88 protein-coding genes, 1 pseudogene and 1 riboswitch are annotated in these 91,950 nt (G+C 30.9%); of the genes and pseudogenes, 19 read left to right on the top strand and 70 right to left on the bottom strand.

Annotated features, from left to right (window positions below; translation table 11 throughout):
- Positions 1–200: 200 nt before the first annotated feature.
- The 12 genes from ABV008_RS14635 to mnmA (ABV008_RS14580) form a co-directional block, all read right to left on the bottom strand.
- Positions 201–1,037: an HAD family hydrolase gene (locus tag ABV008_RS14635; protein WP_352420577.1), complete on the bottom strand. Its 837-nt coding sequence runs from the start codon at positions 1,035–1,037 to the stop codon at positions 201–203.
- Between the two features lie 58 nt (positions 1,038–1,095).
- Positions 1,096–2,517, bottom strand: a complete 1,422-nt coding sequence (locus ABV008_RS14630; RefSeq protein WP_352420576.1) for an MBOAT family O-acyltransferase — start codon at positions 2,515–2,517, stop codon at positions 1,096–1,098.
- 28 nt (positions 2,518–2,545) lie between these two features.
- The gene (locus tag ABV008_RS14625; protein WP_352420575.1) at positions 2,546–3,181 is read right to left on the bottom strand and encodes a RecX family transcriptional regulator; all 636 of its coding nucleotides are present in this window, start codon (positions 3,179–3,181) and stop codon (positions 2,546–2,548) included.
- Between the two features lie 38 nt (positions 3,182–3,219).
- Positions 3,220–4,413: an alginate O-acetyltransferase AlgX-related protein gene (locus tag ABV008_RS14620; protein WP_352420574.1), complete on the bottom strand. Its 1,194-nt coding sequence runs from the start codon at positions 4,411–4,413 to the stop codon at positions 3,220–3,222.
- A 245-nt stretch (positions 4,414–4,658) separates the two neighbouring features.
- On the bottom strand, positions 4,659–5,960 hold the full coding sequence (locus tag ABV008_RS14615) for a M18 family aminopeptidase (RefSeq protein ID WP_352420573.1): 1,302 nt from the start codon (positions 5,958–5,960) through the stop codon (positions 4,659–4,661).
- Between the two features lie 293 nt (positions 5,961–6,253).
- Entirely contained in the window at positions 6,254–6,619 is a 366-nt protein-coding gene (locus tag ABV008_RS14610) for a DUF1292 domain-containing protein (protein ID WP_352420572.1), read from the bottom strand.
- A 122-nt stretch (positions 6,620–6,741) separates the two neighbouring features.
- A complete protein-coding gene (locus ABV008_RS14605; protein WP_352420571.1) occupies positions 6,742–8,199 on the bottom strand; it encodes an aminoacyl-histidine dipeptidase in 1,458 nt (485 codons plus the stop codon).
- 113 nt (positions 8,200–8,312) lie between these two features.
- Positions 8,313–9,416 (bottom strand): tRNA 2-thiouridine(34) synthase MnmA, encoded by a 1,104-nt coding sequence (gene mnmA / locus ABV008_RS14600; RefSeq protein ID WP_352420570.1) that lies wholly within the window; start codon positions 9,414–9,416, stop codon positions 8,313–8,315.
- Between the two features lie 33 nt (positions 9,417–9,449).
- Positions 9,450–10,322: an L-serine ammonia-lyase, iron-sulfur-dependent, subunit alpha gene (sdaAA, locus tag ABV008_RS14595; protein WP_352420569.1), complete on the bottom strand. Its 873-nt coding sequence runs from the start codon at positions 10,320–10,322 to the stop codon at positions 9,450–9,452.
- Between the two features lie 4 nt (positions 10,323–10,326).
- A complete protein-coding gene (gene sdaAB / locus ABV008_RS14590; protein WP_352420568.1) occupies positions 10,327–11,004 on the bottom strand; it encodes an L-serine ammonia-lyase, iron-sulfur-dependent subunit beta in 678 nt (225 codons plus the stop codon).
- Positions 11,005–11,163: 159 nt separating this feature from the next.
- Complete coding sequence (locus ABV008_RS14585) at positions 11,164–13,434, bottom strand: ATP-dependent Clp protease ATP-binding subunit (protein WP_352420567.1); 2,271 nt, start codon at positions 13,432–13,434, stop codon at positions 11,164–11,166.
- Between the two features lie 91 nt (positions 13,435–13,525).
- Positions 13,526–14,614 (bottom strand): tRNA 2-thiouridine(34) synthase MnmA, encoded by a 1,089-nt coding sequence (gene mnmA, locus ABV008_RS14580; RefSeq protein ID WP_352420566.1) that lies wholly within the window; start codon positions 14,612–14,614, stop codon positions 13,526–13,528.
- A 247-nt stretch (positions 14,615–14,861) separates the two neighbouring features.
- Between mnmA (ABV008_RS14580) and ABV008_RS14575 the strand changes: the two genes are divergently transcribed.
- Positions 14,862–16,475 carry a DEAD/DEAH box helicase gene (locus tag ABV008_RS14575; protein ID WP_352420565.1) on the top strand — a complete coding sequence of 538 codons (1,614 nt, stop codon included), beginning with the start codon at positions 14,862–14,864 and terminating at the stop codon, positions 16,473–16,475.
- A 31-nt stretch (positions 16,476–16,506) separates the two neighbouring features.
- Here the strand turns inward: ABV008_RS14575 and msrC are convergent, their stop codons facing one another.
- Entirely contained in the window at positions 16,507–17,004 is a 498-nt protein-coding gene (msrC, locus tag ABV008_RS14570) for a free L-methionine (R)-S-oxide reductase MsrC (protein ID WP_352420564.1), read from the bottom strand.
- A 203-nt stretch (positions 17,005–17,207) separates the two neighbouring features.
- On the opposite strand from msrC, the gene ABV008_RS14565 reads away from it, so the two are divergent.
- Positions 17,208–17,819 (top strand): DNA-3-methyladenine glycosylase, encoded by a 612-nt coding sequence (locus ABV008_RS14565; protein WP_352420563.1) that lies wholly within the window; start codon positions 17,208–17,210, stop codon positions 17,817–17,819.
- Positions 17,820–17,889: 70 nt separating this feature from the next.
- Here ABV008_RS14565 and ABV008_RS14560 read toward each other — a convergent pair whose 3' ends face one another.
- From ABV008_RS14560 to ABV008_RS14545, 4 genes are all read right to left on the bottom strand, one after another.
- Entirely contained in the window at positions 17,890–19,077 is a 1,188-nt protein-coding gene (locus ABV008_RS14560; RefSeq protein WP_352420562.1) for a coenzyme F420-0:L-glutamate ligase, read from the bottom strand.
- Positions 19,078–19,350: 273 nt separating this feature from the next.
- Positions 19,351–20,268, bottom strand: a complete 918-nt coding sequence (locus ABV008_RS14555; RefSeq protein WP_352420561.1) for a DMT family transporter — start codon at positions 20,266–20,268, stop codon at positions 19,351–19,353.
- 226 nt (positions 20,269–20,494) lie between these two features.
- Positions 20,495–21,091, bottom strand: coding sequence for a GNAT family N-acetyltransferase (locus ABV008_RS14550; RefSeq protein ID WP_352420560.1), 597 nt, complete (start codon positions 21,089–21,091; stop codon positions 20,495–20,497).
- 191 nt (positions 21,092–21,282) lie between these two features.
- Complete coding sequence (locus tag ABV008_RS14545) at positions 21,283–22,575, bottom strand: dicarboxylate/amino acid:cation symporter (protein WP_352420559.1); 1,293 nt, start codon at positions 22,573–22,575, stop codon at positions 21,283–21,285.
- 163 nt (positions 22,576–22,738) lie between these two features.
- Here ABV008_RS14545 and ABV008_RS14540 point away from each other — a divergent pair, with 163 nt between their 5' ends.
- From ABV008_RS14540 to ABV008_RS14525, 4 genes are all read left to right on the top strand, one after another.
- A complete protein-coding gene (locus tag ABV008_RS14540; RefSeq protein WP_502929793.1) occupies positions 22,739–23,638 on the top strand; it encodes an AraC family transcriptional regulator in 900 nt (299 codons plus the stop codon).
- Positions 23,639–23,903: 265 nt separating this feature from the next.
- Positions 23,904–25,706: a glycosyltransferase family protein gene (locus ABV008_RS14535; RefSeq protein WP_352420557.1), complete on the top strand. Its 1,803-nt coding sequence runs from the start codon at positions 23,904–23,906 to the stop codon at positions 25,704–25,706.
- Between the two features lie 24 nt (positions 25,707–25,730).
- Entirely contained in the window at positions 25,731–27,002 is a 1,272-nt protein-coding gene (locus ABV008_RS14530) for a nucleotide sugar dehydrogenase (protein ID WP_352420556.1), read from the top strand.
- A gap of 53 nt (positions 27,003–27,055) precedes the next feature.
- Positions 27,056–28,564, top strand: coding sequence for a hypothetical protein (locus ABV008_RS14525; protein ID WP_352420555.1), 1,509 nt, complete (start codon positions 27,056–27,058; stop codon positions 28,562–28,564).
- 63 nt (positions 28,565–28,627) lie between these two features.
- Here ABV008_RS14525 and ABV008_RS14520 read toward each other — a convergent pair whose 3' ends face one another.
- From ABV008_RS14520 to ABV008_RS14440, 17 genes are all read right to left on the bottom strand, one after another.
- Positions 28,628–29,314, bottom strand: a complete 687-nt coding sequence (locus tag ABV008_RS14520) for an acyltransferase (RefSeq protein ID WP_352420554.1) — start codon at positions 29,312–29,314, stop codon at positions 28,628–28,630.
- 39 nt (positions 29,315–29,353) lie between these two features.
- Complete coding sequence (locus tag ABV008_RS14515; protein WP_352420553.1) at positions 29,354–30,145, bottom strand: polysaccharide deacetylase WbmS family protein; 792 nt, start codon at positions 30,143–30,145, stop codon at positions 29,354–29,356.
- Between the two features lie 509 nt (positions 30,146–30,654).
- A complete protein-coding gene (locus ABV008_RS14510) occupies positions 30,655–32,253 on the bottom strand; it encodes a permease-like membrane multi-spanning protein (protein ID WP_352420552.1) in 1,599 nt (532 codons plus the stop codon).
- Entirely contained in the window at positions 32,246–32,959 is a 714-nt protein-coding gene (locus ABV008_RS14505; protein WP_352420551.1) for an ABC transporter ATP-binding protein, read from the bottom strand. Before ABV008_RS14505 ends, ABV008_RS14510 begins: the two co-directional genes overlap by 8 nt.
- Positions 32,960–33,196: 237 nt before the next feature.
- Positions 33,197–33,505 (bottom strand): DUF5345 family protein, encoded by a 309-nt coding sequence (locus ABV008_RS14500; RefSeq protein ID WP_352420550.1) that lies wholly within the window; start codon positions 33,503–33,505, stop codon positions 33,197–33,199.
- The gene (locus tag ABV008_RS14495) at positions 33,498–34,028 is read right to left on the bottom strand and encodes a sigma-70 family RNA polymerase sigma factor (protein WP_352420549.1); all 531 of its coding nucleotides are present in this window, start codon (positions 34,026–34,028) and stop codon (positions 33,498–33,500) included. The genes ABV008_RS14500 and ABV008_RS14495 overlap by 8 nt, the downstream gene beginning before the upstream one ends.
- A gap of 180 nt (positions 34,029–34,208) precedes the next feature.
- The gene (locus ABV008_RS14490; protein ID WP_352420548.1) at positions 34,209–34,892 is read right to left on the bottom strand and encodes a hypothetical protein; all 684 of its coding nucleotides are present in this window, start codon (positions 34,890–34,892) and stop codon (positions 34,209–34,211) included.
- An 86-nt stretch (positions 34,893–34,978) separates the two neighbouring features.
- Positions 34,979–35,545, bottom strand: a complete 567-nt coding sequence (locus ABV008_RS14485) for a TetR/AcrR family transcriptional regulator (RefSeq protein ID WP_352420547.1) — start codon at positions 35,543–35,545, stop codon at positions 34,979–34,981.
- Between the two features lie 180 nt (positions 35,546–35,725).
- Positions 35,726–37,423 (bottom strand): M3 family oligoendopeptidase, encoded by a 1,698-nt coding sequence (locus ABV008_RS14480; RefSeq protein ID WP_352420546.1) that lies wholly within the window; start codon positions 37,421–37,423, stop codon positions 35,726–35,728.
- A 72-nt stretch (positions 37,424–37,495) separates the two neighbouring features.
- Complete coding sequence (locus tag ABV008_RS14475) at positions 37,496–39,493, bottom strand: S9 family peptidase (protein WP_352420545.1); 1,998 nt, start codon at positions 39,491–39,493, stop codon at positions 37,496–37,498.
- Between the two features lie 209 nt (positions 39,494–39,702).
- Complete coding sequence (locus ABV008_RS14470) at positions 39,703–40,626, bottom strand: ABC transporter ATP-binding protein (protein ID WP_352420544.1); 924 nt, start codon at positions 40,624–40,626, stop codon at positions 39,703–39,705.
- Positions 40,616–41,665 (bottom strand): ABC transporter ATP-binding protein, encoded by a 1,050-nt coding sequence (locus ABV008_RS14465; protein WP_352420543.1) that lies wholly within the window; start codon positions 41,663–41,665, stop codon positions 40,616–40,618. Before ABV008_RS14465 ends, ABV008_RS14470 begins: the two co-directional genes overlap by 11 nt.
- 18 nt (positions 41,666–41,683) lie before the next feature.
- Entirely contained in the window at positions 41,684–42,697 is a 1,014-nt protein-coding gene (opp3C, locus tag ABV008_RS14460; RefSeq protein WP_352420542.1) for an oligopeptide ABC transporter permease, read from the bottom strand.
- On the bottom strand, positions 42,697–43,635 hold the full coding sequence (locus tag ABV008_RS14455; RefSeq protein WP_352420541.1) for an ABC transporter permease: 939 nt from the start codon (positions 43,633–43,635) through the stop codon (positions 42,697–42,699). The genes opp3C and ABV008_RS14455 overlap by 1 nt, the downstream gene beginning before the upstream one ends.
- 145 nt (positions 43,636–43,780) lie before the next feature.
- Entirely contained in the window at positions 43,781–45,418 is a 1,638-nt protein-coding gene (locus ABV008_RS14450; RefSeq protein WP_352420540.1) for a peptide ABC transporter substrate-binding protein, read from the bottom strand.
- 588 nt (positions 45,419–46,006) lie between these two features.
- Positions 46,007–46,309: a hypothetical protein gene (locus tag ABV008_RS14445; protein WP_352420539.1), complete on the bottom strand. Its 303-nt coding sequence runs from the start codon at positions 46,307–46,309 to the stop codon at positions 46,007–46,009.
- A 118-nt stretch (positions 46,310–46,427) separates the two neighbouring features.
- On the bottom strand, positions 46,428–47,522 hold the full coding sequence (locus ABV008_RS14440) for a DUF3810 domain-containing protein (RefSeq protein WP_352420538.1): 1,095 nt from the start codon (positions 47,520–47,522) through the stop codon (positions 46,428–46,430).
- A gap of 209 nt (positions 47,523–47,731) precedes the next feature.
- Between ABV008_RS14440 and ABV008_RS14435 the strand changes: the two genes are divergently transcribed.
- From ABV008_RS14435 to ABV008_RS14425, 3 genes are all read left to right on the top strand, one after another.
- Positions 47,732–47,956, top strand: a complete 225-nt coding sequence (locus ABV008_RS14435; protein WP_352420537.1) for a YuzB family protein — start codon at positions 47,732–47,734, stop codon at positions 47,954–47,956.
- Between the two features lie 183 nt (positions 47,957–48,139).
- Entirely contained in the window at positions 48,140–48,511 is a 372-nt protein-coding gene (locus ABV008_RS14430; RefSeq protein ID WP_502929792.1) for a 2Fe-2S iron-sulfur cluster-binding protein, read from the top strand.
- Positions 48,489–48,653 carry a molybdopterin dinucleotide binding domain-containing protein gene (locus ABV008_RS14425; RefSeq protein WP_502929791.1) on the top strand — a complete coding sequence of 55 codons (165 nt, stop codon included), beginning with the start codon at positions 48,489–48,491 and terminating at the stop codon, positions 48,651–48,653. The genes ABV008_RS14430 and ABV008_RS14425 overlap by 23 nt, the downstream gene beginning before the upstream one ends.
- 98 nt (positions 48,654–48,751) lie before the next feature.
- Here ABV008_RS14425 and ABV008_RS14420 read toward each other — a convergent pair whose 3' ends face one another.
- From ABV008_RS14420 to ABV008_RS14380, 9 genes are all read right to left on the bottom strand, one after another.
- Positions 48,752–48,961, bottom strand: coding sequence for a DUF1657 domain-containing protein (locus tag ABV008_RS14420; protein ID WP_352420536.1), 210 nt, complete (start codon positions 48,959–48,961; stop codon positions 48,752–48,754).
- 58 nt (positions 48,962–49,019) lie between these two features.
- The gene (locus tag ABV008_RS14415) at positions 49,020–49,712 is read right to left on the bottom strand and encodes a DUF421 domain-containing protein (RefSeq protein ID WP_352420535.1); all 693 of its coding nucleotides are present in this window, start codon (positions 49,710–49,712) and stop codon (positions 49,020–49,022) included.
- A gap of 10 nt (positions 49,713–49,722) precedes the next feature.
- Positions 49,723–50,091 carry a hypothetical protein gene (locus ABV008_RS14410; RefSeq protein WP_352420534.1) on the bottom strand — a complete coding sequence of 123 codons (369 nt, stop codon included), beginning with the start codon at positions 50,089–50,091 and terminating at the stop codon, positions 49,723–49,725.
- 152 nt (positions 50,092–50,243) lie between these two features.
- Positions 50,244–51,131, bottom strand: a complete 888-nt coding sequence (locus tag ABV008_RS14405) for a cell division protein FtsX (protein ID WP_352420533.1) — start codon at positions 51,129–51,131, stop codon at positions 50,244–50,246.
- Positions 51,115–51,798 carry a cell division ATP-binding protein FtsE gene (locus tag ABV008_RS14400; protein WP_352420532.1) on the bottom strand — a complete coding sequence of 228 codons (684 nt, stop codon included), beginning with the start codon at positions 51,796–51,798 and terminating at the stop codon, positions 51,115–51,117. The genes ABV008_RS14405 and ABV008_RS14400 overlap by 17 nt, the downstream gene beginning before the upstream one ends.
- A gap of 23 nt (positions 51,799–51,821) precedes the next feature.
- On the bottom strand, positions 51,822–52,958 hold the full coding sequence (locus ABV008_RS14395) for a coiled-coil domain-containing protein (protein ID WP_352420531.1): 1,137 nt from the start codon (positions 52,956–52,958) through the stop codon (positions 51,822–51,824).
- Positions 52,959–53,089: 131 nt separating this feature from the next.
- A complete protein-coding gene (locus tag ABV008_RS14390) occupies positions 53,090–53,563 on the bottom strand; it encodes a spore coat protein (protein ID WP_352420530.1) in 474 nt (157 codons plus the stop codon).
- 198 nt (positions 53,564–53,761) lie between these two features.
- Positions 53,762–55,033, bottom strand: coding sequence for a D-serine ammonia-lyase (gene dsdA / locus ABV008_RS14385; RefSeq protein ID WP_352420529.1), 1,272 nt, complete (start codon positions 55,031–55,033; stop codon positions 53,762–53,764).
- Positions 55,034–55,139: 106 nt separating this feature from the next.
- Positions 55,140–55,316 carry a pyroglutamyl-peptidase I family protein gene (locus ABV008_RS14380; protein WP_502929794.1) on the bottom strand — a complete coding sequence of 59 codons (177 nt, stop codon included), beginning with the start codon at positions 55,314–55,316 and terminating at the stop codon, positions 55,140–55,142.
- Positions 55,317–55,902: 586 nt separating this feature from the next.
- On the opposite strand from ABV008_RS14380, the gene ABV008_RS14375 reads away from it, so the two are divergent.
- Positions 55,903–57,027: a hypothetical protein gene (locus ABV008_RS14375; protein WP_352420528.1), complete on the top strand. Its 1,125-nt coding sequence runs from the start codon at positions 55,903–55,905 to the stop codon at positions 57,025–57,027.
- A gap of 113 nt (positions 57,028–57,140) precedes the next feature.
- Positions 57,141–58,232 carry an FAD:protein FMN transferase gene (locus tag ABV008_RS14370; protein ID WP_352420527.1) on the top strand — a complete coding sequence of 364 codons (1,092 nt, stop codon included), beginning with the start codon at positions 57,141–57,143 and terminating at the stop codon, positions 58,230–58,232.
- 61 nt (positions 58,233–58,293) lie between these two features.
- Here the strand turns inward: ABV008_RS14370 and ric are convergent, their stop codons facing one another.
- The gene (ric, locus tag ABV008_RS14365) at positions 58,294–59,019 is read right to left on the bottom strand and encodes an iron-sulfur cluster repair di-iron protein (protein WP_352420526.1); all 726 of its coding nucleotides are present in this window, start codon (positions 59,017–59,019) and stop codon (positions 58,294–58,296) included.
- Between the two features lie 478 nt (positions 59,020–59,497).
- Between ric and ABV008_RS14360 the strand changes: the two genes are divergently transcribed.
- On the top strand, positions 59,498–60,304 hold the full coding sequence (locus ABV008_RS14360) for a hypothetical protein (protein ID WP_352420525.1): 807 nt from the start codon (positions 59,498–59,500) through the stop codon (positions 60,302–60,304).
- Positions 60,301–61,065, top strand: a complete 765-nt coding sequence (locus tag ABV008_RS14355) for a protein-glutamine gamma-glutamyltransferase (protein WP_352420524.1) — start codon at positions 60,301–60,303, stop codon at positions 61,063–61,065. Before ABV008_RS14360 ends, ABV008_RS14355 begins: the two co-directional genes overlap by 4 nt.
- A 166-nt stretch (positions 61,066–61,231) precedes the next feature.
- Here ABV008_RS14355 and ABV008_RS14350 read toward each other — a convergent pair whose 3' ends face one another.
- The 26 genes and pseudogenes from ABV008_RS14350 to ABV008_RS14225 all read right to left on the bottom strand — a co-directional run bounded on the left by ABV008_RS14350 (position 61,232) and on the right by ABV008_RS14225 (position 87,412).
- Positions 61,232–62,266, bottom strand: coding sequence for a DNA polymerase IV (locus ABV008_RS14350; protein WP_352420579.1), 1,035 nt, complete (start codon positions 62,264–62,266; stop codon positions 61,232–61,234).
- Between the two features lie 185 nt (positions 62,267–62,451).
- The gene (locus ABV008_RS14345; protein WP_352420523.1) at positions 62,452–63,837 is read right to left on the bottom strand and encodes a lipopolysaccharide biosynthesis protein; all 1,386 of its coding nucleotides are present in this window, start codon (positions 63,835–63,837) and stop codon (positions 62,452–62,454) included.
- 322 nt (positions 63,838–64,159) lie between these two features.
- Complete coding sequence (locus ABV008_RS14340) at positions 64,160–64,618, bottom strand: peroxiredoxin (RefSeq protein WP_352420522.1); 459 nt, start codon at positions 64,616–64,618, stop codon at positions 64,160–64,162.
- Positions 64,619–64,765: 147 nt separating this feature from the next.
- A complete protein-coding gene (locus ABV008_RS14335) occupies positions 64,766–65,548 on the bottom strand; it encodes a GTP pyrophosphokinase (RefSeq protein WP_352420521.1) in 783 nt (260 codons plus the stop codon).
- A gap of 128 nt (positions 65,549–65,676) precedes the next feature.
- On the bottom strand, positions 65,677–67,479 hold the full coding sequence (gene ftsH / locus ABV008_RS14330; RefSeq protein ID WP_352420520.1) for an ATP-dependent zinc metalloprotease FtsH: 1,803 nt from the start codon (positions 67,477–67,479) through the stop codon (positions 65,677–65,679).
- A 31-nt stretch (positions 67,480–67,510) separates the two neighbouring features.
- Entirely contained in the window at positions 67,511–67,963 is a 453-nt protein-coding gene (locus ABV008_RS14325; RefSeq protein ID WP_352420519.1) for a MarR family winged helix-turn-helix transcriptional regulator, read from the bottom strand.
- Positions 67,964–68,161: 198 nt separating this feature from the next.
- Entirely contained in the window at positions 68,162–69,010 is an 849-nt protein-coding gene (locus tag ABV008_RS14320) for an undecaprenyl-diphosphate phosphatase (RefSeq protein WP_352420518.1), read from the bottom strand.
- Positions 69,011–69,515: 505 nt separating this feature from the next.
- Positions 69,516–72,176 (bottom strand): cation-translocating P-type ATPase, encoded by a 2,661-nt coding sequence (locus ABV008_RS14315; RefSeq protein ID WP_352420517.1) that lies wholly within the window; start codon positions 72,174–72,176, stop codon positions 69,516–69,518.
- 510 nt (positions 72,177–72,686) lie between these two features.
- A complete protein-coding gene (locus tag ABV008_RS14310; RefSeq protein WP_352420516.1) occupies positions 72,687–73,136 on the bottom strand; it encodes a hypothetical protein in 450 nt (149 codons plus the stop codon).
- Complete coding sequence (locus ABV008_RS14305; protein WP_352420515.1) at positions 73,105–74,595, bottom strand: 4Fe-4S binding protein; 1,491 nt, start codon at positions 74,593–74,595, stop codon at positions 73,105–73,107. Before ABV008_RS14305 ends, ABV008_RS14310 begins: the two co-directional genes overlap by 32 nt.
- Positions 74,596–75,026: 431 nt before the next feature.
- Positions 75,027–75,761, bottom strand: coding sequence for an amino acid ABC transporter ATP-binding protein (locus tag ABV008_RS14300; RefSeq protein WP_352420514.1), 735 nt, complete (start codon positions 75,759–75,761; stop codon positions 75,027–75,029).
- A gap of 27 nt (positions 75,762–75,788) precedes the next feature.
- A complete protein-coding gene (locus tag ABV008_RS14295) occupies positions 75,789–76,559 on the bottom strand; it encodes an amino acid ABC transporter permease (protein ID WP_352420513.1) in 771 nt (256 codons plus the stop codon).
- A 64-nt stretch (positions 76,560–76,623) separates the two neighbouring features.
- Positions 76,624–77,472, bottom strand: a complete 849-nt coding sequence (locus ABV008_RS14290; protein ID WP_352420512.1) for a transporter substrate-binding domain-containing protein — start codon at positions 77,470–77,472, stop codon at positions 76,624–76,626.
- Between the two features lie 167 nt (positions 77,473–77,639).
- Positions 77,640–77,823, bottom strand: a riboswitch (Lysine riboswitch).
- Between the two features lie 130 nt (positions 77,824–77,953).
- Positions 77,954–79,129, bottom strand: a complete 1,176-nt coding sequence (locus tag ABV008_RS14285) for a cation diffusion facilitator family transporter (RefSeq protein ID WP_352420511.1) — start codon at positions 79,127–79,129, stop codon at positions 77,954–77,956.
- Between the two features lie 60 nt (positions 79,130–79,189).
- Complete coding sequence (locus ABV008_RS14280; RefSeq protein ID WP_352420510.1) at positions 79,190–79,828, bottom strand: TetR/AcrR family transcriptional regulator; 639 nt, start codon at positions 79,826–79,828, stop codon at positions 79,190–79,192.
- Between the two features lie 29 nt (positions 79,829–79,857).
- Positions 79,858–81,090, bottom strand: coding sequence for an efflux RND transporter periplasmic adaptor subunit (locus tag ABV008_RS14275; RefSeq protein ID WP_352420509.1), 1,233 nt, complete (start codon positions 81,088–81,090; stop codon positions 79,858–79,860).
- Between the two features lie 12 nt (positions 81,091–81,102).
- Positions 81,103–83,451, bottom strand: coding sequence for an ABC transporter permease (locus ABV008_RS14270; RefSeq protein ID WP_352420508.1), 2,349 nt, complete (start codon positions 83,449–83,451; stop codon positions 81,103–81,105).
- Positions 83,451–84,161 carry an ABC transporter ATP-binding protein gene (locus ABV008_RS14265; protein ID WP_352420507.1) on the bottom strand — a complete coding sequence of 237 codons (711 nt, stop codon included), beginning with the start codon at positions 84,159–84,161 and terminating at the stop codon, positions 83,451–83,453. The genes ABV008_RS14270 and ABV008_RS14265 overlap by 1 nt, the downstream gene beginning before the upstream one ends.
- A gap of 492 nt (positions 84,162–84,653) precedes the next feature.
- Positions 84,654–84,833: a hypothetical protein gene (locus tag ABV008_RS14260; protein ID WP_352420506.1), complete on the bottom strand. Its 180-nt coding sequence runs from the start codon at positions 84,831–84,833 to the stop codon at positions 84,654–84,656.
- Positions 84,834–84,913: 80 nt separating this feature from the next.
- Entirely contained in the window at positions 84,914–85,081 is a 168-nt protein-coding gene (locus tag ABV008_RS14255) for a hypothetical protein (protein WP_352420505.1), read from the bottom strand.
- Between the two features lie 83 nt (positions 85,082–85,164).
- Positions 85,165–85,461: pseudogene (locus ABV008_RS14250) on the bottom strand (ATP-binding cassette domain-containing protein); the annotation flags it as partial.
- A gap of 61 nt (positions 85,462–85,522) precedes the next feature.
- On the bottom strand, positions 85,523–86,302 hold the full coding sequence (locus ABV008_RS14245) for a carbohydrate ABC transporter permease (protein WP_502929790.1): 780 nt from the start codon (positions 86,300–86,302) through the stop codon (positions 85,523–85,525).
- Complete coding sequence (locus tag ABV008_RS14240) at positions 86,274–86,489, bottom strand: carbohydrate ABC transporter permease (RefSeq protein ID WP_352420504.1); 216 nt, start codon at positions 86,487–86,489, stop codon at positions 86,274–86,276. The genes ABV008_RS14245 and ABV008_RS14240 overlap by 29 nt, the downstream gene beginning before the upstream one ends.
- Positions 86,490–86,768: 279 nt before the next feature.
- Positions 86,769–87,029, bottom strand: a complete 261-nt coding sequence (locus ABV008_RS14235) for a hypothetical protein (protein WP_352420503.1) — start codon at positions 87,027–87,029, stop codon at positions 86,769–86,771.
- Positions 87,011–87,211, bottom strand: coding sequence for a hypothetical protein (locus tag ABV008_RS14230; RefSeq protein ID WP_352420502.1), 201 nt, complete (start codon positions 87,209–87,211; stop codon positions 87,011–87,013). The genes ABV008_RS14235 and ABV008_RS14230 overlap by 19 nt, the downstream gene beginning before the upstream one ends.
- 6 nt (positions 87,212–87,217) lie before the next feature.
- Positions 87,218–87,412 carry a hypothetical protein gene (locus ABV008_RS14225; protein ID WP_352420501.1) on the bottom strand — a complete coding sequence of 65 codons (195 nt, stop codon included), beginning with the start codon at positions 87,410–87,412 and terminating at the stop codon, positions 87,218–87,220.
- Between the two features lie 251 nt (positions 87,413–87,663).
- Between ABV008_RS14225 and ABV008_RS14220 the strand changes: the two genes are divergently transcribed.
- The 6 genes from ABV008_RS14220 to ABV008_RS14195 form a co-directional block, all read left to right on the top strand.
- Positions 87,664–87,972, top strand: a complete 309-nt coding sequence (locus ABV008_RS14220; protein ID WP_352420500.1) for a PadR family transcriptional regulator — start codon at positions 87,664–87,666, stop codon at positions 87,970–87,972.
- A gap of 18 nt (positions 87,973–87,990) precedes the next feature.
- Positions 87,991–88,629: an ABC transporter ATP-binding protein gene (locus ABV008_RS14215; RefSeq protein ID WP_352420499.1), complete on the top strand. Its 639-nt coding sequence runs from the start codon at positions 87,991–87,993 to the stop codon at positions 88,627–88,629.
- 3 nt (positions 88,630–88,632) lie between these two features.
- Positions 88,633–89,421, top strand: coding sequence for an ABC transporter permease (locus ABV008_RS14210; protein ID WP_352420498.1), 789 nt, complete (start codon positions 88,633–88,635; stop codon positions 89,419–89,421).
- Positions 89,422–89,617: 196 nt separating this feature from the next.
- Positions 89,618–90,559: an AAA family ATPase gene (locus tag ABV008_RS14205; protein WP_352420497.1), complete on the top strand. Its 942-nt coding sequence runs from the start codon at positions 89,618–89,620 to the stop codon at positions 90,557–90,559.
- Positions 90,552–91,757 carry a DUF58 domain-containing protein gene (locus tag ABV008_RS14200; protein ID WP_352420496.1) on the top strand — a complete coding sequence of 402 codons (1,206 nt, stop codon included), beginning with the start codon at positions 90,552–90,554 and terminating at the stop codon, positions 91,755–91,757. Before ABV008_RS14205 ends, ABV008_RS14200 begins: the two co-directional genes overlap by 8 nt.
- Positions 91,750–91,950: hypothetical protein (locus tag ABV008_RS14195; protein ID WP_352420495.1), on the top strand; the 201-nt coding region annotated here is incomplete at its 3' end. The genes ABV008_RS14200 and ABV008_RS14195, both read left to right, overlap by 8 nt.

Genomic DNA, 91,950 nt, shown 5'->3' with positions numbered 1-91,950 from the left:
TTTGAGTTCCCTTCGCCCTTGTTAATTTTTCTTTAGCATTTTCTTATTTTTGTCAAGGGTGGCGGGAGAACCTACTAGAAATTTGCTTTAGATGCACTATTTTTTGACTCTTATTTTTTCATAGAACTTTTTACATTACCGTTTTTTCTTTAGTAAAATATATTAGCTTATTCACATAATTATTCAGATATTCGTAAATATTATAAGTTAAAAACTCTAGTTAATATATGCGCTACTCCACATTCATTATTTGTCTTTTCTGTTATTATGTCTGCTACTTTTTTTACACCTTCCGATGCGTTTTTCATACCTATCCCAAGACCTGCATTTTTTATCATTTCTATATCATTGTCATCATCACCAATGGCTATTATTTCATTTTGTTTTATACCTTTCTCTTTAGCATAATCTAATAGAGTTTTCCATTTTGAGCCTAAAGGTCCCATAATTTCTAATATTGGTCCTACCTTTGTTAGGCTGGTTAATATATGAGAATTATATTTTTGGATATAACAAGTATTAAGTGTATCAAAGAATTCTTCAAGTACATTCATGCTTCCTGGAAATACAACCGATAACACTCTAGGGTTTTCATAGAGAAGTAAGTCTTCTGTTATTCTATATCTATCAGGTATGTCATATAAATATGATGAATATTTTTCATTTTCTTTTTCTAGCTCTATAATTATGTCATATCCTTCATCAAAATGGTCTACATGAATAATTGGATGTAGATCTCTTTTTCTACCTTCTTTTACTAATGAATAAAAATCATCCTTGTCTAAATACTTATTTAATATTGCACTATCATTATTCATATTCCTTAAAATAGTACCATTGTTTGCAATAACCATTAAATCCATATCAACTTCTCTCATGAAATTCCTAGCAGACCAATATCTTCTTCCAGTTGCAATTATTATCTCTATACCCCTATCTAACAGTATCTTCAGCACATCTGCATTTTTAGAAGGTATCTTTTTTTCTTCAGTAAGTAATGTTCCATCCAAATCAATAGCCACAAGTCTATAATCCACAACAACACCTCTTAATTAATTATTTTTTAGTCTTTCATCTCCAATTATAAATAATTTTTTAAAACCTAAAATATATAAATGGATTAAATGTAGAATTAATTAAATACATTACACATGCTAGTAACAAACCAATTAGTACAAGAGACCTAGCAAAATAAGCAATAAAATTTTTAACCCATCCAAATGAAATATCCTCTATTTTATTTTTAATTAAAGGATATAATGGAAAGGAAGCAAAAAAGGCTACTAATAATTCAGTCTTATATTCAAATAAATAATAATATGTTGTAGAATCCAATAGAGATTGTCCACCTATTCCAATCATTACATAAAAATACTGTATTGCATAACTTAATGTTTCTGACCTAAATAGTAACCAGCCTAACATTACAAAAAACATTGTGTATATGTGCTGAAATGGTCTCCATATTTTTTGAATATATTTTCCTATAAATACCTTCTCTATGATTAATAACAATCCATAATACAATCCCCATGCTATAAAGTTCCATGCAGCGCCATGCCATAGCCCTGTTAGAAACCATACAACAAGAATATTTCTAAAAAATTTATAATTACTAACTCTATTTCCTCCTAAAGGAATATATACATAGTCTCTAAACCAGGAGCTTAAAGAAATATGCCAGCGTCTCCAAAATTCAGTTATTGATTTAGAAATATACGGATAATTAAAGTTTTCCAAAAATTCAAAACCAAACATACGTCCTAATCCTATTGCCATATCAGAATATCCAGAAAAATCAAAATATATTTGAGCAGTATATGCTAAAATGCCTATCCATGCTAATATGACTGACAAATCAGATATTTGAGTTCCAAAAACTTCATCTGCTATAAGGCCTACACTATTTGCTATAAGTATCTTTTTACTTAATCCTATGATAAATCTCTCAATTCCATAAGAAAAACCCTCTAGACTTTCATGTCTATTATTTATTTGCTCTGCTACAGTTTCATATCTAACAATAGGTCCTGCAATTAGCTGTGGAAAAAGAGAGATATATAGTGCAACATTTAAAGGATTTTTTTGAAGCTTCCCATGCCCACGGTAAATATCTATAACATAGCTTAATCCTTGAAAGGTAAAAAAAGAAATTCCAATGGGCATAACTATTTTCATGAATGGATAAGATGTATTAAAAATCATGTTAATATTTTGTATCAAAAAATTAGTATATTTATAATATCCTATAACAGATAAATTAATAATTACTGCTATGGCTAATAATATCTTCGCCTTCATTTCTTCATTTCTATATTTATCTACTAACAATCCCATTAAATAATTTGCAATAATAGAAACTATCATAATCAACAAATACTTTGGTTCTCCATAAGCATAGAAAAACAAACTGAATACAAGAAGTATCAGATTTCTTAGTTTTTTCCCTGAAATATAATATAATGTAATCACAGAAGGTAAGAAAACAAATAAAAATACTAAACTACTAAATAACATATTTCCTCCATTAATCCACTTTATAGTCTTATTGTTGCTTTAAAACCTTATTGAGTACTTTAATAATAATATCAAAAGAATATCCTTTTCTCTGCAAGAATCCACCTAGTTTCCTGTATGCAGCTTGAGGGTCATCATTTTTATAGGATGTACTCCTTTTTCTTTCTGCTAATTCCAATGCCCTTTCATACTCATCTTCTTTGTTGAAAACTTCATTTAATGTATCCTCAATAACTGTATTGTCTATATTTTTCTGGTATAGTTCTCTCTTTACACGATTATATCCTAATTTTTTAATATTCACTCTATCCTTTATATAGCATTTTGCATACTCTTCATCATTTATATATTTATATTCTTTTAAGTATCTGATTGCTTCTTGAACAGATTTTTCATTATAACCCTTCTTAAGCATTTTGTCCTTAATCTCATATTCACTTCTAGCTCTTTGCCCCAAAAGCTTTAATCCATAGTTTTTGCATAAATTCATATCCTCTAGCTCTAATATCTGTTCCAATTCCTTTTTGTCAATTATCATTCCTTTTGCTAATCTATGCTTTATAAGAGTATCCTCACTAACTGAAAAAGAATATTCTTCATCTAAAAATATGGAATATCTACGAATGTTCTTCTTCTGTTTCTCTATTTTTGTAATCAAAGCCATTTTTATCACCTTCCTATACTTAAAGGATATTAACATTATTAATATCCATCGAATTTTCCATTTCCTTGTAGGTTCCCATAATTTAAATCATCTCTAATCATAAGGACAACATCAGGCTTATATTTTTCAATATAATCATATAAACTCATTTGTTTGAAATGTCTTAAATCTAGAATACGTGTTTCATTAAAATGATAGTATAACAATGGTTCTAATGCATTTGTAAAAGAGTCTCCAAAAATTAAAAGATTGGGCAGCTCATTTCTATTTGTCTTAATAATCGTCTCAGCTTGATCTCCTCCCATATATACACCATAAGAGGGTCTCTCATAAGGATTTTCGCTAATATAGTAAAATTTAGGATCAACTTCTCCATTTGTAGTTTTTTCATAAGATATTTTCTCATTGGGAAAGGAAATCTTAACTTTTTCATCTGTTGGATAGAGAAAATAAATTTGTCTATTTCTACTTCCTAAAATAGGATTTGGTAAAGTATTTATTGTCATATCAGTTTCTGTTAAAGGCAATCTAAGTTTAAAATTAAAGTCTTCTATAAGCTTATTGATTATTTCTTTATAAGTTTGATAAGCTCCTGTAAAACTATAATGATGATCTGTTTTTAGATAAAAATCATTATTAGCTGTATTGTTAAATTTTTCATTCATATTTATATAGCTTATTTCTTTTCTACTAAGCTCACTAAACATATATCTTTCATTTTCCATAAAGTATTCATCATTATTACTAAAATAACTAGGATACCTTTCTCTAAAAAATGATGATTGTCCCGGTACTCCAACAAAGCAAAACTTTCCTCCATACTCTTTAATACTACTGTTAAGTTTTTTTATATTGTCAGTCATCTTGGGGATATTTGACAGATACATCTGTAAATCTTGATTTAGTTCATCTGTGTAAAATGGTAATAGGGTTCCTTCTTCTCCTATAACAATATTGTTTATCTTATTTTTATCTAATAAGAACATATTCAAAAATGTATATGATTTTATCCAATAATCTCTTGCATAAATATGGTCAGATAAGTAATTTTCCCATTCTCTAAAGTACTCACCACTAAATAATACTTCTTTACTAAAAACTGGAGCTGTAGCTAATGTTCTATTCTCAATTTGTGAAATACTAGTGTTTCTATATATAAAAGTCAGTGTAGGAATTGTAAAAATAACTGCTAGAAATAAGATAATAAGATTATACCGAAGTAACTTTTTCATCCTTTCACCTCTAATTTGCGTAATCTTTTCTTATAATAATATACTAATAGTAAATATTGTATCATATTTTCCTTAAAAAGTGCAGTTTCTGTGCTCTACATAGGTAAATAAATAGATCCTTCTTTTCAGTCAGAGTGATAAACGTTTGCCCTGAATGAGATGAAGGATCAATGTTTTGAAATTGAAAATGGCAAATAAATAGGTGTATGCCATCAAATGAGTATTGTATTATCTTGAACGTATTTTTACAATTTATAAAATTCATCAAAGGATTTTTTTATATAATAATGATCTAATACTCCTCCTAATTCTCTTATTGAATGCATTGAAAGCATAGGATTTCCTATATCTATTGAACGAATATCAAGATGAGTAGATGATATTGGCCCGATAGTAGAGCCACCTCTTAAATCAGAACGATTAACAAATTTTTGAACTGGTACTCCAGCCTTCTTACATATCATTTCATATACTGCATATGAGTCACTGTCTGTTGTGTATGACTGATTTGCATTGATTTTAATTACAGGTCCTTTATTTATTATAGGCTTATTTGTAGGATCATGCTTGTCTGTATAATTTGGATGTAACGCATGAGCCATGTCTGCTGATATAATAAACGAACTATATAATGCCCTAAAAAAGTCTTCTTTGTCTTTTCCCAATCCATAAACTACTCTTTCTAGTACAGTTCTAAGCATTGGAGAGTCTGCTCCCTGTTTAGTACTACTTCCAACTTCTTCATTATCAAAGCATACCATAACATTAGTAGCTTTAGGATTATTGCATTCTGACAATGCTTCTACTCCAGCATGTACCATGGCTAAATCATCTAGTCTTCCACATGAAATGAATTCATTATTTAATCCAATAATGCTTCCTTTTTCGAATTCATATAAAAATAAATCAAAATCTATTATTTCATCTACACCCACTTTTAATTCTTCAGCTATAAGTTTAGACAAATAGTTATCTTTTGAAAATTCTTCGTTGATTAGAGATAGTAATGGTAGCATATCCTTTTGTTTATTAAGTTCCACACCCTCATTTACATTTCTATTCATGTGTATAGCAAGATTAGGTATTATCAAAACAGGTCGATTAATATTTAAAAATCTTATATTTGGATATAATGGATTATCAGATTTTAAGCTAACTCTTCCTGCCAGTCCAAGTGGCCTGTCTAGCCAAGTGGATAAAATAGGTCCGCCGTAAGTTTCTACATTTAATTTTAAATAATTATTTTCAACAACTATTTCCGGATTTGGCTTAATCCTAAATGTTGGAGCATCTGTATGTGCTCCTATAATTCTAAACCCATCTTCTTCTATTTCACCTTGCCCAACTACGAAGCCTATCAAAGCTGTACCATTCTTTTCTATATAGTATTTACTTCCTTTTTCTATGTTCCATTTCTCTCTAACATCAAGTTTTTTAAAGCCCTTTCCATCTAATATAGCCTCTAAGTTTTTCACTACATGAAAATTGCTTGGACTTTTGTGTATAAAATCAATGAGCTTCTGAGCAAAATCTAACTCTTTTTTCACATCTTCCCCTCCCTTAAACTTGGATAAAATTGTTTCACAGTCTCGCAACACAAATTTATTCACTCCATTCTAGTCGTGCAAATTTGACCTTAACAGATACACCGGACATAACCTTAAAATAGGATTGGTGCTTGTTGCGTTTAACCTACCAACGATTTAGTACACATGCTTGCACTGTAAGAGCTAATTTAGTATTGTCCGTAAAGCCATTCATAAATCAAGTCATGTCATAAATGTCTAACTAAATATAAGTACTTCAGCAAATATGCACGAAGTACTTATATTTAGTGTATCTATTCTTCTTCTTCCTCTTCATAATCATCATAGTCGTCTTCGTCATCACCGAATAATTCATAGAATGCTTCAACAACAAGGTCATACTCGCTGTCGTCTTCAATATTTTGTAATTCTATGCCTTCTTCAGTTTCACTATATTCATATAGTAAAACACTTTCTTCGCCTAATGGAAGTAAAGCTATGTATTCCTTATCTTCTACTCCGAATACTCCTAAAACATGGCATTCCATATCCGTACCATCGTCTAAAGTTAAAGTCATTATTTCCATCTCTTCATGATCATGTCCACAATTGCATCCTTCATGTTCATGTTCATGATCATGTCCACAGCAGCATCCATCTTTATGGTTATTATCTGTCATATTTTCATTCTCCTTTATTATTTATTTCATACTCTAGTTCAAGTATGTATATTCTATATAATATATCATTTGCTAATATTAGTATATAGATTATTCACAAAAATTACTAAAATAATTTAGTACTATTTAATTGACTTTAGTACTTTCAAAATATACTCCCAAACTCTCTTTGTAGAAGAAATACTTACATGCTCATTTGGAGTATGTACATCGTACATATTTGGTCCTAGTGAAATCATATCTAAATCATCAAATTTTTCATCAAATAAACCACACTCAAGTCCTGCATGTATAGCAGTTATGATTGGTCCTTTTCCATAAATTTTCTTATAACAATCAACAAATACTTCTCTTATATAAGAATCCTTTCTATACTCCCATGCAGGATAATCTCCTTCGCTTTCTGAGTTTGCACCAATTAAATTGGCTAATACTCCCATTTTCCTAACAATATCTAATTTTAAAGTTTTTACTGAGCTTCTTATGGCACATTCAAGTAGTACTGACTCTTCCGTAGTAGTTAGGACTCCGAGATTTGTCGAGCTCTGTACTAAGCCTTCAATTTCCACACTCATAGTCTGCACTCCATTAGGTATCAAAGTAAGTGCAACTAAAAGTTTTCTCATAGTTTCTTTAGAAAATGTTTTTTCATATTTGCCATTAGACTGTTCAAATTCTATTCTAAAATCTGAGTCTGCAGTTTTTAATTCATTTCCAATTATCTTATTCCATTCTCTTATTTCTTCTTCTATCTTAGTCTTATCCTTACTATTTACTAATAAAGTAGCATCACTTTCTCTTGGTATGGCATTCATCTTTGCCCCACCACTAATCTTGGCCAAATACAAATCATTGTTAATGGATATTCCTTGAAGAATTCTACCTAAAATAATGTTAGAATTTCCTCTTTCTTTATTGATTTCCATACCAGAATGTCCGCCTTTTAATCCTCTAATTCTTAATTCATATGTCAATAAATCTCCTGATGGATTATCCCACTCAATAGGTATACTAATTATGTTTCTAATACCTCCAGCACAGCTTACCAATAAAGTTCCTTCTTCTTCTGAGTCAATATTTATAAGTATCTTACCTTTTAAATTATCATGATCTAAGTTATTTGCTCCTCCCATTCCAGTTTCTTCTTCAGCAGTTATAAGAACTTCTAGTGGAGGGTGAGGGATTTCATCTGAATCAAGTATAGCTAAGGCATATGCTACTGCGATTCCATTATCAGCGCCTAATGTAGTTCCTGTTGCCTTAATCATGTCATCTTCTATTCGAAGCTTTAGTGGTTCAAAAGAAAAGTCATGATCTGTATCTTTATTTTTCTCACAGACCATATCCATGTGACCTTGTAAAATTACTGTTGGAGCATTTTCATATCCTTTTGTTCCAGGCTTCTTAATAATCACATTTAAGGCTTTATCTTGTATTACTTCTAAGCTACGCTTTTTAGCAAATTCAACTAGATAATCACTTATCTTTTTTTCATTGCCAGAACATCTAGGTATCTGTGTCAAATCTTCAAAGAAACTAAAAACAGATTTTGGTTCAAGATTTTCTAACACTTTACTCAACTTATCCACTCCTTATATTATATTTGATTAACAATAAATAAACAGTAATTAAACTATTTTTAAACTATCGTTCAACCATCGTTATGATTCTCAATTCCCAATTTTTAATTGACCTACTGCTCATCTCTTATTATTTTATCAATTATTCCTCCACCTAAGCACTCTTCTCCATCATAGAAAACCACTGCTTGACCAGGAGTCACAGCTTTTTGTGGTTTTTTGAACATTACTTTACACTTATCTTCACCAGTCAAATAAACACTTACTTCATTGTCAGGTTGTCTATATCTGAACTTTGCTGTACAATCAAAACTTTCTGCTTTAGGTCTATCACTTACCCAGCTAAGATCGCTTGCCATAAGTCCACTTGAGTATAACATAGGGTGTTTATCTCCTTGAACTACATAAAGAATATTTTTCTTTAAATCTTTATCTACAACAAACCAAGGTTCTCCAGTTCCAATTCCACCAATTCCAAGACCTTTCCTTTGACCTAGCGTATAGTGCATTAAACCAGAATGTTTGCCTACAATTTTACCGTCTAATGTCATGATATCTCCTGATTGAGCAGGAAGATAGTTATCTAAAAACTTATCAAAGTCTCTTTCTCCAATAAAACATATTCCTGTACTGTCTTTTTTATCTGCTGTTATTAATCCTTCTCTTTCTGCTATATTCCTTACTTCAGATTTTCTTAGATGACCAATTGGAAACATACTTTTAGAAAGTTGATACTGACCTAGAGTACACAAAAAATAAGTTTGATCCTTATTATTATCTACACCTCTTAAAAGTTTGTATTCACCATCTTTATAATCTACTCTTGCATAATGACCAGTTGCAATGTAGTCAGCTCCAAGCTTTATAGCATGATCTAAAAAAGCTTTGAATTTTATTTCTTTATTACACATTACATCAGGGTTTGGTGTTCTACCTTTCTTATATTCATCAAGAAAGTAGGAAAACACTCTTTCCCAATATTCTTTTGTAAAGTTAACTGTATAGTAGGATATGCCCAACTGGGTAGATACTCTTCTTACATCTTCATAATCTGCTTCAGCAGTACATACCCCCGCCTCGTCTTTCTCATCCCAATTTTTCATGAATATACCTATAACATCATATCCCTGTTCCTTCAAAAGGTATGCAGTTACAGAAGAATCTACTCCTCCAGACATACCAACTACAACTTTTATGTCTTTGTTATTCTTTGTCATTAACATCATTCCTTACAATTAATTGTATCACTGTTACTCTCCAAAAATTCTCTTATTTATTGCTTTTCCTGTTTCAGTAGTAGCTAGACCTCCTAAAGCAGTTTCTCTTAATTCCATAGGAAGTGATTTTCCTACTCTATACATAGCATCTACAACTTCATCAAAAGGAACTATGCTCTTAACTCCAGCTAAGGCCAAGTCCGCTGATATCATTGCATTAGCCACACCAGAAGCATTTCTCTTTGCACAAGGCGCTTCTACAAGACCAGCTATTGGATCACATATTAAGCCTAGTATGTTCTTTAAAGCAATTGCAGCTGCATGAAGAGACATTTCAGGGGTTCCACCTGCCATTTCTACTATTGCAGCTGCAGCCATTGCAGCAGCTGAACCACATTCTGCTTGACAACCCCCTTCTGCTCCCGATACAGTAGCATTTTGTGCAATTATAGTTCCTACTCCCGCCGATGTAAACATAGCATCTATCATATCAGCTTCCCCTAAACCAAGCTCTTCTGCAACTGTTATAATTGCTGCAGGAATTATTCCACTTGAACCTGCTGTAGGTGAAGCACATATTCTTCCCATGGCAGCATTTACTTCAGAGGTAGAGAATGCTCTAGCCATAGCTTTGTTTATTGTGTTTCCACAAATTGTTTTCCCATTTTTCCTATATGATTCCACTCTTTTTGCGTCTCCACCTATGATCCCACCTACTGACTTTACTTCCTCTTCAATGCTTTTTTTAGCTGAGTTAATCATAACATCTAAGACAGTTCCCATATTTTTTCTTAATTCTGATTCTGATAGTCCTGTAAGCTCACTTTCTCTTTTTATTACTATCTCAGATATTTTAGCATTATATTCCTTAGCCAATTCTAATAGTTCGTATCCATGGTTATACATATGCTCACCTCTTCTTAACTGGATTTATTACTTTTACTTCTAGAACATTTTCAGTGTTTTTAAGTTGCTCTATTACATCGTCAGTGATATCATCATCTGTTTCTATAATCATGTAAGCCTCTACACCTTTTTTCTTTCTCTTAACTTTCATGACTCCTATGTTTATATTGTTCTGTGAAAGAACAGCAGTAACACTACTAATAACTCCCTTTTTGTCGTTCTGAGTAACAATTAAAGTAGGATGATCTCCCGTCATCTTAACATTATAACCATCTACATTTGTAATTATTATGTTCCCACCACCAATAGATGATCCAATTACTTCGGTTTTACTTCCATCATTTTTGTTGAAAACAATTTTTACAGTATTTTCATGCTGATTACCTAAATCTGTTTCCACAAATGAAACCTTTATACCTTTATCTTCAGCTATATTCAAAGAATTTCTTAATCTTTCATCATATGGCTCCATCCCAAGAATTCCTGCCACTAAAGCTTTATCAGTACCATGCCCCTTATAAGTTTTGGCAAAAGATCCATGAAGATAGAATGTAACAGAATTAAAATCATCGCCAGAAATATATTTTGCAACTTTTCCTATTCTAGCAGCACCTGCAGTATGAGAACTGGAGGGACCAACCATGATTGGTCCTAGTATATCAAATACACTGTATTCTTTCATAGATTTTCATAATCTCCTTATTTGAGTTTTATTATTTCAGAGAGTAAAAACTCCACTAAATAAGTCTTAGTTTATTTTCTCGAATTCTACCATAAAATATTTACTCTTTCAATAGTATTTATCATGTTTCAAAAGAAAACTGCTGAATTTTTCAGCAGCCTATTTAACAACTATATTTTCATTTTCCACGTTCACATTAATGGTATAACCACTTCTAAACTCATCTTTTAAATATAATTCTGCTATCTCGTCCTCGATATATTTTTGAATAGCTCTTCTCAAAGGACGAGCTCCATATTTCTGATCGTATCCTTTTTCTACTAAAAAGTCTTTTGCTTTATCTGATACATGAATATTCATTTCTTTTTCTCTCACGTCTTCTACTACTTCTTTGAGCATTAGGTCAACAATTTGACGAAGCTCTTCTGTAGATAAATGTGTAAATACTATAGTCTCATCGACTCTATTAAGAAATTCCGGCCTAAAAGTTTGCTTCAATGCATCCTTTACTCTATTTTCTATGTCTATATATCCTTCTCTTGCAAATCCAAATGTATTTACATTAAAGCTAGTACCTGCATTAGATGTCATTATAATAACAGTATTCTCAAAGAAAACAGTTCTTCCTTGACTGTCAGTAAGTCTTCCATCTTCTAATATCTGTAGAAGCATATTAAATACATCTGGGTGAGCCTTTTCTATTTCATCAAGTAGGATAACTGAATATGGTCTTCTTCTAACTTTTTCAGTTAGCTGTCCTCCCTCATCATATCCTACATATCCAGGAGGTGCTCCTATAAGCTTTGAGACTGTATGTTTTTCCATAAACTCTGACATATCTACACGTATCATAGCTTCTTCGCTACCAAATAATTCGCAGGCAAGTGCTTTGGCTAGTTCAGTCTTTCCTACTCCTGTAGGCCCCACGAATATAAAAGATGCAGGTTTTTTCTTTCTTCTAAAACCTGAACGGTTCCTTCTAATCGCTTTAGATAAGCTAACTATAGCTTCATGTTGCCCAATAACTCTTTTGTGCAAAATCTTTTCAAGATTTAGAAGTTTAGCAGCTTCTTCGCTAGTAATTCTCTGAACAGGTATTTTAGTCCATGCTTCTATTACATAAGCTACATCATCGACAGTAACTTGTACTTCAGAGCATGATTTCTCTAGTTTTTTAATCTTATCATCTATATTAAACTCTTCCATTTTATATTCTGCTGCTTTCTCATAATTATCAGATGTAGCAGCTGCCTCTTTCAATTCCTGTACCCTCTTTAGTTCTGCTCTCAATGTTTCAAGTTCAATAAAACCTTGATTCTTAAGATTTACTCTTGAGCCAGCTTCATCAATAACATCAATAGCCTTATCTGGTAGAAATCTGTCAGTTATATATCTTTCAGAAAGCCTTACTGCAGCTTCTATTACTTCATCAGATATTTGAACTTTATGATATTCCTCGTAATATCCTTTTATTCCTTTTAAAATCTCAATACTTTCTTCAACAGTTGGTTCTTCAACTAGAACAGGTTGAAATCTTCTTTCTAATGCAGAATCCTTCTCTATATGTCTCCTATATTCTTCTAATGTTGTAGTACCAACAACCTGAATTTCTCCTTTTGCAAGGGATGGTTTAAGAATGTTTGCAGCATTCATAACTCCACCATGGACTTCTCCTGCGCCCATAATATTATGGATTTCATCAATAACTAGAATTATATCACCAAGATTCTTTGCCTCATCGATAATAGCTTTCATGCGTCCTTCAAATTGCCCTCTAAATTGTGTGCCTGCTACAATAGCAGTTAAATCAAGAAGATATACTTCTGCGTCATATAATTTTGCAGGAACTTGCTTTTCAGCTATTTTAACTGCCAAACCTTCTGCTATTGCAGTCTTCCCAACTCCAGGTTCACCAATAAGCACAGGATTATTTTTTGTTCTTCTATTTAATATTTGAATTACCCTATCTATTTCTCGATTTCGTCCTATAATTCTATCTATCTGCTTGTCTATTGCTTTGTCTGTTAGATTTGTCCCATAAGTATCTAGATACTTCTTTTTCTTTTTACGGGACTTTTTTTCATTCTTTAGTGTAGATTCAGTTTCTTTTATTTCCGAATCTACATTCTTCGCTTTTGACTCAAAATCTTGTTCTTTATCTGATATCATATCACCTAATAAACTCGCAAGTGGGTTCTCTGTATCCACTTTTTCTATATCAATATCTTGAAAAACATTATTCATTTGGTTAGTTATATTTTCTAGGTCCTCAGGCTTCATATTCATCTGCTGCATAAGCTGATCCATTACAGGTAGTCCCAATTTTTTTGCACACTCCATACATATACCTGTGACCTCAGTTTTCCCATTTTCTATTTTTGTAGTTAGCATAACAGCAATATTTTTCTTACAAATAGAACACAACTTCACCTTTACCACCTCTACTTTCTAATGGAAATACAATATTCTTTTAGTATATCATATTTTATACCCTTATTTGAACAAGTTAATTAGTATTTAATCAATTCTTTATTACAGATTCTATCTTGGCTCCTCCGATAATCTCGTTTCCTTTAAAAAGCACTACAGATTGACCAGGTGCAATAGCTCTTTCTTTTTTATGAAAAGATACTTTTATCTTTCCATTTCCTAGCCCTATAATAGTTGCTGGTAAAAGCCAACCCCATTGACATACCTTGACTCCAGCTTGAATTTCTCCATTTAGCTCATCAAAAAGAGTAAAATTTGCATCCTTACCAATCAAACCTTTTGAATACGTGTCCTCGTCATCTCCAAGGACAACTACATTTTTTTTAGCATCTATTTCTATTACAAACATAGGTTTGTTGAAATATTCCCCCAATCCTCTGCGTTGTCCTATTGTATAATTTACAATGCCTTTATGTTCACCAATAATATTTCCATTAATATCTACGAATTTCCCTTTTTTGACTAATTGAGGCTTCTCTTTTGAAATATATTTTCCATAATCTCCATCTGGAATAAAGCATACTCCCATACTATCAGATTTGCTCGAAATTCTTTCATCTATCTTGCTTGCTATTTCCCTTACTTCTATCTTAGACTTAAATAAACCTAAAGGTAATATTACGTGTTTAAGTTGATTTTGAGTAAGAGAATAGAGTACGTATGATTGGTCTTTTCTATTTGCTTTGCCAGTAAATATGCGATATCTTTTTAGTTCTTTATCATATGTTATATTTGCAAAATGTCCTGTCGCTATATAGTAAGCACCTAAATCATTGGCAGCTTCAAGTAGCTTTCCATACTTAATTTTTTTATTGCATGTAATACAAGGATTAGGAGTTCTTCCATTGAGATATTCATTAATAAACTCATTTTTAACTGTAGTTTCAAATTCTTGTCTTAAATCTAATACGTAATGGGGAATACCCAAAAGCTTTGCTATATTTTTAGCATCTTTTATAAATTGAGGCTCTTTTATTTTTCCTTTTTCATCGAGCTCATTAAAAAGATGCATAGTTATTCCAATAACTTCGTAACCTTGTTTTTTTAATAAATAGGCAGCAACAGTGCTATCAACTCCACCACTTAAGCCTACTGCTACTTTATCTTGGCTAATCTTCATTTAACCACCCTTCTATATATATTTAAGCATTTCTTAACTTTATTATAACATACACATATGTTGAATATATGAAATGTTTGAAGGGTAAAATATAAATATAATAATTTTAGTTGCTATTGTAAATGAAATCACTTATAATTAATATGGTTTAAACAGGAAATTTTATGAATTTATGAGTTTTACTTATTATTAAATTATTTTTGTTTATACTAGTATTTAAAAAATATATAGAGAAGGAAAAAGAATTATGAAAAACTTAGAATTTACAGAATTAAATCTATCTCCAGAGATAGAAAAAGCAGTTGCTGAAATGGGTTTTGAAGAAGCAACACCAATACAGTCTCAATCCATTCCTTACATAATGGATGGAAAGGATATTATCGGTCAAGCTCAAACTGGTACAGGTAAAACATGTGCCTTTGGAATCCCTGCCATTGAAATGGTAGATCCAAAAAATGAGAGCATACAAGCACTAATCTTAAGTCCTACAAGAGAACTTGCTATACAAATATCAGAAGAGTTGAAAAATGTGTCCAAATATAAAAAAGGTATTAAGATTCTTCCGGTTTATGGTGGTCAACCAATAGAACGTCAAATAGCTGCTCTAAAAAAACGTCCTCAGATTATTATAGGAACACCAGGAAGATTAATGGACCACATGAGAAGACGCACAATTAAGTTAACAGAACTAAAAATGGTAGTGTTAGACGAAGCTGATGAAATGCTAAACATGGGTTTCAGAGAAGACATTGATGCAATTCTTGAAAAAATACCAGTAGATAGACAGACTGTTCTTTTTTCAGCAACTATGTCTAAAGAAATCATGGATTTAACTTCGAAGTATCAGAAAAATGCTGTTCTAGTCAAAGCAATTCATAAAGAGCTTACTGTGCCAAGAATTGAACAATACTACTTAGAGGTTAGAGAATCAGCAAAGCTTGATGTTCTTTCAAGGATTATTGATAAAGAAGGTATCAAACTAGCGCTTGTTTTCTGCAACACTAAAAAGCGAGTTGATGAGCTAACATCTGGCCTTCAATCTAGTGGATATATGGCAGAGGCTCTACACGGAGATATGAAGCAATCACAACGTGACAGGGTAATGTCAAGGTTTAGAAGCGGAGCAATTGAAATTTTAGTCGCAACTGACGTTGCAGCTCGTGGGATTGACGTAGATGATGTTGAAGCAGTTTTCAACTATGATATTCCAAATGACGAAGAGTATTATGTCCATAGAATAGGCAGAACCGGTAGAGCTGGTAAAACAGGTAGGGCTTTTACATTTGTATCTGGTAGAGAGTTTTATAGACTGAAAGACATACAAAGGTATACAAAGTCAAAAATTAATCTTATGACTCCTCCATCCTTATCTGATATTGAAGAAAGTAAAGTCAACAATGTCATTAATGATCTAAAAGCTATGTTGATAAAAAATAACCTGTCTAAATATGTAAGTTATATTAATAGGGTTCTTGAAGAAGTTAATGTAGACAATCACAATAACTATATAACTACAGTAGATGTAGCTGCTGCACTCCTTAAATCAATAATTACCGAAAACGGTAAAACTGATTTCGCTGATAAAGATAATTTGGACTATAAAGAAACTGGTGCAGAAAAAGGAATGGCAAGACTATTTATTAACATGGGAAGTAAAGATAGAATACAGCCTAGGCACATAGTAGAAGCCATTGCTTCAAGAACTAGCCTTCCTGGTAAGAAAATCGGTGCTATTGATATATTTGACAAGTTTTCTTTTGTAGATATACCTTTAGAATATGTACAAGAGGTATTGGCGCCATCGAAAAGCTTTAGAATAAAAGGTAAAAAAGTTACTATAGAAAAAGCTAATAGGAAGTAAATATTTTAAAAGCCCTCTAAAATGGAGGGTTTTATATTTCTTCCCAATCAATATACAAATTAAGCTTTTCAACAAATCTCTCAAAATATGTTGCTTCAAGCTCTGTAAACCTTTCAAGTTCCGGACTATCTAAGTCAAGTACTCCGTATACCTTACTATTCTTCACTATTGGTATCACAAGCTCGGAATTTGATGCAGAATCACAAGCAATGTGTCCTGGAAAGTTATGTACATTGGGCACAAGCTGAGTTTCTTTAGTTGTAGCGGCTGTTCCACATACTCCAGCATTGAGCTTTATTCTGTTGCATGCTGGAAGACCTTGGAAAGGACCAAGAACTAGTTCATCTCCTCGCATAAAATAAAAGCCTGCCCAATTTAGTCTATCTACTATTGCATATATTAAAGCAGTTGCATTGGAAATATTGGCTAATACATCTATTTCAGAGCTTAATTGCCCTTCAAGAGCAAGAAGTAAATATTCAAGTCTCTGTTTATCATTCATTCTTTCAACACCTTCAAGCTTAATCATAAATTTTCCTCCATTCATTGATTAATATAGTATAATAGTATAAGTTATCTTCACTTAACTTTCATTATATCATCTAGTACATATGTTAACTAATATTTTATATATTAGAATGCCATAATAGCTATATAATATAAATATTATTTTTAGCTATATTTTTTATAAATCTTTAATATTTCAAATAACTTATCAGAGAGGAATAGTTTATGGATAAATTAGAAAGAAGTTTTTATAGAAAAAGTGCTTTGGTTCTAGCAAAGGATTTGTTAGGCAAGTACTTAATATTTAATACCAATAACGAAAAACTAGTTGGTAAGATAGTTGAGACAGAAGCTTATATGGGGTTCAATGATAAAGCTGCTCATACCTATAATGGTAAAAGAACTCCGAGAGTAGAAGCTATGTATGGAGAAGAAGGACATGCATATGTATATATAATTTATGGTATGTATAATTGCTTTAATGTGGTGGCAGCAGAAAAGGAAATAGCCCAAGCAGTCCTTGTAAGAGCTTTAGAGCCAATAGAAGGCATGGAAACAATGGCAATAAATAGATTTAAAAAGTCTTTTAACCAATTAAAAAAATCCCAGATCATAGGCTTAACTAATGGTCCTGGAAAGCTATGTCAAGCCCTTGGGATAACAAAGGAAATGAATGATGAGGATTTAACCGGAAATAAATTGTATATATGTTCTGGAATACAAGAAGATTTTCATATAGTTGAAACTAAAAGAATAGGTATAGATTATGCTGAAGAAGCAAAAGATTTTCCCTGGAGATTCTATATAAAGAACAATAAATTTGTTAGTATGCCATAAAATTAAAAAAGCAATAGAAATTTGTAATCATGAAAAATTAAAGCCAAAAATTCCTATTGCTTTTTTCTTACTATTCTACTGCATAGCTATCAAAATATCCTTGAATATGTATTATTGGGGTACCTTTATCCCCACTACCACTAGTAAGGTCACATAAACTGCCTAATAGGTCTGTTAGTTGTCTCGGTGTTGTTCCTAAAGTCTCAGCTTTTCCTATTAGATTTGCTCCTTTTTCTCTTATCTTTTTCTTCATAGCTTCAATCCTTTCATTTCCTTTAAGTCCTCCAAGTTCATTGTCAGCAATATATTTTAGCTTAATTTCATTTGGCGTTCCTTTAAGCCCATCAGTATATCCTGGTGACACTATTGGATCTGCCAGCTCCCATATTTTCCCGACTGGATCTTTAAAAGCTCCATCACCATATACCATTACCTCTACACGCTTTCCGATTCTTTGCTTTATTGCTTTTTGGACTTTATACACAAAATCTTGAGAATCTCTTGGAAATAACTTTATTTTTTCTTCTGTAGCTTTGTTTGAACCAAGCAACCCATATTCAGCATTGAAACCACTACCATTTATAGGTTCATTTAAAATATCATCTAATCCATAAACAATGTCTGCTCCAGCTTCCTTTAAAATTCTCTTGTTTCTTTTTCTTTCGTGAATATTAGCAACTAATATTTCTTTAGAATATTTTAATGCTACTCTTGGGTCATTAGCTAGAATTACTTCTATATTATTATTTGAAGCAAGTTGTTTATAATAATTTACATAATCAATTCCAGTAAAAGGATGTATTACTTGTGGACCAAAAAGTTCTCTATAATTTGCTTCACTTAGAACATCTGTATAAGGATTAACCCCTAATTCATCCATTACATCTACATCAATAAGATGATTTCCTACTTCATCCGATGGATAGTTTAAAAGCAAATAAATCTTTCTTCCACTCATTGCTATACCTTTTAAAATAAGTGAAAACCTATTTCTACTCAATATAGGAAAAAGAACTGCTACATCGCCTTCAAACTTTTGATTTATGTCACATGCTATATCTTTGACTGTTGCATAGTTTCCCTGTGCCCTTGCTACTAAAGACTCAGTTATACCTATGACATCTCTGTCATTGATATGAAAAATTTCTGATTCCATTGCTTCTAGAATAGAATCTACCACTATATTTACTAGGTCATCTCCCTCCTTAATAATAGGTGCCCTAATTCCCCTTACTGTTGTACCCACTCTTCTTCCCATAATAAAACCTCCTCTTAAGAATCTATACAAAGAAGCATATAAACTATTATTTTTGAAATTAGTTACACTTATATTCTTACCATAATACTTTGTTTGCATTACAATATTATTATATTTCCGAAAACAAAGCTTCGTTATAAAAAAAGTGAATCTATCATTGTTTTCATAAAGATAGATTCACATATTATTTGCTCTTTTTTGATAAAAATCCTTTGTATAAGCTGTTCTTATCTAAGTAAATTCCATATTTCTAATTATGTCAATAAAAGCTTCTTATTCTTTATTTATCAATATTATTCCTGAGGAAACAAAAATAACTCCTAATATAACATTTATGCCTAGAAGTCTTTCTCCTAGAAAAATATATGAAAGAAATACACCAAATAAAGGTACAGAGAATTTATATATAGAAACCTTTCCTACACCATTATATTTCAATAAAATCGTCCACAGAGAAAAAGCCGCTGCTGATATAAAACCTAAATATAGAAGCAATATTGAACCTTTTAAAGTAAAGTTTAATCCGTTCCCTCCACCTAAAGATCCTGCAAGCATTAATACTACTGAACCAATAAACAGTTGATAGCTTGAAATCATAAAGGGTGATATGTTTTTTGCAATTTTTTTTGTATATATACCTGCAAGTGCACCTACTAAACTAGAAATAATTATAAATCCTTCTCCTGTAAGTTTAAAACCGCCTTGAAAAGCACCGCCTTTTAGATTAACAACAGCTACTCCAATAAATCCTAATATTACTCCAACTATTCTCTTAATGCTCAACTTATCTTCTGCATAGAAAAAATGGGCAAGAATAACACTAAAGAATGTAGTAGTAGCAGCAAGTATTGAACCTTTTGTTCCACTAGTATTTGAAAGCCCTATATAGAAAAATACATATTGTAATGCTGTTTGTATAAGGCCTAAAAATCCAACTTTATAAGTATCTTCTTTTTGTATTTTTAATGACCTTCCTGTAATTATACAGAAAACAAATATCATTATTGAAGATAGAAAAAACCTATAGCCTGCAAAAACTATTTTTTCAAAAGTGTCATTAGCTCCAATACCAAAAAGCTGATAACCTATCTTTACAGAAGGAAAAGCACTCCCCCATAAAAAACAACTTATCAACCCTAATATCATAACCATATATGTTTTGGTAAAAATCGCTTCATTTTTATCTCTCAATTACATCTCTCCTTTTGTTATTAAGTACCCATTATCTGTTTTATTAATTGTTACATTTAATAAACAAAACCTACAATTTCTTATTATACTATATTTACAAAAATAAAACAGCCTATTCAAAATTCAAATAGGCTGTAAACTCCCAATCATATTGATATTTGGCTTTTATAATTGTTTGTTTTTGATGTAAAATTGTGAATTTCAAAGAGAATCAACTCAGGTATTATTAACTTGCTTCTTCTCTATAATAAAAATCAGTTTCTCCAATTCTCTTAAATCCCACGGACTCATAAAACCTTATGAGTCTTTGCTTTAGAAAAACCATCTCTTTATCTTTTGGATTCATTATATATTCAACTTCTCCATTAATTCTTTCTAAAGGTCCAGGCATTAAATATATACATGATATAGGCTCTGCAATATTTCTATCTAAAAACTTAGGCAATTGCTCAAATATTTTTCTACCTATTCCATTACCTCTATATTCCTTTTCAATAAAAAGCTCTGTAATATAAAATGCACTATCTTTACAATTTTCCTTTGATAATACTTGAATATAGAAGGTCTTAATTTCCTCCTCCTCTTCCTTGTCTGTAAATTCAAGAACTTTCAAGACTTCATCTGATTTTAGTTCCTTGAAAATATTGTCTACGTTCAATAGAACTCCTTTAATATAGCCAATTTCTCCATATTCATTAGCAATATTAATCATAATCTCCTTTTTATAATGTGATAGCCTTAAAATTGACTTATTATAATGGGAATCGCTATCACTATTATTTTCACTTTCACTATCTTCATCATCTGAACTTTTTGAGTTCATAAAAAACACCTCTAACATAATTTATTTAATATAGTATACTCTAATATTATACATATTATTGGAAAAACTCAAACCTGATTTTTCTAGTTTAATTCTTATTTAACTGCTTTTCTTATTACTATTACAATATATTACTATTTATATTAATTAAATCTGAGTTAATCTTTTATTTAGTACTATATACAGAGTTATTACCTTCTGCTTTCTATTATTTGTGTATCTAAGCTATCATTTGATTCAAGCATATCTAAAATCCATTTTTTTCCTTCTACTAGTCTGGTTACTAGCATAGCACATACTGCATTTCCTGTTGAATTAAGCAAAGTTGCTGGAGCATCTATTATTGTACTTATTACAGCTATTATAGCCAAAGATTCTGGTGGAAAGCCATAAACACTTATTATTAATACTTCACCTATCATTCCTCCACCTGGAATAGCTCCCATAACAGCACCTACCAAATATGATACGAATATTATCCCAACTACTGCTTTAAAGCTAGTTACATCTCTTCCAAATAAACCCAGTAAAAAAACTATTTTTAAAACCCCTCCAATTACAGAACCATCCTTATGTGTATTAGCTCCAAGTGGAATTATTGTTTCTGCAATATCATCTGTGACACCCATCTTTTTTGTGCTTTTCAAATTAACTGGAATACATGCTGCACTGGAACAGGTAGCCAAAGCTGTCGCTGACGGTTCCAAAGCATTTCTCCAAAATAATTTAACTCCAGCATTACCACCTGCGATAAAAGCATATAGGGTAAACATTCCAAAATAATAAATTCCTGTTATTGTCAGATATAGGATAAATACTCTTAAATATCCCTCTAATATTTGAGCTCCCAGTTGTCCAATAACCGAAGCAAAATAGCATCCAAGACCTATTGGAGCAAAATGCATTATTATATTCACCATTTTAATAAATATTTCAGCACCTGAATCCAAAAACTTAACAAAAGGTTCGGCTTTTTTTCCTACTGCAACTATGGAAGTTCCAAAAATTATGGAAAATACAATGAGTTGAAGCATATTTTTCTTTGAAAATAATAATACGAAGTCTGATACTGTAAAAGTGTTAACTAGTTGTTGTAATGGTCCAACATGTTCACTAATAGATAATTCACCACTTGCCTGCGCTATCATTTTTTGTATAATTCCACTATCTATACCTTTAGTGGGGTTTATTATTAAAGCTCCCACAAGGCCTATTACAGCAGCTATGAATGCTGTACATGTAAATACTATGAATATGTTTATCAAAATTTTTCCCAATCTCTTCATGTTTGTCATGTTTGCAATAGCGGATGTTACACTAAAAAATACTAAGGGGACAATTATAGTAAAAATTAGATTTAAAAACAAATTACCAAAAGGCTCAAGTATAGATGCTTTGGAACCCATTACAGCTCCCACAATTCCCCCGATTAACACAAAAACAATCATTACAATGGAAGATTTATAAGTCTTCAATAATTCCATTTACCCCTCTCCTTTTCTTTAATATTTGATTCTTAAAATGTTATGTATTTAACTTTATTATATATTTATTTTTTGCTATATATATTGCTAATAATGCTTGAAACATTGCAAAAGTTGCTATATTATATAAGAAAGAATAGAAAAAAACAGGGAGATGATAGTTTTGAAGGATAGCAATGTGGAACTAAAAATAAGCCGAGGATATCTCAATGAAGATTTTGAGTACTTTCATTTGAAGGATAAAAAAAACATGGAGTTCGAATTTCATTATCATGATTTTAATAAAATAGTCATTTTTATTTCTGGAAATGTGACTTATCTCATAGAAGGGAAGGCCTATAAGCTTAAGCCATGGGACATACTTTTTGTAAATAGCAATGACGTTCATAAAGCAATAATAAGTCCCTATGAAACCTATGAAAGAATAATAATATGGGTCAACTCAAGATTTTTAGAGATGCATAATAGAGATGATAATAATCTGCTTAGCTGTTTCGAGCTATCATCAAAGCACAACATAAGCCTTATGCGTTTAAATCCTAATAATATTGGTAGTGTTAAGCATACCTTGGTTTTACTTGAAGATGCCTCTAAAGATACTACTTTTGGTAGCAAAATATTAAAAAATTCTTTATTTCTTCAACTTATGATTTATCTTAATAGATTTTTTCTCGGACAAAACGTTAATGCCAGAGAAGAAGATATCGAATTTGATGAAAGAATAGAAAACATATTAGGATATATAAATGAAAATCTTAATGGTGATTTGTCCATAGAAAATATTTCTTCGAAATTCTATATTAGTAAATATTATCTTATGCACAAATTCAAAACTCAAACTGGCTACACTATCCACAGTTATATACAACAAAAAAGGATGATTTTGGCCAAGTCTCTTATAAAAAAAGGAAAACAAATGTCAGACATTGCAATAGGATGTGGTTTTGGCGACTATTCCAGTTTTGTAAGAGCTTTTAAAAAAACATTTGGACTTTCCCCAAAAAACTACTCAAAGGTTATATTAGAACTCGATAATTCTTATAATTCCAATAGGCATTCTTAATTTTGATTTATTCTAACTCTTTAATTTTATAAATTTCATAAAAACCTAGTATTCACTGTAACATCAATAACTTACATACATATATTAAATTAGGTTAAATCTGAAAATGTCTCCTTAATTGTTGAGTACAATCTCATATATATGGTTTTTTCTCCCTTTAATTAATTATACTACTGTAGTAATTCTAATGTTTTATTCTCAATTAGTTTAAATCTTGAATTATAGGGTGATTCCTCAAATTAATACTCTTAAATGGGGTGATATGATGAAAAGTAAACCCATAAGCAAAGCATATTTAGTTTTTTTTAAAAGACTTTTTCAAGACAAAAAATTTTATAACAAGTTAAATAAAAAAATAAATTTTAACTCGAAAAAGATTTATGAAAATATAAAATCTATAAAAATAGCTACAATATTAGACAATTTTTCTTACCAATGTTTTAGACATGAATTTATTATTATCCCTTTAATATATGAAAGCTGGTTAAAACAATTAAAGGAACAGAAACCAGATTTGTTATTAGTTGAATCTGCATGGTATGGCAACAAAGGTTCATGGAAAGGTAAAATCACAAATCTTGGCACTTCAAAAGATAAATCCCTAGAAAAATTAATTAAATGGTGTAACCATAACAATATTCCTACTGTGTTTTGGAATAAGGAAGATCCAGGTAACTTCAACTTTTTTAAAAATACTGCAAAGCTTTTTGATTTTGTCTTTACTACTGATATAAACTGTGTAGAAAAATATAGGGAAATTTTAGGCCATGATAATGTATACCCTCTTCTTTTTGCTGCTCAACCTAAAATACACAATCCGATAAATAGAAATCAAGATAAATTAGGTAAAGTTGCTTTTGCGGGAACATGGCGTGATATAGGTCATGGAAATAGATCTCACCATACAGATATGTTATTAAAGCCTGCCATTAAATATGGTTTGCATATATATGATAGAGCATTTAATAATCAAAGTAAAAGTCTTAAATTCCCAGATAAATATGCTCCATATATTATAGGAGATTTACCATATGAGGAAATGGTAAATACTTATAAAAAATATGATGTTTTTTTGAATGTTAATTCCTGTGAGGATAGTCCTACTATGTTTTCCAGAAGAGTCTTTGAGTTGTTAGGTTGTGGAACCAATGTAATAAGTAGTTATTCATCTGGCATTGAAAAAATGTTTCCAAACATTGTTAAAATCTGCAAAAGTCAAGAAGAAGTAGATTTTTATATAAATATGTTATTAGAAAATGATAATCTCCGAGACAGATTGTCTCTATTAGGCCAAAGAGAAATCTTTTCCAATCACACGTACAAACACAGAATTGAAGAAATTCTTAGCAAAGTATATCCAGATTTTCAGAAATCAGATGATCCTAGTGTCTCAATAGTCACTTGCACAAATCGATATAACTGTATTGATAATATTTTTAATAATTATGACACTCAAAATTACAAAAATAAAGAACTTATAATAGTTTTAAATAATAATGAATTGGATATTTCAGTTTATAAGAAAAAAGCGAATAGATATAAGAACATTCAAATATATCAGCTTGACGAAAAAAAGACTTTAGGAGAATGCTTAAACTATGCAATTGAAAAATCTAATTCTGACTATATTGCTAAATTTGACGACGATGATTATTACGGTTCTAATTATCTCTTAGATTCAATGAATGTTTTTAAATATGTTGATGCAGATGTTGTTGGTAAATTAGCATCATACATTTATTTTAAGTCATCTAAAATACTTGCAATTAGGTTCTCAGGAATGGAAAACCGTTACGTTAAGTATGTTACTGGACCCACTATGGTTATAAATAGAAAAATATTCAATAAATTTGGATTTTCACACAAAAATCAAGGTGAAGATACACAGTTTCTAAAAGATTGTGCTGCAAATGGATTTAAAGTTTATGCTACGGATAGATTTAATCACACTTATTTAAGGCATTCTCAGAACAACCAAAACACATGGCAATTTGATGAAAAAAAGTATCTAAAAAATTGTGTTCTTATAGCTCAAACAGAAGATTATAAAGATTTTGTAACAGTCTAAGTATAGATTGACGGGGGAGGTATTATGAAAAAAATTTGTGTATTAGGGCTTGGCTATATAGGGCTACCAACTTCAGTAATGCTAGCATTAAATGGTTATAAAGTAATTGGAGTAGATATAAACGAAGATATTTTAGATTCAATTAAAAAAGGAAAATTAAATATAAAAGAGCCATATCTTGCTGATATGTTAAGTGAATTAATTTCTACTAAATCTCTTATATTAAAAAACAGTCCTGTAGAATGTAACGGGTTCATAATATGTGTACCAACACCAATGCAAAATGACAATACCTGTGATTTATCCTACGTGCTTTCTGCTATTAATTCAATAACTCCATATATAAAAAAAGGTAACATAATTATAATAGAATCTACTATGCCACCAACTACAACTAGAAAAGTTATTAAGCCACTAATAGAAAAAAATGGTCTAACAGTAGGAAAAGATGTGTATTTAGCTTTTTGCCCGGAAAGAGTGTTGCCAGGAAATATTATTAATGAAATTATACACAACAATAGAATCATAGGAGGAATTACCCCTAGATGTGAAAAAAAAGCTTTACAAATTTATTCTAGTTTTGTAAAAGGAGAAATTGTAACAACTGACACTGATACTGCAGAAATGACAAAGCTAGTAGAGAATGTTTACAGAGATGTAAATATTGCACTTGCTAATGAACTAGCCAAAATATGCAATAAGCTTGGCATAGATGTATTACAAGTAATAAAATTTGCAAATAATCATCCACGCGTTTATCTTCACAATCCAGGGCCAGGTGTAGGCGGGCATTGTATACCAATAGATCCCTATTTTCTTATAGAAAAGTCTCCTGAACTGGCCAATATTATTTCTATGGCAAGAGAAATAAATCTTAGTATGCCAAATTTTATAGTGTCTAAAGTTAATGCTCTCTTAAAAAATATACACAATCCTAAAATTGCAGTTTGGGGAATTTCATATAAGGGAAATACAGATGACATTAGGGAAAGTCCAGCATTAAAAATAATTGAGCTTTTAAATAAAAAAGGCTATAACATATCTATTTTTGAACCTTTGGCTAAAGGCAAGTCTATGCAAACTTGTACAATTGAAGAGTCAATACTAGAAGCTGATTTGATTTTAATATTAGCTGATCACCAAGAGTTTAAAGACATTGCTTATGACAAGATAGCAAAACAGATGAAAACGCCTATAATCTTTGATACAAAGAATATCATAGATAAAAATATATATGATAGAGAAACTATGCTTATTATTAACTTTGGCAATATGTATAAATTTAATAGTGTATAGTTGTTCGATTTTTTAAGTTAGAAATATAACCATCCTATAAGGAGGTATATAGAATGATGATTTTAAAAATTGGAAACCCTGAGATATTAAATGATACTGTTATATTTCAGTGGAATTCCAATAAACATATTCCCGTATTTAATAAAAATACCTTCCATATTAAATATCAAGGACTAAATATTGAAGATTTACCCATAGACGTTTTCTGGAGTGTGTTTCTATCTCTTATGGTTCCAATAGTTAATTCCATAGATGAAGAAAGTTTATTTTTGTTTCCTAAAAGTATTCCTAAACATGTTGCAGAAACTTGGATAAACTTTCATGAGGCAAGTAAAATAACCATATACCCTATTTCAGAAAAATCTTATAAAGAGTCATTACTCTCAAAAGTTAAGAAGAAGGTTTCTACAAGCAAAAGCTACGAAGCTGCAGTTCTTTTTGGTGGGGGAAAAGACTCTACTTATGCCTATTCACTCCTTGCTGAAATACTGGGTATAAATAATGTGCTTCTGATTTCCTATGTTTATAGCTGGAGCCAAGATGCAATGTCGAAAGTAGATAAAAGAAGAGATAATTTTATGCTAACTCCTCTAAAAAGAGACTTGAATACTAAAATACAAAAAATCATCTCTGATTTTGCAGCAATATTAACTGATTTCACTAAAATACAAATTCCAAATGTTTCATTATTCACAGGTCCTGCCCTTCCTGTCATTATAAAATATGATGTTCAATTATTGACACATACAAATGAATTTTCATCTTATAGAATATCTGACAACGAAACTAATGATCCAGATTTTAATTTTAAACGCTCAAGGCCAGAGTATGACTACTATCTATCAGAAAGAACAAATGATTATTATAATACAAGTTTTTCAATTAATAATTTAAGTTATTTCTTATCTGGTCCAGCAGCCTTTAAAATAATTACTGAACGCTATCCACACATGACAAAATATATTTCAATGTGTGAGTCTATTGGAAATCCAAATAGAAGATGGTGTCAAAATTGTCGTAAATGTGCAGAATATGTATTGTACAGCTTATGCTACAAAAATGATCAAAAATATATTAATGTTAATTATTTCTTTTCTGAAGGTCAATATATTAGAAACTTGTTGGAAAATAGTAGAAATCTTATACCACTAACTGAGAAACATGAAAACTATCCTTGGGTTAGTTCATTTAGTGCTTCTGTACACTTCGAGTCCGTATGTCATGCTATCGCATCTATCGATCCTGGGTATGTGAGAAATAGAACTTCTGATAAAGCTTTCAATAATTTTATGCTACTAAAATCAAGATATGGAAACAAAAAGTTTCCTTTACATGAAAGTTTTATAGGACCTGCTTTTAATCAACTTAACCTTCCATATGCTGATATAATAAAGAAAATTGTCACCCATCACTTAAGCGTATTTAAGGAATCTCTAATATATTATTATAAAGGCAATGATGTATGTAAAGTGGATTATAATGTAAAATGTGAAATTCCAAATATATTTAGCAAAAATCATGGAAATTTTAATTTAAGCAAATTAGAAAACATCAATAAATAAATACGTAATAAATAAAATGACGATATTATTGACTTCTTCCTTGAAATCAATAATATCGTTGTATTATTTTTCTACTATTCTAGCGGGGATACCCATTACTAACTCCCCATCGGGTACATCCTTAGTAACTACTGCACCAGCCCCTACAATTGCATTCGCTCCGACTATTACACCTGGTAAAAATACAGCATTTGCTCCTACTTTACATCCTTTTTTAAGATGTGGTCCTGATTCTTTTCCTAATTGTTCTCCTATCAGTCTCATACTATTATCATTTGTAAATATTACACCTGGTCCAATAAAAACTTCATCTTCAACAGTAACATATGAACCTAAAATTGCCTTGTCGATAATTTTTGTTCTTTTACCTATAGTTACACTATGATTTACTGTAACATGCCTTCCTAGGACAGCGTAATTTTTAATTTTGCACTCTTCCCTAACGCAGCAATACTCGCTTAATAGTACATTATCTCCTAGTTCAGTACCAATATATATTACAGAACCAACTCCAATTATGCAATTTTTTCCTATAATTAGATTAGGGTACTTATTCTTTAATTTATGGACTAAGTTGCCAGCACTCTTTGGTGGTCTTCCCAATACTACGTTATCAAAAATCTCAGTATTATCTCCAATGACTGTATTGTCATATATTGTTACATTGTTATGAATAATTACGTTTTCACCAATAATGCAATTTTCTCCTATTGACACATTTAATCCCCTCTTAACAGTTTCACTTATCATATCTATCCTACTTTCTCATATTTCTAATCATCATTCAGACTAAACATTAGCTCTTCCTACCCTTTTATATAATTCATGTAGAGTATATGTTTTGAATTGATTTTCCTTTACAAAGTCAAGTAAATTAATAATATAATCTCTAATTCCTAGTCCTTTAAAATTAAGCCCATAAAAGTCATTATAATTCAATGAATTCCACTTTTGTCTTGAAAGACTATCCTTAACAGTTCTAGAGTATTGGAAATTAGGTGTATTCATTACCAAATGCATAGGATGGACATTTATTACCATTAACCCACTTGAAGAAAAAAGCTCTGTCTTAACTTCATTGAAAAGTAAATTCTGCTTATGCAATAAATAGGCTCCATCCTCAAAATATACTGGGAATCTTATTATTCCCGACCTATGAACAAATGGATTTACCTTATCTAAAAAAGTACATAAATTTGAATCATATCTAATTCCTAGATTATAAAAAGCTTCTGTTACATCATTTACATCATAATATCTATGACATCGAAAACATTCAACCTTTGGTAATAACTTCATAGAGTAGTTAATTACTTCCTCTATGGAGTTACCATGATTACTTCCTTTAATAAAATTTGGATGTATTCCTGCTCCAATCTTACCTTTCTCTATTTTCTCAGTTAGAAATTTGCTTGAATGAGTTAAAAAAAACGTAACAGGAATCTGATACTTTTCAAATAATCTATAGCAAAACTTGATTGCATCTTCCGAGGCCCAATCTACATCAATAGTAAATGAAAATACTGGCTCATTAATCCACAACTTTCTTAGATTGACTACAGCCTTATGCATCATATTCATCTTTTTTCACCACTTTGTCAATTTAAAATCTACTCTTACCATTATTACTATATATTTTATGGATAAACAAGCTTTGCGTTACATTATACAATCAAAAAAAGTTGATTAATCATATAAATGCATAGCATATTCAACAATAGTTTGATATAAATCTGATGTATCTTTTTCGTAGAAAAGAGGACAAGGGTCATTGCAATGTCCATTCCTAGCTCACCTATTTCTCCATAATTATCTCTCCTTGTAAACCAAAAGCTATCGGTATTATTTATTTCAATATATTATATTCTTAAGCTGTGTAAATGTCATAGCTTATAAAATATAAAAAAGGTAAGAACTAGTTCTTACCCTCTAAACAAGAATATGCAGTTGAGACAAATAAAATAAATATCACAATGCTTATTATTATATTTAATACTGATGTGCTAAAGGCACCGTATAATACAGATAAAAAGTAGGTATGTACTCATACTATACTAAAATATAGTTTTCTTAAATAGGACATTTCCTACTTACAGCTTTTCAAATATTTGTATTCCCTTAGTTCTTATTGTTGTCCACAATAATATATTTATAGTTGTTAGGCACAGTATTATAATAGTTGAAAATAGATTAAAATCTGTTGGTTTAATATAAACAAATAATAAAATAGGAATAAACACTGATATTGCGCCTGCTAACATTGAAATAATAACACTTGCACTTTGCTTTACAACTACCATATGAGATTTCCATTCAAGCTTTGGCAAATATAGGTTTATCATTATTCCTGCCATTGAGATTAAAAAAGCGTATAGAGTTGTTGTAACTAAAAATAGTATATAAGATAATAAAGTCATTTTAAATGATATTGCCAAAATTAGAGTATTAATAAATAAAGCTGGAAGTATAATTGTTAAATTCATTAATATCTTGCCTTTAAATACTTCTATTGGCTTTATAGGTAATGATTTTAATATCCATAGATTATTTCCCTCAAGAGATATTGAAGAAGCCGTTGTACATGTTAAGCATATACTTAAGGACAAAATCGCTGTAGTTGCAGGAACTAAGAATTGACTTATCATAGGTAAGTCTAATATTTGAGACACCTTTTCTCCACCAAATACAGCTATACCTATAGTAAAAATAGTCATCATTACAACACCCATTGCAGTATTTAGAACATATATATATGATGAAAAGTAGAAGTTGATTTCTTTTTTATAGAGTGCTTGAAGTACCGATGACACTTTTAGTGATGTCATCTTATAATTGGCTACTTTATAGCTCTCATTCATCTTAGAGTTAATAGTTTTAAAACTCTTTGCAAATATCAAAACAAATAGTACAAGAGGAATTATTGCACTAAACATGAATACTAGCAAGGAAACAATATCAATGTTAACCAATGCATTAGTATAAAATTTAATTGGGAAATATACCTTTGATATACTGTCCATCAATTCAGTAATATTTTGTATGAATTCAGCTGATATATTATTTATTAAATTAGAGCCTATCATTAATAATATAATCAAAATAAATGAACCTAATATCATAACTATATTTGTTGACCTAAATCTTGTAGATATTTTACCCAAAGCAAAAGAAAATGTAGCTCCGATTATCATTGGAATAAATGATATAAAAACCATAGCCATAAGCGCAAAAACATAATACATAGGTCCGCTAGACGACCTTCTCCCATAAACCAACAATGAAGGAAATCCCATAATAATAGAAGCAGTTAAGTTTGTACCATATAACAACAACAGCTTACTCATGAGTACTTCTGATGTTTTTACAGGTAATGACATAAGTAAATCATAGTCATTAAATGAAAATAAAAAGCCTGATGCTTTATAAATACTCATAAATAATGATACAAGGCTTACATTAATAAAAGAGATGACTAAAAGTATAGATAAAGCATCAAGCTGTATTAGGGCATCTGAAATCATATAGAAATAAGCGATGCTAGATGCAAATACAGCTACAACTGCCCATAAAATTGCGACCCCTATAAAAATCATTTTTGTTTTTTCTGATTTAGAGGATTCTTTTAAAAATCTATTTAATCCAAAGGAATTAATAAGACTAGTCTTAATAAGTAATATAGTATTATTCATTTTCAGTCACCTCTAAAAATAATTGTTCAAGTGAACTATCACCTATAACCATCTGGGTTTCTCCACTAGCAATTAACTTTCCAGATTTAATGATTGCAATCTTATTACAAAGCTTTTCTGCAACTTCCAAGACATGAGTAGAGAAAAATATTGCACTGCCTTTTTCACACATTTCCTTCATATACTCCTTCAAAATATGAGCTGCCTTAGGATCAAGTCCTACAAAAGGCTCATCTAAAATAAGAATCTTTGGATCGTGTATTAGTGCAGAAATAATTGCAAGCTTTTGTTTCATTCCGTGAGAATATGATGATATTAAATCTCCTAGGTTTTTTGTAAGCTCAAATGCATTAGAATAACTTTCAATGTTTCTTTCTCTAACTGTTTTGGAAATACTAAATATATCTGAAATAAAGCTTAAATATTGTATTCCTGTCATATTCTCATATAGATCTGGATTATCTGGAATATATGCCATAATCTTTTTACATCCTATTGGATTTTCTTTTACGGACATTCCGTCAATAAATATATCTCCTTCATTAAAATCTAAGATTCCTGTAATACATTTAATTGTTGTAGTCTTTCCAGCACCATTATGACCTATAAATCCATAAATATCTCCTTTATCAATATTTAAACTTAAGTTATCTACTGCTTTCTTACCACCTTTATATGATTTTGAAAGTTTATCTATTTTAAGCATCTTACATCTTCCTTTCTTTATGCCTCAATTTATTTTTTCTTACAACAAAAAAGTAATAAAATACTAAAGGCGTTGGAAATTGCAATAACCCCCAAAAGCCCCAAAGCCATGGAAAAATCCCACGTTTTTGTGCGTTTCTAAAAAGCCACAAGGCTTGACTAAACATTATTAAAGCTAATAAGGATAGCAAAATAACTGAAGCCCATACAGGATAACCCTTAAAAAAACCTGAATGTGTCATAGGATTCTGGCCTCCTTTGATACTATCTTTGTTACTATAAATACTATAATAGGAACTATTAATGATATAGCTTGCATAATTACAAAGGCAGAAAAAAGAAAATTGTATAATGAGAATAAAAAAGTAATAACAACTGCTGCTAAAGCACAGAAAATAGACAATTGTTTGTTTTGCTTCTTGGCTATTTTAAGTTGTTCGTCTGAAACTAGATCAGCAAACCAGTTTAAATCAGGTTCTTTTATATCAATAGAATCAATCTTTTCTATTGCTTCCTTTATCCCTTTTTCTATAGAATTATTATTCATAAGATTTCAACTCCTTCCTAATAGCTTTCACTCCATTTGAAATCCTTGATTTCACAGTCCCTATAGGAATTTTCATGTAGTTAGCAATTTCCTCATAAGAAAAATCAAATCCATATTTTAATATTATAGGTGCTTTAAGTTTAGGTGAAAGTTTGTTAATGGAAGAAATGATTTCATCATTTTCTAAAAATTCATCTAAAGATGTGTATAGCTGTCCAGCATACAAATTTTCAAGCTTATATTTTTCAAAACGCTTTCGTTTTCTAGTACTATCTATAAAAATATTTTTGGCTATTGTAATCATCCATGTAGTGAATGAAGACTTATTATGATTATATGAGTTTATTCTTTCTATTGCTTTCACCATGGTATCCTGAGTAATATCTTGTGCTTCATGTTCATCTAGTGTCAATTTAAGAAGGTATTTATAGACAGTTGAATAGCTTTCATGAAGCAATTGTGCAAAAGCATATCTGTTGCCACTTTGAGCAGATTTTACTAATTCAATTGTCTTTTCATTCAACTGCATCACCTCTTTAAAGTCTTTACATCTGTTATACGATTTAGTTTAATGTTTTGTTCACTTAGTAATAAAATATCCTCAAAATTAAAACGCTTCTAAGTTAATATAAATATTAACTTAGAAGCATTTATTAAACAAGCTAAAATTCAGTTTAGAAAAATCTTAAATTGTGATATTAATTTAACTCTTATACTGTTCTTTATTTAAATTAGCCCTAAACTCTTTGAATCCCATAATTACTATCCAAACGTATGCTAGAGTTTTTGGTATCATCAATATTCCAATCCATCTTATTGTAGTAGCCCATAGCACAACGGGCATATATAGAGCAAAGGATAACACAATTGCAAGCCACATAAATCTGAAATTCTCATCAGTATGTTTTTTAACTTCAGAATAAAAAATACAAATAATGATGATACCCATTATAGCAAAAGGAAGATTCCTATATATTCCCCAAGAAACAGGTGCATTATAGTTTAACCAGTCATTTTGAGGGAAAAAGCACAATGCTATTCTTATAATACTTAAAGCATAAATTGATAATGTAAGTCCTTTTCGTCCTTCAATATTATAACGCTGTCTCCATATATGATATAGTATGACATAAAATATTGTCATAGTAATAGATGTTATAAATTTTCCAATTCCAAGTGCAGCAGCATTTGCTTCTAAGCCTGTTGTAAGTAAAGCATATGACCTAGGTATTAGATGAAATGCATCACCTGCTCCAAGTAAAACCGCCATCAAACCAAATAGCTTAAACTGCTTATTTCCTTTAGCTTTAGTTACCATTATTATCCCTACAGTTATAACACCAATCAAATAAACTGCATCAAATAAAGTTTCCATAATTGCTTGCATATTAATCACCTCTTAATTAAATTTTATTAAAGCATGTGAACAATGTTCATTTTTGTTTAAATTAAAAATCATATTATATATGACTTTTAATCGGACATTATTTTATTTAAAATCGCTATAAAAAAACTAATATCAGTTTCACCTTTTCTAAGCATTATTAGCATGTTTTCGAAAATAAATTCTGACATTTTTTCTTTTGATACAATCTCAGTCCATTGATACTGTTTTAGTTTTTCATCCATGTTCATTAAAGCTATAATTCTACTACAGATTTTTTGAAAATATTCATTTTGTCTTTGCCTACCAAGCTTTTTTTCTTGTGCTTTTAGAAGAGCAAGCTGATCTAGCCAGTTTTCCTTAAATTTATTTAAATAAGTACATAATATATTGTAAATCTTCTCTAGATTATCATAAAAATTGTTACGTGAAAAACTCTCCCAATCTATATTTTTAAAAGCATCTTCCCAAAAATCCTCGATAACTGCTACTAATAAATCTCCTTTTGAAGGAAAGTAATTATATACAGTTCCAATAGCAATACCGCTGGTTTTTGCAACAGAACGAATATTTATTTTTGTAATTCCTTGCTTTGTAGCGATATCTTTGGCAGCTGATAAAATAACATCTTTAAAATTGTTGTTGTTGTTCTCCACTTTGTACCACCTCATGAACAATGTTCATATTAATTGTACAACAAATAGGTCTACTTTGTCAAAGAATTTATTTTTGTACTTACACCTTGATATCTGATTCCTGTATGCAGAACAGACTGTAACTCTCGTTACAGTCTGATTTAATAATAGTTCTTATAATCTAATTATAATTAATATTGTTTAGAATTTTTTATCATCTATTTTATCTAACCATTCTTTTATAGGACCAACTACTTTTTTAATTGTGCCATCTACAAATGGATTTTCTAAGTTCGCTAGTTCTACTAATTCTAGGAAAGGCTTGCTTCCTCCTGCTTTACATAGTCTAATGTAGTCTTCCCAAGCTTTTTCTTTATCTTGGTTAATTTTAATCCAAAATTGGAAAGCACAAACTTGAGCTAGTGTGTAGTCTATATAATAGAATGGACTTGCAAATATATGACCTTGTCTAAACCAGTAACCTCCACGATTTAACAAATCATTATCTTCATAGTCCCTAAATGGTAAGTACTTACGCTCTATTTCTCTCCATTTAGCTTTTCTTTCCTTTGGAGTCGCTTCTGGTCTTTCATAAACAAAATGTTGAAATTCGTCTACAGTAACTCCATAAGGTATAAAGTTTACTGCTCCACTTAAATGGCTAAATTTATATTTATCTACCTCATCTTCGAAGAATAATTCCATCCAAGGCCATGTAATAAATTCCATGCTCATAGAGTGAATTTCACATGCTTCTAATGTAGGAAAGCTGTACTCTGGAACTTCATAATCTCTACTTAAATAAGATTGAAAAGCGTGACCTGCTTCATGAGTAAGCACATCTACGTCTCCACTTGTTCCATTAAAATTTGAGAATATAAATGGAGATTTATATTCAGGAATATAAGTACAGTAACCTCCACTCATCTTTCCTTTTTTACTTACTAAGTCTAGTAATTCTCTCTCTACCATAAAAGTAAAGAATTCGTCTGTTTCTTTTGATAATTCTTTATACATTTTCTTGCCATTTTCTATAATCCACTTAGGTTCACCCTTAGGTGTAGCATTACCTGTAGTGTACTCTAATGGTTCATCATAGTATTTAAATTCATCTAGACATAGTCTTTTTCTTTGTCTATCCTTCAATTCAATTACAACAGGAACTAAATCTTCATATACTTGTTTCCTATAGTTTGCTACCATTTCAGCGTTATAATCAGACCTAGACATACGAGCATAACCCATATCTACATAATTTTCATAACCTAGTTTTTTAGCCATTGTAGTCCTTACTTTAACTAGATTATCATAGATTTTATCAAATTTAGATTCATTTTCCTTAAAGAAATTAATATAAGTTTCATAGGCTTTTTTTCTCATAGCTCTGTCTTTCGATTGCATAAACGGTGCCATTTGGCTTAGATTTCTTTCTTCACCTTCAAAGTCTATTTTAGCTGATGCAATAAGCTTATCGTACTCGGTTACAAGTTTATTTTCTTTTACTAAATCCTCTATGATTTCTTCTGAAAAAGTTCTTAATTGCATTTCAGCTAATGTAAATATTTGTTTTCCCCAAGCCTTTTCTAGTTCTTTCCTAAATTTTGAGCTAACTAAAGCCTTATAAAATTTAGATACTATATTTTGATATTTAGGCATGTTCTCATCTAAAAAGTCCTGTTCTTTTGCATAAAATTCATCTTCTGTATTGATTGAGTGCCTAATATAGACTAAGTTCTCCATAGTTTCTACATTAGAACGAATCTTGTTTATTTCAGCCATTATTTGATTTTGTTCTTCAAAGGATTCTGCGCCGCTAAACCTTAACAATAGGCCTTCAAATTGTTCCCCAATTCTACTTAAATCAGGTCTTATATATTCATAATCTTTAAACTTAATCATCAAAACTCCTCCTTAACATATAATCAGTATAATATTACCACATTATGGAGAAAAAAACTATATCTTTGGTTTTTATTTTAAATGTTCATTAAACCAATTTGTAATCTCTTCTAGTCTTTTTATTCTATGCTTTGGCTTGCCTGACCTACTTAGCTCATGACTTTCTCCTTTAAACATACAAAGTCTAGACTCAACTCCATGATACTTTAATGAAGTAAACATTTGAATGCCTTCTGGTAACCAGCAACGATAATCCTCTTCAGAGTGTATAAATAGTGTTGGTGTAGTTACTTTATCTGCATATTTCATTGGGGAATGGAACCATAACTTTTCATAGCTTGACCAAGGTGTAGCAGAATTTTGGTCATCCACAAAATAATAGCCTATATCAGTAGTAGCAAATTTGGAAATCCAGTTTGATATACTTCTTTGAGAAGCCGCTGCCTTAAATCTGTTTGTATGTCCTATAATCCAATTTGTCATAAATCCTCCATATGAGCCACCAGTTACACCAACTCTGTCCTTATCTATGCAAGGATATTTTTCTAATACTATATCAGTAAATTTCATTAAATCATCATAATCTATAGTGCCATACTTTCCACGAATATCTGCAAATTGGTTGCCTCTGCCATCGCTTCCTCTTGGATTACAGAAGAAAACTACATAGCCTTCATTAGCCCAATACTGCATCTCATGAAAAAAAACTTCACCATAAGCTGTTTTAGGACCACCATGAATATCAAATATTGCAGGATATTTTTCACTTTCTTTATAATCAACAGGCTTCAATACCCATCCCTCAATAATTATATTATCTTCTACTGTAAATGATAATCTCTCAGGAATTGATACCTTCTTTTCTTCTAATACCCAATCATTGAAATGTGTTAATTGCTTTTCCTCTCCATTATCTAGTGAATATAGCTCTTGTAATTTAAGGCCCCTTAGTCCTATAAAATGAATATTATTATCTAGTACATCAAATCCATCAATAGAACCTTTCCCATTGGATACCTTTTCTATCTTTCCATTGATGTCAATTCTATTAATAAATGTACTATTCCATTCAGTAGTTACGAAGTACAAATATTGACCATCGATCTTCATTGACTGACTTCCGCCATATCTACAATCAGAGCCTACCGAGTTCCAAATGCTAAAATCAAAATCTTTAGATATTTTTTTAACATTTGAACCATCTATGTTTATTGTATAGAAATTGGGATTTTCATTAATACCGTAGGATTTACTATCATGTCCAGTAAATATAATTTTATCTCCTAGAAAATTTGCAGAGGAATACATAAATTGAGTTTCCATAGATATATTTTTCAAATTATTATTTGCTATATCATAAATATATATATCTGATTTTTTTTCCATTTTATCTGTATAAGTCGATGCGATTATAACTGCCTTAGTCTTTTCTTTATTAAGCTTATAACTACTTACATCTGAATATTCATCAGTTATAGCTACAGTCTTATTTTCTTTTATGTCGTAAATATATAATCTGTTTCTCTTTTTATTTATAAAGCCTTGTCCATTTAACCAAAATGGTATCTCATCTAATATTTCATAGTCCTTGTTCTCTTTAACTTTCTTAAGAGCTTTTTCCTTTTCTTCATTAGTCAAACCATCTAGATTAGGATAATTATGGTCATATACAGCTGTTAACAATAAACGTTGCTCATCTAAAATATCTAGATTAGTAACGTTAAGAGGAACTTCATAAGCTTTATTAGCTTCCCCACCTTTTAAGCATATTTCATAATATGTAGTAAATGCTTCTCCTCTTTCTTTTCTTTCCTTGTCTTTTTTATTACGTATTGAAGGAAATAAAAGTGTGTTTTCATCCTTCCACATAAATGACCTTTCTTCGTCTAAAGAAGTTAATTTAATAGGAATCTTATTTTTCAAATCATAGATATAGATATTGGAAAGATACTTATTTTCCTCTACATCCATTTGATGAAGGACGAAGCCTATATATTGTCCTAAAGGCGAAGCTTTAATGCCGGATAAAAACTTGTACCTAGTAAAATCATCTAGTCTTAGATTTTCCATAATCATACCTCCGATTAATTATTTTGAGTCCCTAAATATATTATACATTATTTTATAAAAAAGGATATAGTTTATGACTCAAGAAATAATTATATTTATTTAGATTAAAAATATTAATATCTAAAATCAAACAATTTAAAAGGCCATAGAATCTTTGTAAATAAATCAAAGAAACTGCGGCCTTTCGTATACAAAATTCTTGAATATAATCAAAATGTCCATTGTTTTATTTCTTCCTTAGTTCCTAGAACAAAATGCCCCTTATCTATTTCGATAAGCTCTCCTTTATCATAGTCAATATTCGATTTATCATAATGAATCCTTTTTCTAGTTCTCTCTAAAATAGGGTTTGGATGAGGAATTGCCGATAACAGGGATTTAGTATAAGGATGCGTAGCTCTGTTATATATGGCGTCTGCTGGACCTAGTTCAACCATTTTACCTAGATGCATGACTCCAATTTTGTCACTAATATATTTTACCATTGAAAGATCGTGGGCAATAAATATATATGTTAAGTTCCTTTCTTTTTGCAGTTTCTTTAGCAAGTTTATAACCTGCGCCTGAATAGAAACATCCAAAGCACTTATTGCTTCATCTGCAATTACAAAATCAGGTTCCATAACCAAAGCTCTTGCTATACCTATTCTTTGTCTTTGCCCTCCACTAAATTCATGTGGATATCTGTGAGCATGTTCTCTAGATAATCCTACAGTTTCTAGAATGTTATATACCTTTTCTGTCCTTTCTTCCTTAGACTTATAAAGTTTATGAATATCTAATCCTTGAGCAACTATATCTAAAACTGTTTTTCTAGGATTCAAAGAAGCCATAGGATCTTGGAATATCATTTGCATTTTTGTTCTTAGCATCTTCTCAGTAGCTCTATCAATGTCTCCAGATATCCTTTTCCCACAAAATGTCATCTCGCCTGCAGTTGGGTTATAAAGTCTTATTATACTTCTACCTGTTGTAGATTTTCCCGATCCACTTTCACCTACAAGACCAAAGGTTTCACCTTTATTTACAGTAAAAGACACATCATCTACCGCTTTCAAAACATTTTTTCTATCAAGTCTAAAATGTTGCTTTAAGTTTTTTATATCCAATATAATTTCTTTATTAACAGACATTTGATGTCGCCTCCTTTTTCATTGCTTCAATCCTCTCTTTTAACATGCTAGGCATTTGAACCTTAGGCGCCTTTTCATGTAAAAGCCATGTTGCAGCATAATGAGTATCAGATATTTTGAAAAAAGGAGGCTCTTTTTCAAAATCAATTTTAAGCGCAAAATCACTTCTTAAAGCAAAAGCATCTCCTATAGGTGGATAAAGCATATTTGGTGGTGTCCCTGGTATGGCATATAATTCATTTTGCTGGTTTTCCATGTCAGGTACAGAAGCCAATAGCCCCCATGTATATGGATGACGTGGATCAAAAAATATTTCTTCTGAAGTCCCATACTCTACTATTTTACCAGCATACATTATAGCAACTCTATCGGCAATATTTGCAACTACTCCTAGATCGTGTGTAATAAAAATAATAGAAAGTCCTATTTTACTTTGCAATTCTTTTATTAAATCTAATATTTGCGCCTGTATAGTAACATCAAGAGCAGTAGTAGGTTCGTCAGCAATTAATATCTTTGGATTACACGCAAGTGCTATAGCTATCACAATCCTTTGTCTCATACCTCCGCTTAACTGATGGGGATACTGCTTATATCTCTTTTCAGGCTCAGTTATTCCTACAAGCTGAATTAGCTCTATAGCTTTTTCCTTTGCATCAGATTTGCTAAGTTTCTGATGCTCTATTACACTTTCAGCAATCTGATACCCTACAGTCATTGTTGGATTTAATGATGTCATAGGATCTTGAAATATCATCGCTATTTCTTTTCCTCTTATAGAAACCATTTCATTTTTTTGCAGTTTCGTTAGGTCTTTATCTTTATACAATACTTCTCCACTTTCAATAATTCCATTTTTAGCGAGAATGCCCATTAGTACTTTAGTTGTTACTGATTTTCCTGAACCGCTCTCTCCTACAATTGCTAAGGTCTCTCCTTTGTATAAATCAAAACTAGCACCTCTAATCGCTTTGATTTCACCATTATGTGTCTTAAAGGATACATGAAGGTCTTTAACTTCTAGTATTTTTTCTTTCATGATTCCACCCTCTTTCGTCTAATTTGCTTTCATCTTTGGATCTAATGCATCTCTTAAACCATCAGCTAATAAGTTGAAACTTAGCATTAGCACTGCTAAAACAATAACTGGAGCTACAATTATATGTGGATATATCAATATAGACTTGTATCCATCATTGATTAGCACACCTAGTGAAGCCATTGGTGGCTGTATACCTAGTCCAATGAAAGCTAAGAATGATTCATAAAAAATAGAACTAGGAATCGAAAACATGCTCATAACAATAACTTGTCCAAAAATATTAGGAAACAAATCTTTTCTAATTATTTCTAAGGTACTTGATCCTAGTGTTCTTGATGCCAAGATAAAGTCTAATTCCTTTAGCTTTAAAACTTGTGAACGTACAACCCTGCTCATTCCTATCCAGCCTGTTATAACTAGTGCTAAAGAGATTGACAATATCCCCGGATTTAATACCATAACAAACAAGGTAACTACTACAAGATTTGGAATACCGCTTAAGATTTCAATAAATCTTTGCATAAATATATCCACATATCCACCTATATAACCTGAAATAAGTCCATAGCTCATTCCTATAACCATATCTATTGCTAGTGCTAAAAAAGCTATATATAAGGATACTTGAGTTCCAACCCAAACTCTTGTCCAAATATCTCTACCTAAATTGTCAGTACCAAACCAATAATACACTTCGTCAAATCCATTTTCTTTATACACATTTACTCCATTAATTTCTCCATCGAATATACCAAGCTTTTCAATTACTGGTATTCTAGGTGGCAGGTTCATATGTTCTGTTTTTATACTTTTATAAGTATGAGGATTCATTTGTGGTCCTAAAAAGGCTAATGCAATAATTATTGATATTAGTATTAATCCTATTAATGCACCCTTATTTTGGCTGAACCTTAAACTAACGTCTTTCCAAAAACTTACTCCCTCGTAAACAACATCAGTTTGTATCTTTTCATCTCTAAAAACTCTTTCAAAGGAGCTGTTATGAAAATATGTTCTTAAGTTTTCCATTAGTTTGCCTCCTTTGCTACACGAATTCTAGGATCGATTATCCCGTATAAAACATCTATTATCAACATCATTAGAATATAAAACATACTATAAAAAAAAGCTATTGAAATTACTACATTAAAATCATTTACACTAATTGCAGTTACTAACAAATCTCCAATGCCAGGTATTCCAAAAATCCTTTCAGTAACTAGAGAGCCAGTCATAAGACTTACAGTAATTGGTCCTAGTACTGTAACTACTGGTATCAGTGCATTTCTTACAGAATGTCGCATAATTACATTTTTAGCCTTTAATCCTTTTGCTTCTGCTAATAAAATATATTCAGAACCTAGCACTTCTACAAGCTCTGTTCTCATGAATCTAGCAACTGTTGCTATAACAAACATGGATAATGCAATAGTTGGAAGAATGCTTGACTCAAAAGACTTATAAATATCATAGGTAAAAGGAAAAAGTTTTAATTTGTAACCTAAAAAATAACTTAGCCCTAACGCAAACACATATGATGGCACCGATATTCCGATTACGGCAAATACTGTTGTTAGAGTATCTATTTTCGAATTCTTCTTGATTGCAGCTATAATTCCAAAAAATAGTCCTATAAACGAACCTAATATTAGAGCCTGTATACCTAACTTTACGGAAATAGATAATCTGCCTTTTAATAAATCAGATACAGGAGCATCTTTTTGTATTGTATAGGAGTTTCCAAAATCGCCTTTCAATACAATGTTTTTCAAATATGCTATATATCTTATATATAATGGTTTATCTAAGTTGTATTTTTCATATAACAGAGTACGCTGTTCAGGGTTTAGCTTTTCATCATTGAATGGAGAACCAGGCATTAACTCCAGTAATAAAAAAAGAACTGTTAAAATAATAAATAATGTGACTAATGAAATAATCAATCTCTTCTGAATATATTTAAGCATATCAATCAGCTCCTTTCTGCGCTTAATAGAATAGCTATAAGGTAGGCCATAGACCTATTTAGGCTATGGCACTTATGCTATATTTTCCTAGTACTTTTATTAATTTAAAAATACAAATGTGCTTTATATACATAAATCAATGCTACTATTCATTTATTTCCACGTTTTTATAAATAAATGTTGTTCCAACACTATGATTCTCTATACCTTTTACTTTAGGATTAATCAATAAAGCAGAGCCACTCTGATAAATTGGAGCTATTACAGCATCATTCTCTAATAATATTTTCTCAGCTTCCTTCATAGCTTCCCATCGTCCTTCTGGGTCACCTGCTAACTTACCGCGGCTAGCATCATTTACATACTTATCGTAGTCTTGATTTGAGTAATTAGGAGTATTTTGAGATGAATCACTTAAGAATAATTCCAGGTAAGTTAGTGGATCCGCATAATCTGGACCCCAACGAGTAATACCAACTTCAAAGTTTCCTTCACGCATTAACTGTAGGCGATTTTTCTTTGGCTGTGCCTTTAGTTTAACAGTTAAACCTGGTAAATTAGTTTCAAGTTCTGCTTGAATAAACTCTGATATTTTCTTAACTGACTCTGCATCATCAAACAGTATTTCAATCTCAGCATTATCTTTTCCTAGCTCTGATTTAGCTTTATTCCAATACTCTAATGCTAACTCTTTATCATACTTAGAATAAGTGCCTGAAGTTTCACGGAAGTCTTTTCCGTCAGGTCCAGTTGATAATCCTATAGGAACAAAAAAATCTGCTACTACAGAACCATCATTTAATATTTTATTAGCAATATGTTCCTTGTTAATTGCATGACTAATTGCCTTACGTACATTAACATTATTAAATATTTCTTTATCTTGATTAAATGACATGTACCATGTAAATCCGCCACTTACTTGATTAAAGCTTGGCTGTGATTTGTATTTGTCAACAAGCTCAGATGATAGTTTCACAACATCTAGTTCATTTGACTCAAATTTCAACGCTGCAGTTTGATTATCTTTTATAATACGAAATTCTATTCCATCAATCTTTATATTCTTAGAATCATAATAATCTGGATTCTTGTCTAGTTTATATCCGTAACCTTTGTTCCATTCAACAATTTTGAATGGTCCATTAGCTAATAGATTTTCTGGCTCAAGAGCATACTTTTCACCATTTTCTGTTACAAATTTTTCATTCAATGGGAAAAATGGTGCAAAAGTAGTAAGAGATCTAAAGTATGGTGTTGGTCTTTCTAATGTTACTTTCAAAATGTACTCATCAATGGCCTCTATTCCTAACTCTTCTTTTGGAAGCTCTCCAGCTACGACTTTAGCTGCATTTTTTACTCCTGCAACGTCCATAATAAAATTATACGTACTTGCAGTTTTAGGATCTACTAATCTCCTCCAACTATATACAAAATCTTTGGCTGTTACAGGATCACCATTTGACCACTTTGCATCTTCTCTAAGCCTAAAAGTATATGTTAAACCGTCATCGCTTACCTCATCTGATAGGGCTATGGCTGGAATGATATTTCCATCCTTATCCAAAGTATTTAATCCTTCAATTGTTGCTGCAATTGATTCGAAGGACAATTCATCTGTAGCAACATGTTGATCCATAGATTCTAAGTCAACATCCTTTGCTAATCTTAAGTATTTTTTACTACCTACTGTAGTGTCTTGTCCACATCCAGATAAAAATAATGACAATACCAATGTTAAAGCTAATACAATAGTTATTAATTTCTGTGATGATTTTCTCATATTAATGTAGATCCTCCTTTGTTTTTTTTTGAATTTTCTCTAGAGAATTTTTTATATAATAGCTATTATATATAGCAAATATTTGACTGTCAATAAGAAATTTTCTGAATTTTGCATGTTATCGTTTTCCTTATTCATATACTAAAGCCTAATCTAGCTGTGTTCTCGCTTGTTAATTTGTTCCACCCTCGAATATTTAGAGGCTTGTCTTCTTTTTGATTTTTTAATTAATTATTTTATTTATTGTGCTTATTGCAATTAATATCATGCAAACTTGCATATCTTCTTTCAAAATTAAAAACCGTTCCAAGCAGTTGCGGTCCTTCTACTTTACTATTATATTTTTTTAGCTTCAATTTAGTCAGTATTAAAGGCAATAATGGAAATATTGTTTGAAAGGGTATAGCATAATAAGACCAAGTTTGATAGGTGAATTTATAAAATTCGCTTGTACCACTAAACATAAACTGAACAAGGTTTAACATGAAAATTCCTAAGGGTGTTGTAATAAATATATATTCATCAAATCCAAAAAGCTTGCTTACACCTTTAGCTGAACATAAGAATAAAATTGAAATTATTAAGCCTTTAACAAAAGTCTTTGCAACTACTTTTTTCTTTTTTCCTTAGATGTCTCACTATCTTTCTTTGGAAATATCTTTTAGAATAGTCTATTCCTTGAATATTCGTTAAAATAATTGGTTTAATAATACTTTTGTATATCAATTCTTTGTCTATCATTCCAACTACAGAAATTAAGCAAATCCTTATTTTTTTATCATAAATATTTTCAATAATTCTATAGTTTATATCTTCATGACTTTTAAGTATTTCCTTAAACAACTCAATGTTGCTATCTAGACTATTAGTTAGTAATAAATTTTCTACCAATTTTACCATCTTATCCTATTTCTTCTTATTATTATCTAAAAAGCAAATTTTACTCATCTCGTTTAAGTCTTCATACAAAAAATAACCTAGGCAATATGCCTAAGTTATTTTTCAACTCTTATTCTTTTTTTATTCTATATTCTGCAATTAGAAGATCTACCATTCTACCATAACTTTTTACCCCATCTTTTTGGTTATTGGATTTTAAATATGCATTGTTCATTTTGTTAGAGGCTCTTTCTATAGGGCCTTCATATTTTGCCCAATATCTATTAATTCCAATTAAATCTTCTTTTACGTTCTTGCTAAGTTTTTCATAAAGCTCGATGTATTTTTCTCTATCACTACTATAAAGAGCATTCATAGAGTGAGTTAAAGCTAAAATATAGCCCGAATACTGAAAATCCAAGTCTGGATGAAACTTGCATGTTATATAAGCTATGTAATTTGCCTCATCTTCACGAGCAAAACCTCTCTGATGTGCCATTTCATGTGTAACTGTTGAAGGTAGTGAAATATATGGAGTATCTATGTTCACATTAGCTTCTCCAGTAAAAGGAAAATATATGCCTGTTATCCCCATATACGACATGGCTTTAGAAAAAAAGACAGCTTTAGGTTTACCATAATTGCCCCCTAATTCCGGATATATATTTTTAGCTACTTCATAACCTTTATAGGCATTTTTTAGTATGTATCTATAATCATTTTCTGCTGTTCTATTTTTTTTACTTAAATCTATTTTTTCTCGCAGTTCATTTACTTCGCTTATTAAGTCATTACATAAGGATTCCAATTCTTTTATAGTTGCTTGCCTCGTATTAATGTTTGCTATTTTTGAAAATGGCAAGCGATAATAATTAATTCCCCATAAAAAGTTAAATGTAAAATATATAATACTAAAGATAATTAAAATCTTTTTAGAAAATAATAACATACAATTTATTTTTATCTCTTTTATGGCAACTTTATAAATAATCCACATTATTGATATAATAATAATTATTATTCCAAGTATTACTATTACTTCTGCTAATGAAAAGGGTAAAATACCAGTAACTATACTAATAAAAGTTCCTAAGTATAAGTATATTCCACTTGAGTAGAATTTTTCGACTATATTAGGATTTTTTTGTGATACATAAACTAAAATAAGCCCAATAGGCAGTAACATAGTAAACCATATACTATTTATTTTTCTCTTTGCTTTCATAAAAATCAAACCTTCCCTGTTCTTAGAGTCAAAAAAACATAATTTTAAGATAACAAAATTATCCGAATCATTCTAAAGGCATATTTTAATTTTATAATATAAATATATTACTATCAATAATTTATTTTTTTATTCACCAAACATGAATTGTTTGTAGAATTTATGAAATAATATACAGGAACAATATAATATTAAGGAGTGTGAAACTGATGGCTAGAGTGCAATTTTGTGAAAATAATTATGAGCAAGGAGCAGAGGAAGTTATTCAAAAGCTAGAAAATGATGGAATAGAATTTGAAGTAGAGTCTTGTTTAGGATATTGTGGAGAATGTGCTATGGAGCCTTTCGCTTTAGTTGATGATGAATTAATTGAAGCAGATACTCCAGATGAATTATACAATAAAATTAAAGATATATTAGAACAATATAGATAGACAAAACTATTGTTTATAGTTTTATTTATAAAAAGACAGTACCCTATACTGTCTTTTTTAATGTTTAAACATGCTGAAATAAAGATTAATGGCTAATGAGAAACTCAACTTTCTTGCAATGCTAATAAATTCTTATATTATTGGGAAAAATGGACCATATGTAAAATGTCAAGGAGGTATTGTATGATAAATATTAATATAAACAACAAGGATTATAAAGTTTCAGAAAACATCACAGTACTTGAAGCTTGTAGACAAGTAGGCATAAATATCCCCACTTTATGCTATGATGAAAGACTAGAACCTGAAGCTTCATATAATATATGTGTTAAGGTATTCAATGAAGAATTTGCTGAAATAGCTATAACAAGCAATAATAAGAATCAAGAAAGTAAGATTTTAGAAGAGCTAAAATATGTAAAAACTACATGCTCATATTGCGGAGTAGGCTGTCAAATGGAACTAGTAGTTAAAAATGAAAAGGTAGTAGATGTAAAGCCTGTTAACGTATTACCGAATAAGGGATTACTTTGTGTTAAAGGTAAAAGCAACTGATATAATTGATGAGGATGTATTGTTTATGCCATTCCACTTTTCAGATGCACGAGTAAACTATCTAACAAATTCAGAAGTAGATCCACTGGCGAAAATACCAGAACTTAAGGTAGCTGCAGTAAGAATAGAAAAGGCTAATTAAATAATTATAATTAACATTAAAAGGGTGTGCTAATCAACAATTCTGCACGCCCTTTTACACATAATATATAAATTCCTTAATTCTTATATATATCTGTTCTATTGCTGTTGATTATATTGAGGTTCCTCACTCTTTACAAAATTCACTCTGTTTTGGAGCATTTGAGCCATATTTTCTGCATTCGTAGCTAGCATGTTGAACATTTGTTTTGCATTTTTGTCATCTGTATCCATTGAAAAAGTCTTCAAGTCTGCTGATAACCCTTTAGCACTAGCCAAAGCCTGTTCAAGTTTATTTATTGTGGTCATAACATCACCCCTCATTTTTTGATTTTCAAAGGTAGTATTTGCATTATTTTTAAAAATATTAATAAATATCGGGAGTTTCTATTTCTCTATTTTTGACATTTACAAAAAGTTGTCCTGTTGAATCATACTGGGCTAAAAGAACTTCATCAAATCTTCCAACCTCAAAGGCTTGAAGCTGTTCCAATAACCATTTCCTGTCTTTTTTTATAAATGTAAGATTTTTCTCGTCTATTTCTCCATCAATAATAAGTGGAAAGCTTAGATTAACAGGTGATGTCGGTATCCCCATTTCCTTTGGAGTAACAGGACTAACCTGGGAGCTAGGTATTACAGACATCTTTCCACTAGGCTCTATTATGGCGTATTTAATATCAGATACGTTTTGATAACCTTTAATTCTAAGCTCTGACATAAGTAAAGGTACATTTATACGAGCTTTTCTTAACACCCTTTCAATTATTTTTCCATCAGCAATGACTATTATTGGTTTAGAATCAATATTATAAAAAAACCTCTTAAGTGACAAAGAACCTAGAAGTAAGGCAATTAGTACTAGGGTGAAAACTCCGACTGTTGCCTTAGATGCTACTTTATAAACTAAAGGTTCTGCTGCAACATTTGAAAGTACCAGCAAAGCTGCTAAGTCATAAGCTGTCATTTCAGATATTGATTTTTTACCCAGTAATCTTACCCCAGTCCATGCTACTAGTAACATAATACTGCATCGCAATATATATATGATTGTATTCATCGAATCCTCCTTAAGGCTCTGGAACAAATTTTATTGCATATTTCCAAATATCTTGAGCTGCTAATATATTACTTAATGTTGTATCTAGTTGTTTTCCTTCAGCTCCCCCAATTATATAGTTAATATGGTTTTCGAAAACAGTATATTCTGCCTCAGCAAAGTTAATCATTATATAGTATTTTTTTATATTCCAAGATTCTTTAATGTCATTAGCTATCTTTGTAACATCATTCCAGTTTTCGTTTCTCGTGTAATATTCAGCTAATCTTAGCTGTTCTATTATATCATTCGCTAATATTAAATCTAAAATCATAAAGTATCCAAGGAATATTATAACAATTAATGAAATTAACATAATATTTACCGTATTATTTCTCATATTCTCACCTCTTTTGACCAATATAAATTTATTATGGCTATAAAAAGGTAATGATATGTATTTATAAGGAGTCACATTAAACGAAAAAAAGAAGGTAGTTTAATAAAAACACCTTCGCTTTTTAAAAAATCTTTACATTTATTTAGTAGCTGTCAATTTTTATTTGTCGATGCAAGACCAAAAAAGCTACCTATAAGACCTAAAATAATACTTATAGACAATGTCATAATAATGTTTCCTTTAATTAAACTCTCGAAAGGTGGAAGGGGTATAAAAGGCAGTGGCCCTGTTGTTTGAATATAAATATATCTAAGTGCAATAGTTCCCATGGCTACCGCAAATATACCTGCTATTAGTGTTAGAAATAATCCTTCTAAAAAGAAAGGTAGCACTATGAAAGATTCTGGTGCACCTAAAAGCCTTAATGTATTAATCTGTTCTTTGTTATTGTATATTCCCTGTCTAATAATATGGGATGTAATGACTAACGTAGATACACTAACTGCTGAAACTACTAGAATTCCTAAAACTCTTATAATGCTTGAAATGCTTCTAAGCCTGTTTAAGACACTTTGATTGTCTCTAATATAATCAATATCATTTATTCTCTCAATTTGCTCAACTATTGAGTTCATTTCTTCTAGCTCAATTTTAACTTCGATAAAGGCGCTAAATGGGTTATGGTCAAAAAATTCTAATATATCAGCATCATTACCCATAATTTCTACCATTCTATTATAGGCTTTTTCTTTATCGATAATGGATACCTCCCGGGCACCATTTATGTTTTCGATTTCATTTAAAATATTGTTAACCTTTGCATCATCCAAATTTTCATCATAAAAAACATTGATTTCTGCCTCTCCTTCAATTAAAGCAACCATTTGACTACTAATCCATACTCCTGAGACTATAATTGAAAGCATAAAAAATATAAATCCCATACTAATAATTGAAAATATATTGGAAAGAAAATTTAGTTTTATAATTGTTCTTGTTTCTTTTAAAAAATAGCTTAAATTCTTAAAAATTTTCTTCATGGCTCAACCATCTCCATTGTATATTTCCTTTGTCAATTTGTATCAATATATCTCCATCAATATTTTCAATTAGGTGAGTAGCATGGGTAGTAATAATCACTGTAGTATCATTATCCTTAAATGAAGCTAATAGTTCTAGAATATTCAATGCATTATCTTTGTCTAGGTTACCAGTAGGCTCATCTGCAATAATTAACTTTGGTTTTCTAGCTACTGCCCTTGCTATAGCTACTCTCTGGCGCTCTCCCCAAGATAGATAATCTACTGATGTATTTGTTTTGTGAGATAGCCCCACTCTTTGAATAGCCTCGTTGGCGTTTGCTCTCATTTGATTTTTATTGAAATCTAAAAAACGCATACCCAGAAGAACATTCTCAAGTACTGTTCTACCCTGAAGTAATCTAAAATCTTGAAAAATCGGTCCCATAGCCATTCGAATTCGCCTAATTTCAGAATTTCTATCCTTCATAACGGGCTGACCTAAGACGCTTAAATGACCAGAGGTTGGATACTCCATACCTAGTAAAAGCTTCAAAAAGCTTGTTTTTCCTGAACCACTAGGCCCAGTGATAAATACTACTTCACCTGACGCTATTTCTACATTAATATTCTGTAATGCCAATGTGCCATCGGCATATCTTAAACATAAGTTTTTTGCTTCAATCATATAAGTTGTCCTCCTAAAAGTTATTAGAAAAATACAGGAGTAATTTGTAATTCTATATTGTCATCATTAATCTTTATAGATTTTAGTTTGTTCTTACCCAAGACCTGGCCTAGGTCAAGCTCCATGTAGCCTTCACTAAATAAATCCTCTATAGTAGTTTTTTCAAGAGGCATTCCAAAAAAGCTTCCTTCATCTACTACAAAAACAAGTCTTTTATTTTCTACAATCTCAAAGTTCCCAGCAAGATAAAGATGTTTATCAGGCATAATAACTTCTAATTTGTTATTAGAGAATTCAAACTCTAACTTCGTTGGAAAAGATTGCTTTGCAATAATTTCTTTAAACGTCTTTTCCTCAATCATTCCTTTAACACTTAAAAGAGAAAATTCAATTTTTATAGCATCTGATGGAAAAGTAGTGTCATAAAGCATATTTGAAAATATGCTAGTAGTTTCAATAAACAATGGTTTCAGCTGTGACCAATATAACTCTACTTCAGCTAAATATTCCTCGTACTTAGTCCTCTCCCCTTCTAAAGATTCTAAATATATTTCTAGTTCTTCCTTTAGAGCAATGTTTTTCTCAAGAGTTTCTTCTAGTTTTTTCTGCTGTTCTTCAACAAGAATAAGCTTTTCTATTATATTATTCTTCTCTGCATCTAATTTACTCTTACTCTCTTGTAGAGATTCTAACAGGCTGTTGGTATTTCTTGTTATGTCTCCTAGTGCATTGAGCCTTTGTAACAAAATCTTCAGACTGTCTGAGCTCAGTATAAGCTCAATAAAAGAACCTGGCCCACTTTTTTGGTAGGCTTTAAGTACATTTTCCATAATATTAAGATTATCCTCATAAGCAAGTGTTTCTACTGTGATAAGATTTTCTATCTTTTTTACTTCTGCATCGAGATTTTCTATCTCCTCTGAAATCTGTGATTTTTTTCTATCCATTTCTTCAATTTCTTGTGTTATTATGAAAAGATTTTCAAGTACTTTTATCTCCTCTTCAGAAACTCCAGCTAGCCTTTCTTGAGCTTCCAACAAAGGTTTATCTTCATTAGGTATATCTGGAGTTGCTATTCCAATATTCGAAAAATAAGATAGCAAGATTATCATAAAAGTCAGACTTATATATATATATAATAAATAATGCTTCTTTCTCATCCTTACTCCCCCATGCAATTAGTAGAACTAATAATAGTATATTCTACATTATATGGCTATTTCCTTTTATAAAAAAATAACACCTAGCCAATCACTTATTGATATGCTAGGTGTTATTTTTCTCTCTATCATTACTTAGGATTATACATGCCTTTACTTTGCATGTAGTTAAAGATTTGCTCTCCGTGTTGTTGCTCTTCTTTTTGAATATGGTTTAGAGCCTGACGAATATTTGCATCTCTAAATTCAAATATTGCTGTATCGTATGCTCCAGAAACATACTTCTCTGTTGATAAAAGATCTGTACATAGATCTGCATCCTGTTGATTTGTCATTCCAGTTTGTCCAGATGCCATATTTTGCATATTTGAATTTTGCTGATTTTGTTGACCTTGTTGTTGATTCATACTAGGTACTTGCCCGTTAAGTATCTGATTAATAGTGTTTAGGTGTTGTTGCTCTTGCTGAGCTAGTTGTGTACATAACTGCTTCAATTGCGAATCTTGTGCTTGTTCTGCATAATTATTATACTTTTTAATACATAATTCTTCTTGACTCTTTTGGTCCTCTAATAAATATCTTTCTTTTTGAGTCAAATGTGACATTTAACCACCTCCTATATATAGAATTTACAATAAAAAAAATTATATTCCTAAATGAACAGCAATAGTACTATTAGCAAAAAGATAATTTTTTGATTTTACGACAAAAATAAAGACTCAGTTCGTGAAAGTACTAAACTAAGTCTTTTGCTATTAGGATAAATATTTCAACAGGACAAAATATAAATGACATTTCAAAATCTATTTTTTTCCTTTTATATAATAATTGTTCTTTATGTCTTCTGGTACTAGACTGCCTCCTGTTGACCAACACATATGAGTGATATTAGCATTTTCATGTTTTTTAGAAATAAGTATAGGACCTAAAAATCCTGCAAGCGCTGAAGGCTCTACAAGAATATCTTCTTCATCAACTAAAGTTGATAAAAATTTATATAATTTATCATCATTTATAGTAAAAGCACCACTTAACATATTCTCTATTATTTTCCCCACAAATGAAGAAGGCCTTCCTACTGCCAAACCATCTGCTGCAGTTTTGTTATCTAAGCCAATATCCTGTACAGAAATTTTATCATGAAGCCCAGTAACTAGACCTAAAAGCATGGCAGGAGAATGAGTCGGCTCTGCAAAGAAGCATTTTACATTATCTCCATACATTAGCTTGAGGCCATAAGCTACGCCACCTGGCCCTCCACCAACTCCGCAAGGAAGATATACAAAAAGCGGATTGTCCTGATTAATAAAAATATTCATATTTTCTAATTGTTTTCTAATTCTTATTCCCCCAACTGCATAGCCTAAAAATAAATTCTTTGAGTTTTCGTCATCTATAAAATAACTGTTTGGATCATCATTAGATAGTTTTCGTCCTTCTTCCACTGCCTTTGAGTAATCAGAGGAATATTCTACTACCTTAGCTCCTTTGTCACGCAAAAGCTCCTTTTTCCATTGTTTTGCATCTGAAGACATATGAACTGCTACTTTAAATCCTAATTTTGCACTTATTATTCCTATACTTAGCCCCAAATTACCTGTACTTCCTACTTGCACAGTATAATTAGAAAAAAATTCTTTGAACTTGTTTTCAGCTAGTATAGAATAATTATCATCATATTTAAGTAAATTATTTTCAAGTGCTAATCCCTCTGCATATTTTAGAACCTCATATATACCTCCTCTTGCTTTTATTGAGCCCGCAATTGGAAGTAAATCATCTCTTTTAAGAATTAGTTTCCCGTAAATTTTCTGGTTATAGTCCTTTTCCATTCTTTTTTTCATGTTGTCTATTTTACTAATTGGTGATTCAATAATCCCATCTATAGTTTCTGGAAATGACTTTTCCAAAAAAGGAGCAAATCTATTGAGTCTCTTCTCAGCATCTAACACATCTTCATAGGAAATTGGCAAAGAATTCTTTACTTCAGAGAAACTTTTATAATTTTCATTAAACCAGATTGTTTCTTCTAGGTGCTTTAACTCATTTAATATTTCTGAATTTTCTCTTTTCATAGCAGGTCCTCCTTAAGATATTGTAATCTCCTTTAAAAATTATCTAATTAACTAAACACTGCCTCTATAGCATAAGAAATACCCGATGAATCCATACATCAGGTTATTACATAAGAATGTTCCTGCACTGTTTAATATAGATAACTTCATCTTTTGGTAGATTTCCTTTATTATCTTTAATTCTAGCATCATCAATGTAAATTGCAATACATTCTACTATAATATCAGGTCTTCCTCCGTCCTGTCCAACACTAATAACTGCGCCTGATTTCTCTTTTCTAATTTCTGGTTAAACTTGCGAAACACAGCAAGTATCTTCATACAGTATCACACTCCTATTTTCATATCATATAAACCATTATTATTTGAAATATTAACATAATAATTGAAACAGGCATTTGCTTTTTAATCACACCATGTGAACCTTCATATATAAAACTACTGTTTGATAATTATTTGTTAAACACTTATATTTATCTCCTTATCTTGTGTATATTTGTTAACTATTTCTATTGATAGTTATTTATCTATCAATATTGCTATAGATTTTACGTTTAAACCATAGATAATTATAGTCGTTTATCAAAACATTATATAACTCTCAAGGGTATTTATGGTAAACATTATTTTAAAGTTTTTTTCATTTTCAAATCTATATCGTAGTTTTCATCAGACCTTCAGGCATATATTCAAGTATTATAACAAGGTAGAACTAGACTTAATTATATGAACAAAATACTTTGTTAATTTATGAACAATATGAATAAAATACTTTACTTATGACCTTTATTCGAGGAAATCGTTTATCTATAAACAAATATGCTATAATTATGGAAGATTACATTTAATTATTAAATGGAGGTAATGACATGAAAAAAACTTTATCAATTTTTCTAGTACTTATTTTAATGGCAACTATGTTAATAGGTTGCTCAACTGAAAAACCCGCTGACAATGCACCTGCAGATACTACTCCTGCAGACAATACTTCTACAGAAGGAGATAACTCTTCTCAAGAAGAGACAGGCATAGTTAAAATGGGACTTGGACATATTACTTCAATAGCTAAATCTAAAGACTTAGATGGAGAAACTCTTCCACTTGGTCAAGTTGACACAATAATCACTGCTGTTGCATTTGACAAAGATGGTAAAGTTGTTAAAGTTACTATTGATAATGCTCAAACAAAAGTAAACTTTGACAAAGACCTTCAAGTTACTTCTGATTTAAATGCTGAGTATAAAACTAAAGTTGAATTAGGTCCAGAATATGGTATGATTAAAGCTTCTAAAATCCAAAAAGAATGGTTCGAGCAAATAGCTGAACTTGAAAAATGGATGATTGGTAAAACTATAGATGAAATCAAAGCTATGAAAGTAAAAAAAGTTGACGATAATCATCCATCAGTACCAGATGTACCAGAGTTAACTTCACTTGTTACTATATCAATTGAAGGATATGTTGCAGCTGTTGAAGAAGCATTTAATAACGCAATCGACGTTAATCCAGGAGCAGAAACATTAGGTCTTGGACATGGTGTAAGCATTGGTAAATCAAAAGGATATTCTATTAAAGATGACAAAGAAACATTACCATTAGCACAAGTTGATACAGTTATGGTTGCTTCTGCATTTGATAAAGATGGCAAAGTTGTTGCTGCATTAATAGATAATGCACAGACAAAAGTAAACTTTGATAAAGATGGTAAAGTAACTACTGATAAAGCTGGCGAATTCAAAACTAAAGTTGAGTTAGGTCCAGAATATGGCATGATTAAAGCTTCAAAAATCGGAAAAGAATGGTTTGAACAATCTAAAGCACTTGCTGATTGGATGACTGGTAAAACTGTAGATGAAATCAAAGCTTTAAAAGTTAAAAAGGTTGATGACAATCATCCATCTGTACCAGATGTACCAGAATTAACTTCACTTGTAACTATGACAGTTCAAGACTATATTGCAGCAGTTGCTGAAGCTTTTGCTAATGCAAAATAAATTTAAAAATATTTAATTTTTTTAACTCCCCCAAATATTTTGGGGGAGTTTTGTTTAGATTAAATTCTTGTTATACATATATAATTTTGTTATTATTATTAAGGGTGATATAAATGAAAAAAGTAGTTATAGGATTTCTGACTTTAGCATTAGTAACCTCTTTTATCATTGGTTGTCAAAAAGAAGAAACAAAACCTTATCAAAAATATAGTGAAAGCTTTTTTGATACCTTTGATACTTTAACTCAAGTTGTAGGCTATACTAAAAGCGAAGAAGAATTTAAATCATATGTAGATAAAATCCATACAAGATTCCTAGAGCTTCATAAGCTATATGATATATACAAAAACTATGACGGAATAAATAACATTAGGACTATAAACGATAATGCTGGAATTAAGCCAGTTAAAGTAGATAAAGAGATAATAGACCTTATTCTTTTTTCAAAGGAATGGTATGAGCGTACAAGTGGAGAAACTAATATTGCCATGGGACCAGTACTTCGTATATGGAGTCAATACCGTGATGACGCAGAATACGACCCTCAGAATGCTAAACTACCTCCAATGGAAGAGCTTTTAGATGCTGCAAAATATACAGATATAAATAAAGTTATAGTTGATGAAGAAAAAAATACAGTATATTTAGAAGATAGTAGAATGAGTCTAGATGTAGGAGCAGTGGCAAAGGGGTTTGCTACTGAAATTGTTGCTAAAGAAATCATGGCAGATGGCTTTAAATCTGGAATGATAAGTGCAGGAGGAAATGTGCGAGTACTTGAAAAGCCTCTTGATGGTATTCGTGAACGTTGGGGCATTGGAATTCAAAATCCTAAAAAATCCATAGTTAGCGATTCAAATCTTCTTGATACTATTTTTATTAACAACGCTTCTGTTGTAACTAGTGGTGATTATCAAAGATATTATGTTGTCGATGACAAGATTATTCACCACTTAATTGATTCTCAAACTCTTATGCCAGGTGAATATTATAGTGCTGTTACAGTATTAACAGAAGATTCTGGCATGGCAGACTTTCTATCAACCACTGTATTTTTAATGCCATATGAACAAAGTCGCAAATTAGTTGATAGCCTTGAAGGGGTAGAAGCCATATGGATTATGAAAGATGGAACTGTAGAAGCTACAGATGGAATGAAAACAATTATGAAAAGTAATGGTGCATCAGGAAGTAATCCTGAATAATTTAAATCTCGCTTAAAATATACCGTTTTATTTAAAAATAGGTAGAGGAATTTAATTTCCCCTACCTATTTTCTCTTTCTTTTCTTAGTCTTTCATGCATAATATTATTTTCTAAGTGTATATGATGAAATGTATCAGTTTCTATTTCTTGCAGCTTTTTATATGTTAGTTCAAAAGTAGCACAACCTGTAGATGGCACTTCATATTGATTAGTAACTTCTCTTAGCTCTTTTAAGATATTTCCCGCAACATCATGTTCATCTTCAGTACTTTCTATTTCACTTACTATTTTGTCAATAAGTTCATTTAAATGATTGGTTTCATATTCCTTTATCATAGGAAATAGAATCTCTTCTTCTTTAATGAGGTGCATTTCTAATTCGGTTTTTAATTGAGAAAATAATTTATGAACTTTTGTGAGAACTTCCCCGCTATCAATGAAATGAACCTTCAGTATTTTAGATACAAGTTTTTCTGTTGCAGGTAATTCTTTTTTTAAAAATGCGTGATGTGTATTTACTATAAAATCAATAATGTCTGTATATTTTGCAGCTCTCCAATCAGTGTCCTCACTTACTCTTGATCTGTATTCTTCATATAAGGCTTCTAGTTGGTCTAAAATTCCTTTTGCTCCTATCCCTTTTTCTCTTACAGCTTCTTCTAATGTTCTATCTCCACCACAGCAAAAGTCAATATGATTTTTCATAAATACTTCAGCTGCTTTAGGAAACATTGCAACTATTTCGCCTAGTCTTTGAGTCTTATTGAAATTTTTTATAGGTATCATATAATTTTTCTCCTCTCATATATTTATTTATGTATATTATAATTCCACTATCGATAATAAATATGTGATTTGAGTCAAAAGAGAAAAACAGAAGATAGATAATTATTTGCTATAGATTATATCTATAGCAATTTTGCTTTGTATTATAAATATCTATAAGTTGGCTACACTAGTTTTGAGGAGGTGATACCATGGCATTTTCTTCTGGTCAAGAGTATATAGTTATCAATCGTAATACGGGAGAAGTTAATTTCTGAGTACCTGATGAAAAAGGCTTCTTTTCAAAGTGAAATGAGAAGCCATCTGCAGTTGGCAGATAGCAAAATTATTTAGTGACATTGTAAAAGGAAAAAGGTTATTAGGATATTTTTTATATTAATATCCTTTTTCTTTTGCTAAGCTTTAACTATGACATAATCCCCATACAAACATATTATGTAATAAATCCCCTATTATCATAAAATAAGGAGTTGTTTGTATGGATGGTTTGGACTTAATACAAAAGACGGCAATGACATTTATTAAGGAGTTCATTTCGGATATTGATAGTATGTCCATGAATGAAAATCTATCGATTAATAATATACAATTATCCTGCTCTGCTTTGAAATGGATATTAGAATCAAGAAATACAATTGATATACCTGAAAGTCAAATTGACGAGGCAATTGACAAAACATCAATATTATTGGCAGCTGTTTATAGAGATAAAGAAAGCTTACCTATAATTGCAGAACTAGCCTTTGAAAGACATAGAAAGAACTGTTTTAATCACGACTTAATATGGGCTTTTTTTGAATCCCAAGACATTAACAGCATTTATTTAATTGCAAATAAGCTACTATCTTCTGATCCAAAGGATGTTGCGTTAGCCCGTAAGCTTTTAAGTTTTGTACCTGGAATAAATGAGACTCAATTTTCAAATAATCAGCAATTGTATTCTTATTTTAACAACTGGTTTGAAGAAAACAGCTCTTTTTTACGCTATACAGGTGAAAGCTATAGTCTAAAAAGTGATCCTATTTTTTATGAAGTAGTATTAGGAGCAAAGTACCTATGTAAGCCTGTTGCTATTGAATCAGGGCAAATCCTTCGGAAATTAGCTACTAATGAACAAATACTTCTAGATGAATTTAAGAAGCTTGACATATATACCCAATCTCTCCTTGCATGGTTTTCTTATAAAATGCACCAGAAAAATAAAAATGAGTGGAATATATGGCTCTCTTATCCTATTCCCTATCAAGTTATGTATGCCAATGCTTGGATAGGAGGGATACAATGATTAGGATATCAGGACGTCAAATAACTCCCGAAAATATTTTCAATCAATATTCTTTAAATAATATCCAAAGAAATATAGTAAACACTATGGCTGCTAGTAATTTTAGATACAATTTTGTGTCATTAGATCAGCTAAAATTCGAGTTAGATTTACGTATGAGCATAATTAATGCTTCAATAAAACTCAACAGTAGTGGTTTAGAGTTTAGAGTGTTTACAAAAACTTTTTGTAATACAGATTTCTGGACTCGTACAAACGAAGGTGGCTTTCTACTAAAAAATAATGTAATACCAAACAATGCAATAGATGATATTTTCAGGAATGGACGAAGATATGGTACTGAGTGTGCTACAGCAATGGTGATAATTTATTATAAGGCTGTACTAGATATGTATCCAGTGGAACTATTCAACTCAATGTTTTCAAATATACAGTTAATGAACTGGCATTATCTTAACAAAAATCTAGGAATAAATAACTATACTAATCAGATAGACTATTTCCCAGGAGATTGTAGATATTTTAAAAATCCTGATGTAAATCCTCTAAGGTCATATTTACAGGGAGAGAATGCAATCGATTTAGGTAATGGAACATATTATGGACATGGAATGGGAATCACTACAGGAGATGATATAATCAGAATACTAAATAGAAATAGAAAAATAGGCGCAACAAGGTCAGCTTATTTGCTAGATTCAGCAACTCGTCCAAATTTTAATTATCTTGCTTCAAGGTATTATGAGTTTATAACAGCATAGATTAATATAACAAATATCATCATAGAACATAATAAAAGTCTTATAAGAAACTACTCATCATCATCATGATTAGTTTCTTTTCTTTATTCTTGTTAGCAGAGAAAATATTAATTCAACATGATAATACTACCTTTAAATTGTTTTGCATTACTATGATAGTTGTTTATTAGTCAAACAAAGAAAGCTGCTCTAGTTTTATGGTTTCAAGATTTGATGCAGTTAACCCAATTAACCTAATATCTTGAGCTATTTCTATTTCATCTAAAAGACTAACTGCAACTTCAAATATATCATTAAAACTACTTATATAGTTATTTAGAGTTTTACTTTTTGTCTGAGTCCGAAAATCCACGTCCTTAATTTTCAATGTTATTGTTTTAGCTTGTATATCTCTATTTTCTAAGGAAGTTTCTAATTCTAATGAAAAGTTGTATAAAAATTTTTTTAATATATCCTTGTTTCTTGTATGATTAGAAAAAGTCCGTTCTGTTCCTATGGATTTTCTTTCACGCTCGATATTGACTTTTCTAGAATCTATGCCTCGAATTCTATTATAAATTTCATTACCAGCTTTTCCAAAAAACTCTGTTAAAAATTCTTCTGACAGTCTCATTAAATCTTCAATTGTATAGATACCTATATCATTTAGCTTTTTAGAAGACTTTTTCCCAATTCCATATACAGATTTTACTGGAAGTGGCAGTAATATGTCTGGTATCATATCCTCTGTTATTATTTTCATACCATTCGGTTTGTTCCAATCAGATGCGAGTTTAGCTAAAAATTTATTATATGAAATTCCTATGGATATAGTTAGCCCAGTATTTTTCATTACTTCTCGCTTTATTTCCTCGGCAATTATTAATGGGTTCTTGTCAATTTTTGAAACATCTAGATAAGCTTCATCGATAGATAGAGGTTCAACTAAGTCTGTAATACTTAACAATATATCAAAAACCTGCTTGGAAACCTCTTTATATCTTTCCATTCTCACAGGCAGAAAACATCCTTTTGGACATTTTTGCTTAGCCATAAAAATGGGCATAGCAGAATGTATACCATATTTTCTAGCATGATAATTTGCTGTAGTTACTATCCCATGATTACTTAGACCACCAACAATAACAGGCAGCCCTTTAAGTTTAGGATTATCATGCTCTTCAACAGATGCATAAAAAGCATCCATATCTACATGAATAATATTTAATTTTCTCGCTTGAGCTAAGTCCTGGAAGGAATAAATTTTTAACACCTCTTTTTTGAGAAATCCTACATATATTATATACAAACACCTGTTCTATGTAAACTAATTATTGCTTTTTTACCTCCTTCCCGCCTTGTAAGTACTTAAATATATAAATCTTTAGAATACTATGCTCTATTTACTTATTGAATAATTCTTTTAGCTCCTGCCAATAAAACTTTAATATTCACCAATGCTATTACCAACATCATAACAATTTCATAAAGAAACCAGTTTTTCACTTCTAACAGCATAACTATGCTTTGTGTAAATATCACGCTCATATTTATTATCAATTTTCCAATATTCCAGGATATTGACATAAACTTTCTTGTACTTATTGCTCTTATTGTTAACATGCAGATATAACTTAAAAGCGTTGCTATAGCCGCACCTTGAATACCATAAACGGGTATTAGTGAGAAATTAAGGATTATATTCACGATTGCACTTATAGCTGTAGTCAACAAGATATATTCACTTTTTTTATGAATCATATATATGCTGCCTAAAAAAGAAGCTAAAGAAGCAAATATAGTTGCCATCACAAGAACAGGTATATATATCCAAGATGAATAAAACCCTGGTGAAGTAAGTATCTTAGTAATTACCTTAGTGAATGTAATAATAACAGATGCTCCACAAAATATAAGTGAGCTATATACATTTAGTACTTTTGAAAAAAAACTTCCTCTATCTCCTTTTTGATGCTCATTAATAGCTGATATTTGCCAAGCATCCATGAAAATCCCTGCAACAATTGTAATAATCGTTGGTACTTTGTATGAAATTGCATACAAACCATTTGCTTCACTTCCCAATATATACGAAAGAATATATCTATCAGACATATTAATAATCCATGTAGATATAGTTGTTGGAATAAGTGGTAAAGAGTATCTAAGCATACTTATAAAAATGCTTTTATTAATGTTACTCAAGCTAATATACTTATAGAGTTTTGCAACAAAAAACAGCATAACAGCTGATATTAAGTCGGATAAAATGGTTGCCAATAAATATCCAGCAACTCCGTATCTTAATACTACCAGAAAAACAATATTCATAATAATAGTCATAATAGTCCTTAAGACACCATCAAATGCATACAACCTAACATATTCCTGAGACCGTATAAAATTTGAGCATAGTGAGTGTAAGCTAGACATTAAAACGAAAAAATAAATATACCTAGTATATTCAGAGATAAACTCGATGCTTTGTAAAATTGGCTCTAGAATAAGAAGAACTGCAAAACCTAAAAGAATTGTTAGTAGTCCTATTGAAAAAACACTTTTTTTGTTAGTATTATTTTCAAGACCAAATCTTATAACTGCGTTTAAAATACCTGCTGACACAATAGGAATTAGAATGTTACAAGTTTGTACTATTAAATCTACCTTTCCATATTCTGCACTTGACAATACCCTGGTATATAGTGGTAACATTAAAAAAACAAGTATTTTAGAACTAAAAGTACCTATTGCAAAAGTAAAAGTATTAGAAGCTAGTTTTTTATATCTATCCATTTCCCTCACCTTATTACTATTTGGAATTTTATATGAATTGTCAAGTAAGTATATTAATAGTACCCCTTAGCATCTCCGTAATCTAAGTATCATACCTAAAAACTACTCAATACTATTATGTACTTAACTGTTTCAAGTATAATATGACCACTTTATACTGTAAAGTAACTTTAAATAATATTTTTAAATAGAATATATATATTATTAAATATTCATCTTCATAGAATGAATAGAGTCCTTGATACATCAAGGACTCCAAATGGAATTATAGTTCTTTATAATTAGAATTATTGGTTAAGCATATATGTTAATAGGTGTTTCTTTATTCTTTATGCAGTTCTTCTTTTATAAACTTCAACACTTCTGCTGCATGTCCCTTAGCTTTTACATTTCTAAACTCCTTTACTAATTCTCCAGTCTTGTTAAAAATAAAAGTAGACCTATCTACTCCCATATATTCCTTGCCATACATTTTTTTAAGCTTCATAACATTAAACAACCTGTGAACTTCCTCATCTTTATCACTGAGCAATAAAAATGGTATGCTCTGTTTTTCTCTGAATTTAGCATGTGAACTTAAACTATCTCGACTAATTCCTAGTATAACAGTATCTAGCTTCTTAAATTCATTATGTAATTCGCTAAATTGTATTGCTTCAATTGTGCAACCAGATGTATTATCTTTTGGATAGAAATAAACAACTACATTTTGTCCTTTAAAATTATCTAATGATATATCAGAGCCGTCAGTTTCCTGTAATTTAAAATAATAATTTGTCATTATTTCACCTCCAGCAATTTTATACCCATTTTAAATTTAAAAAAACTTCTTCATTGAGTAAACTATCTTTATAAATATTTAGCTAATTTTATCTGATACTTAAGCTTAAATAAATTTAACTGTAACTACTAGATGCTCCTAAAAAAGCTAGTCTGTTTTTCTCCCTGAGTTAAGATACAGTGCTAAAAATTCTTCTGGAAAAAAGAAACTTTCATTATTAATAAGTAGTTCTTGTATTGTATCCTTAGAAATAGAAGATTCTTTAAATTTATTGATTTCCTTATGAATACTCTCCATTTTCTTATCTAATTGCGCTACAGAATCAGCTGCTTCTTTAAGTTCATTCAGAAGTTTTTTTGGGACTTCTTTATTATACTTATAGTAAATTTTATGCTCTAAGCTTGCCCAAAAATCCATTGCTATAGTGCGTATTTGAACCTCTACACATATATCCTCAACTCTATCAGACATGAAAACAGGTACTTTCAAGATTAAATGTAAGCTTTTGTATCCATTAGGCTTAGGGTTTTTAATGTAATCCTTACATTTAATTGTTTTTATGTCTTCTTGACTTTGTAGCATCTCACTTATTCTGTAAATGTCAGAAATAAATGAACAAGTAATTCGGATACCTGCTATATCATGAATATTTTCTCTTATGGTAGATAATGAAAGCTCATAACCTTTCCTATATACTTTTTTTAATATACTTTCAGGTGTTTTAATTCTAGATTTAACATGTTCAATAGGATTATAATCATGAATATACTGAAATTCTTGCTTTAATATATCAATTTTTGTATTCAACTCGTCTAAAGCGAATTTATAAGACATCATAAATCTAGTTAATTCTGTTTTCAAATGTTTTAATTGATTTAAATCCACAGTTGCCTTCTCTTCCATTTTCATTAGCTCCTTTTGTTTGTTCATATCAAAATTTTGTTCTATAAAAAATCTTATCTCTAAAGTGTACAAACATTGCCAAAATTTTTTTATACTTAATTCTCATGATTAGTTAATTTTGTTTTTTCTCACAAGCTTATATATTCTAAAACAATCTATCTTGACAATATTCTCATAAATTCGTCTCCTGTTATAGTTTCCTTTTCAATAAGATATAATGATAATTCATGAAGCTTGTCCATGTTATCCTTTAATATATTGATAGCTTTCTCATGTGCTTTTTTTATGATATCAAGTACCTCTTCATCTATTTTTGATGCAGTTTCTGGCGAACATAATAAAGAATGGTCTCCCCCAAGATATTGATTAGAAACAGTTTCTAAAGCCATCATATCAAAATTTTTACTCATACCCATTCGAGTTACCATGGAACGTGCCATCTTAGTTGCCTGCTCAATGTCATTGGAAGCACCTGAAGTATATATGCCAAAAACTAATTCCTCAGCAGCACGCCCACCTGTAAAAGTAGTAATTTTATTAAATGCCTCATCTTTGGTCATCAATACATTTTCTCCCTCTGATACTTGCATAGTATAACCAAGAGCACCTGATGTTCTCGGAATTATTGTAATTTTGTGTACAGGTGCAGATTCAGTTTGTTTTGCAGCAACAATAGCATGTCCTATTTCGTGATATGCAATAATCTTTTTTTCCTTTAGTGAGATTACAGCACCCTTTCGTTGATATCCAGCAATTACTACTTCTACTGCCTCTTCCAAGTCACCCTGTGTCACAAATTTACGACCACATTTTACAGCCCTTAAAGCTCCTTCATTTATGATATTAGCAAGCTCTGCACCTGATGCTCCAGAAGTTGATCTTGCTATGGCATTTAAGTCTATATCTTTATCTAACTTTACAGCTTTAGCATGAACCTTTAATACTGCTTCACGCCCTGCTAAATCAGGTAATTCTACAGGTATACGACGATCGAATCTTCCTGGTCGAAGTAATGCCTTGTCAAGCGATTCAGGACGGTTAGTTGCTGCAAGAATTACAACACCCTTTTCTCCACTAAAACCATCCATTTCAGTTAATAGCTGATTTAATGTCTGTTCCCTTTCATCATTGCCTCCAATACTGCCATTATCACGTTTCTTACCAATCGTATCAATCTCATCAATAAATACGATGCAAGGAGCCTTCTTCTGAGCCTGATTAAAAAGATCACGTACTCTTGCTGCTCCCATACCTACAAACATCTCAACAAATTCAGAACCAGAAATTGAAAAAAAAGGAACCTTTGCTTCCCCTGCAACGGCTTTTGCAAGAAGTGTCTTACCAGTACCAGGAGGCCCCACTAATAAAGCACCCTTCGGCATAATGGCGCCTATTTCTTTATATTTCTCTGGATTATGGAGAAAATCTACAATTTCTGTTAAGGCTTCCTTAGCTTCATCCTGTCCTGCAACATCAGAAAAAGTTTTACCTGTCTGTGCTTCAACATAGACCTTAGCATTGCTTTTCCCAAAAGTCATAGCATTTCCACCCATTTTCTTTCTTATTGAGTTTGCAAAAATCTGTCCAATTCCTATAAAAATAGCAGCAGAAATTATCCAATTCAATAGTGGCGAAGTTTCTTTTGGTATGACTTTTGAGAACTTAACTTTTGCACCATAAAGGCGATTAGCTAGCTCTAAATCATCCATACGACCAGTAACATATACTTTTTCATTACCTTTTTCATCAAGTGCTATAAAGGCAATATAATTATCTTGTACTTCTACAGCTTTTACTTTCCCATTCTCGATTTGAGTCAAGAATGTTCCATAGTCCACCTGAGTAATCTGTTTCCTTAATATAGATGGAAAAACAAACGCATTTAATAGCATCACAATAATAATTGCGACAATATAATAATAAATAATTGGCTTTTTAGGATTTTTTTGTTCTTTCATAACACAATCTCCTTCGTTTATATTAACTTATTTACTCATAATTTACTTGACTGATTTTTTGTAACAAGGCATTTAACTTTTCTAATCCCAAAATAATATCATCAAAAGATTCTTCAGTCTCATGCCTAATTTGCCGTGAAAATTTTTCATTTAATGCTTTATCTATTTCTAGTACAATCTCTTTTCCCTTTTCAGTTAGATCTATCTTTACCACTCTCTCATCATCTTGATCTCTGACACGTTCTAAAAGCTTTTTATTTTCAAGTTTTTTGCACATGGCAGATATATTTGCTCCTGCCATTCTTATGCTACCTGCTAAGCTTCCTACTGTATGAAAACCAGACTGATGCAATTCCATAAGAATCCTTACTTGCATCATTGTCAGTCCATAATGTTCACATATAGGGCTAAAGGCATTACTTATGTTATCTGTTATTTTCCTTGTATAATCTAAAATATTGTTTTTAAATTCAGATACATTCATAGTACTCCTCCATAAAATATATTATGTATTAATTATATATAATATATTTTATACTTAAGATAGTCAATATATAAATTGATTTTATCCCGAAACTTATTTAAGTTACTACAAACAAAAATACCTAGATAATAAAATATGCGACAAGTGTCCAAAAATATCACTTATCGCATATAATAATATGATTTATCTGACATATTTTTAGTAAAACATGCCCATAGCACCAGCCAATAAAACAATAATCGCAAACGCCATTCTATATATTGCAAATACTCTCATTGGCCTTTTCTTTAAATATGAAATAAATTTGTTAATCACTGCTAAAGCTACTATAAATGATACTAAAAAACCAACAGCAAGAGAAATTATTTCTAAAAATGTAAGGCTAGATATTCCACCAATTTTTAAGAGTTTTAAAAAGCTCATTCCCACCATAACTGGAATTGCTAAGAAAAATGAAAATTCTGCAGCTGCAACAGTAGAAAGTCCCGATACCCATCCACCAATGATTGTTGAAGCTGATCGTGACATTCCTGGAATTATAGCTAAGCATTGAAATAAACCTATTATCCATGCCTGCCTTACTGTCACATTAAGTTCTTGTTGTTTTGAACGATTGTTTCTAAATCTCCTTTCGGCATATATCATCCATATACCACCCAAAAACAAGGTTATAGCTACAGATATTGGAGTAAATAAATATTTATCCGCTAAATCGTCTAGTAATACCCCCAAAATACCTCCTGGTATACAAGCAATAAATATCATAAACCAAAACTTAAATCCTGATTTTTCATATCCGACTTTTTGTGGAAAAAAATTTACTATACTATCTTTTATTTTTTTCCAATAAAGTATAACTACTGCTAATATTGCTCCTAGTTGTATAACGTATGTGTACATTTCAACATATTTTGGGTTTGCTCCATTAAATCCAATTAAATTTCCAAAAATAATAATATGTCCCGTGGAAGATACAGGTAAAAATTCTGTGACCCCTTCAACAATTCCTAATATTATAGATTTTATTATTAAAGATACTATTTCCATCTAATCACCTTTTTCTAGATTTATTGTTTAACTCAATTGCTTATATTTTATTTGTTTAATGTCCACTTTAGTAAAATAGGCTATAGTTGCAATGAATCCAAGTATGGATGTAACAAAAATTGAAGAATAAGAATATATTTGTAGATTTTCATAATAAATTATATCATAAGAGAGCATTTTATATCACAAATACTTTTTACTTTTTAACTAATAAAAATTCTCTTGTGTTTCTTTTATTATATTCATAGAAAATATGTTTCAAAAAAGCTGCAATTTCTATTTTGTCTTAGCTGTTAGAAAAGTCTTCTTATAATCATTGTAAGTCCTAAAATAGCTAGTGGAATAACAAGGACGACACCAATAATAGAATAGTATCATATAAAATTATATTTCTATCTATCTCCTGAATTCACTCTATTACCATTTTAGGATATAAGAAAAAGGAATGAACATTTTCACTCCCTTACTTTGAATTACTTTTTTCAATTAGTAATCTAATGATTTTTTATGCTATCTTTTCTTTTACCCTCATAAACGCCTTAATAATCTCATTTACTATTAGTGGAATTAAAGCAAAGAATATGACTAACCCCCAGTCTCTTAAGCTTAGATTATGAACACCAAATGCATTTGCAAGGAATGGTACTGAAATAACTCCAAGTTGCAATACAATTCCTACAATTATTGCACCAATTAGGTACTTATTAGTAAATAGTCCAACTTGGAATATTGACTTCATAGAATTTCGCATTGTCAATGAATAGAATAACTGTGAAGCAGCCAATACAACAAATGCCATTGTACTAGCATAAGTTATTACATATTCAGGTATATCTTCTGTACCTAAGCCATATCCATGCTCTGTTAAACCAAAGTAGAATGCTGCTAGTGTCAATACACCTATTAAAATACCGCCAATAACTGCCCTAGTTCCTGCTCCTTCAGCAAAGAAGCTTTCTTTAGGATCTCTGGGCTTCTTCTTCATAACATCCTTATCTCCAGGGTCAACACCAAGGGCAATTGCTGGTAAAGTATCTGTCATAAGATTAATCCAAAGTATTTGAGTAGCTGTAAGTGGTACTGGCCAATCGAATAGTATTGAAGCTAGTATTGTAACAACTTCTCCTAAATTACAGGATAACAGGAATATTACAGCCTTCTTTATATTACTATAAATATTTCTACCTTCTTCAATAGCATGAACAATAGTAGTAAAGTTATCATCTGTAAGAATCATATCACTAGCACCTTTGGAAACATCTGTACCCGTAATACCCATAGCGACACCAATATCAGCATATTTTAGTGAAGGAGCATCATTAACACCGTCACCAGTCATGGACACTATATTTCCATGAGATTTATAAGCTCTAACTATTTTAACCTTATGCTCAGGAGAAACCCTAGCAAACACTCTATAATTGTTTATTTTTCTTGAAAATTCCTCATCTGACAATTCATCTATTTCTGCACCTGTTAAGCTCTGTTCTATAGTTTCTGCAATTCCAAGCTCTTTAGCTATTGCAACAGCAGTATTTCTATGATCTCCAGTTATCATTATAGGAGTTATGCCTGCTTGCTTCGCCTTGCTTATTGAATCCTTTACCTCTATTCTTGGCGGGTCTATCATTCCAACTAATCCTATAATTGTCAAATCCTTTTCCATTTCCTCAGGATTTATTATACTAGTTGTATCCTTAAAAGCAGCACCTAGTACCCTAAGTGCGTCATCTGACATTTCCTCTGCCATCTTTAAGTACTTTTTCTTCATCTCATCAGTTAGCTGCACAGCTTTTCCATCTACAAGAGCATGAGATGAAATCTTTAATAAATTATCAATTGCACCTTTAGTATGAACTCTATATCCATTTCCTTCTTTATTCAAAGTAGACATTAGCTTTCTATCTGAATCAAAAGGTTTTTCGCTAATTCTATTATATTTTGAATTCAAATCACTTTTTGTAAGATTATATTTATGGCCTAATACTACTAAGGCTACTTCTGTAGGGTCTCCAGTACTTTCCCCATTTTCAAAGGTGGCATCTGAACACAAAACTAATGTTTTAATTAACTCAGCTTCATCTTTATCAGCCTCAAATCTTGTTTCTGTAGTAGGTACACCTTTTAGATTGTTTAGTGTATAATTTTTAACTACTGTCATTTTATTTTGAGTAAGAGTTCCAGTTTTATCAGAACATATGATGTTTACAGAACCTAGTGTTTCAACTGCTGGTAGCTTTTTAACTATGGCGTTGATTTTAGACATTCTTGTAACTCCAATTGCTAATACTATCGCAACTATAGCAGCCAAACCTTCAGGTATTGCCGCTACTGCTAAGCTTATTGCAATTAAGAACATATTAAATAAGTCCCTTTTTTGGAACAAAGCAATTACGAATATTAGTACGCAAATTCCAATTGCTAAAAACCCAAGAACCTTACCAAGCTCCTCTAGTCTTTTTTGAAGAGGAGTCATTTCTTCATTATCCTCATCAAGTATTTTAGCTATTTTACCTATTTCTGTTTCCATAGCTGTTGCAACTACAACCCCTTCACCTCTACCGTAAGTAGCAAGTGTAGACATAAATGCCATATTTGATTTATCTCCTATAGGGGTCTTTGGATCTCCATGAATATCATTTGCATCCTTATCTGTAGGTACAGATTCACCAGTTAAAGCAGATTCTTCTATTTGAAGGTTGGCGCTTTCAATTAATCTAATATCTGCTGGTATATATCTACCTGCATCTATAATTATTATATCTCCTGGTACTATTTCCTCTGAGTTTGTTTCTTTTACTTCCCCATCACGTCTTATAAGGGTTTTTGGTGTTGTCATCTGCTGCAATGCTTCAATTGCTTTTTCTGCCTTATACTCTTGTACTACACCTATTACTGCATTAAGTATAATAACAGAAAGAATTATTATTGCATCCACATATTCTCCAATTACAATTGTTATAACTGTTGCACCTAAAAGAACATAAATTAACATATCCTTTAGTTGTTCAAAAAATAATGAGGTTAAGCTTTTTTTAGGTTTTCCTTTTAATTTGTTCTCTCCGTACTTCTTAATTCTAGAATTAGCCTCCTCAGTAGACAGTCCCATTTTAGGGTTTACATTGAGTTCTCTAAGTACTTCTTCTTGTGATTTTGAAAACCACATATTTATTCACTCTCCTTCCTTTGTTTGCAAGTGCATTTTATTAACTTCTAATATTAGTAGATATATTGTCACTTTATTATTTCCAATAGGTTATACCTATGCACTCTTATTCAGTTTATTATACCCACCTCCTCATAATAAATTGAGTTTAGTTAAAAAATCTAAAAACAAGCAAAAAAACCTTTAGCAGTATTTTATCTCGAAAGATAAAATATCGCTAAAGGTCTTACATCTTTGACACATCAAAGGATAAAGCCAGGTAGTATTGTTAGTCCTACCGGTTGTTGACTTTATCACCTATACTAGGCAGTTACTCCCCTTTAACAGGTATATGTTTCTTTAATTAATATGTGATTAGAATATCATTTTTGCTACAGAAACGCAATAATTATTTTAATTAGAGGACTACTTTCCGTAGAATTGATAAATTTTTACTTACATATATAATGTATAACGCTGATTAAAAGACACTCTCAGTGATTATTTTACTAACCTACAATCTTTATTCTTTTACCATTTATTTATTATATATTCCTCATTCTCATCTTTATGCAAAATTTTTTCTGTTACATAGGCAATGGCTACAATACTAAACAAATTAAACACTAATCTTATAATAGCAAACTTTATTTTCATGGATGAAGCTTCAAACAATAACAAAGAAATTTTGGTAGTAGACCATGTACCGAGCATAATCAAAGCATTAGATAGCTTGCTTCCTTTTTTCAGTAGTACGCCTGCAACAGGAAAAGTAGCAATAATTACTCCTAGCCAGCCAGATTCGTTTCCTAATAGCAGTGAAATATGCTCAGTAGTTAGAATAGCAAGAGCAAAACCTATATGGAAGTAGACAGTGCAATAAAAGCAAAAAAGTACAAAGTAAGTGTCATTATCTGTCCTCCTTAATAAATTTGGATTCGCCAAACTTTCAAGATATTTTAATTCTTTCTTCGCTTTCATAAAAGATATCTTTTTTTCCTACACCTTTTTCTACAAGTATATTGTAGCTGTCTTTAATCATATTTTTAGAACCACACATATACACTTTATATCCCTTTATATCCATATCTTGCAACGCATCAGTTACATATCCTTTTTTAAGCTTACTTGCTTTATCTCTTGAAACAACTGGAATATAATCAAATATCTCATACTCTTTATCTAACTTTTTGAAGTAATCATGATATAAAAGCTCCTCTTCATATCTTTGTCCTGCTAGAAGCTTAATATTCTTTATTTTAGGATAATTCAATAAAGCGTCTTTAACTAATGCAATAAAAGGTGTTATACCTATGCCATTAGCAATAAATAAGACTTTTTCAGCTGAAGAAGAAAGTACTAGTTCATTACCCATAGGTCCTTCCAGCTCTACAAGGTCTCCAATTTTGAAATAATCAAATATTTTTCCTGTTCCGTACCCATTATCAACTTTTTTGATTATCACACTAAGCTTTGAACTATCTTCATTGTATGATGATATCGAATATGCTCTATATGCTCTAGGTTCATCTTGAATTTTGATTAATATGAATTGTCCTGCCTTATAATCAACTTTCTTAGGAAATTCAAAAGAAAATACATATTCTTTGGTTTCTTTATTTAATTCCTTAATATCAATAATTTTTGCCTTTACTTTTTTACGAAATTTATAACCTTCTGTGGAAGTTACTTTTCTAATTTCAATAGCATCCCTTACATTCTCAAGAGATAAAATTCCTGCTGGACAATTTTCAACACAAGTTGAGCATTTGATACAGTTAATATTATCAAATTGATTATTATCAGAAAACTCCAAGTAAGGTGTTAACTGAAAAGGACAAACCCTTGCACACTTACCACAGGTATGGCACTTTTCTTGACTTGAAATAGTAATCTTTTTCTCAATGTTTTTAGCAATACCCAATGCTTTTCCTAATTTATAAGATATTTTCTGTATTGTTCCCATAGGGCAGTATTGACACCAACTTCGAGAGTTTATTAATATTGCCAATATACCTCCTAAAACTAAAACCATTAAATAGGTATTAGAAAATAAGTATCCTAATTTATCCATAAAATCATAAGTTCCCCATACTCTAGATACTTTTATTATTTTTCTTGTAAAGTTTGCCATAAAGAAGATAAAGAATCCAATTACAATGACCCTAGATTTCAAAAAACTTGGAATTTTTTTATTCCTGCTAATAGGCAATATAACTTTATCAAATAGACTTCCATGGGGACAAAAATTTCCACACCAGTATCTACCATTAAAAAATGATGTAATAGTTAGACCTAGCATAATAAAAACAACGCTTAAACCTAATTTAGGTTCCCATTGTCCACCGATAGCTACAAGAACTGTAAGTATCCAAGCATATTTTCTAATAGGACTAAAAGCACGATTTGTTTTGATATAGTAGTTATTTAAGTTTTCCATAAGAACCTCCTAAATTTATATTAACTAATTCATTTATAGATATACCCCCTGCGGGTATATAGTAAGTATACTCAATTAACTTCAACTTGTAAATAGTTAATTTTACTAATCTAAATTTTTTAGCAGTAGAATATTTGTGTTATTTTCTCTCCATTGCATTTAATTATCATAAGTAAAACAGTATCTTCTTTCTACCCTTCAGGCTCTTTGACAATATCTCGCATTTTCATATTATCCTATCCTTCCTTTGATGTTATCCTTAAAAGTGATGGATGACTTTATTCATACACTTTATTCTATTATTGATATAATAATAGAACTAATAGTACAAGCTAATTTTCAAGTAAGTCTATGACATTATAAAAGCCTTGTATAGATAATATTATCCACACAAGGCTTTTATTCTTTTGGATAGTAATGCTGAAACATGTTTACACCAAAGTACGTTTTAGAAATTCTCTAGTTCGTTCTTGTGTTGGATTATTGAAGATTTGCTCAGGGCTTCCTTCTTCTGCAATAACTCCTTTATCCATAAATACTACACGGTCCGCTACTTCTTTTGCAAATCCCATTTCATGAGTTACTACTAGCATAGTAAGCCCTGTTCCCGCAAGTTCTTTCATAACCTTAAGAACTTCTCCTACCATCTCAGGGTCAAGAGCTGATGTTGGTTCATCAAACAGCATAACATCAGGTTCCATAGAAAGCGCTCTGGCAATGGCCACACGTTGCTTTTGTCCTCCTGATAATTGTTTTGGTTTTGCATTAATATACTGATCCATTCCAACAACTTGTAAATATTTCATAGCTACTTTTTTAGCTTCTTCTTTAGTACGTTTTAGCACTTTTATTTGTCCCACTATACAATTACTTAAGACATCATGATTATTAAATAAGTTAAATTGCTGAAATACCATACCTAGTCTTGTACGATATGAATATATATCATGCTTGTCATCTAATATATTTTCACCTTTATAAATAATTTGGCCACCGCTTGGCTTCTCTAAAAGATTAACACAGCGAAGAAGAGTTGATTTACCAGAACCAGATGAGCCAATAATACATACTACTTCTCCCTTATTTACTGAAAAGTTAATATCCTTTAACACTTCATGAGTTCCAAAGGATTTACTTAAATGTTGAATATCAATTACTTTCTCCATACTTTAACTCCTCTCTCCAATGCTAATTTAAGCCCAATTTTTAGTTCTTCTCAGGATATTTTCAGGTGTATCTACCTGCATTTGATTAGCATACATAATGTAATTGTCTGGGCCATCTAATTTCCTTTCGATATAGCGTAAAATTCTTGTTACTGTAAATGTCATTATAAAATAAAGAACACAAGCAACAAAGAATGATTCAAAAAAGTGAAAATTATTTCCTGCAACTGATTTTGTCTGAAAATACAATTCCGTTACACCAATTACATTAAGTACCGAAGTGTCTTTAATGTTGATTACAAATTCATTACCAGTTGCTGGTAATATATTACGAATTACTTGTGGCAATATGACATTAACCATAGTTTGAATATGGTTCATACCTATAGCATGAGCTGCTTCAAATTGTCCTTTATCTATAGAAACAATACCTCCACGAATAATTTCTGACATATAAGCACCAGTATTAATTGATACTATAAAGATTGCTGCACCAAGTCTATCCATATCAATACCAAGTGCTTGATATGAACCATAAAATATTACCATAGCTTGTACAATCATTGGAGTTCCACGAAATATTTCTATATAAATTGTAAGAATAGTATTAATAACTTTGAGTACAATTCTTTTTGCTCCATGTTCAGGCATTGGGATTGTACGTACAACTCCTACTATTAAACCAATAATAAATCCTAAAATTGTACCAATCATGGATACGTATAGCGTCATACCAGCTCCACGAATAAACATTGGCCAATTACTTGAAATAATTTTTATTATCCAATCAAAGCTCATCTTTTTCCTCCTTAAAATATTGTTAAACCAGCTGCATCAGAATGCAACTGATTTAACATAATAACTAATTTGCTGCTGGTTGATTTTTTATAGCATCATCCATAATATTTAAACGTTCTTCTTCTGAGATATCTGCTAATACTTCATTGATTTTCTCAGTTAATTCACTATTCTTAGCAAGGCCTACAGCTATAGCAGTATCATCTTCAGATGTAACAAATCCATCTGTAAATTCTACCATTACAAAATTTTCGTTAGCACTTGAAGCACTGATGCCCTCTGGGCGTTCTGAAACATATCCATCAATCATTCCTGATTCTAGTGCCACTCTCATTGCTGGGAAATTATCCATAGCTGGTTGCTTGCTTACACCTTCAATTTGATCAATTACAGAATAGTGAAATGTATTTAATTGAGCTGTTACTTTTGCTCCTTTAAAATCCTGAATGGAAGTAGCTCCCTCATAAGCTCCTCCTTTTTTAACCACCATAACTAAATCTGATTTATAGTAGTTGTCTGAGAAATCGATTGCTTCTTTACGTTCTGCTGTTGGTGACATGCCTGCAATGATAGCATCAATTTTACCTGAAGTTAAAGCTGGTAAAAGACCATCCCATTCAGTTTTAACAATAACTAATTCTTTTCCTAATCCTTCAGCAATTCGCTTAGCAATTTCTACATCATATCCACCTGCATATTCTGCATTGCCATCTATTTTAACGCCTCCATTTGAATCATCCATTTGAGTCCAGTTAAATGGAGCATATCCAGCCTCAAGACCTACTTTAAAAGTACCATCATCAGTTGTGTTTTGAGCTTTTACCTCATTTGAACTGCTACCTGTCCCACATCCTGTTAAAAATACAATTCCTAATAATGAAATTATTGCAAATAGTGATATTTTTTTTCTCATGTTAATTCTCCCTTCAATTATTTATAATTAATATAGTATCTTAACTTTAGAGATTAACTTACCACTTGCTATACGAGTTGTGCGTTGTTCTAAGTAAACAAAAAAAGACCTGAGATGAACTCAGGTCCTTATATACGTAATAATACCTTATTCCCCTCCTTTTCCCAAAATGAGATAGCACAACCCAATAAACCGGGAAAGTTTATTGAGACAGTCCTGCAGCTCTTAACTGCAGACCCAGCAAGTAATACTGAGAATATTACAAGCTTCGGCAATATTTCCTTCTCTTTAGCATCATAGCTTTCTCATGCTCCACTAAAGACTGTTAAATACTGCGCCTCTACCTCACCTGTGAAAGTGAGGTCTTATTAAATTATGTTTTTCATTATACAACAATACATCACAACTGTCAAATTTATTTTTAAAATATGAAAAAGATATAAGCCGATATAAGCCATTCCTTCTATCTTTTATGACATTATCAGTTAGTTGGAACATAATCATGATCAACGATTATTACTGAGTGATAATTAGGATTAAACTCATAGATTTTATCAGATATAAGCTTAATCAGTTCATCATCGCTCCATTGAAAATCAAAAGGAACCACCACATCAAAAATTAGGTTAGAGTGGCTCACACCCCATACAACTCTAAAATCATGCATTCCTATTTGTGGCGACAAGTTTTTAAGGATATATTCTACTTCATCTCTCAACCTATCGGTTCTTGGATCATTAGTAACAACAGGATCAAGGTGAATCACCAAATTTATGCCTTCATCATTTAGAAAATCGCGCTCAATATTATCAATAATGTCATGGCTAACCATAATATCATTTTCAGCTGAAACCTCACAATGCACAGATGCAAAGCATTGTCCTTCGCCATAGCTATGTACTGTCAAATCATGTAGACCTATAATACCATCATAGCTTAAAATTTTGTTATATATTTTATCTACCAATTCCTTTGTTGGTGCTGTACCAATTAGCGGACTTATGGTTTCTTTAACAAGACCCACTCCAGATACTAGAATAAATAAAGCAACTACAACACCCATATATCCATCTAAATTAAATCCAGTCAAATAAGTTACAATAGTGGCAATTAGCACAGCAGATGTTGAAAGAATATCATTTCTGCTATCAATAGATGTTGCAATAAGAGTTGTAGATTTTATTCTTTTCCCTATTTTTCGGTAAAACATACTTTGCCAAAACTTTATCATAATAGAAACAACTAAAACAAATACAGATATTATGCTGAACTTAGTCGCTTGCGGATTAATTATCTTACTGATAGAGTTTATAATAAGCTGTAATCCTAAAACTAATATGATAAAGGATACAATCAATCCAGAAACGTATTCCATACGCTTATGCCCATAAGGATGATTTTCATCTGCTGGTTTACCAGAAATTTTAAAGCCAATCAATGTAATAATTGAAGATCCAGAGTCTGACAGGTTATTAATAGCATCTGCAGTGATGGAAATACTGTTAAAAACTATTCCAGCAATAATCTTAATTAGAAATAGCAATAAATTAGATGCAATACCTGCAATGCTAGCAAATTTACCATAACTTTCACGTACTCTAAAATTAGAAGTATTTTGGTAGTCTTTAATGAATAATTTAATTAATAAATTTGTCAAAACTACACCCCTATTCTTCCAAAAGTGTGATATAGATATTTTTCTATTAAGATATAGACTTCATCTGCCCATATCATATAATCCTACTTTTAATATGTGCATATACTCTTCAAACTCTTTCATGATTTTATCTGCATTATTTATCATTTCTTTTTCTCTACCTTTATAATCTTTAATATATTTATTTGAAATTCCATCTAGTGAAATGAATAATAATTCTATGGCTTTTTTTTCATCTATATCATTTCTTAATTTAGAAGTATCGAATTTTTGCGCTAATAATTTAAAATTATCGTTGTAAAGCTGAAAATATCTTTTTTTTATATCCTCTTCGATTTCTTCTGGCGGAGATAAGAATGCATTTACAGTAAATTCGTACATTGCAGGAGCTTGTGTAAATGCTTTTATCTTAATAAAGCTTATATCTCTTATCATATCAAATATATCCCCACTATCCATCATTTCCATTTGCTCTGCTAATATATCACTAAAACATTTCACAACATAGTCAACAATATATAGATATAGGTTCTTTTTATTTTTAAAATAATGAAAAAGAATTCCTTTTGATATTCCTGCTTTTTTAGTTATTTCATTTGTAGAGCCTTTTCTATATCCATGTTCCGCGAATTCTTCTATGCAAACATCAATTATTCTTTTTTTCTTTTCCTCCGGTAGATTCTCAAAACTTTCAAACAAATCAATACACCTTCCATAATGTACTTTAACTAAAATTTAACCTGTACTCCTTCTTTTATTTCTACGTCTGGATTTAATATTACTATATCATCTTCTTTTAATCCAGAAACTATCTCTATCATATCTTCTCCTTCTATACCAGTTTCCACTTTTCTTAAGGCTGCTTTGCTTCCATCTACAACATAAACATATTTCCCATCTTCGTAATCAAATATTGCACTATCAGGAACTGCAATTATACTTTTCTTATCATGTGTTACTATTTTTACATTCACGTCATAACCTACCTTAAGAACATCTGTGTTTCCACTTAATTCTATTTCAATTTTAACTCTTTTTTGTTCAATCCCTAACTCAGATATTTTGCTAAAAGCTTTAGGATGTATTCTTGTCACTATTCCTGTAATGCTCTCAATATCTAAATCATCACTATATACTAAAACCTGTGCCCCGTCTTTTACATCACCTACTTCACTAATCAAAACATCAGCCTCTAGATATAAGTCTTTATCATTTCCAATCTCTATGACTGGAATACCTGGCTGTAGGTAAGACCCCTCTTTTACATACGTTTCTAGAATCACTCCATCAATAGGTGCTTCAATTAGTGCATTTCCCTTACTTTTATTTAATATGTCAATTTGATAATCCAGTTCAGATAGTTGAGCCTCAAATTGTTTTTTTATATTTTCAGATGGTCCTTTTTTTATACTTGCAAGCTCATTATTAGCAATTTCTAATGCTTCCTGCTGAAGTTTAAGGTTATTTAGAGCATTTTGATAATTGTCTTGACTTATAGCCCCCTCTTTAACTAGTTTTTCAGCTTTTTCAACATCTATTTTTGCATTTTCAGCTAAAATTTCTATACTTCTAACATTGGCTTCTGCATTATTAATTATCTCCTGTGTAGGAAGTTTCGTAGCCTCTTTATATAAAGCTAAGAGTGCATCTTTCTTAGCCTGTATACTTTTTATCTGAAGTTCTGCTTCCTCAGCATTTATAACTGCAATTATGTCTCCTTTTTTCATAGTCTTTCCTGCACTAACATCTAATTTAACTACTTCTCCAGCACTTTTTGAATATACAATTCTCTGATTTTTTGCTTTAACTGTTGCTATTTCATCTATAAATCTTTTTATATCATCGCTTTTCACTGTATATGATTCAGCAACTACAGCACTATTTCTCATTGCAACATAGGTCCCTACACCTATTACAGCTAATATTACTAAACCTATAATGAAATATTTCAATTTTTTCATCTAAAGACCCCCTTAAGAGATTCTATTTTTTAAAGCTTCAATAAAATCAAGTTTATTTATTTTCTTATAAGTAGCTAATTGGGCAATAGTCACAAAGGCTATGGTAAGAACTGCAGTAATTATATAATTAGACAACATTGGATTCATTTCAATAGTATATATTTCAGTACTAAACATAGTTTCTAATGAAGATGTCATAGATTGACCCAATGGTATTCCTAGTATGATTCCAAAAACAGTCATAACTGCATTTTCTTTAGTCACAATTTTGAAAATTTCATTCTTTGAAAATCCCATGATCCTTAGCGATGAGAACTCTAGTCTTCTCTCAGCTATGTTCATAATTGTTGAATTATACACTATGGCAAATCCTAATATTCCTGCAAATATTAGCATTATGCCTATAGAAACTATCATCAATCCCATAAACTGTTCAAAGATTGATCTCATATCTTCTAATGATTGTATAGACGATATATTTTTTACATCCTCAAGCTTTCCTTTTACATCATCATTAGAATCTATATAAACTCCTGTAATAATATTTTTGTCTAGAAGTTTACTGCTCATAGTTTCAATATTCATATATCCATTTATTCCTAGCGATTGCTTTATGATATCCTTTACTTCAACATAGATGTCAGCTTTATTTGGAATAAATGTCTTTATTTTTATTTTATCACCTTTTTCTACTCCCATAAATCGTGCTAAACCTTCTGAAAGCACAATCCCTTCACTAGGTAGGCTTATGCTTTGTTCGTTTATGTCTTTAAATCCGTAAAATTCTGTATCTCTATTCACACCAATAATATTAGCTACCATATTGCTATTTCCATATACTAATTCAAATGGAAATTCTATTTTAGGTTCAATTTTTTCTACGTCTATTATGTGTTTAATATCATTTACTGTATTAATACTTAATGGCCTACTAAAGTTAATATTATAATCCATTTTTTGAAATTCTGAATAATGTCCATCAAATATATCAGTCATGGCAGAATTTAATATAAATGGCATAAATGTAACTGCAAATGTCATTGCAATTCCAAAAGTAATAAACAAAAACCTTTTTTTATTTCTAAGTATATTTCTTAGTACCATTTTCCAGCTAAAGGACAACCTTTTCCATAAAATATCCACTTTATCTAAGAAAATTCTTCCACCTTGCTTTGGTGGCTCTGGTCTCATTGATTCGGCAGGTAATATTTTGAGAACCTTTCTTGCTCCCCATATTCCTGATAATGTACAAAAAATAATTGAAAGTAAAATCGCTGAAAATACATATCCATAATACAACTTGAACTTAAGCATAGGTATATTAAAATATGTTGTATACAGTTTTGCCATATTACCAGATAAAAAAATGCCTAGAGCAACTCCAAATAGCGATCCAATAAGCCCTATTATAATACTGAACTTGGTATAATGCATTAGTATATTTGTATTTCTATATCCAAGTGCTTTAAGAACTCCTATTGACATTCTATCGTTTCGTATCATCCTCGATAGCATAGCTGCAATTATGACCGCTGCTACCCCTAGAAATATTATTGGAACAGTACTTGACATCTGCTTTACTCCCTTTATTTCTTCAGATACCATTCTATTACTTAATTGTTCTTCACGAGTATATATTCTTTTAACACCATATTGTTTTAATTCTTTCTCTACATGATTCTTTATTCTATCTACATACTCTTTATCTTTTACTGTAATCAAAATCTCATTATAGCTGTCTTTAAATCCAAAGTTTTGTCTTGCAAATTCCTGTGAAACAAATATAACTCCGAATTTATCTGGCATAGGTAATAAACTTTGTTCATCCTCCATTAGGTACACATATTCAGGGCTCGCTGATATTGCACTAACTCTCATATCAAAAGTTCTTCCCTCTATATAAGGCTTTATAGTATCATTAACTTTTATGTTTCTAGAATTAGCAAATTGTTCAATTACTATAGCTTCCTTATTTTTATCTTCAATCTCATTTCCATCTACAATATATAATTTATTAATAATACTGTTGTCTGATATTGAAACAATCCTTGTCTTAACCTTTTCATCAGCATTTTCAGTCTTCATTTGTATATCAAAGACAACTCTTCCCTCTACTTCCTTGACCCCTTTAATTCTCTTAACTTTATCTAATGCAGATTCAGGAATTCTAGAAGACTGAACAAATATGTCTGCAAAATTAGTTTCATCATAATAGTAATTTAAAGTATCTTCAAGATTTACTATAGCAGTACTCAGCGCTGTATAAATAGTAAGACCAACTATTACAAGTACTGTTATAGCTATAAACTGACCTTTTGAATTTTTAATAAGTCTTAAGAGTCTCAAATCTAGCCTCTTCATTACCATACAATCCTTTCAGGTTCAATTGGGTTTGGATTTATACTATTTTCAATAATCCTTCCACTTCTCATTTTAATTACTCGATCCCCCATATTAGCAATAGGAGAGTTATGAGTGATTATGATTACTGTTTTGCTATACTGTTTATTTATCTTGTTTAATAATGATAATATTGAAATCCCTGTTTGAAAGTCTAGAGCTCCAGTAGGCTCATCGCATAAAAGTAATAGTGGATTCTTAGCTACAGCTCTAGCTATAGCTACTCTTTGCTGCTCCCCACCGCTCATTTGTGAAGGAAAGTGCTCTTTCCTATCATCTAGTCCTACATTCGCTAGGATTTCATCAATATTTAATGGTTCTTTACATATTTCAGTAGCTAGCTCTACATTTTCTTTAGCTGTTAGGTTAGCCATAAGATTATAAAACTGAAACACAAAGCCAACTTTATCTCTTCGATAAATAGTTAACTCCTTGTCGTTATAGCCAGTAATGTTTTGATTTTTCAGTAAAACTTCTCCATTCGTTGGTTTATCCATACCACCTAGTATGTTAAGTAAAGTGCTTTTACCCGAACCACTAGGACCTAGTATTACTACAAATTCTCCTTCGTTAATTTCAAATGAAACTTCTTGTAATGCTTTTACTGTTACTTCCCCCATTTGGTATTCCTTTGACAGATTTTTTACCTTCATTAAAACATTAGTATCCATCTTTTCACCTCAAGTCTATGCTTGTTTGACCACTCAGTCAACTTAATAATATTTTACCATTTGTTGACCATGTAGTCAATATGTACCTAAAGAAAAAAATATCCACAGTCTAGACAAACAACTTTATATGCTATTGCTTATTTCTGAATGTAAATATTAAAATAAATTTAGAGGATGGACTTATAAAACCTATTCTATATCAATCTTCAATACTATTGTCCCTACTGTGAAAGGACAGTTGATAAAAGTGAAGTTACTGTAAAAGCCGGAAAGGATTATCCACTTTAATCCTTCCAGGCTTTTGATATTTTAACTGTGTGCAAATTATCTCTATAAAGCCTTCACTCTCTCTTAGTTTCTTCATATTCATCAAATTTTTAATGCAAATCTACCTTTTTCTAAACACCTATTGGCATTTCTTAGCTTGACTTCTTGCATATAGTATACCTTTAGATAAATAGGTTGATTCTTTATGAATGAATACAGAGAATTTTAAATACAGTTATCAAACTCATAACCAAATAAATGATTTAAATGCATATTAAATGTTCGTCCCCATACTGCAATTTTCTCATCTGTTTCTGTCAAATGCTCAAATGTATTTACTCTGGAAAAGTCCATTATTTTAGAAGCATTAGTACTTAATCCTAATTTTAGACCTTTATTTGCCATATAGTTAATAATCTCAGGTAAATTTGGATTTAAGAATGATTCATACCAGCTAAATAATCCAACCCAAGCATCTTGAGTAATTATCTCTTTTTTAGTAGGTGAACAAAAATTCTTTCAAACTCTTCTACACTCATAAGATATTTTTCTTTTATTTTATTAATTCCTTTCCTATTTCCTTGACCTGTCAAACAATAGGGGCATCTTGCATTGCAATAATTTAATATATCAATATACACATCAGTATACACAGTACTCACTCTCCCTTAGTAAAAGCATTTATTTAAAAATAGCATTCTTACTTTAATTGTCAAATAGAAAAATCATATTAATATTGAATTTGAACTCTAAGTTTAGCATCTAGGTTTGAAAGAGACTCGTCCATCAAAAATACTTGAGGTGACCTTACAATAGCCCTCCCCAATGCTACTCTCTGCCTTTGTCCACCTGAAAGTTGCTTAGGCTTTCTAAGTAGAAGGTCATCCATTTTCAATACTTTTTCAGTCTCTAAAACCCTTTTCTCGATATCTTCTTTCTTCACTTTCCTAAGCTTTAGACCAAAAGCCATGTTTTTATAAACAGTCATATGTGGATATAATGCATAGTTCTGAAATACCATAGATATATCTCTAAACTCGTATTCCTTACAGCATGAAACTTGTTCTCATATATTTTTTCTGCATTTTTCAATATCACATTCGCCATTTATAATCACTTCTATTCTTTAATGCTTCCAACAGTAAGACCTTCAATGAAATATTTTTGAACTGATATAAAAGCAATAGAACAGGTACTACCATAATTACACTTGTAACCGTTAGGAGTCCAAAGTCCAACCTATGATACCCTATCAAAGTCTGTAAACCTACTGCAATAGTCCTATTCCCATTACTAGTTATAAGAGTATTTGCAAAGAAATATTCGCTCCATCCAAGTATAAATGAATATATGCCTACTGTAGTAATTGCAGGTAAAGACACTGGTAAAATAACTTTAATTAAGCACTTAAAATAGCTGCAACCATCTATTAATGCTGCCTCTATTAACTCCTTTGGTATAGATTCAAAATAAGCCTTTAACATCCATATTTCAAAGGGAACTGAAAAAGATAGATGTGTAAGTACTAGCCCAAATTTCTGATCAATTAAACCCATTTGATAACAGAGTATAAACAGTAGTATTACCAAAAGAATTGATGGAAACATATAGGTAAATAATATTGTTCTTACGACTATCTTTTTCCCTGGGCACTTCATCCATACTATTGCACAAGCAGCTAGAGATGAAATGTTCATACTACAAATGGCTGTAAAGCTTGCTACAATTGTACTGTTCTTTAAATATGCAGTAAATTCCCTTGCACTAAATAGATTGATATAATTCTTCAATGTAAAGTTTTGTGGTATGAGCTTTGATGTAGTTGTGATGATCTCCTCTGAAGGTTTAAATGAAGTAAGTATGGTTACAGGCATCGGAAAAAACAAGATCAAAGAAAGACAATTCCCATATTATTTGCAAAATAGTCACTATAAGAAATGTTGGTTTTTGTGCAGGAATAGTGATATATCTAAATAGTTGGAAACGATTAGCCCCATCTATTTTACCAGCTTCATACAGACCTTTATCAATAGATTGAAGACTAGCTAAAAATACCATCATGACAAAAGGGTAACTACACTAAATCATAGGTATTAGAATACCTACCCATGCCAATTTAGTATCAGCAAGTATGTTTACTGGGTGAAATATAATATTGTATTTAACAAGGATATAGTTTATATATCCATAGAAGGCAAAACCCATGGTATAAATAATATACCTCTAAAAAAGATATAAACTTCTCTTTTGTCATAAATATTATCTATTTTCTTCTTCTGGATATTTGGCATCTTTAAATACGAAGAATCCACCTGTTCCTGACCAACTTCCTGAATTTCCTCATGGTCCTTCAGGCTGCTTTGCAAATCCAATGTTTTGATAATCATTTGGAAACATTTCTTCTAATAATGTTCCAAATCCGCCCCAAGTTGCAGCCATAACTACTTTTCCAAGTCCTACAGCATTAGCTGGGCCACCATGCTCCCAGTTAACAGCACTTTGTGGAACTACCTTATATTCATTTACCAAAGCATTTATATATTCAAGTGCTTTTTGGTTTTCAGGACTATTCAACACCAAGTTTACATTTTCATCAAGCATTTTTCACCAGCAGCCTTCATGGAGTCTGTGATGATTTGACATGATTGATAGTCATCGCCTATGAATATTCCTAAACCATAAGTATCATCTTTAGTTGTTGCTTTTGCAATTTCAATTAATTCGTCCCAAGTCTTAGGTGGTTCATCATATCCTATATCTGCAGTGTCTCCAGATTCAAGCATTTACTCCTATTTTGTATAAACATTGTCCCAACTCTCAATAGTTAAATTAATCTTGATATTTGGGTTTTCTTTTTCAAATTCAGCAATATGCTTTTTCCAGAAAGTATCCTCTTTGTTAGAATCATACCCGCATGGCGGATAAGAAAAATTGACTGTAAGTATTTCCTCTCCTTTTACATCAGAATTTTCTGCATCTTCCACATCTTTAGGTTGACATCCAACCAACAATAGATTTAAAACAAATACTAAAATTAATATAAAAATTTATATAGCATTTTTCTATAGTAAAAATATGTTTTCACTCTTATCAGGAAAATAGCAGAAACTACAATTCACATAAATGTTAGACAGGGTAATTTAAGTCATTGAGAAGAAAAAATAACTATGATATAATAATATCGTATTACGATATCGTATTTTGATAGTTATTTTATATAGCAGAGGTGAATCAAATGCAAAATCAAATCTTAAGGAAATTCTTTCTAGGTTTTATTCAAATCCACATACTTTATCATGCAAAAAAAGAACCCTTCTATGGTGTCTGGATGATTGAAGAACTTGGAGAGCATGGATATGATATGAGTCCAGGAACATTATATCCCTTACTTCACAGTATGGAATCAAAGAAGCTATTAGATAAAGAAGAAAAAACTGTAGATGGAAAAATTAGAAAGTACTACAAAATAACTAAATTTGGAATGGAAGTTTTAGAAGAAGCTCGAAAAAAAGCATATGAACTATTTAAAGAAATTAAAGATTAATGAAAGGAGAGTATTTTTATGTTTACGCTCAAGGAAGTGAAATACAAAAACATTCTTTATATAAAAAATCTTAATATCAAAAAACATAAAGTTACTTGTATTGTGGGAGAAAGTGGAAGTGGAAAAACCACATTATTAATGCTATTAAATAAACTAATAAGCTGTGATAGCGGAGAAATATTTTATAATGATAATTTTTTAAGCCATATTAATTCTGTAGAATTAAGAAGAAATGTAGTTATGCTTCCACAATCTCCCGCTATCTTTAGTGGTAGCATAAAAGATAATCTACTAATAGGACTTAAATTTTCCGAAAGACCAATGCCTTCAAATAACGAACTCTTGGAAGTATTAAAATTGGTGAAGTTAAATAAAGATTTGAATCTAGATGCAGAAAAGCTATCTGGCGGAGAAAAGCAAAGGGTAGCTCTAGGTAGAGTAATTCTTATGAAGCCTGAAGTTCTATTATTAGACGAGCCTTCTTCTGCTCTAGATGAAGATACAGAAAATATGATTATTGAGGCATTAGTAAATTATACGAAAGAAAATAACAAGACTCTCATTATGGTTACTCATTCTAAAAAAGTGGCAAGTCAATTCTCTGATGAAATTATTGAAATTAAAAAAGATTTATTAATAAATCAGGAGGAGGTATAAACTATGGACGGTGTAATTGATCTTAAGCTATGGCAAATGGTGTCTGCCTATATTTTTGTAGTTATCCTTTTGTTTATTGTAAAAGCTAGGGGTATCTCTAGAGAAAAAGAAATACTTATTTCTTCCATAAGAATGACAATACAGCTTATATTAACAGGATATATCCTTATTTATCTTTTTAACAATTCAAATCCACTATATACAATTATTGTAATAGCCATAATGGAGATATTCGCCATTTACAATATTTTTAAAAGATCAAAAACAAAACTTTCAAAATCTCTTAAAAGAATTATTGCCATTTCTATGATATTTGGAACTTTATCAAGCCTAATTTATTTCTTACTTGTTGTAGTTAATATTTCACCTTGGTATGATCCTAGGTATTTCATCCCCATTGCGGGTATGTTAATTGGCAATTCAATGACTGGAATTTCACTTGGTGTAACAAGGCTTGTAGATGGAATGACTTCTCAAAGGTATCTTGTTGAATCAGCATTAATGCTTGGAGCAAGCCCTAAAATAGCTGTAAAAGAAATTGTAGATAATGCATTTGACTCTGCAATCCTTCCCACAATCAACTCAATGGTAGGAATGGGAATCGTATTTTTGCCTGGAATGATGACAGGGCAGATACTATCTGGTACTTCTCCTGTAACTGCTATTGAGTACCAAATTACAATCATGCTTGGTATTCTTGGAAGTGTAGCATTGACTGTAATATTATTTGTCCAGTTAGGATACAAAACTTTCTTCAATGATGAAAGTCAATTAATTATTAGTGATCGTTAAGAATTTTATTATTAAGCTTAACTAATCTTATATATCTAGTAAAATTCATTTATATAAACAAAACATATTCAAAAATTAAATTTTTGTCTAAATTATTGAAGCATATCCACTTTATAGTTTTATTTTCCATAAAAATGATATAGTTATAAATATAAGATTATTATTTTCTAATAGCATTTTGAAAGTGGGTGAAAATATGGATAACAAAAAAGCATTAGATATTTTAGAAAATTTGAAAAAAGTTATCATGGGCAAGGATGATGTTCTAGAAAAAGTTTTAATTTCTTTACTTGCAAGAGGCCATCTTTTAATAGAAGATGTGCCAGGAGTTGGAAAAACAACTCTTGTTAAAGCCCTTGCTAAAAGCTTAGACTTATCTTATAAAAGAGTTCAGTTTACACCTGACTTGATGCCTTCTGATATTATAGGAATTAGTGTCTATGACAAAAACACTGGCACATTTTCCTTTAAGAAAGGGGCCATTTTCAATCAAATATTTTTAGCTGATGAAATCAACAGAACATCTCCCAAAACCCAGTCTAGTTTATTGCAGGCCATGGAAGAAGGAGAAGTCTCCACTGAAGAAGGCCACTATGTTTTGGAAAAACCATTTATGGTACTGGCAACTCAAAACCCACTAGAATATCAGGGCACTTTCCCTCTGCCAGAAGCACAATTAGATAGATTTTTAATGCGTTTATCACTTGGATATCCAGCAAAATCATATGAAGTACAAATACTCCAGAATTATCAGTCCATAAAAAAACTCAATCTCATTGAAGCTGTTGTAACACAGAAGGATATATTGGAGATGCAATTAATGGTAGATAATTTAACAGTTCACCATGACATCATAGATTATATTGTCAATATTTCTAATGCAACTCGCGAATATAAGGATTTACAACTTGGTGCTAGTCCAAGAGCCTCAATTGATTTATTAAAAGCTGCAAAGGCAAAAGCATTTTTAGCAGGACGAGATTATGTCATTCCAGATGATGTGAAAGAAATAGTAACACCTGTATTAGGGCATAGACTAATCCTTTCACCAGAAGCTAGAGTCGAAAGAAAGAGTATTGAAAAGATACTAAAAGGAGTCCTTAATCGTGTGTTTTTACCGGTGATTGTAAATGAATAGATTAAAAGTTGCCTCATTATTGCTCTTTTTAATATTGCTTTCTTTTGCTCTATTAGTTGGCGGTACTATGCCTTATTTTTTATTCTATATATTCTTATTAACCTTTTTCATTCCATTAATTCACAGTTTAATTACACTTATAGGTCTGAAAGGTTATGTTAGGATTCCAAGTCAATCTCTATTTTCTGGTGAAAGTATTAATATAGAATATCAAGTGGAAAATAAGAGCTTTTTTCGCATACCATATTTAGAGATTAATAGCAACATTACAAAAAATCTTTCAGGAATAGAATCACCCAAAGTGACCTTGGTACTTGAAAAGAAACAGTCTTTCATTCACAAAGAAACTGTCCTTCTAAAAAGAAGAGGTTATTACAAACTTGGAGAAATAGAAGCAACTATTAAAGATGTATTTGGATTTTACTCTTTTAAAAAAAGAATTTCAAGCAATACTTCTCTCTTAGTCTACCCAGAAATCATTAATCTTTCTACCTTCAAAATAACTACTAGCCATCAAACTGGAGAGGCCCTAGTGCAAAATTCAGTTTTTCAAGATAAAAGCAGGATTTCTTCTTTAAGAGAATATAGAGAAGGTGACTCTGTTAAAGCTATTCATTGGAAACTATCAGCGAAAAAAGATATACCTATAGTTAAAGACTATGAAACCCGTGGGGATACCTATGCTACCATATTTATTGATAATTATGCAAAGTCTTTCAAGGATGACATAGACCGTCGTCTCGAAGATAAGGCAGCAACTGCTACTCTTAGTATAGTAAATTACTGTTTAAGCCAAAACATAGAAGTTTGTTTAGAAACTCAAAACCATAAAAGCTTTGTTAAAATACAAGGTCAACAAAAATCTGATCTTAAACCTTTTCTAGAAGCTTTAGCTAGATTTAGGGGTAATGGTTCTCTTGTATTTAATTCCTTTCTCATGTCTAGGATTGAAACTCTAAAAAGAAGCTCAACAGTTATAATTATAACTCCAAACTTTGATAAAGAAATAGGCGCACTAGGTATTCAGCTAAAAATGAAAAATTTCAATCCACTATTTATTGTAATTACCGATATAGATAATAATAAAGGATTTGTTGACCAGATAGTCGAGGAAATGTTAAATCAGGAAGGTATACCTATATATATACTGAATCATAACACCAGTATCAAAGAAGCATTGGAGGTTTATGATGGATAATTTATTAGGTAAAAAGCAAAAACTAATATCTAACATTATTTATGCTTCTTTAGTATTTAGCCTAGTGTACATTTTGGGTTTGGGAATTGGGCTAAAATTAAATATCATACTACAAATACTAATAGTTTTTCTCGGAAGTGCCATAGTTAAGTTTTTCCTCCTAAATCCACTTATTCTATATGCTATTTTAGCC

The sequence above is a fragment of the Proteiniborus sp. genome, assembly GCF_040308045.1.
In the GTDB taxonomy this organism is placed as follows: Bacteria; Bacillota; Clostridia; order Tissierellales; family Proteiniboraceae; genus Proteiniborus.
Note: the sequence above shows the minus strand (reverse complement) of the source record. Positions and strands in the feature narration are given on the sequence as shown.

Excerpts from the sequence above, each read along its gene's own strand:
- ABV008_RS14415 (WP_352420535.1), bottom strand. The coding sequence starts at position 49,712 with ATGAATACAATCATATATATATTGCGATGCAGTATTATGTTACTAGTA.
- ABV008_RS14410 (WP_352420534.1), bottom strand. The coding sequence starts at position 50,091 with ATGAGAAATAATACGGTAAATATTATGTTAATTTCATTAATTGTTATA.
- ABV008_RS14210 (WP_352420498.1), top strand. The coding sequence starts at position 88,633 with ATGGACGGTGTAATTGATCTTAAGCTATGGCAAATGGTGTCTGCCTAT.
- mnmA (WP_352420566.1), bottom strand. The coding sequence starts at position 14,614 with ATGAAGATTAGCCAAGATAAAGTAGCAGTAGGCTTAAGTGGTGGAGTT.
- ABV008_RS14320 (WP_352420518.1), bottom strand. The coding sequence starts at position 69,010 with ATGGAAATAGTATCTTTAATAATAAAATCTATAATATTAGGAATTGTT.
- mnmA (WP_352420570.1), bottom strand. The coding sequence starts at position 9,416 with ATGACAAAGAATAACAAAGACATAAAAGTTGTAGTTGGTATGTCTGGA.
- ABV008_RS14525 (WP_352420555.1), top strand. The coding sequence starts at position 27,056 with ATGATGATTTTAAAAATTGGAAACCCTGAGATATTAAATGATACTGTT.
- ABV008_RS14265 (WP_352420507.1), bottom strand. The coding sequence starts at position 84,161 with ATGGATACTAATGTTTTAATGAAGGTAAAAAATCTGTCAAAGGAATAC.
- ABV008_RS14235 (WP_352420503.1), bottom strand. The coding sequence starts at position 87,029 with ATGCTTGATGAAAATGTAAACTTGGTGTTGAATAGTCCTGAAAACCAA.
- ABV008_RS14300 (WP_352420514.1), bottom strand. The coding sequence starts at position 75,761 with ATGGAGAAAGTAATTGATATTCAACATTTAAGTAAATCCTTTGGAACT.
- ABV008_RS14630 (WP_352420576.1), bottom strand. The coding sequence starts at position 2,517 with ATGTTATTTAGTAGTTTAGTATTTTTATTTGTTTTCTTACCTTCTGTG.
- ABV008_RS14430 (WP_502929792.1), top strand. The coding sequence starts at position 48,140 with ATGATAAATATTAATATAAACAACAAGGATTATAAAGTTTCAGAAAAC.
- ABV008_RS14340 (WP_352420522.1), bottom strand. The coding sequence starts at position 64,618 with ATGACAAATTATTATTTTAAATTACAGGAAACTGACGGCTCTGATATA.
- ABV008_RS14335 (WP_352420521.1), bottom strand. The coding sequence starts at position 65,548 with ATGAACAAACAAAAGGAGCTAATGAAAATGGAAGAGAAGGCAACTGTG.
- ABV008_RS14505 (WP_352420551.1), bottom strand. The coding sequence starts at position 32,959 with ATGCTTAAAATAGATAAACTTTCAAAATCATATAAAGGTGGTAAGAAA.
- ABV008_RS14515 (WP_352420553.1), bottom strand. The coding sequence starts at position 30,145 with ATGAATATGATGCATAAGGCTGTAGTCAATCTAAGAAAGTTGTGGATT.
- ABV008_RS14315 (WP_352420517.1), bottom strand. The coding sequence starts at position 72,176 with ATGTGGTTTTCAAAATCACAAGAAGAAGTACTTAGAGAACTCAATGTA.
- ABV008_RS14530 (WP_352420556.1), top strand. The coding sequence starts at position 25,731 with ATGAAAAAAATTTGTGTATTAGGGCTTGGCTATATAGGGCTACCAACT.
- ABV008_RS14610 (WP_352420572.1), bottom strand. The coding sequence starts at position 6,619 with ATGACAGATAATAACCATAAAGATGGATGCTGCTGTGGACATGATCAT.
- dsdA (WP_352420529.1), bottom strand. The coding sequence starts at position 55,033 with ATGAAAAGAGAAAATTCAGAAATATTAAATGAGTTAAAGCACCTAGAA.
- ABV008_RS14260 (WP_352420506.1), bottom strand. The coding sequence starts at position 84,833 with ATGGCAAATAAAGGTCTAAAATTAGGATTAAGTACTAATGCTTCTAAA.
- ABV008_RS14560 (WP_352420562.1), bottom strand. The coding sequence starts at position 19,077 with ATGGGAAGAAGAGTGGGTACAACAGTAAGGGGAATTAGGGCACCTATT.
- ABV008_RS14215 (WP_352420499.1), top strand. The coding sequence starts at position 87,991 with ATGTTTACGCTCAAGGAAGTGAAATACAAAAACATTCTTTATATAAAA.
- ABV008_RS14475 (WP_352420545.1), bottom strand. The coding sequence starts at position 39,493 with ATGGAAAATCTAAGACTAGATGATTTTACTAGGTACAAGTTTTTATCC.
- ABV008_RS14420 (WP_352420536.1), bottom strand. The coding sequence starts at position 48,961 with ATGACCACAATAAATAAACTTGAACAGGCTTTGGCTAGTGCTAAAGGG.
- ABV008_RS14390 (WP_352420530.1), bottom strand. The coding sequence starts at position 53,563 with ATGTCACATTTGACTCAAAAAGAAAGATATTTATTAGAGGACCAAAAG.
- ABV008_RS14200 (WP_352420496.1), top strand. The coding sequence starts at position 90,552 with ATGAATAGATTAAAAGTTGCCTCATTATTGCTCTTTTTAATATTGCTT.
- ABV008_RS14375 (WP_352420528.1), top strand. The coding sequence starts at position 55,903 with ATGAAAAAAACTTTATCAATTTTTCTAGTACTTATTTTAATGGCAACT.
- ABV008_RS14625 (WP_352420575.1), bottom strand. The coding sequence starts at position 3,181 with ATGGCTTTGATTACAAAAATAGAGAAACAGAAGAAGAACATTCGTAGA.
- ABV008_RS14230 (WP_352420502.1), bottom strand. The coding sequence starts at position 87,211 with ATGCTTGAATCTGGAGACACTGCAGATATAGGATATGATGAACCACCT.
- ABV008_RS14450 (WP_352420540.1), bottom strand. The coding sequence starts at position 45,418 with ATGAGAAAATCATCACAGAAATTAATAACTATTGTATTAGCTTTAACA.
- ABV008_RS14305 (WP_352420515.1), bottom strand. The coding sequence starts at position 74,595 with ATGGAAAACTTAAATAACTACTATATCAAAACAAATCGTGCTTTTAGT.
- ABV008_RS14620 (WP_352420574.1), bottom strand. The coding sequence starts at position 4,413 with ATGAAAAAGTTACTTCGGTATAATCTTATTATCTTATTTCTAGCAGTT.
- ABV008_RS14440 (WP_352420538.1), bottom strand. The coding sequence starts at position 47,522 with ATGAAAGCAAAGAGAAAAATAAATAGTATATGGTTTACTATGTTACTG.
- ABV008_RS14290 (WP_352420512.1), bottom strand. The coding sequence starts at position 77,472 with ATGAGAAAAAAAATATCACTATTTGCAATAATTTCATTATTAGGAATT.
- msrC (WP_352420564.1), bottom strand. The coding sequence starts at position 17,004 with ATGATTAAGCTTGAAGGTGTTGAAAGAATGAATGATAAACAGAGACTT.
- ABV008_RS14245 (WP_502929790.1), bottom strand. The coding sequence starts at position 86,302 with ATGCCTGTAACCATACTTACTTCATTTAAACCTTCAGAGGAGATCATC.
- ABV008_RS14545 (WP_352420559.1), bottom strand. The coding sequence starts at position 22,575 with ATGGAATTATTGAAGACTTATAAATCTTCCATTGTAATGATTGTTTTT.
- ABV008_RS14510 (WP_352420552.1), bottom strand. The coding sequence starts at position 32,253 with ATGAATAATACTATATTACTTATTAAGACTAGTCTTATTAATTCCTTT.
- ABV008_RS14565 (WP_352420563.1), top strand. The coding sequence starts at position 17,208 with ATGGATAAATTAGAAAGAAGTTTTTATAGAAAAAGTGCTTTGGTTCTA.
- ABV008_RS14395 (WP_352420531.1), bottom strand. The coding sequence starts at position 52,958 with ATGAGAAAGAAGCATTATTTATTATATATATATATAAGTCTGACTTTT.
- sdaAB (WP_352420568.1), bottom strand. The coding sequence starts at position 11,004 with ATGAAAGAATACAGTGTATTTGATATACTAGGACCAATCATGGTTGGT.
- ABV008_RS14270 (WP_352420508.1), bottom strand. The coding sequence starts at position 83,451 with ATGAAGAGGCTAGATTTGAGACTCTTAAGACTTATTAAAAATTCAAAA.
- ABV008_RS14400 (WP_352420532.1), bottom strand. The coding sequence starts at position 51,798 with ATGATTGAAGCAAAAAACTTATGTTTAAGATATGCCGATGGCACATTG.
- ABV008_RS14575 (WP_352420565.1), top strand. The coding sequence starts at position 14,862 with ATGAAAAACTTAGAATTTACAGAATTAAATCTATCTCCAGAGATAGAA.
- ABV008_RS14205 (WP_352420497.1), top strand. The coding sequence starts at position 89,618 with ATGGATAACAAAAAAGCATTAGATATTTTAGAAAATTTGAAAAAAGTT.
- ABV008_RS14295 (WP_352420513.1), bottom strand. The coding sequence starts at position 76,559 with ATGAGCTTTGATTGGATAATAAAAATTATTTCAAGTAATTGGCCAATG.
- ABV008_RS14345 (WP_352420523.1), bottom strand. The coding sequence starts at position 63,837 with ATGGATAGATATAAAAAACTAGCTTCTAATACTTTTACTTTTGCAATA.
- ABV008_RS14470 (WP_352420544.1), bottom strand. The coding sequence starts at position 40,626 with ATGTCTGTTAATAAAGAAATTATATTGGATATAAAAAACTTAAAGCAA.
- ABV008_RS14465 (WP_352420543.1), bottom strand. The coding sequence starts at position 41,665 with ATGAAAGAAAAAATACTAGAAGTTAAAGACCTTCATGTATCCTTTAAG.
- ABV008_RS14520 (WP_352420554.1), bottom strand. The coding sequence starts at position 29,314 with ATGATAAGTGAAACTGTTAAGAGGGGATTAAATGTGTCAATAGGAGAA.
- ABV008_RS14480 (WP_352420546.1), bottom strand. The coding sequence starts at position 37,423 with ATGATTAAGTTTAAAGATTATGAATATATAAGACCTGATTTAAGTAGA.
- ABV008_RS14240 (WP_352420504.1), bottom strand. The coding sequence starts at position 86,489 with ATGATGGTATTTTTAGCTAGTCTTCAATCTATTGATAAAGGTCTGTAT.
- ABV008_RS14360 (WP_352420525.1), top strand. The coding sequence starts at position 59,498 with ATGGATGGTTTGGACTTAATACAAAAGACGGCAATGACATTTATTAAG.
- ABV008_RS14455 (WP_352420541.1), bottom strand. The coding sequence starts at position 43,635 with ATGCTTAAATATATTCAGAAGAGATTGATTATTTCATTAGTCACATTA.
- ric (WP_352420526.1), bottom strand. The coding sequence starts at position 59,019 with ATGATACCTATAAAAAATTTCAATAAGACTCAAAGACTAGGCGAAATA.
- ABV008_RS14405 (WP_352420533.1), bottom strand. The coding sequence starts at position 51,131 with ATGAAGAAAATTTTTAAGAATTTAAGCTATTTTTTAAAAGAAACAAGA.
- ABV008_RS14500 (WP_352420550.1), bottom strand. The coding sequence starts at position 33,505 with ATGAATAATAATTCTATAGAAAAAGGGATAAAGGAAGCAATAGAAAAG.
- ABV008_RS14355 (WP_352420524.1), top strand. The coding sequence starts at position 60,301 with ATGATTAGGATATCAGGACGTCAAATAACTCCCGAAAATATTTTCAAT.
- ABV008_RS14275 (WP_352420509.1), bottom strand. The coding sequence starts at position 81,090 with ATGAAAAAATTGAAATATTTCATTATAGGTTTAGTAATATTAGCTGTA.
- sdaAA (WP_352420569.1), bottom strand. The coding sequence starts at position 10,322 with ATGTATAACCATGGATACGAACTATTAGAATTGGCTAAGGAATATAAT.
- ABV008_RS14325 (WP_352420519.1), bottom strand. The coding sequence starts at position 67,963 with ATGAATGTATCTGAATTTAAAAACAATATTTTAGATTATACAAGGAAA.
- ABV008_RS14490 (WP_352420548.1), bottom strand. The coding sequence starts at position 34,892 with ATGCAAGCAATTATGGAAACTTTATTTGATGCAGTTTATTTGATTGGT.
- ABV008_RS14220 (WP_352420500.1), top strand. The coding sequence starts at position 87,664 with ATGCAAAATCAAATCTTAAGGAAATTCTTTCTAGGTTTTATTCAAATC.
- ABV008_RS14435 (WP_352420537.1), top strand. The coding sequence starts at position 47,732 with ATGGCTAGAGTGCAATTTTGTGAAAATAATTATGAGCAAGGAGCAGAG.
- ABV008_RS14550 (WP_352420560.1), bottom strand. The coding sequence starts at position 21,091 with ATGAACTCAAAAAGTTCAGATGATGAAGATAGTGAAAGTGAAAATAAT.
- ABV008_RS14370 (WP_352420527.1), top strand. The coding sequence starts at position 57,141 with ATGAAAAAAGTAGTTATAGGATTTCTGACTTTAGCATTAGTAACCTCT.
- opp3C (WP_352420542.1), bottom strand. The coding sequence starts at position 42,697 with ATGGAAAACTTAAGAACATATTTTCATAACAGCTCCTTTGAAAGAGTT.
- ftsH (WP_352420520.1), bottom strand. The coding sequence starts at position 67,479 with ATGAAAGAACAAAAAAATCCTAAAAAGCCAATTATTTATTATTATATT.
- ABV008_RS14310 (WP_352420516.1), bottom strand. The coding sequence starts at position 73,136 with ATGAAAGCGAAGAAAGAATTAAAATATCTTGAAAGTTTGGCGAATCCA.
- ABV008_RS14535 (WP_352420557.1), top strand. The coding sequence starts at position 23,904 with ATGAAAAGTAAACCCATAAGCAAAGCATATTTAGTTTTTTTTAAAAGA.